102 protein-coding genes and 1 pseudogene (1 of these 103 running past the window's edge) are annotated in these 115343 nt (G+C 37.4%); 57 read left to right on the top strand and 46 right to left on the bottom strand.

Annotation, left to right across the window (positions count from 1 at the left end):
* Nucleotides 1–1072 precede the first annotated feature (1072 nt).
* From EZ456_RS11670 to EZ456_RS11690, 5 genes are all read left to right on the top strand, one after another.
* Entirely contained in the window at nucleotides 1073–2008 is a 936-nt protein-coding gene (locus EZ456_RS11670) for an outer membrane protein assembly factor BamD (RefSeq protein ID WP_131530335.1), read from the top strand.
* Nucleotides 2009–2011: 3 nt separating this feature from the next.
* A complete protein-coding gene (locus EZ456_RS11675; RefSeq protein WP_116251471.1) occupies nucleotides 2012–2341 on the top strand; it encodes a DNA-directed RNA polymerase subunit omega in 330 nt (109 codons plus the stop codon).
* Between the two features lie 78 nt (nucleotides 2342–2419).
* Nucleotides 2420–3616 (top strand): bifunctional phosphopantothenoylcysteine decarboxylase/phosphopantothenate--cysteine ligase CoaBC, encoded by a 1197-nt coding sequence (coaBC, locus tag EZ456_RS11680; RefSeq protein WP_205945074.1) that lies wholly within the window; start codon nucleotides 2420–2422, stop codon nucleotides 3614–3616.
* Nucleotides 3613–4506, top strand: a complete 894-nt coding sequence (gene porD, locus EZ456_RS11685; protein WP_131530336.1) for a type IX secretion system protein PorD — start codon at nucleotides 3613–3615, stop codon at nucleotides 4504–4506. The genes coaBC and porD overlap by 4 nt, the downstream gene beginning before the upstream one ends.
* Nucleotides 4507–4990: 484 nt before the next feature.
* Nucleotides 4991–5362 (top strand): BlaI/MecI/CopY family transcriptional regulator, encoded by a 372-nt coding sequence (locus EZ456_RS11690; protein ID WP_057934613.1) that lies wholly within the window; start codon nucleotides 4991–4993, stop codon nucleotides 5360–5362.
* 2 nt (nucleotides 5363–5364) lie between these two features.
* On the opposite strand, the pseudogene EZ456_RS25815 reads toward EZ456_RS11690, so the two are convergent.
* Nucleotides 5365–5451, bottom strand: a pseudogene (locus EZ456_RS25815) (hypothetical protein); the annotation flags it as partial.
* Nucleotides 5452–5457: 6 nt separating this feature from the next.
* On the opposite strand from EZ456_RS25815, the gene EZ456_RS11695 reads away from it, so the two are divergent.
* The 6 genes from EZ456_RS11695 (at nucleotide 5458) to EZ456_RS11720 (ending at nucleotide 14802) form a co-directional block, all read left to right on the top strand.
* Nucleotides 5458–7548 carry a M56 family metallopeptidase gene (locus EZ456_RS11695; RefSeq protein WP_131530338.1) on the top strand — a complete coding sequence of 697 codons (2091 nt, stop codon included), beginning with the start codon at nucleotides 5458–5460 and terminating at the stop codon, nucleotides 7546–7548.
* 101 nt (nucleotides 7549–7649) lie between these two features.
* Nucleotides 7650–9302, top strand: coding sequence for a DNA repair protein RecN (recN, locus tag EZ456_RS11700; protein ID WP_131530339.1), 1653 nt, complete (start codon nucleotides 7650–7652; stop codon nucleotides 9300–9302).
* Between the two features lie 319 nt (nucleotides 9303–9621).
* Nucleotides 9622–10866 (top strand): carboxypeptidase-like regulatory domain-containing protein, encoded by a 1245-nt coding sequence (locus EZ456_RS11705; RefSeq protein WP_131530340.1) that lies wholly within the window; start codon nucleotides 9622–9624, stop codon nucleotides 10864–10866.
* Between the two features lie 533 nt (nucleotides 10867–11399).
* Nucleotides 11400–12638, top strand: coding sequence for a carboxypeptidase-like regulatory domain-containing protein (locus tag EZ456_RS11710; RefSeq protein ID WP_131530342.1), 1239 nt, complete (start codon nucleotides 11400–11402; stop codon nucleotides 12636–12638).
* Nucleotides 12639–12717: 79 nt separating this feature from the next.
* A complete protein-coding gene (locus tag EZ456_RS11715; protein ID WP_131530343.1) occupies nucleotides 12718–13785 on the top strand; it encodes a PA0069 family radical SAM protein in 1068 nt (355 codons plus the stop codon).
* 144 nt (nucleotides 13786–13929) lie between these two features.
* Entirely contained in the window at nucleotides 13930–14802 is an 873-nt protein-coding gene (locus tag EZ456_RS11720; protein WP_131530345.1) for an ATP-grasp domain-containing protein, read from the top strand.
* 108 nt (nucleotides 14803–14910) lie between these two features.
* Here the strand turns inward: EZ456_RS11720 and EZ456_RS11725 are convergent, their stop codons facing one another.
* The 3 genes from EZ456_RS11725 to EZ456_RS11735 all read right to left on the bottom strand — a co-directional run bounded on the left by EZ456_RS11725 (nucleotide 14911) and on the right by EZ456_RS11735 (nucleotide 19168).
* On the bottom strand, nucleotides 14911–15423 hold the full coding sequence (locus tag EZ456_RS11725) for a CAP domain-containing protein (RefSeq protein ID WP_131530347.1): 513 nt from the start codon (nucleotides 15421–15423) through the stop codon (nucleotides 14911–14913).
* A 146-nt stretch (nucleotides 15424–15569) separates the two neighbouring features.
* Nucleotides 15570–18122, bottom strand: a complete 2553-nt coding sequence (locus tag EZ456_RS11730; protein WP_131530349.1) for an ATP-dependent Clp protease ATP-binding subunit — start codon at nucleotides 18120–18122, stop codon at nucleotides 15570–15572.
* Nucleotides 18123–18670: 548 nt separating this feature from the next.
* A complete protein-coding gene (locus EZ456_RS11735; RefSeq protein ID WP_131530351.1) occupies nucleotides 18671–19168 on the bottom strand; it encodes a BLUF domain-containing protein in 498 nt (165 codons plus the stop codon).
* Nucleotides 19169–19564: 396 nt separating this feature from the next.
* On the opposite strand from EZ456_RS11735, the gene EZ456_RS11740 reads away from it, so the two are divergent.
* The 3 genes from EZ456_RS11740 to EZ456_RS11750 all read left to right on the top strand — a co-directional run bounded on the left by EZ456_RS11740 (nucleotide 19565) and on the right by EZ456_RS11750 (nucleotide 21803).
* Entirely contained in the window at nucleotides 19565–19756 is a 192-nt protein-coding gene (locus EZ456_RS11740; protein ID WP_131530353.1) for a RagB/SusD family nutrient uptake outer membrane protein, read from the top strand.
* Nucleotides 19757–19906: 150 nt separating this feature from the next.
* Nucleotides 19907–20224 (top strand): hypothetical protein, encoded by a 318-nt coding sequence (locus tag EZ456_RS11745; protein WP_131530355.1) that lies wholly within the window; start codon nucleotides 19907–19909, stop codon nucleotides 20222–20224.
* Between the two features lie 49 nt (nucleotides 20225–20273).
* A complete protein-coding gene (locus tag EZ456_RS11750) occupies nucleotides 20274–21803 on the top strand; it encodes a DUF4394 domain-containing protein (RefSeq protein ID WP_131530357.1) in 1530 nt (509 codons plus the stop codon).
* A gap of 450 nt (nucleotides 21804–22253) precedes the next feature.
* Here the strand turns inward: EZ456_RS11750 and EZ456_RS11755 are convergent, their stop codons facing one another.
* Nucleotides 22254–22835, bottom strand: coding sequence for a Crp/Fnr family transcriptional regulator (locus EZ456_RS11755; RefSeq protein WP_131530359.1), 582 nt, complete (start codon nucleotides 22833–22835; stop codon nucleotides 22254–22256).
* A 149-nt stretch (nucleotides 22836–22984) separates the two neighbouring features.
* Between EZ456_RS11755 and EZ456_RS11760 the strand changes: the two genes are divergently transcribed.
* Both EZ456_RS11760 and ettA read left to right on the top strand, forming a co-directional pair.
* Nucleotides 22985–24052, top strand: coding sequence for an SDR family oxidoreductase (locus EZ456_RS11760; RefSeq protein ID WP_131530361.1), 1068 nt, complete (start codon nucleotides 22985–22987; stop codon nucleotides 24050–24052).
* Between the two features lie 122 nt (nucleotides 24053–24174).
* The gene (gene ettA, locus EZ456_RS11765) at nucleotides 24175–25854 is read left to right on the top strand and encodes an energy-dependent translational throttle protein EttA (RefSeq protein WP_116251430.1); all 1680 of its coding nucleotides are present in this window, start codon (nucleotides 24175–24177) and stop codon (nucleotides 25852–25854) included.
* Between the two features lie 221 nt (nucleotides 25855–26075).
* On the opposite strand, the gene EZ456_RS11770 is transcribed toward ettA, so the two are convergent.
* The 7 genes from EZ456_RS11770 to EZ456_RS11800 form a co-directional block, all read right to left on the bottom strand.
* Nucleotides 26076–26462, bottom strand: coding sequence for a hypothetical protein (locus EZ456_RS11770; protein ID WP_131530363.1), 387 nt, complete (start codon nucleotides 26460–26462; stop codon nucleotides 26076–26078).
* A gap of 19 nt (nucleotides 26463–26481) precedes the next feature.
* On the bottom strand, nucleotides 26482–26829 hold the full coding sequence (locus tag EZ456_RS11775) for a hypothetical protein (RefSeq protein WP_131530365.1): 348 nt from the start codon (nucleotides 26827–26829) through the stop codon (nucleotides 26482–26484).
* 744 nt (nucleotides 26830–27573) lie between these two features.
* Nucleotides 27574–28308, bottom strand: coding sequence for a GDSL-type esterase/lipase family protein (locus EZ456_RS11780; RefSeq protein ID WP_131530367.1), 735 nt, complete (start codon nucleotides 28306–28308; stop codon nucleotides 27574–27576).
* Between the two features lie 44 nt (nucleotides 28309–28352).
* On the bottom strand, nucleotides 28353–31049 hold the full coding sequence (locus EZ456_RS11785; protein WP_131530369.1) for an outer membrane beta-barrel protein: 2697 nt from the start codon (nucleotides 31047–31049) through the stop codon (nucleotides 28353–28355).
* Entirely contained in the window at nucleotides 31033–31266 is a 234-nt protein-coding gene (locus EZ456_RS11790) for a DUF1456 family protein (RefSeq protein WP_116251425.1), read from the bottom strand. Before EZ456_RS11790 ends, EZ456_RS11785 begins: the two co-directional genes overlap by 17 nt.
* A 154-nt stretch (nucleotides 31267–31420) precedes the next feature.
* Nucleotides 31421–32725, bottom strand: a complete 1305-nt coding sequence (locus tag EZ456_RS11795) for a DEAD/DEAH box helicase (RefSeq protein WP_131530371.1) — start codon at nucleotides 32723–32725, stop codon at nucleotides 31421–31423.
* A 50-nt stretch (nucleotides 32726–32775) separates the two neighbouring features.
* Nucleotides 32776–32994, bottom strand: coding sequence for a hypothetical protein (locus EZ456_RS11800; protein ID WP_131530373.1), 219 nt, complete (start codon nucleotides 32992–32994; stop codon nucleotides 32776–32778).
* A 236-nt stretch (nucleotides 32995–33230) separates the two neighbouring features.
* On the opposite strand from EZ456_RS11800, the gene EZ456_RS11805 reads away from it, so the two are divergent.
* Both EZ456_RS11805 and EZ456_RS11810 read left to right on the top strand, forming a co-directional pair.
* A complete protein-coding gene (locus EZ456_RS11805; protein ID WP_131530375.1) occupies nucleotides 33231–33704 on the top strand; it encodes a ribonuclease H-like YkuK family protein in 474 nt (157 codons plus the stop codon).
* Between the two features lie 243 nt (nucleotides 33705–33947).
* Nucleotides 33948–34415, top strand: a complete 468-nt coding sequence (locus tag EZ456_RS11810; protein ID WP_225876527.1) for an SRPBCC family protein — start codon at nucleotides 33948–33950, stop codon at nucleotides 34413–34415.
* A gap of 10 nt (nucleotides 34416–34425) precedes the next feature.
* Here the strand turns inward: EZ456_RS11810 and EZ456_RS11815 are convergent, their stop codons facing one another.
* The 5 genes from EZ456_RS11815 to EZ456_RS11835 form a co-directional block, all read right to left on the bottom strand.
* A complete protein-coding gene (locus tag EZ456_RS11815) occupies nucleotides 34426–35004 on the bottom strand; it encodes a DUF4468 domain-containing protein (protein ID WP_131530377.1) in 579 nt (192 codons plus the stop codon).
* A 97-nt stretch (nucleotides 35005–35101) separates the two neighbouring features.
* Entirely contained in the window at nucleotides 35102–36127 is a 1026-nt protein-coding gene (locus tag EZ456_RS11820; RefSeq protein ID WP_131530379.1) for a porin, read from the bottom strand.
* Nucleotides 36128–36162: 35 nt separating this feature from the next.
* Nucleotides 36163–37569 carry an ammonium transporter gene (locus EZ456_RS11825; RefSeq protein ID WP_131530381.1) on the bottom strand — a complete coding sequence of 469 codons (1407 nt, stop codon included), beginning with the start codon at nucleotides 37567–37569 and terminating at the stop codon, nucleotides 36163–36165.
* Nucleotides 37570–37915: 346 nt separating this feature from the next.
* The gene (locus tag EZ456_RS11830) at nucleotides 37916–38863 is read right to left on the bottom strand and encodes a TIGR01212 family radical SAM protein (RefSeq protein ID WP_131530383.1); all 948 of its coding nucleotides are present in this window, start codon (nucleotides 38861–38863) and stop codon (nucleotides 37916–37918) included.
* 564 nt (nucleotides 38864–39427) lie between these two features.
* Complete coding sequence (locus tag EZ456_RS11835) at nucleotides 39428–40870, bottom strand: APC family permease (protein ID WP_131530385.1); 1443 nt, start codon at nucleotides 40868–40870, stop codon at nucleotides 39428–39430.
* Nucleotides 40871–41151: 281 nt separating this feature from the next.
* Between EZ456_RS11835 and EZ456_RS11840 the strand changes: the two genes are divergently transcribed.
* From EZ456_RS11840 to EZ456_RS11860, 5 genes are all read left to right on the top strand, one after another.
* Nucleotides 41152–43398, top strand: coding sequence for a sodium-translocating pyrophosphatase (locus EZ456_RS11840; RefSeq protein WP_131530387.1), 2247 nt, complete (start codon nucleotides 41152–41154; stop codon nucleotides 43396–43398).
* Nucleotides 43399–43538: 140 nt separating this feature from the next.
* On the top strand, nucleotides 43539–44996 hold the full coding sequence (locus EZ456_RS11845; RefSeq protein WP_131530389.1) for an amino acid permease: 1458 nt from the start codon (nucleotides 43539–43541) through the stop codon (nucleotides 44994–44996).
* A gap of 98 nt (nucleotides 44997–45094) precedes the next feature.
* Entirely contained in the window at nucleotides 45095–45367 is a 273-nt protein-coding gene (locus EZ456_RS11850) for a hypothetical protein (RefSeq protein ID WP_131530391.1), read from the top strand.
* 26 nt (nucleotides 45368–45393) lie between these two features.
* Nucleotides 45394–46425: a porin gene (locus tag EZ456_RS11855; RefSeq protein WP_131530393.1), complete on the top strand. Its 1032-nt coding sequence runs from the start codon at nucleotides 45394–45396 to the stop codon at nucleotides 46423–46425.
* A 79-nt stretch (nucleotides 46426–46504) separates the two neighbouring features.
* On the top strand, nucleotides 46505–47071 hold the full coding sequence (locus EZ456_RS11860; RefSeq protein ID WP_029274105.1) for a MarC family protein: 567 nt from the start codon (nucleotides 46505–46507) through the stop codon (nucleotides 47069–47071).
* A 444-nt stretch (nucleotides 47072–47515) separates the two neighbouring features.
* Here the strand turns inward: EZ456_RS11860 and EZ456_RS11865 are convergent, their stop codons facing one another.
* From EZ456_RS11865 to EZ456_RS11885, 5 genes are all read right to left on the bottom strand, one after another.
* Nucleotides 47516–48685 (bottom strand): RsmB/NOP family class I SAM-dependent RNA methyltransferase, encoded by a 1170-nt coding sequence (locus tag EZ456_RS11865; RefSeq protein WP_131530395.1) that lies wholly within the window; start codon nucleotides 48683–48685, stop codon nucleotides 47516–47518.
* 33 nt (nucleotides 48686–48718) lie between these two features.
* The gene (locus tag EZ456_RS11870; RefSeq protein WP_131530397.1) at nucleotides 48719–49930 is read right to left on the bottom strand and encodes an ABC transporter substrate-binding protein; all 1212 of its coding nucleotides are present in this window, start codon (nucleotides 49928–49930) and stop codon (nucleotides 48719–48721) included.
* Nucleotides 49931–50041: 111 nt separating this feature from the next.
* A complete protein-coding gene (guaA, locus tag EZ456_RS11875) occupies nucleotides 50042–51571 on the bottom strand; it encodes a glutamine-hydrolyzing GMP synthase (RefSeq protein ID WP_131530399.1) in 1530 nt (509 codons plus the stop codon).
* Between the two features lie 169 nt (nucleotides 51572–51740).
* Nucleotides 51741–52199: a deoxycytidylate deaminase gene (locus tag EZ456_RS11880; protein ID WP_131530401.1), complete on the bottom strand. Its 459-nt coding sequence runs from the start codon at nucleotides 52197–52199 to the stop codon at nucleotides 51741–51743.
* Nucleotides 52200–52262: 63 nt separating this feature from the next.
* Nucleotides 52263–53699 carry an MFS transporter gene (locus EZ456_RS11885; RefSeq protein ID WP_131530403.1) on the bottom strand — a complete coding sequence of 479 codons (1437 nt, stop codon included), beginning with the start codon at nucleotides 53697–53699 and terminating at the stop codon, nucleotides 52263–52265.
* A gap of 143 nt (nucleotides 53700–53842) precedes the next feature.
* On the opposite strand from EZ456_RS11885, the gene EZ456_RS11890 reads away from it, so the two are divergent.
* A complete protein-coding gene (locus tag EZ456_RS11890) occupies nucleotides 53843–54469 on the top strand; it encodes a LysE family translocator (protein ID WP_131530405.1) in 627 nt (208 codons plus the stop codon).
* Nucleotides 54470–54601: 132 nt separating this feature from the next.
* Nucleotides 54602–54925 carry a hypothetical protein gene (locus EZ456_RS25325; protein ID WP_131530407.1) on the top strand — a complete coding sequence of 108 codons (324 nt, stop codon included), beginning with the start codon at nucleotides 54602–54604 and terminating at the stop codon, nucleotides 54923–54925.
* 239 nt (nucleotides 54926–55164) lie between these two features.
* Here EZ456_RS25325 and EZ456_RS11900 read toward each other — a convergent pair whose 3' ends face one another.
* Nucleotides 55165–57066, bottom strand: a complete 1902-nt coding sequence (locus tag EZ456_RS11900) for an amidophosphoribosyltransferase (RefSeq protein WP_131530409.1) — start codon at nucleotides 57064–57066, stop codon at nucleotides 55165–55167.
* A gap of 273 nt (nucleotides 57067–57339) precedes the next feature.
* On the opposite strand from EZ456_RS11900, the gene EZ456_RS11905 reads away from it, so the two are divergent.
* The 4 genes from EZ456_RS11905 to EZ456_RS11920 all read left to right on the top strand — a co-directional run bounded on the left by EZ456_RS11905 (nucleotide 57340) and on the right by EZ456_RS11920 (nucleotide 64146).
* Nucleotides 57340–60063, top strand: coding sequence for a TonB-dependent receptor (locus tag EZ456_RS11905; protein ID WP_165501309.1), 2724 nt, complete (start codon nucleotides 57340–57342; stop codon nucleotides 60061–60063).
* A 5-nt stretch (nucleotides 60064–60068) separates the two neighbouring features.
* Entirely contained in the window at nucleotides 60069–61391 is a 1323-nt protein-coding gene (locus tag EZ456_RS11910) for a DUF4876 domain-containing protein (RefSeq protein ID WP_131530414.1), read from the top strand.
* 66 nt (nucleotides 61392–61457) lie between these two features.
* Nucleotides 61458–63002 carry a DUF6850 family outer membrane beta-barrel protein gene (locus EZ456_RS25120; protein ID WP_205945076.1) on the top strand — a complete coding sequence of 515 codons (1545 nt, stop codon included), beginning with the start codon at nucleotides 61458–61460 and terminating at the stop codon, nucleotides 63000–63002.
* A 4-nt stretch (nucleotides 63003–63006) separates the two neighbouring features.
* On the top strand, nucleotides 63007–64146 hold the full coding sequence (locus EZ456_RS11920) for a cytochrome-c peroxidase (RefSeq protein WP_131530416.1): 1140 nt from the start codon (nucleotides 63007–63009) through the stop codon (nucleotides 64144–64146).
* Between the two features lie 237 nt (nucleotides 64147–64383).
* Here the strand turns inward: EZ456_RS11920 and murI are convergent, their stop codons facing one another.
* The 13 genes from murI to ubiE all read right to left on the bottom strand — a co-directional run bounded on the left by murI (nucleotide 64384) and on the right by ubiE (nucleotide 76378).
* On the bottom strand, nucleotides 64384–65202 hold the full coding sequence (gene murI, locus EZ456_RS11925; RefSeq protein ID WP_131530647.1) for a glutamate racemase: 819 nt from the start codon (nucleotides 65200–65202) through the stop codon (nucleotides 64384–64386).
* Between the two features lie 240 nt (nucleotides 65203–65442).
* Nucleotides 65443–66021, bottom strand: coding sequence for an OmpH family outer membrane protein (locus tag EZ456_RS11930; protein ID WP_131530418.1), 579 nt, complete (start codon nucleotides 66019–66021; stop codon nucleotides 65443–65445).
* Nucleotides 66022–66084: 63 nt separating this feature from the next.
* Nucleotides 66085–66615: an OmpH family outer membrane protein gene (locus EZ456_RS11935; protein ID WP_086547439.1), complete on the bottom strand. Its 531-nt coding sequence runs from the start codon at nucleotides 66613–66615 to the stop codon at nucleotides 66085–66087.
* A gap of 98 nt (nucleotides 66616–66713) precedes the next feature.
* Nucleotides 66714–69257 carry an outer membrane protein assembly factor BamA gene (gene bamA / locus EZ456_RS11940; protein ID WP_131530420.1) on the bottom strand — a complete coding sequence of 848 codons (2544 nt, stop codon included), beginning with the start codon at nucleotides 69255–69257 and terminating at the stop codon, nucleotides 66714–66716.
* 149 nt (nucleotides 69258–69406) lie between these two features.
* Nucleotides 69407–70147: an isoprenyl transferase gene (locus tag EZ456_RS11945; RefSeq protein WP_131530422.1), complete on the bottom strand. Its 741-nt coding sequence runs from the start codon at nucleotides 70145–70147 to the stop codon at nucleotides 69407–69409.
* 19 nt (nucleotides 70148–70166) lie between these two features.
* Nucleotides 70167–70964: a type IX secretion system protein PorG gene (porG, locus tag EZ456_RS11950; protein ID WP_131530424.1), complete on the bottom strand. Its 798-nt coding sequence runs from the start codon at nucleotides 70962–70964 to the stop codon at nucleotides 70167–70169.
* A gap of 2 nt (nucleotides 70965–70966) precedes the next feature.
* The gene (locus tag EZ456_RS11955; RefSeq protein WP_131530426.1) at nucleotides 70967–71848 is read right to left on the bottom strand and encodes an NAD kinase; all 882 of its coding nucleotides are present in this window, start codon (nucleotides 71846–71848) and stop codon (nucleotides 70967–70969) included.
* Nucleotides 71849–71857: 9 nt separating this feature from the next.
* Complete coding sequence (locus EZ456_RS11960) at nucleotides 71858–72520, bottom strand: CBS domain-containing protein (RefSeq protein ID WP_131530428.1); 663 nt, start codon at nucleotides 72518–72520, stop codon at nucleotides 71858–71860.
* Nucleotides 72521–73285 carry an alpha/beta fold hydrolase gene (locus EZ456_RS11965; RefSeq protein WP_131530430.1) on the bottom strand — a complete coding sequence of 255 codons (765 nt, stop codon included), beginning with the start codon at nucleotides 73283–73285 and terminating at the stop codon, nucleotides 72521–72523.
* A 183-nt stretch (nucleotides 73286–73468) separates the two neighbouring features.
* On the bottom strand, nucleotides 73469–73915 hold the full coding sequence (locus tag EZ456_RS11970; protein ID WP_131530432.1) for a GatB/YqeY domain-containing protein: 447 nt from the start codon (nucleotides 73913–73915) through the stop codon (nucleotides 73469–73471).
* Nucleotides 73916–74001: 86 nt separating this feature from the next.
* Complete coding sequence (locus EZ456_RS11975; protein ID WP_131530434.1) at nucleotides 74002–74763, bottom strand: SDR family oxidoreductase; 762 nt, start codon at nucleotides 74761–74763, stop codon at nucleotides 74002–74004.
* 89 nt (nucleotides 74764–74852) lie between these two features.
* A complete protein-coding gene (gene porT, locus EZ456_RS11980; protein ID WP_131530436.1) occupies nucleotides 74853–75650 on the bottom strand; it encodes a type IX secretion/gliding motility protein PorT/SprT in 798 nt (265 codons plus the stop codon).
* The gene (gene ubiE / locus EZ456_RS11985; protein WP_205945077.1) at nucleotides 75647–76378 is read right to left on the bottom strand and encodes a bifunctional demethylmenaquinone methyltransferase/2-methoxy-6-polyprenyl-1,4-benzoquinol methylase UbiE; all 732 of its coding nucleotides are present in this window, start codon (nucleotides 76376–76378) and stop codon (nucleotides 75647–75649) included. Before ubiE ends, porT begins: the two co-directional genes overlap by 4 nt.
* Before the next feature lie 174 nt (nucleotides 76379–76552).
* On the opposite strand from ubiE, the gene yihA reads away from it, so the two are divergent.
* The 3 genes from yihA to EZ456_RS12000 all read left to right on the top strand — a co-directional run bounded on the left by yihA (nucleotide 76553) and on the right by EZ456_RS12000 (nucleotide 79954).
* Nucleotides 76553–77176 (top strand): ribosome biogenesis GTP-binding protein YihA/YsxC, encoded by a 624-nt coding sequence (yihA, locus tag EZ456_RS11990; protein ID WP_131530438.1) that lies wholly within the window; start codon nucleotides 76553–76555, stop codon nucleotides 77174–77176.
* Nucleotides 77177–77285: 109 nt separating this feature from the next.
* Nucleotides 77286–78143, top strand: coding sequence for a UbiA-like polyprenyltransferase (locus EZ456_RS11995; RefSeq protein ID WP_131530440.1), 858 nt, complete (start codon nucleotides 77286–77288; stop codon nucleotides 78141–78143).
* A 104-nt stretch (nucleotides 78144–78247) separates the two neighbouring features.
* Nucleotides 78248–79954 (top strand): M3 family oligoendopeptidase, encoded by a 1707-nt coding sequence (locus EZ456_RS12000; protein ID WP_131530442.1) that lies wholly within the window; start codon nucleotides 78248–78250, stop codon nucleotides 79952–79954.
* 758 nt (nucleotides 79955–80712) lie between these two features.
* Here EZ456_RS12000 and EZ456_RS12005 read toward each other — a convergent pair.
* Nucleotides 80713–81930, bottom strand: coding sequence for an MFS transporter (locus EZ456_RS12005; RefSeq protein ID WP_131530444.1), 1218 nt, complete (start codon nucleotides 81928–81930; stop codon nucleotides 80713–80715).
* A 292-nt stretch (nucleotides 81931–82222) separates the two neighbouring features.
* On the opposite strand from EZ456_RS12005, the gene EZ456_RS12010 reads away from it, so the two are divergent.
* Nucleotides 82223–84172 carry an amino acid permease gene (locus EZ456_RS12010; protein ID WP_131530446.1) on the top strand — a complete coding sequence of 650 codons (1950 nt, stop codon included), beginning with the start codon at nucleotides 82223–82225 and terminating at the stop codon, nucleotides 84170–84172.
* Between the two features lie 6 nt (nucleotides 84173–84178).
* A complete protein-coding gene (locus tag EZ456_RS12015; RefSeq protein WP_131530448.1) occupies nucleotides 84179–84736 on the top strand; it encodes a transposase in 558 nt (185 codons plus the stop codon).
* A gap of 197 nt (nucleotides 84737–84933) precedes the next feature.
* On the opposite strand, the gene EZ456_RS12020 is transcribed toward EZ456_RS12015, so the two are convergent.
* The gene (locus EZ456_RS12020) at nucleotides 84934–86892 is read right to left on the bottom strand and encodes a KUP/HAK/KT family potassium transporter (protein WP_131530450.1); all 1959 of its coding nucleotides are present in this window, start codon (nucleotides 86890–86892) and stop codon (nucleotides 84934–84936) included.
* A 180-nt stretch (nucleotides 86893–87072) separates the two neighbouring features.
* Here EZ456_RS12020 and EZ456_RS12025 point away from each other — a divergent pair, with 180 nt between their 5' ends.
* The 13 genes from EZ456_RS12025 (at nucleotide 87073) to EZ456_RS12085 (ending at nucleotide 98619) form a co-directional block, all read left to right on the top strand.
* Nucleotides 87073–87603, top strand: coding sequence for a T9SS type A sorting domain-containing protein (locus EZ456_RS12025; protein WP_225876528.1), 531 nt, complete (start codon nucleotides 87073–87075; stop codon nucleotides 87601–87603).
* 75 nt (nucleotides 87604–87678) lie between these two features.
* A complete protein-coding gene (locus tag EZ456_RS12030) occupies nucleotides 87679–88290 on the top strand; it encodes a fumarylacetoacetate hydrolase family protein (RefSeq protein WP_131530452.1) in 612 nt (203 codons plus the stop codon).
* Between the two features lie 3 nt (nucleotides 88291–88293).
* Entirely contained in the window at nucleotides 88294–90027 is a 1734-nt protein-coding gene (locus EZ456_RS12035; protein ID WP_131530454.1) for a M23 family metallopeptidase, read from the top strand.
* Between the two features lie 212 nt (nucleotides 90028–90239).
* Nucleotides 90240–90704 (top strand): thioredoxin-dependent thiol peroxidase, encoded by a 465-nt coding sequence (gene bcp, locus EZ456_RS12040; protein ID WP_131530456.1) that lies wholly within the window; start codon nucleotides 90240–90242, stop codon nucleotides 90702–90704.
* A gap of 57 nt (nucleotides 90705–90761) precedes the next feature.
* Nucleotides 90762–91607 carry a transketolase gene (locus tag EZ456_RS12045; RefSeq protein WP_131530458.1) on the top strand — a complete coding sequence of 282 codons (846 nt, stop codon included), beginning with the start codon at nucleotides 90762–90764 and terminating at the stop codon, nucleotides 91605–91607.
* Nucleotides 91608–91746: 139 nt separating this feature from the next.
* Nucleotides 91747–92703 carry a transketolase family protein gene (locus EZ456_RS12050; RefSeq protein ID WP_029274068.1) on the top strand — a complete coding sequence of 319 codons (957 nt, stop codon included), beginning with the start codon at nucleotides 91747–91749 and terminating at the stop codon, nucleotides 92701–92703.
* A gap of 79 nt (nucleotides 92704–92782) precedes the next feature.
* Complete coding sequence (locus tag EZ456_RS12055) at nucleotides 92783–93343, top strand: RNA polymerase sigma factor (protein WP_131530460.1); 561 nt, start codon at nucleotides 92783–92785, stop codon at nucleotides 93341–93343.
* A gap of 33 nt (nucleotides 93344–93376) precedes the next feature.
* Nucleotides 93377–94033, top strand: a complete 657-nt coding sequence (locus tag EZ456_RS12060) for a hypothetical protein (RefSeq protein ID WP_131530462.1) — start codon at nucleotides 93377–93379, stop codon at nucleotides 94031–94033.
* 4 nt (nucleotides 94034–94037) lie between these two features.
* A complete protein-coding gene (locus tag EZ456_RS12065; RefSeq protein ID WP_131530464.1) occupies nucleotides 94038–94478 on the top strand; it encodes a hypothetical protein in 441 nt (146 codons plus the stop codon).
* Nucleotides 94479–94547: 69 nt separating this feature from the next.
* Nucleotides 94548–95771: an aspartate aminotransferase family protein gene (locus tag EZ456_RS12070; RefSeq protein ID WP_165501311.1), complete on the top strand. Its 1224-nt coding sequence runs from the start codon at nucleotides 94548–94550 to the stop codon at nucleotides 95769–95771.
* Between the two features lie 67 nt (nucleotides 95772–95838).
* Nucleotides 95839–96516, top strand: a complete 678-nt coding sequence (locus tag EZ456_RS12075) for a response regulator transcription factor (protein ID WP_131530466.1) — start codon at nucleotides 95839–95841, stop codon at nucleotides 96514–96516.
* 111 nt (nucleotides 96517–96627) lie between these two features.
* Nucleotides 96628–97938: a sensor histidine kinase gene (locus tag EZ456_RS12080; RefSeq protein WP_131530468.1), complete on the top strand. Its 1311-nt coding sequence runs from the start codon at nucleotides 96628–96630 to the stop codon at nucleotides 97936–97938.
* Nucleotides 97939–98145: 207 nt separating this feature from the next.
* The gene (locus tag EZ456_RS12085; RefSeq protein ID WP_131530470.1) at nucleotides 98146–98619 is read left to right on the top strand and encodes a hypothetical protein; all 474 of its coding nucleotides are present in this window, start codon (nucleotides 98146–98148) and stop codon (nucleotides 98617–98619) included.
* Nucleotides 98620–98743: 124 nt separating this feature from the next.
* Here EZ456_RS12085 and EZ456_RS12090 read toward each other — a convergent pair whose 3' ends face one another.
* The 4 genes from EZ456_RS12090 to EZ456_RS25125 all read right to left on the bottom strand — a co-directional run bounded on the left by EZ456_RS12090 (nucleotide 98744) and on the right by EZ456_RS25125 (nucleotide 101245).
* Complete coding sequence (locus tag EZ456_RS12090) at nucleotides 98744–99172, bottom strand: hypothetical protein (protein WP_131530472.1); 429 nt, start codon at nucleotides 99170–99172, stop codon at nucleotides 98744–98746.
* Between the two features lie 134 nt (nucleotides 99173–99306).
* Complete coding sequence (locus EZ456_RS12095) at nucleotides 99307–99993, bottom strand: RluA family pseudouridine synthase (RefSeq protein ID WP_131530474.1); 687 nt, start codon at nucleotides 99991–99993, stop codon at nucleotides 99307–99309.
* A 151-nt stretch (nucleotides 99994–100144) separates the two neighbouring features.
* Entirely contained in the window at nucleotides 100145–100960 is an 816-nt protein-coding gene (gene panB, locus EZ456_RS12100) for a 3-methyl-2-oxobutanoate hydroxymethyltransferase (protein ID WP_131530476.1), read from the bottom strand.
* A gap of 111 nt (nucleotides 100961–101071) precedes the next feature.
* Entirely contained in the window at nucleotides 101072–101245 is a 174-nt protein-coding gene (locus tag EZ456_RS25125; RefSeq protein WP_165501312.1) for a hypothetical protein, read from the bottom strand.
* 35 nt (nucleotides 101246–101280) lie between these two features.
* Between EZ456_RS25125 and carA the strand changes: the two genes are divergently transcribed.
* From carA to EZ456_RS12130, 6 genes are all read left to right on the top strand, one after another.
* Complete coding sequence (carA, locus tag EZ456_RS12105; RefSeq protein ID WP_131530478.1) at nucleotides 101281–102393, top strand: glutamine-hydrolyzing carbamoyl-phosphate synthase small subunit; 1113 nt, start codon at nucleotides 101281–101283, stop codon at nucleotides 102391–102393.
* 74 nt (nucleotides 102394–102467) lie between these two features.
* Nucleotides 102468–103328, top strand: a complete 861-nt coding sequence (locus tag EZ456_RS12110) for a hypothetical protein (protein WP_131530480.1) — start codon at nucleotides 102468–102470, stop codon at nucleotides 103326–103328.
* Nucleotides 103329–103424: 96 nt separating this feature from the next.
* The gene (locus tag EZ456_RS12115) at nucleotides 103425–104189 is read left to right on the top strand and encodes an ABC transporter ATP-binding protein (protein ID WP_131530482.1); all 765 of its coding nucleotides are present in this window, start codon (nucleotides 103425–103427) and stop codon (nucleotides 104187–104189) included.
* Between the two features lie 181 nt (nucleotides 104190–104370).
* Nucleotides 104371–105447, top strand: coding sequence for an ABC transporter permease (locus EZ456_RS12120; RefSeq protein ID WP_131530484.1), 1077 nt, complete (start codon nucleotides 104371–104373; stop codon nucleotides 105445–105447).
* 115 nt (nucleotides 105448–105562) lie between these two features.
* Entirely contained in the window at nucleotides 105563–106519 is a 957-nt protein-coding gene (locus EZ456_RS12125) for a Fic family protein (protein ID WP_131530486.1), read from the top strand.
* Between the two features lie 55 nt (nucleotides 106520–106574).
* Complete coding sequence (locus EZ456_RS12130; RefSeq protein ID WP_131530488.1) at nucleotides 106575–107258, top strand: XAC2610-related protein; 684 nt, start codon at nucleotides 106575–106577, stop codon at nucleotides 107256–107258.
* Between the two features lie 158 nt (nucleotides 107259–107416).
* On the opposite strand, the gene EZ456_RS12135 is transcribed toward EZ456_RS12130, so the two are convergent.
* The 4 genes from EZ456_RS12135 to kbl form a co-directional block, all read right to left on the bottom strand.
* On the bottom strand, nucleotides 107417–107992 hold the full coding sequence (locus EZ456_RS12135; RefSeq protein ID WP_056094783.1) for a TetR/AcrR family transcriptional regulator: 576 nt from the start codon (nucleotides 107990–107992) through the stop codon (nucleotides 107417–107419).
* A 1-nt stretch (nucleotide 107993) separates the two neighbouring features.
* A complete protein-coding gene (locus EZ456_RS12140; RefSeq protein WP_131530490.1) occupies nucleotides 107994–108404 on the bottom strand; it encodes a Rieske (2Fe-2S) protein in 411 nt (136 codons plus the stop codon).
* Nucleotides 108404–109444 (bottom strand): phenylalanine--tRNA ligase subunit alpha, encoded by a 1041-nt coding sequence (pheS, locus tag EZ456_RS12145; protein WP_131530492.1) that lies wholly within the window; start codon nucleotides 109442–109444, stop codon nucleotides 108404–108406. Before pheS ends, EZ456_RS12140 begins: the two co-directional genes overlap by 1 nt.
* Nucleotides 109445–109592: 148 nt before the next feature.
* Nucleotides 109593–110780, bottom strand: coding sequence for a glycine C-acetyltransferase (gene kbl, locus EZ456_RS12150; protein ID WP_131530494.1), 1188 nt, complete (start codon nucleotides 110778–110780; stop codon nucleotides 109593–109595).
* Nucleotides 110781–111029: 249 nt separating this feature from the next.
* Between kbl and EZ456_RS12155 the strand changes: the two genes are divergently transcribed.
* The 4 genes from EZ456_RS12155 to EZ456_RS12170 all read left to right on the top strand — a co-directional run.
* Nucleotides 111030–113477 carry a DUF5686 and carboxypeptidase regulatory-like domain-containing protein gene (locus EZ456_RS12155; RefSeq protein WP_131530496.1) on the top strand — a complete coding sequence of 816 codons (2448 nt, stop codon included), beginning with the start codon at nucleotides 111030–111032 and terminating at the stop codon, nucleotides 113475–113477.
* A gap of 105 nt (nucleotides 113478–113582) precedes the next feature.
* Entirely contained in the window at nucleotides 113583–114518 is a 936-nt protein-coding gene (trhO, locus tag EZ456_RS12160; protein WP_131530497.1) for an oxygen-dependent tRNA uridine(34) hydroxylase TrhO, read from the top strand.
* Nucleotides 114519–114672: 154 nt separating this feature from the next.
* Nucleotides 114673–115023, top strand: a complete 351-nt coding sequence (locus tag EZ456_RS12165; RefSeq protein ID WP_131530499.1) for a four helix bundle protein — start codon at nucleotides 114673–114675, stop codon at nucleotides 115021–115023.
* Nucleotides 115024–115187: 164 nt separating this feature from the next.
* Nucleotides 115188–115343: the 5' portion of a triple tyrosine motif-containing protein gene (locus EZ456_RS12170; protein WP_131530501.1), read on the top strand. It continues 2724 nt past the right edge of the window; the window shows 156 of its 2880 coding nt (coding positions 1–156); the start codon lies at nucleotides 115188–115190; its stop codon lies beyond the right edge, outside the window.

The following is a 115343-nucleotide window of genomic DNA, read 5'->3' on the forward strand; positions in this document are numbered from 1 at the left end:
CCACCTTTAAAATAAAGCTACGTAATCATGTACTTTGATCAGTACTCCATTACCTCGCTACGCTACATTGACATCTCTTTTAAGAACTTATCGACCGTTAACCTCGCGGTTGGTCTTTTTATATATCTTCAAACTTCAGTTCGTTTAAGTCTTATTCGTCTTAAACATGTTTTCGTTTGTTTCAATCTTTTTTCGTTATCTTTCCGACATCCGCCGTTCCGATTTTCCCACTTCCTTTCGGTTGGGAGTGCAAAGGTAAGGATCTTTTTTAAACTTCCAAATAAAATAAATTTTATTTTTTTGATCTTCTTTTTCCTCTCTTAACCTTATTTCAATACGCTAATTTTATTTAGCTTTCCGTTCTCCCGAACCGGGCTGCAAAGGTAGCAATCTTTTCCACTCCCGCAATATTTATTTGAAATAAATCTGCTCTCCAATCTCTCACGCCATCTTTTCAATCAAAACCCTTCCTCCGAAGCGGGATGCAAAAGTAGAAAAAATTAATGCTTCCACAAAGGAATTCTACAGATTACTGAGGAACTTAGCGTAAGTACATGGTTTACAACAAGAAAAAATATCGAATCAGGTAAAACTTTTTCAAGAAAAGAGTGTTTGAGGCTGTCTCCAACACCAAACCTATCAAGTTTTAAAAACCTGATAGGTTTAAATATCGCATCCAGCACTTTAAAAACTCCTCAAACCCCTGCCACCTAAACCTGACAGCAGTGGAAAACCCGAAGGTGAGGAACGAACCGAGGCTTTGCAACGAATGGCAGGAACAAACCTATATAGTAGCACTAAAACTGCTTTCCAAAACCTAAAGGATTAATATAAGTAGCGCCCTGGGCCAGACTTCCGAAGTTTACCAGCGCCTATACCCATTAAAACTTCGGAAGTCATCGGCTAGAAGCATACCTATATATAGTATAGAATAAACAAAGGCCTACCCGACAACAGGCTACATTATATATGTTAAAAATTGTTAACTGTTATATTGTACTGAATTGCTTTGCATAGCTTAGCAGCCAATTGTTTTTATTGATGTTATCGTATTATTAATTATCTTTGCAGAATGTTTAAAGTTAAACACTTAATTATTTTAGTATTTGTTGCCGTTCTGGGTATTGCGGGTTGTAAGAGTCGTTTCGAGAAATTGAGAGCGAGTAATGATGTTGCAAAAAAATACCAAGAGGCTCTTCGTTTGTATAATAAACGCGATTACAGCAAAGCATTGGTGCTTTTTGAGGATCTTTCTCAAAAATATCGTGGCCGTGCAGAAGCTGAGGATCTGAACTATTATTATGCTTATACACTATATAGATTAAGTGACTACACAACTGCAAGATACCAGTTTAAAAGTTTTGCAGATACCTACCCAGCAAGTAAAAATGCCGAAGAAGCGAGATATATGGGAGCTTATTGTTTCTATTTAGAATCTCCAAATTTCTCTTTGGATCAGGAAAACACCTATAAAGCTATTGATGCACTACAATTATTCATCAACTTATACCCTACAAGCGATCGTGCTGCAGCTGCTGGTAAATATATTGCCACGCTAAGGGGTAAATTAGAGGATAAAGCTTTTGAAAATGCTAAAATGTACTTAACCACTGGACCAAGTAATGTAGATAATTACAGAGCAGCCGTTCTTGCTTTAAAAAATGCGCAAAGAGATTACCCAGATATTAAATATGCTGAGGAAATGGACTTTTTAATGATTAAGGCACAATATTTATACGCTAAAAACAGTTATGTCATCCGCCAGGAAGACCGTTATAATGAGGCACTTGCTTTATATACTGAGTTTACCGAAAATCATCCTGACAGTAAATACACTAAAGACGCAAAGGTACTTAAAGATGATGTTGAATTAGGAATTGTGGCGACAAAACAAGAATTGGCATTATATGCTGCTGATCAGGAAAAATACAAGCAGATGTTGATCAGAACTGGAAAGTTAAAAGATACTTCTGCTACAATTAATAAAACGGATAATAAAAACAAGTAATACATGAATACTAACAAACCTGCTGTACCAAATACTACAGTAACCAGAAACGTACACGATTTAGATAAAACTACAGATAACCTATACGAATCTTTAGTAGTAATTGCTAAAAGAGCAAATCAGATTTCGAATAACGTTAAAGAGGAGTTACACGGTAAATTGGCAGAATTTGCATCGAGCAACGATAATTTAGAAGAAATTTTCGAAAACCGTGAGCAGATTGAAATCAGCAAGCACTACGAGCGTATGCCGAAGCCTGTTTTGGTTGCTATTGATGAATTTTTGAATGATAAAATTTATCATAGAAATCCTGCTAAAGAACAACAAAAGTAACTGGCGTAGCGCATAGCGTTTAGGGCAAAGCGTTTAGCACTACGCTCTATGCTCCACGCCTTATGTACTCTGCGCATTATGCTAAAAAATAAAAATATAATCCTTGGCGTTTGCGGTAGCATCGCAGCATATAAGTCGGCTTTTTTAGTTCGGCTGCTTGTAAAAGCTGGTGCAAACGTAAAGGTTATTCTTACTCCTGATGGTGCAAATTTCATTACACCACTTACCCTTGCTACGCTTTCTAAAAATCCTGTTTATACGCAATACTTCGAAGAAGTAACGGGTGTATGGAGCAACCATGTTGAGTTGGGCCTATGGGCCGATGTAATGATCATCGCTCCGATTAGTGCCAACACACTGGCTAAGCTCGCAACAGGCATCTGCGATAATTTATTAACGGCTGTTTATCTTTCGGCTAAGTGCCCGGTTTATGTAGCCCCGGCTATGGACCTGGATATGTGGAAACATGAGACTACACAAGGCAATATCGAGCGTATTATTAGCTATGGTAATACGGTTATAGCACCTGCCAATGGCGAACTTGCCAGCGGACTCTGGGGCGAAGGCCGAATGGCCGAACCGGAAGAAATTGTTTCTTTTCTGGATAATGCCATTAAAAAATCAATGCCGCTATTTGACAAAAAGGTAATGGTTACTGCTGGCCCTACTTACGAGGCTATTGATCCGGTACGTTTTATAGGCAATCATTCATCTGGTAAAATGGGCTTTGCGCTTGCTGATGAACTCGCCAGGCTTGGCGCTGACGTTACCTTAATTGCCGGACCAACTGCACAAAAATCTGCTCAAACTTTAAAAAGAATTGATGTGGTGAGTGCCCAGGATATGTTCGATGCTTGTTCATCGGTATTCCCCGAAACCGATATTACCGTTATGTGTGCCGCTGTAGCTGACTATCGTCCTAAACTGGTTGCCACTCATAAAATTAAAAAGCAGGATAACGGATTGGTTTTGGAACTGGAAAAAACAACTGATATACTCGCATCTTTAGGTATAACAAAAAAAGCACACCAGATTTTGGTTGGTTTTGCTTTAGAAACCAATGATGAAGAGAATTACGCCAAAGGCAAACTAGAGAAGAAAAACCTGGATCTGGTGGTTTTAAATTCTTTAAATGATAAGGGCGCAGGTTTTAAATCAGATACCAATAAAATTACTATTTTTAACAAAGCTTTAGAACGGACTGTATTTGAAATGAAATCGAAAACGGATGTTGCTAAAGATATTTGCGCTGCCATTTTAAAAATTGTGAAATGATAAAAAAGATTGTTTGGATATTGTTATTGGTTGGTTTGGGGAAACTGCAGGCGCAGGAGTTAAATGCAAGGGTAACTTTGCTTGCTCCCCAGGTTTCGAACATCAGTAAGCCAACTTTAGATGCTTTACAAAAAACAATCCGCGATTTTTTAAACAATAACAAGTTTAGCAACGAAAGTTATAAACCCCAAGAACGTATCGAATGCAGTTTTGTCATCACCATCAATTCTTGGGATGGTGGTTCTGGATATGCTGCCGAAGCGCAGATTCAAAGTAGTCGCCCGGTTTTTAACAGCTCTTACAATAGTACTTTGTTAAATATGAGTGATAAGAATTTCGATTTTAATTTCAACGATGGCGCTACAATCGACTTTTCTGATCAGAATTACATTTCCAATATCAGTGCCCTCCTCACCTACTACGCTTATACCATCATCGGAATGGATAAAGATAGTTTTAGCAAAATGGGCGGAACTCCTTATTATAAAAAAGCACAGAACATTATTAACCTGGCGCAAGCTTCGGGCAATACCGGCTGGAAAGCAGCTGATGGTTTACGCAATCGTTTTTGGTTTAACGAAAATGTTCTAAACCCAATTTTTAGCGAGCTACGTAATTTCATCTATAGTTACCATTTAAGCGGATTGGATCAGCTTACCGATAATGATAAGGGCCTCACACAGATTGTTGCTGCCCTGCCTGCCCTCCAACAAATGGATAAGCAGAAATTGGGTTCTATTTTCCCTAATGTTTATTTCGCATCTAAGGCTGAAGAAGTAACCAATGTACTTTCTAAGCTAAACGGCCAGGAACGTATGAAAGCTTATAATATGTTGGCAGAAATCGATCCGGCGAATATTGGTAAGTACGAAGGACTGAAGAAAAATTAGTCCTGCTCGTCATCCTGACCTGTAGCGCAGCGGAAAGCTACACAGTAAATTTATTTCAGGATCTTTCTTGCGTATTAAAGAAGCTAATCACGAAGTGGCTACAAGGTATTTGAAAACACTATAACAGCGCAATTAACCGATTAAACAATTCCTCTTTATTTGAGGATATTTTTCTAAAAAGCAATCTCAGCACTCCAATTAAAGCTGGTCCTGCTTTCGTTCATACGCCTGCAGGCCTTAAGCACAGGCCGGTATCCACATCAATCAGGTTTAATAACTTAAGTCAGTTTTTCATAGGTAAGTTTTTCCTTTCAAAAGCCTAACAGGCATGCAACATCCCACCTTTTCGTGTGTCTTATATCACAGTTAAGCGATGACTAGTTCAAGCAAATAACCTAATTAGTTAAAAATTTGTTAAAATATTTTGATATTACGAATATCTTCGTACATTTGAATACGAAATAATTCGTACAACTTGTAACATATGACTAATCATAACATCAAACCAACAGAAGGCGAAATGGAAATCCTCCAGGTGCTTTGGCAAAAGGGGAATGCAACGGTAAGAGAAGTTCATGAGGCACTAAATAAAAAAGACTCTGGGTATACCACAACTTTAAAACTGATGCAGATTCTGCACGAGAAAGGAATGGTAGAAAGAGATACCAATCAAAAAACGCATATCTATAAAGCACTTGTTAGTCAGGATAAAACTGAAAAACAATTGGTAAATAAAATGATCGATAACGTATTTAACGGATCGGCAGCGAGATTGGTGATGCAGGCTTTGGGTAACCATACTGCAAGTGCAGATGAGATTGACGAAATAAAAAAATATTTAGATAGCCTAAAGTAAGGTTAGCGTTGAAGGTTGAAAGGTGTAGGGTTTAGATCTCTAATTAACAGTAACATTTTCGGATTGTCCCCGTATAAAAAATTAAAACCACCGTTATGGAAACTTTATTACAACAGTTCATCAAAGCATTTGGCTGGAGTATTTTAAACTCACTTTGGCAAAGCGCCATTATTTATGGCATCCTATTTATCGTAATGTTAAGCATTCCGAAGCTGGCGGCAAAACATAAGCACAACCTTGCTTTTGGTGCCATCATTTTAATGTTTATTGGCTTTGGCTATAATTTCATTCATCAGTTAACATTGAATGCAAATAATCAGGCTCCCGCAATCAATCATCAAAATATACAGGTTTATCAATATTTCAACAACCTACCGCCAAGTTTTAGCAGCAAAGCAGAGCAGTATTTCCCAGTTGTAGTCGTATTTTACATTATTGGTATTTTGCTTCAGTTATTCGTTATTGTTAAAGGCTATGGTCAGCTTTCAAAATTAAAGAAGGAAAGTTTAAGTGCTATTCCAGATAGTTGGAAAGCAATTTTCGAACAGGTAACTGCCCACCTTAAAATCAATAAAGTTATCCAGTTCCATTTGTCTTCTATTGTCAACGTGCCTTTGGTTATTGGTTATTTAAAACCTGTGGTATTATTTCCATTGGCTCTGGTAAATCAATTAGACAACGATCAGGTAGAAGCTATATTAATCCATGAGCTATCACATATCAGAAGAAACGATTTCCTACTTAACCTCATTAAAACAGCAATAGAAACATTACTATTCTATAACCCATTTGTGTGGATGGCCGGTAGATTTATACATATTGAGCGCGAACATGCCTGTGATGATCTGGTATTAAAAATTACCGGAAAACCACTGAACTATGCCCATGCCCTACTTAAACTCGAACTATTAAAAGACAAAAACAGTCCGGCTTATGCACTGGCAGCAACAGGCAAGACCCAGAATTTATATCAACGCATAAAAAGAATAACCAACATGAAAACAAATTATTTAAACGCCAAACAACAAATGGCAGCCTTAACTTTGGGGGTAGCCTGCTTGTTTTCTATTGCTTGGATCAGTCCAACAGAAAAGAAAAAAGAAAATAAAAAAACGCATAAAATTGAGGTTTTGAGTGTCATCAACCACCATGATATGAAAACCATTGTTTGCACTGATACCACCAAAAAATGTAAAATTAAAATTGTAACCATTGATGCAGATGGTAAAAAAACCGAATACAACTCGGTAAAAGAAATGCCCGATAGCCTAAGAAAAGATTTTTACAAAGACGAGCTATTTGCTGGAAAAAACATCTACCGATTGCATACCGACAGTAATTTTAAATTTAAGTTCAGCGATTCGTTACTGCTGTCTAAAATACACAAAGAATACAATTCGCCAGAAGCACAAGCCAAATGGAAGAAATTTGGTGAAGATATGGCCAAACAATATAGTTCTCCTGAAGCGCAAGCCAAGTGGGAAAAATTTGGTGAAGATATTGCCAAACAATACAACTCGCCAGAGGCACAAGCTAAATGGAAAAAAATGGGTGAAGCTATGGCTAAAGAATTCGGTTCACCAGAAGCACAAGCCAAATGGAGAAAAATGGGTGAAGATATGACTAAAGAATTCGGTTCACCAGAAGCACAAGCCAAATGGAGAAAAATGGGTGAAGATATGGCTGCTAAAATGAATACGCCAGAATTTAGAGCACAAATTGAGAATATTAGGGCACATGCTTTAAAATCAGGAGAAATCGCAAGATTATCTGGCTTAAGCAGATTAAATGCCGATTCTTTATTTAAAGCCAAAGGTTATCAGCGTTCTCCGGATGGTATAATGTTTAAATACAACGATAACTCAAACAGTAAGGTTAAACAAACTGAAGAGTATAAGAAATTGAAAGAAAAATTCGATAACGAAGTAAAAGAGCTGAAAGAGAAAATGGAGAAGAAAGAGAAAAAGGAAGGTGGGAATAAAAGCTCGCAAGTAAATCCGGCAGTTATGTTATACAACAATCAGGATTTTACAAGTGCTGTTAAAGCTTTGAACACACTAAATGCGGTAGTAACCTATAAAAAATCTGATTTTACCAATGCGGATCAATTGGCACTAAAAAGTTATGTGCAGGCAGGCAACTTAAAAATTGTAAACGATAATGCAATTAATATCTCGATAAAATAAACAACACATAAACCAAACAGATGATGAACAGCGAAGATTATTCTTCGCTGTTTTTGTTTTGTATTCACCTGTTGAATAAATTTTAATATTTTTGCTTAGCTATGCTACAAAAACTTTCTATACGTAATTACGCATTAATTGACAGTCTCGATATCGAATTTGATAAAGGCTTAAATATTATAACAGGTGAAACTGGCGCTGGTAAATCTATCATTTTAGGAGCATTGTCGCTAATTTTAGGCCAGCGCGCAGAAAGCAAATACTTTTTTAACCAGGATAAAAAATGTGTTATTGAAGGAAGTTTTGCATTGGCAGATGAAAACCTGAAAGAATTTTTTGAAGAAAATGATTTAGATTTCTCGAACGAAAGTATGCTGCGTAGAGAAATATCTATAGACGGTAAAACCAGATCGTTTATTAACGATACACCGGTTAATTTATCAATTCTTAAACAAATTGGCGAAAAGCTGATCGATATCCATTCTCAGCATGCCACCCAAGAGATTAACGATGCCGATTTCCAACTGTTAATTGTCGATTCCTTAGCTAACCACCAATCGTTATTGTTTAATTACCGCAGCGGGTTTAAAAAACTAAGACAAGATACCAACCTGTTAAAGAAATTGGTTAGTGAAGCAGATGAAGCGAGAAATAAGCAAGATTATGAGCAATTTCTATTTAACGAACTCGAGCAGGCAAAATTACAAGAAGGTGAACAGGAAGATTTAGAGCAAGAGTTAGAACGTTTAACGCATGCAGAAACCATAAAGAGAGCCTTACTCACCGCTTCCGGTTTAATTAACGAAAGTGAACCTTCTGCCCTACAGATTTTAAAAGAAGCTTTGTTACAACTGCAGAGTATAGAAAAATTCGATCCTGCAATTAATGTGCTGTACGAACGTTTACGCTCTTCGATTATCGAAATAAGAGACATTACCGATGAGGTTTCTGGAATTGAAGAAAATACCATACACAGCGCTGATCGTTTAGAATTGGTAAATCAAAGGCTTGATCTTTTTTATTCACTCCAGCAGAAACACCGCGTTGCTAATAATACAGAATTGCTGGCACTTCAAAAACAATTGGAAGAGAATCTGAACAAACTATTATCTTCTGATGAGCATATTGAAAAACTACAAAAAGAAATAGATCAACTTAAAAAAGAATTGCTTAAGCAAGCCGATCAATTAAGTGCCAACCGTAAGAAAGCAATTAATGTTGTAGAAGAACAAACCAGCATTACCTTGAAAAAAGTGGGAATGCTAAATGCCAAATTGGTTTTAGACCAAAAAGTGTTGAACGAATTGAATAAAGATGGTTTAGATGAAATAAATCTCCTCTTTACGGCCAATGCTGGCCAAGCCCCTGCCCCGGTAAATAAAGTAGCATCTGGAGGTGAGTTATCCCGATTGATGTTGGCCATAAAAGCTTTATTGGCTAAACATACTTCGTTACCGACCATTATTTTCGACGAGATTGATACCGGAATTTCTGGTGAAACCGCCTTAAAAGTTGGCGAAGTAATTGCCAATTTAGGACAGAACATGCAGGTAATTTCGATTACTCACCTACCACAAATTGCAGCCAAAGGCATATCGCATTACTTTGTTCATAAAAATGAAGACCGTGGAAAAACCACAACAGGCATCCGTAAACTTAAACAAGAAGAGCGTATCGGTGTAATTGCCGAAATGTTAAGTGGTAAAAATCCTGGCTTATCTGCCATGGAAAATGCTCGGGAGTTGTTAGCTTAGTTTAACAATCGCTCGTCACCCTGATCCGATAGCTATCGGATTTATTTCAGGGTCTTGTCTTTTGTAGATTTGCTGCTAGGTGCAACCATCTGGCTTAAAGATGTATTTATATCTGATAAATAAAAAGCAATTCGAAACAAATTGATCTCTCATAAAAGATTGAGTTCTGTGTCAGATAGTAATATCTGACACCCCAAAAAACACCAATGAATGTCCCGTCAGATGTTTCCATCTGGTGGAAAGCGCAAAACTTGAAGAAGCACCAATAATTTTACATCAGCCACTTTGTAAAACTAAAAAATTAGTTTATATTTAATTAATGAAATCACTTATACTTCTACTTTCATTATTAATCATCGGTAAATTTTGTTCGGCGCAGCAAAGTTATATCCTTTCGGGTATAGTTAAAGATAAACATGGTGAGGCTTTACCTGGTGCGGGTGTATATGTGAGTGGTTATAAAATTGCAACAGCTTCCAACAATGATGGTACCTATACCTTGCCGCTAAAACCTGGCAATTACGATATTCTAGTACAGCTTATTGGTTATAAAGCGCTAAATAAAAACATTGTAATTTCGGATAAGGCTATAAAACTCGATCTGGTTTTAGAGGAAAGTATAACGCAATTAAATGAAGTAACCATTAAACCAGATCCGAACAGGGCTTATTATATTGCCATGTTCAAAGATTTTTTCATCGGTACAACACCAAATGCTGCGCAATGTAAAATGATTAATCCAAATGTACTGCTTATCGATTACGACAATGAAGAGGCGAAACTTAAGGTAAAAACGAATCAATTTTTAATTATCGAGAACCAGGCACTAGGATACCGGATAAAATATCTCGTCAATAATTTTGAATATAGCAGCCGATCGAAGATTATGTATTATGAAGGCTACCCTTATTATGAAGACCTAAAAGGATCATCCCGAAAAAAAAAGATATGGGAAAAGAAACGCTTAACAGCCTACCTGGGTTCTCCGCAGCACTTTTTTAAATCTATTTATAATGGCAAGGCAACAGAAGAAGGCTTTATCATTAATAAATTAATTACCCGGCCAAACCCGGACAAACCTTCAGATAGTACCATAAAAGTGAATATTAAACGTTTAACAAAGGTGCAAGATGGTTTATTACGCAGAACGATAACCATAAAAAATGACGATTCGCTTAATTACTGGATCAGAAAGAAAAACCTCCCTGATGGTATTTCCATTTTAAGCCGCAGCCCAATTGCACAAGATACTTTAGTGCATTTCAAAAATCAGAGTATCAAAAGCATAAACTTTACAGATAAACTATACATCGTTTACACCAAAGAAAAGGAAGATCCATTATTTGCAAACAGAATCGGTTTATCCATCAGCAGGCCTTTAGATATGCCCGACTATCAGATATCGACCATTACCTTGCAAGTAAAACCAGTTTATTTCTATGAGAATGGCGGCATATATAATCCGCGATCGATGCTCTACACTGGTTATTGGGCTTGGGAGAAAATAGCCGATAGCGTTCCGATGGATTATTTGCCACCGGTTAATAGAGAGAAAAAAAAGTAGAAATATCGTTAATACAGAAAGAGGGATAACGACCAGACACCATTTTTTCTTTTTTTGAAAGCAAATACAGTACTTTTTGGTTGCTACTGCCCCGCCCTTCGTTACAAATCCTCGCCCTCATGCTTCGGGCTGTGGGTTTTTCACTTTGGTCGGGTTTAGCTGGCAAGGCTAGTAATACTATTGAGGGTTTTGGAACCAGGCAGCATCTACCAATGTTAAATAAACCCGACAGAGCGGGTAGCCCACAGTAAAGCGTAGCGTAACGAGGACTACAAGCGATGGCGGGGCTGCTATCGCCATGAAAAACAGACCTTCCGTTTCCAAACCGAAAATAATCTTTATAATGAACTTGAGCTGTTTTGGAAATAATCGTCATCTCGACTGGAGCAATGCGGAATGGAGAGATCTATCTAGCAAGATTTCTCGACTCTGTTGCACTCCGTTCGAAATGACGATTAATCATAAATGTTAAATTTGTTAAAAATCTTTTGCTCTTTTGATAAATATTAAGCCTTTTGGTTACATTCGTCTCCATGATTAAAAGCCTTTTAGTAGCCCTTATGCTGATCATGTTGGGTACTAATGCCATTGCTCAAAACACCTTCTCGATTAGTGGTTTGGTTAGGGATCAAAAAGATGGATTACCTGGCGCAAGTATCTATTTAAGTGGATATAAGATTGCTACAGTGGCCGATAACGACGGCCGATTTAAATTATCCAATCTAAAACCTGGTAGTTACGATCTTCTCGTTCAGCTGGTTGGTTACCTCCCCTATTCTAAAAGTGTAATCATCTCCGATAAATCGGTGCAGGTAGAACTGGTTTTGAAAGAAAATGTTGCACAACTGGAAGAAGTTGTAATTAGGGCCGATCCTAACCGTCAGAAATATATCAAGCAGTTTAAAGATTTTTTTATTGGGAAAACCCCAAATGCTTTACAGTGCAAGATATTAAATCCGCAGGTGCTAAATGTAGATTTCGACATTACCAAAAGTACGTTAACGGTTTCTACAACCGAGTTTCTGATTGTAGAGAATAAAGCTTTAGGTTATCGCCTAAAATATATGCTCGATCGTTTCGAATATAATTCCAGAACACACATTATTTACTATTCCGGGCATCCGTTTTTTGAAGAATTAAAGGCATCGGTAGCCAAAAAGAAAAAATATATTGCCGCCCGCGAAGTAGCCTATTATGGTTCGTCGCAACATTTCTTCCGTTCGCTTTATGCCAACAAAACACAAGAAGAAGGATTTATCATCAACAAGATGGTAAAAGTGCCGAACCCTAACCGGTATCCTGAATATTTAATTAATGCCAATTTAGAAAAGATTAAGGCCGTACCCGAGAAAACGGGCATCAGGCAAAATAAAGGGAAAATAGATACCGCACTGCTCGCCTTTTGGACCAAACAAAAACAAATGCCCAGAACCATTGATAAATTTTCGAGAGCAGAGGTCCTTACAGATACATTAGTGCACTATTTTAACCAGAATTTAAAATACCTTAGTTATACTGACGCACTACTGATTCAGTACACCAAAGAAAAGGAATCGTTAGCTTATTCTAACACTGGTTTTTGGATCTTCAGACCTTTAGATGTACCCGAAAATGAAATTTCGGTGGCCAACTTAACCGGCGAGGGTGTTCGTTTCTATGAAAATGGTGGCATTTATGATTCCCGATCGCTTTTGTACGAAGGTTTTTGGGCTTATGAAAAAGTGGCCGATATGGTACCGATGGATTATGTGCCTCTTGCGAAAAGTAATTGATGTATGATGAAACTAAAAATGTTGAAAAGTAGCCACTATTAGAAATTAAAATTACTAAAAATATTAGTAATTTTAATTTATGATTGGCGAAGAAGAAAAACAATATTTTAAAGGACGGGGCGCTCAAGTTAATCCACATAACAAATTTTTAAAGGATGTTTATGTTAAGGAACATGATGAAGGAATAGACGATTGGGAGGAAAGCGATCGTAAAACATCTTTTATTTTTGAAAATTCGAAAACCATTGTAAACAAAGTTGACAGCCCCGATGTAGGCATGGCTTATTCTTTAAACCCGTACCAAGGTTGCGAACACGGTTGTACTTATTGTTATGCGCGCAACTCACATCAATATTGGGGCTACAGCGCAGGAATAGAGTTTGAGCGGAAAATAATTGTTAAAAGAGAAGCTCCAGCGCTATTTAAAAAGTTCCTGGAGAAAAAAGGCTGGGATGCCACCACCATTTCCCTTTCTGGTAATACCGATTGCTACCAACCTGCCGAAAGAAAGTTTAAACTCACCAGGCAATTGCTTGAAATTGCATTGGCCTATAAGCAGCCCATCGGTATGATTACCAAAAATTCGCTTATTCTTCGCGATCGGGATATTCTGCAAGAAATGGCCAAGCTAAATCTCTGCATGGTTTATGTTTCTATCAATAGCTTAAATGAAGATTTACGACAGGTAATGGAACCCCGCACTACAACGGCCAAACAGCGGTTAAAGGTTGTAGAAGAATTGAGTAAAGATGGAATTCCTATGGGTGTTATGGTTGCCCCTCTTGTTCCTGGTTTAAGCGATCATGAAATTCCAAAAATTTTAAAAGCCGTGGCAAATGCTGGTGCCATTAAAGCGGGTTATACCGTGGTGAGGCTAAATGGAGCTATTGGGCAGATATTTGAAGATTGGCTGCGCAAAAACTTTCCTGACCGTTTTGATAAAGTTTGGCACATGATTCAGAGTTGCCATGGTGGGAATGTTAACGATAGCAGATTTGGCGATAGGATGCGTGGAGATGGAAATATTTCTCAAATGATTAGAGATAATTTCAGACTGCACTGCCGCTTAAATGGTTTAAATGTAAAGGATATTATTTTAGACCATACTTTGTTTAAAGTTCCGAGTAATCAGGCGAGTCTATTTTAAAAATTTTTGAGGAGAAATACCCTCAGCGCTCAAGGCCATGGTTTATAATCACGGCCATCTCAATATTATTGGTCTCGATTTGTAATCGGGACGCTTTGAACCGTGGATTTGTAATCCACCTTTATAAAACTTAGTTTTAATGCCATGAACATTGCATTAGTAACCTATCTGGATAAAGGAGCTTATGATAGCGCCACCGTTGAAAGCGAGGATGATAAACTCTTAAATTTCCTGAAAGAAAAAGGACTGAACATTGAAAAAGTAATCTGGAACGATCAAAATGTAAACTGGGAAGATTATTCGCTTGCTATTTTAAAATCGCCGTGGGATTATTTTGACCTGATTGGAGAGTTTTACAATTGGCTTGATCAGTTGGAAGCAAAAAAAGTAAAATTACTTAACCCTATTGAGATAGTGAGGTGGAATGCAAACAAACAGTATTTGCAGGAAATTGAAGCTGCTGGGTTAAAGATTACACCTAGTTTTTTCATTCAAAATCAAAAAGGCGTAGACCTTGAGCGTTTCTTTGAAAAATTTAACACCAATAAGTTAATTGTAAAACCCTGTGTAAGCGGTGGTGCAAAAAATACATTCAAGGTAACTTTGGATAATGTGAACGAGGTTAATCAAAAATTAAACCTCCTGATTCAGGATGAAGATTTTATCATTCAGCCATTTCTACCTGAGATTTTGGAAAGCGGTGAATGGTCTTTTATTTTCTTTAATGGAGTATATAGTCATTCATTAATCAAGCATGCCAAACCTGGCGATTTTAGGGTACAGCCAGCCCATGGTGGATCTGTGCACCCGCAAAAACCGAGTGAAGAGCTGATTGCTACGGCACAGCAATATGTAACCTTATTTGCTACAGATTGCCTATATGCAAGGGTTGATGGTACTTTTGTAAATGGCGAATTTTTATTGATGGAATTAGAGCTCATTGAGCCCTTTCTATTCCTGAATACCGATCTTCTAAATTATGAACGGTATTATATGGCGCTAGAAGAGTTGATGTAAAACAGCCACCGTCATTTCGAGCGGAGTGCAACGAAGTCGAGAAATCTACATCAAAAAGATTTCTCTCCCGAATATTCGGGACTGCGCTTCAGGAAATGACGAAATAATTTATTTAGCGGCAAAAACCTGAACCCAGTAATTATCCGTTTTAGCTGCCCCCATTTCTTTGAAAGTAGCATTCATGATATTTTTACAGTGATCTTCACTTTTAATCCAGTCGTTAAACACCTGCGCTTCGGTAGTTTGGCCAACAGCAGTATTTTCACCTACCGATGTCCAATTATATCCAGTAACTTTAACCCGAGCACCTACATTATCTCCATTGGCAGATATATGTGTTAAGGTTTTTATAGATGCCATGTATTTACTATGGCCAATAGCTGCAGCACCTAAATTTATGCTCCAGGTTAGCGCTCCAACAGGAGGCATAACAGTTGTTCCGCAATTGCAGCCAGCTAAACGGGTGTCGTTTACCAATTTTAACAAGGCTTCGTTATTAATATTAGTTGTAGTAGAAAGTACTGGAGGATCGTTTGTTCCTGGCGAATCATCAGGTCCTTTTTTACAGGACAATGAACAACACAGCGCTAAACACGCTAAGGGAAAGGTAATTAGTTTCATTAATCGGGATAGTTTAAGGAAAGGTACAATGATTTTCTTTAAAAAAAATAATTTATACTCATCTTTTTCACACCCTAAAAGCAAATAAAGGAAACAGAATAAAACTTAAATAAAAAAACTCCCGATTTTCATCGGGAGTTTTTTATTTATTTACTTGAAGAATCTTCTTCTTGTTTTGGCTCTTCTTTTTTCTTTTCGCCTTTTTTGTGATTGATCGAAATCAGTTCGGTAGTTTTATCGTAATCAATTTCTAAAACATCACCTTCAGCTAATTCGCCTTTAAGAATCTCTTCAGCGATTGGATCTTCTAAATATTTCTGGATTGCTCTTTTTAACGGACGAGCACCAAAATTAATATCGAAACCCTTCTCAGCAATATACTCTTTAGCATTCTCAGTTAGCGCAATTTCATAGCCAAGGGTATGAACGCGACCGAATAAAGCTTTTAATTCAATATCGATAATTCTGAAGATTTCTTCTTTACCTAAGCTATTAAATACCACAACATCATCAACACGATTTAAGAACTCAGGGGCAAAAGCACGTTTTAAAGCACTTTCTATTACGCCACGACTGTGAGAATCAGCCTGGTTTGTTTTCGCTACTGTAGAGAAACCAACGCCTTGTCCAAAATCTTTAAGTTGACGGGCACCAATATTAGAAGTCATGATGATGATTGTATTTCTAAAATCAACCTTACGGCCTAAACTATCGGTTAACTGTCCTTCATCCAAAACCTGTAATAAGATATTGAATACATCCGGGTGCGCTTTTTCGATCTCATCCAATAAGATTACGGCATAAGGTTTTCTCCTAACTTTTTCAGTTAATTGCCCACCTTCTTCATAACCTACATATCCTGGAGGCGCTCCCACCAAACGTGACACCGCAAATTTCTCCATGTACTCACTCATGTCGATCTGGATCAAAGAATCATCACTATCGAACATGAAACGAGCCAATTCTTTCGCTAATTCTGTTTTACCTACGCCAGTTGGACCTAAGAAAATAAATGAACCAATTGGTTTTTTAGGATCTTTTAATCCGGCTCTTGTACGTTGGATAGCTTTGGTTAATTTTTTAATCGCATCATCCTGACCGATAATTTTCTCAGCCACTTTATCGTACATGTTCAACAGTTTTACACTGTCTGTTTGTCCTACACGTTGTACAGGGATACCAGTCATCATCGAAACCACTTCGGCTACATTATCTTCTGATACTTCGTAACGTTTAGTTTTGGTTTCAGCTTCCCACTCCGCTTTAGCTTTATCTAATTCTTCAATTAAATTTTTCTCATTATCGCGCAGTTTCGCAGCTTCTTCATATTTCTGGCTACGTACAACCTTGTTTTTCTCTAATTTAATATCTTCAATTTTAGCTTCGATATCGATAATATTCTGAGGAACGTGAATGTTGGTTAAGTGAACACGCGAACCTGCTTCATCTAAGGCATCAATCGCTTTATCTGGTAAGAAACGATCAGAAATATAACGCGATGTTAAAGTAACGCAAGCTAAAATAGCTTCATCAGTATAAGTTACACCGTGGTGCTCTTCATACTTATCTTTTATACGTGTTAAAATCTCTACAGTTTCATCCGGTGTAGCTGGTTCTACCATCACTTTTTGGAAACGACGGTCTAAAGCACCATCTTTTTCAATGTACTGACGGTATTCATCTAATGTTGTGGCACCAATACATTGAATTTCGCCCCTTGCCAAAGCAGGTTTGAACATATTGGATGCATCTAATGAACCTGATGCGCCACCAGCACCAACTATGGTATGGATCTCATCAATAAATAAAATTACATCAGTAGATTTTTCAAGCTCGTTCATTACGGCTTTCATACGTTCTTCGAACTGGCCGCGGTATTTTGTACCGGCCACCAGCGATGCCAAATCTAATGTAACTACACGTTTGCCAAAAAGCACACGCGAAACTTTACGTTGTACAATGCGTAAGGCGAGGCCTTCTGCAATTGCCGATTTACCCACACCTGGCTCTCCGATTAAAATTGGATTGTTCTTTTTTCTACGGGATAAAATCTGCGATACACGCTCAATTTCTTTCTCGCGGCCTACAATCGGGTCTAAACGACCTTCTTCTGCAGCTTTTGTTAAATCACGGCCAAAGTTATCCAAAACAGGGGTTTTAGATTTTATATCTGAAACCTTTTTAGGTGTACTAAAGCTTTCCTCTTCGCGATAATCATCATCGCCTCCTGTTGAAGCACTATTTGAGATATCATCTCTGAAACCATTTTTATTCACTTCTACCTCCTGTTTAAAAACATCATAAGTAACACCATACTGCAGTAAAATTTGTGAGGCGATGTTATCATCATCTCTCAAAACCGATAACAACAAATGTTCGGTGCCAATTAAATCGCTTTTAAATATTTTGGCCTCTAAGTAAGTGATTTTTAAAACTTTTTCTGCCTGTTTTGTTAATGGAATATTGCCTAAGTTTACTGTAACACTCGAAGTACCGCGAACGGCATCTTCAATTGAGCGGCGCAATTTACCGGTATCAACTCCTAACGATCGTAAAATTTTTATAGCCATGCCATCGCCTTCGCGGATGAGGCCCAATAATAAATGCTCGGTTCCGATGTAATCGTGCCCTAAGCGCAGCGCTTCCTCCCTACTAAAAGAGATTACATCTTTAACCTGTGGTGAAAATTTTGCTTCCATAATACCTTTCTTAACAGCTACGTCCCTAAACTATAAAATAACTTTATAAAAACGAACGTACTGTTTTCTTTATTTTATCAACAATTGCGCCATATGGGTAGACAAAAAGGCTTTTGAATGCCCGAGAACCCAAAATTCAATATAAGATTATCGTTTCGATAAATATTATTTTATTTATATCTATCTACGTAATAAGTGTTCTAAAGGTTTTAAAGGGACATTTGCCAAAAACATCCGATTACAGATATTTTATTGTCGGTTTATTGTAAGGATTTTTTTGCAATCAAAAACTGACAATATGTATCTTTTTACTTAGGCAATTTACAAGTTTTGACAGAAAAACAAAAAGAACGTGACATCATTTAACAATTTCATTAGATAAAAATCAGCAAACTAATCCAATCAGCCCAACTATAATAACCTTAATACGAAGTTAACTGTAATTAGGTTGTTTTTGTTTTTTAATACAGTAGTTTATTTTAATTCATTTATCATAAATAATGGGCTAATCTTTATGTAGAAACCAATCTAAGCTTTGTTAATGATTTTTAACCATAAAGCGCTTCGGCAAACTGCCCTTTATTGTTTGAAGATAACTTCTGTAAAAACTGCAATGGAACATCAGTAGCACCAAGTTTATCACATTGTGAAACTACATCATTTAAATCGAAATGGCCCGATAGCGATTGGTAAAGTTCTCCATCGGCCTGCTCAAATCCCATACTCCAATCTGCAAAGCAACGTCGATCATATTTGCCAATTTGCAGCAAAACAACCGATTTATGACGTTCGTCATTTACAATTTTGTTAAAAAGTCTGCGGATTATCCGTTCATCTCCTTCAAGCAATTGCATAAACCTTCCTTTACTCTTTGTAATTTGCTGACCTCTTACATATAATAATATCCCAGTAATATTATTTCGATTATTAAAATCTCTACATTGATTAAGTAAGGCCTTAAGTTCATCATTATTGAACAAGCTACTTTCTATACTTGTATAAATTAAATAAAAAATGGGATTTAAAACTTCATTCTCTAATTCCATAAGGTAGTTAACACTAAATTTTTTGTTTTTTCTTAAAATACACCTATTATCTGATTTTTTTCTATAAAATCCTAACAATACACAATCACAATCTCTAAAATTCAATCAAAAAGTACGCACAAATCTATCATTTACCCTCAGACACGAGTAAATCTAAAAAAATAATAAGCGTAATTGATTATTTTTACTTTAGCAATCAAAAAAAACGCTTCTCTTTTCTTTAAAATACGCTAACAAACTAAAGAGTTTTATGGTTAAAACTTAGAATAACACACAACTGGCTTTAGATGATGTAAATATAATTAGATCCCGTGCAGGAATTCCGACATATACTTTAGCAGATGTTACGCCCACACAGTATTTTAGATATTGTATTAGAATAAAGATGGCTAAGAATTGGCTTTTAAAGGTCAGAGGGCTTACGATCTGTTTAGAAATAACCGCCCAGTGGTAAGAGATTACCCCGGTACACACTCTACCATTAATGGTTCAGTTAATCAAACCATTAACCCTAATGATGCGCGGGTAATTTATTTTATCCCACAAACAGAAAGAGATAAAAACCCTAATTTATCTCAAAACCCTTAATAAAAATAAACGGGCTGGATTAATTCAGCCCGTTTATTTTTAACTTATTTGTAGTATTCAAAAGAAGCCACAAATAAATTATTCCAAAAAAATCTAAGAAAGTTTTTTTGCCGTATATGTAGTTAAGTCCATAAAATTGGATCATGCATAATGGCGTCTCTTTATCAAAGACTTTTAATTGTACTCCTTCTCTTAATCGCTTTTGCGGGAAGAATTACATTATATGCCATTACCGTTCCAAAATCACACCAAGAAGTTGTAAAAGAAAACAGCAACAAGACTGATAAATCTAGTACTAACGAAAATAACGAACAGTTAGAAGAGAAACTCAAATTCGAAGATCTGGCGATTAACAGATTAGTCAATACTACTTCCTTAAACATAGCAAAATCGAAAGCCGTTCTTTTTTCTGGCGATTACAAACTTTTAAAGTGTTACCCCCAAGCACTAGAATACCCACCAAAATAAGCCATTGTGCTTAACCTTAACTATTTTTCTTAATTAAACATTTAAAGACATGATTAAAACTAAACACTTAATCTTAATGGCCCTATTGGCTATTATGACACCTATTTTATTTTCTGCCTGCAAGAAAGACAGAAACAATAATCCTGAACAGGAAATGCTTAGCCCTGGGCCTGATGTTAATTTTTATGCACTAACAGCCGATGGCAAACTATTATTGATTAATGCTAAAAACCCAAATTCAGTTACCGCTCAGGTTACGATTTCTGGCCTCCAGAGTGGGGAAACCATTTTAGGTATAGATTTTCGTCCGGCAACAGGACAGCTATATGGATTAGGCAGCACCAGCCGCTTATATGTTATTGATCCTAAAACAGGAACAGCAAGATCAATTTCGGCAGCCCCCTTCACTCCTGCACTAAGCGGAACATCAGTAGGTTTCGACTTTAATCCTACTGTAGATCGTATTCGTGTGGTGACCTCATCAGGCCAAAACTTACGTTTAAATCCTGAAACAGGTACAGTGGCAGCTACTGATGGGATGATTAATGGTGTAACTAATGCCAAGGTATCATCAGTTGCATATACTCAAAATAAAGCTGGCGCAAGCACTACTGTACTTTTTGATATCGATATTGCTAATGATAAACTTCATAAACAAGATCCACCAAATGACGGAAAATTGGTTGAAGTTGGAAGTTTGGGTTTCGATTTTGAAGATGTTGGTGGTTTTGATATTAATCCGGATGGAACAGCGGCATTGGCAGCATTAACTACAGGTGGTAAATCTGGCTTATACCTGATTGATTTAACCACTGGAAAAGCCTCGAAAATCAACAAAATAGATCAACAGATTACTGGTCTTGCTATTCCTACTGAAGCTGTCGCTTATGCGGTATCTAACAATAATGAACTTTTAATTTTCAATCCAATGGCCGCTAGTCCAATGCTTGTTGTAAAAGCCATTACAGGTATACAGCCAGGAGAAAATATTTTAGGTATCGATATGCGCCCTTCAAATGGTCAATTATTTGCTATCGGAAGTACTAGTAGGATTTATAGCATCAATGCATCTTCAGGCCTTGCTGCCATGGTAGGAACAGGACCATTAAGCACTTTACTCACCGCAACTCAAGTTGGCATTGATTTTAACCCAACAGTAGATCGGATTAGAATTGTTGGCAATACCGGTCAAAACTTTAGGGTGAACCCTACAGATGGTGTGTTACTTGTTGATGGCGCTATTTCATTAGGTACCGCAGCAATTTCGGGCGCAGCCTATACCAATAATTTTGCAGGTGCAACAACAACGGTATTATTTGATATCGATTCTACAGGTGATCGTTTATATAAACAAGATCCGCCAAATATTGGAACTTTAGTTGATGTAGGCCCATTAGGTATAAACGTAGAAGCCAACAGCGGTTTCGATATTGGTGGTACAAGCGGACTTGCCTACGGCATATTTACCGTCAGTGGTGTTCAGAAATTGTATTCTGTAAATCTTACAACTGGCGCAGCAACTGCAGGTGCAACTATAAGTACTGCCGTAAGAGGATTTACATTAGGTTTAGGTTTTTAAACCACACTATTTATACTCGCTCCAAAAACAAAAGCCTTTCAACCCTGAAAGGCTTTTGTTTTAACTAGTGTTTACTGTATTTACTAAGAATTAATCCGGTCATTAAAAGTAAAGCATTTACCCTCCCCAACCTACAATCGCTTTTTTTGAAAATACGCTGATAATTACATTAAAACTGGATTAGAATACTGTCATCTCCTAAAAAAGCATGACACTTATTTTGTGCTACGCCGAGCTTGTTAAGTACCAAATTGAGTTTATTGGACTAAAATCGTCCTATTTTTGATACTTATTTCATCCTCATTGATACTTATTTTGCACCATGCCGAGCTTATTAAGTACCAAATTGAGCTTGTGAAGTACCAAACAGAGGCTACGAGGTCTAATTCAGACCGCTTTTACATATTTAGATCCCAAATGCAGTACCACGGGGTGCTGAATAGATTTACATCATTTTTTTAAAGCCAGATGCTTCTTGATGCGACTAAGCGTTTCTGGCGCAATACCGAGATAAGAAGCAATTAGATTTTGCGGGATGCGCGAAATAATCTGCGGGTTCGACTCCACCAGTAAAAGATATTTTTCTTCTGCACTATGGGTAATGGAACTCATTAATCTGCGTTCTTTTGTAACCAAGCTATTTTGGTAAAGTATACGAAAGTACCGATCCATAATGGGTACAGCTAGTGTTAATTCATCATAATCGCTCCTCGAAATCAAGAGCACCTCCGAATCTTCTATCGCATCAATATTGAACAAGGCGGGTTCTCCAGATAAAAAGCTGTTAAAATCAGACAACCACCAGCCTTCCCAGCCGAAAACACTCATGTGTTCATCACCCTTTTCGTCGACATTGTAAGTACGGAGCAATCCTTTGGCTACAAACGCCAGGTGCTTGCAGGTATCTCCTGCATTTAGTAAATACTGCCGTTTTCTTAGTTTCTTAGGAGAAAAAAAGGATTGTATTCCTTCTTTATCCTGATCGGTAAGCGAAACTTTTTCCTGAATATGGCTGAAGAGTATATCAATCATGTGCGAATAAATCTTTAAAGTGCATAAAGATAATTTTTTCAATGGATGAACCCTAAATATGCACTTGATCCAGATCAAGCGCATTATTTGACGCAGGTCAAGTGTGGAGCAATCACACAGCGCTAATTTTGCTTAAAAATTAGAACATCATGAACAATATAGCATTAGTAGTTGGTGCAAGTGGCATAACAGGCGGTAATTTGGCCGAAAGCCTGCTAGCCAAAGGTTGGGAAACTTATGGCTTAGCCCGTACACCAAATATAGCAATCGAAGGACTTAAACCAGTTGCGGCAGATCTCTTGGACGTTAACAGCCTTAAGTCAGCTTTATCGCAGGTAAAACCTACCCACGTTTATATTACAACCTGGATGCGCAACGATACAGAAGCAGAAAATATAAGGGTAAATAGCCTGATGATACGTAACCTGTTAAATGTATTATCCGAAAAAAAAACAGTTGAGCACGTGGCATTGGTAACGGGATTAAAACATTATCTCGGCCCGTTTGAAGCCTATGCCAAAGAAGGATTTTTACCCGAAACCCCTTTAAGGGAAGAACATCCGAGGTTAGAAATGGAGAATTTTTATTATGCCCAGGAAGATGAAGTATATGCCGCAGCAAAACGTGATGAATTTACTTGGAGCATTCACAGGCCACATACCGTTATCGGAAAAGCAGTAGGAAATGCCATGAACCTTGGAACCACTTTAGCGGTGTATGCCACCATATGTAAAGAACCTGGTCGAAAGTTTCAATGGCCAGGATCTGCAGCACAATGGAACGGCCTTTCGGATGTTACCGATGCAAATGTACTGGCCGAGCATTTAATCTGGGCGTCGACTACTGAAGCAGCCAGGAATGAGGCTTTTAACGTTGTTAACGGCGATGTGTTTCGATGGAGCAGGTTATGGAAACGCATAGCAGCCTATTTTGATGTGGAAGTTTTAGGTTTTGAAGGGAAGATTAAACCGCTGGAGGAAGAATTGGCCAATGATGCTGAAATTTGGCAACAAATTGCCCAAAAACAAGGACTAAAAGAAGAAAATTTAAGTCGTTTGGCGTCTGCGTGGCACACCGACCTCGATCTGGGAAGGCCTATCGAAGTAATGACTGATATTTCGAAAAGTAGAAAACTGGGCTTTACTGTTTATCAGGACACAGAAGAATCATTTTTTAAACTATTTGATAAACTACGAGTAGCGAAGTTAATTCCTTAATCAGCTACTTATTAAACAAGAAAGAGCTTGTAATCATGTATGATCACAAGCTCTTCTTTATTTGTGATAACATTTTACCTCTTCCATTTTTTACCCCTATCTTTGCAAGATAATTCAATAATATGTCTGACGAAAAAATAATCTTTTCAATGGCAGGTGTAAATAAAATTTACCCTCCACAAAAACAGGTTTTAAAAAATATTTACCTTTCTTTCTTTTACGGTGCTAAAATCGGGGTTATTGGTTTAAACGGCTCTGGTAAGTCGTCTCTTTTAAAAATTATTGCCGGTTTAGACAAAACGTATCAAGGCGAAGTGGTTTTCTCACCAGGTTATTCTGTGGGTTATTTAGCTCAAGAGCCGATCTTAGATCCAGAAAAAACCGTTCGCGAGGTGGTTGAAGAAGGCGTTGCTGAAGTAACTGCTATTTTAAAAGAATATGAAGAAGTGAATGAGGCTTTCGGATTAGAAGAAAACTATTCTGACCCTGATGCCATGGATAAACTAATGGCCCGGCAAGGCGAACTTCAGGATAAAATCGATGCTTTAGGTGCCTGGGAAATTGATTCGAAACTAGAAAGAGCAATGGATGCTTTACGTTGTCCTGATCCTGACACTAAAATCGGTGTCTTATCAGGTGGGGAGCGCCGTCGTGTAGCCATGTGCCGCTTATTGCTTCAACACCCCGATGTTTTACTATTGGATGAGCCTACCAACCACTTGGATGCCGAAAGTATCGATTGGCTAGAGCAGTTTTTACAAAATTACGAAGGAACCGTTATTGCAGTTACCCACGATAGGTATTTCTTAGACAACGTTGCCGGATGGATTTTAGAATTAGACCGCGGCGAAGGTATTCCATGGAAAGGAAATTACAGCAGCTGGTTAGAGCAAAAAGCTAAGCGCTTATCTCAGGAAGAAAAAACAGAGAGCAAACGTCAGAAAACATTAGAACGTGAGTTAGAATGGGTACGTATGGCACCAAAAGCACGTCATGCAAAATCTAAAGCACGTTTAGCCAACTACGATAAATTAGCTTCAGAAGATGGCAGAGAAAGAGAAGATAAATTGGAACTTTTTATCCCTGCGGGTCCACGTTTGGGTAATGTGGTTATTGAAGCCACGAATGTAACCAAAGCTTATGGCGATAAGGTATTGTTCGATAATTTAAACTTCTCACTTCCTCCTGCAGGTATTGTGGGCATTATTGGCCCCAATGGTGCAGGTAAAACCACTTTATTCCGTTTAATTACTGGGCAAGAAGAAGCAGATACTGGTACTTTCCGCGTAGGTGAAACCGTAGAACTGGGTTATGTAGATCAGATGCACAACGATTTAGATGCCGATAAAACCGTTTATGAAAACATTACTGATGGATTAGACAATATCCAACTGGGTACTAAAGCTGTTAACGGACGTGCCTATGTTTCAAAATTCAACTTTAATGGTGGCGATCAACAGAAAAAAGTAGGTATCCTATCAGGTGGTGAGCGTAACCGCGTACACTTAGCCATTACCCTGAAAAAAGGAGCCAATGTATTGCTACTGGATGAGCCAACCAACGATATCGACGTAAATACTTTACGTGCACTTGAAGAAGCTTTAGAAAACTTTGGTGGTTGTGCCGTAGTAATCAGTCACGATAGGTGGTTCTTAGATAGAATCTGTACACACATCCTTGCTTTCGAAGGCAACTCTGAAGTTTATTTCTTCGAAGGTAACTATTCAGATTATGAAGAAAACCGCAAGAAACGTTTGGGTGATGTTACACCTAAACGCATCAGATATAAAAAACTTAACTAATGCAAGTCCCGATGAGAATCGGGACTTTTTTGTTTGAGGCGCAATTTTGAAATGTTTTGGATAGGTAACTTTCAGTAGCTAAGAAAAGCTATACTATAAAGTTAATTCCACTCCGATCTGTCACGTTGAGCCTGTCGAAACGCTTACTATAAATCTATGCAGGTCCTTCGACGGGCTCTCCGTAGGAGTCCTTTGGACAGGATGACAATTTTTCTTACAATTTATGCAGGCTGCACAAAAGATGCAGGCCTTTGATTTTCTTTCGCTTTACGTTTCCCTCTAAAAAAGAAGTACAGGTTGATAAAGAGCATAATACCGAGATAAATGGCAAAGCCGCCAATCTTAGCACTCAAAGCCTCAATTAAATTACGGTAATCGTTAGCGCCGATGGTAATCTTCATAATCAGGAGCGCAAAACCTACATTCAACAGGTAAAAACCCGTTTCGAAAAGTTTATTCGTTGCATTGGCAATCTCTTCCCTTCCTTTAAAAATATCTAACATATATACCTTACTGTTTTTGAACAGCGTTTTTGAAACATAAAAAGTCAAAAAAAGTGCAACTGGTAAATAAACTGCATAGCCGATTAAAATTTTTGTCGTTTCCATAATTGAAAATTTTAGATTGTTATTTTATTAATTTATGAATGGTATTGGTAAGCAAATAGATATTTAAATAGTGAAGAACAGATAAGATGCAAACAATGGTGGCCACTTTTACAGCCATCACCTCGATCAATTGTTGCGGGGAAATGATCGTCTCCCAGCCTACCAAGGTCATGGCACAGTAGCCAATATTCACCAGGTAATAAGAAACCAGCAATGATTTATTGATCTGCTGACAGAGATCAAGATGGTCGGGAATAAGTTCAGCCACAAAGATATTTCCGTTCCGGTAGCAGGTTTTACCAACTACTACAATGATAAATGCGATAACTGTAATAAAGATGCCATATCCGAGTATATTGTAATCCATAACCAACGGTTTAAATTATTTAACTTTCAGAAAAAACTGAAAGAAACAAAGCGAAAAAAACAGGCTTTTAAGCCCTTTTCTTAAATATTTATCTTTCATCTTCCCTTTCACGATGTAAAGCTAAATAGAAATTATTAAACTTTCAAATATTATTGAAAGTTTATGAATAAACATTTAATTGCTTTCGCGAAGGTAATGAAGGATCTCTATGTTAAAAGATCTCTCCACTGCGGTCGAGATGACGATACCTCTCAGCCTGTCATTCTCACCCCAAGATTTTTCTAAAAAGCTGAGCCCTACGATTGACAGATTCAAAAGAAAGGTCGTCATTGCAAGGAGGAACGACGAAGCAATCTTTCATGCTAGTGATCTTTGCCATAAAGATTGCTTCGGCGGCTGAAAAAGCCTTCTCGCAATGACGATACTTCAAGGAGATTTATATCTTTTAAATTCTCCTGTCATTTATATTGATTTTTATGAAATAAATTAGGCCTCAGAATGACAGAAAGAGTAAACCTCCTTTCGAGTGGAGTCAAAGTCCAAGTTAAATGTACATTTTTTATCTTTTCAAATCTGCGGGCAAAACTATAGCTCGTTTTTGTTCCCCGCAGATTCCGCAGAAAAGGGCCTCAAATCAAACCGAGATCTCTTTTTATGAGATATTTTAGACACGAAAGCACTGAATGTGCGGAATATCACCGCGTGGTTGGTCACCCTGAGCGGAGTCGAAGGGCCGTTATTAATTTAATTACGGTTTTTCAATGCTTTTTTAATCGCAACCTCCGTTACCCCCTCCATTATTTTATAACCTGCCAGGTTGGGATGAACACCATCAACCGTTAGTTCGGCCCGCTGCCCTTTTCGTTCATCAACCAGCGGTGTCCAATAATCTAAAATGGTATAATTTTTTTCTTTGGCATAGGCCACGATCTTTTCGTTTAAGTTCACGATGATATCGGCTGCTTTAATGCGCTTATTCCATGGATATTCGTAAACAGGCAGATATTTACAGAGTATTACCTTAATATGATGTAACCTCGCCAGTTCTGCCATCGATTTAATGTTATCCATAATTTTATCGTTGGTAACATGGCCTGTATTGCCGGCTATATCATTGCTCCCCGCCAAAATGATCACTACCTTTGGTTTAAGGTTAATTACATCCTGCCGAAAACGGATGAGCAGTTGTGGCGAAATCTGCCCACTGATCCCCCTATCCAGATAAGGTTTATCCCTAAAATATTCAGGATCTTTTTGCTTCCAGAATTCGAATATCGAACTCCCTAAAAAAACAACTCTTTTTTCTTTTTTGCCTGGCGGCAGTAAAAGTTCATTTTCTTTCTGGTACTTGCTTAGGGCAGCCCAGTCATCAGCAAAATTCTCTTTTTTAGGTTTATTACTTAACGAATCTGTATTCAGTTGTGCAAATGAACTACTTGCAAAGACCAATAAAAAAAGGATCAGGATTTTACTTTTCATGGGATATTCGATTTGAACAAAACGCTAAACTAATTAATTACCGATTAATTAAATTCTACTCCACTTAAATTTACATTCGTTCTGTTTTTTTTATTTCCAAACTGGCTCAGGTTATAACCTAGCGTTGCCTGCACAAAACGGCTAATAAAACGTGTCCTATTTTCGGATATCGAATTATTGCTAATACTGGTACTAAAGAGTGCTCCCTGATTAAACAGATCGTTTGCCTGGATAGAAAAAAGGAGTCTATTATCCTTTAAGAAGGAAGTATTTAATCCCATGTTCACCAATAAAGGATTGCCGGAATATAGGTTATAACCAAAATTTAAACTTTTAGAGGCCGATGCATTTACCCTAAAACGTTTATTTGGAATCCAGCTGGCACTGCCATTTAAAGCCAAAACCTGGATATTCTTAATATTCTGATTCATGATAGAATAGGTGTTTGAACTAAAGCTGTACGATACACTGGTATTAAAAGAATATTTTTTCTCATTCAGGTTAAACCTAAAAGCATTCGAAACGTTAATTCCACTACTCCGGTTTAACACATTTTCGGTATAAAAAACATTACGGCTATAGGCAATATTCCCATTAATAGAGAGCGACAGTTTATTAGTTAACAACCTTTTATTTAAGGAGTAATTACCACCAACATTATAAATACCGTTTACATTCTCATAGGTAGTTTGCTGTTTCAAACTGTTTAGGGTATCTCTCAGAAAAACAGTATTACTTACTACGCTATTAAAAGCAAAGGTTCCTGATAAACCCGCCATAATACTCAATCCCGATTTAAGGTCAAATTGATTATAGCTCAAATCGGTAGTATGACTCGATGTTGCCTTCAGATCTGGATTACCGATAATCAGGTTCTGTACATCGTTATTGTTTCTAACGGGCTGTAGTTTATTAAAGTCGGGCGTACTGGTGTACCCATTATAGCCAAAACTCAAATTTCCATTGTCTTTAATCTGATAACTTAAATTGGCAGAGGGCGAAAAATTTAACTGGTAATTTTTTAGCTCTTGACCCGTATTTTGGTATTTACCGATAATGATACTAGGCGAAAAATTAAGACCTAAATTGTAACTGATCCGTTTTGCATTGGTATTAAAACCAATACCGAAATTCTGATTAATAAAATTAGATACATAATCTTGCCCTAGCGAATCGACAACAAAACTGTTCCCCAGCGGATTGGTAACCGTTGTAGTTTGCAAATTCCGGCTCCTACTAACCGAGAAACGGTAAGACAGATTAATAAAACTGTATCCTGTACTGTCGTTTGGCTTTTTTAATGAATTGGAAAATTGGAAATTACCCCCAAAATTAGAATTTGAGGTATTGTTATCAACCAATCTGTTTAGTAACGAATCTTTAACCAGTACATTGGTGGTTTCGTTGTAGTATCTGATAATGTCGTTGATGGTACTGTTTGAGTTTCCTTCGCTTGTGCCAAAATTAAATCCCATAGATAGCGACCGCTTATTATTGGCCAACCGCCGAGACCAATTGATACTTCCGTTAACATTAGGATTGCTATTCCGGGAACCTGAATTGGAGATAAGATCTTGTTTGATAAACCCGGTTTTATTCGAAGTAGAAAACGCATCGTTGCGGGTATTGGCCAAAGCTCCATTAAGCGAAATATTAAAATAATTTTTCTTTGTGGCTCCATTTAAGCCGAGATTGATGTTATTATTTAGCGATTTGGAATTATTAACACTTTCTCTTAAATCGAATATCGTTCCCTGCGGATTAAAGGTTTCGAGGTAATTACTCTGAATAGATTTATTAATTCCATTACTAAAATGATAACCGCCATTAAAGCTAAATTCCTTCGAAATTTTGTCCCTGATATTACCATTTAAACCTCCATTGTTCATTTTGGTAAACTCATTATTGGTTATACCATAACGGCTTCCGAAACCAATTTGCTTGGTTTTTTTCCAGATACTACCGTTACCGCCAAGGTTGTGTGCATTATTGGTAGCAGAACTCATATTCACTCCACCAAAAACACCTTTGTCCATACCAGGTTTAGTAACCAGGTTCAGCATTTTTTGTGGTGTACCCACTTTTATACCTGTAAAATTGGCTTCATCACCATAATCATCAATTACCTGAAGTTTAGCAATAATATCGGCTGGCAACTGTCTAATGTAATCTTCTACATTACTGGTAAAAAAATCTTCGCCATTTACCCGCAACTTGGTCATTTTTTTACCCATTGCAGTAACAGCACCTTTTTCGTCAACTTCAACTCCTTGTAGTTGTTTTAACAGATCCTCCACTTTATCATTTTCTCTTATCGTGTAGGCAGCAGCATTATATTCAATGGTATCTTTCTTAATCTTAATGGGATCTACCTTTACTTTAACCTCCACATCTTCGAGACGGATCGTTTCCATCTTGAGCATAATGGGTTCTAAAATGGAGTTTTTTTTCGAAGATTCAATTTCATAGATCGAGGCAAATGGCTTGTAACCCAATGCAGTAATGCTAAGATAGAACTTATTGCGGCTTACTTTCGTGAATGCAAAGTTTCCCTTTGCATCAGAAGTTGAGCGGAGGGTATCTTTATCGGTAATCAATCGGATACTTACACCTTCAACGGGCTTTTTCAAAGAATCGATTACGTTACCACTTATTTTAAACTGAGACTGAGCGAGAGCGTTAAAGGAAAGTGTGATCAGTATAAAAAAGAATAAAAAGCATGAATTATTGCTTTTTCTCATCCCTCGGACCTCTTTTGTAAATTACAAGACCATTCAAAAAATTACGCAGAATCTGATCGCCGCAAGGTTTAAAATTCTCGTGATCTTCATTTCTGAAAATATCGCCCAGTTCAGCCTTGGTTACTTTAAAGCCAACCAAATCGCAAATGGTAATAAAATCTTCAGTTCGTAATGATAAGGCTACTCTTAGTTTTTTTAAAATATCGTTGTTGCTCATTTTTAATATTTGAATTGTTGAAGGATTGAATTAGTGAATGTTTTAAAGTTAAAGGTTCTAAAGTTAGAATGTTTTAAAGTTGCAAACCGCTTAAAACTTCTGACTCGAACATCCAGACTTCCGACTCCGGACTCCCGACTTCGTACTAATCGATCTAACTCGCTACTTCTAATTTAAGTTTTTTTCCTTTAATTTTTTCGCCGCTTAACGCTTTCAATAGTTTCTCTACTTTGCTTCTTTTAACAGCCACATAACTGGTGGTATCTTTAACTTCGATCAGGCCAAGATCTTCTTTTGTTAAGTTACCTTTCTGCAAAAACAAACCTACAATATCAATTTTGTTAATTTTATCCTTCTTGCCATGTGCAATATATAATGTTACCCAATCGCTGGCTTCTGGTAATTTATATTGCTCAGATAAAACTTCTTCTTCAATATCATCTGGTAAATATTTGTAGTGTTCTTCTGTAGTTAAAATAGCATAGGCCGTTCCTTTTGCATGCATCCTTGCCGTTCTGCCATTGCGATGAATATAAGCATCTTCGGTATAAGGCAATTGGTAATGCACAATATGTTCCACTTCTGGAATATCAAGACCACGGGCTGCCAAATCTGTTGTAATTAAAATCCTATGGCTACCATTTCTAAATTTAAGCAATGCCTTTTCGCGATCGAACTGCTCCATTCCACCATGAAAAACATCATGTCCTAAACCATTTTCGAAAAGCAAATCACTTATTCGATCTACCGTTTCCCTGTGGTTACAGAAAACCAATGTGTTTTTACTACCTATTTTACTTAGTAACCTAAAAAGATAATCTAATTTGTCGGCTGCTGGTGCTGTTATTTTTTTAAGCTTTAAATCTGGCTTTGCTTCGATATTTTTTGAAAAATCGACTACTACAGGCGCATTTACCTTTACAAAAGGTGGAATTTCTTCCATTTTGGTAGCAGAAGTAAGTATGCGCTGTTTTAACGAAAGTAGCGAACCAATGATGTAAGACATGTCATTTTCAAAGCCAAATTCCAGCGCCTTATCAAATTCATCTAAAACTAAGGTTTCGATAAAAGATTCGTCAAAGTTTTGATGCTCTAAATGATAAGCTATTCTGCCAGGCGTTCCGATTAGGACGGCTGGCGGATGTGCAAGATTATTTTTTTCTATTCGAACGGCATGGCCACCATAACAACAGTTTACTTTGAATAAAGTACCCATTTGTTTAAAAACCTGCTCTATCTGTAGGGCAAGTTCTCTTGATGGAACTAAAACTAGGGCTTGCACCCCTTTTACTCCGGTTTTTAAATTGGACAGTAATGGCAATAAAAAGGCCAACGTTTTCCCTGAACCCGTTGGCGCAATCAATATTACATCTTTACCAGTCTTAGCTGCTTTTACAGAAGACTCCTGCATCTCATTAAGCGCAGCAATGTTTAATTTTTTTAAGGCATTTTCTATCATTCCGCCATAAAGGTAATCATTTCTCTTTACGACCAGAACTACGCCCTTAGTTACGGCTTAAAAAATCTTTGCCTAAGTTTCCGAAGGGTAGAAAAGTTTAATCTTTTCTCGAGCAACATTAACATGTTACCACGTTTAGACATTGATGATAGCACTTTTTCGTTAACTGCATCAACTGAAGATAAAATCTTGTCAGCCAGTTCATCTGCAAATTTATTCGCTCTGCTATTTTGTAATAACTGGAGCTCTTGAATTAATTCTGCTCTCATAATTAAGAATTTTTAATGAATGTACAAATATTAACGGACCGGATAATAATTTGTTTCAAAAAATAATAAGTTCATCTAAACTATTATCACTAACTTGTTGATAACTAACTTTTTGTTAGCAAATAAACAATCTACGCTTAACACATATTTAATTTATAGCGCTTATTTTTATAAAAACCTGATTACCATTTGTACCAAAGGAATTCTTTTGGAATTAACCTCAAAAAACACAATGTATGACGTGGAAAAAATTTAGTGGTGAAATTATTCAATCTTCGATCCTCGAAGAAGTAGAAAAAGCAATTATCAGAGAAAGTGAAAACGGCTTTAAACTTAAAGTTTGCATCGGTACTGACTCGCAGGTAAAAGGTGCAGTAACCGATTTTGCAACCGTAATTGTACTGCTGAGAGAACATCATGGCGGTTTTATGTACATCCATCAGGAAAAGAGTACACAGCAGGTAAGCATTAAGGAAAGAATGTTAATGGAAGTTCAGAAATCTATCGAAACCGCTTATTCCATTTGCGATTTACTTGATATTTACGATGTGGCTTTAGAAGTACATGCCGATATCAACACCAATCCATCATTTAAATCGAACAAGGCACTTAATGATGCCATGGGTTATATTTTAAGTATGGGCTTTATTTTCAAGGCTAAACCCGAAGCATTTGCGAGCTCTACCTGCGCCGATAAAATGGTTCATTAGGCAATAAGTCGGAAAGTCTGGGGCAAGAGGTCCGAAGCCGGATGCCGCTCATTTCAGGCATAACCAAGAAATCTACAAGCTAGGTTATTGTAGATTCCTGCAGCCGGCGGGCATTTCACTGCATTCCAGTAGGGATGACAAATCTCTTTACGCCTAACTCTGCGATCTTGCGCCTTCCTTTACAAACTTTGCGGTTAAGCCCAACAAAACCGCATCTTTGTTGTTGTACTTTAAAATAAAAACTTGAAAACCTACAGATTAGAATTCGCCCAAAAACTCCCTGTTGACCTGGATACCGCTTGGGACTTTTTTTCTTCGCCAATGAACCTGGCCGAAATTACCCCGCAGAATATGACCTTTGATGTGACCTCACCAAACATGGCCAATACTAAAATGTACCCTGGCTTGATTATCACCTATAAGGTTTCCCCTTTGTTCGGCATTAAGTTAAACTGGGTAACAGAGATAACACATGTTAAGGATAAGGAGTATTTTATCGACGAGCAACGCTTTGGTCCCTTTGCTTTTTGGCACCATCAACATCATTTCGAAAAAATAGATGGTGGCGTATTAATGCACGACACTTTACACTATAGCATTGGCTTAGGGCCAATTGGTACAATTGCAAATGCCATGTTGGTGAACAGCAAAATCAATGAAATTTTCAAATTCCGTTACCAGAAAGTTGAAGAATTGTTTGGTAAATTTTAGGTTGAACCAACTACCACTTTTTTGTAGAAATGGTTTCGGCTTTCTTCTTGGCTTTGTCTACTCTATTGGTGGCTAAATATTTTTTAAACTCATATCCAAATTTTTCGATTTTGCTATAAGTACTATTTAAAATATCTTTCCATGCACCAGCACCAAGTTTGCCAGGCGTACGCTCTAAAGGCACCCCAATTTTTGTAGCGGCAATAAAATTCCCATAGCGGTCTCTTTGATACGGGATGTACAACATATCGGTTAGCCAAAACCTATATTTACCTTGGCGTACCTCAAAAACAAAATTATAGCTTACTTCTCCGCTTGGATGGCCAGCAACCAAAATTGTTTTATCGATTACCATTGTTCCTTTAGCTAAAACAGAAGAATCGGTAATACTTTCCTGGGTCATCGATTTTTTATAGGCCACATTAATAAAAGATTTGGCCCTTTGCAATAAAGTATCTTTGCTTACCAGTTGCGAATCTACCACCTTATAATAGATAAATTTACCATTATCATCTTTCGAAAACTGTTTTTGCTGTGCAGATAATTGAATTGAAAAAATGGCAAGGATAATAAAAAGAAGGTGTTTCATTTGATATCGGTTAATAGCTAAATCTAAATATTTAAAGGTAAGAAAAAGCCGTTCTGATTTTACATCGGAACGGCCTTATATTAACAATTTTATTTCCTTAAAAAGCGTAAACAGCTGCTAAAGAGAACTGGCCACCGTTTGGTGCTGCAGCGCCACCTTCTTTAAAGAAAGGTTTGTCGCTATTATGGTCTAATCTCACCTCCGGGATAAAGGTTAAACCACCCGATTTAATGTTTGCGGTAAGCGTTACTGCAGTAGTAGAGGTAGCTGCATTTGGACCATAAGCTTTAGCTTTAAAATACTCACCCCTTAAGCCTATCGTAACAGCATCAGCAACTGCGTATTGCGGATACAATGCCGCACCTACATAACTTCCTTGCACCGAGCTATCTTTAATGTCATAATTAGCAGCATTTAAACCCAATTTAAATTTCTCCGTAATTTGATAAGAAGTAGTTAAATCGATAATCGTTCCATATCCACCATAACCAGCACCAGATAAGGCGTTGATGTAAGCTGTCCAGCCTTCAACCGGAGCAACCATTAACTGACCGCCAATAGCCGAAACACCTCTAGATGCTGAATAAACATTCCAATCGTTAAATAAACCAGCCATTAAACTTACTTTATCGCTGAATTTATAAGTTGCTTTAATACCTGCATTCTGGAATGGACCATTGGTAAACAGATATGAAGTAGAGTAGTTGAAGTTTCCAACAGGAGAAATCACCTCATAGCCAACAAACGTACCCATATAACCAGCAGTCATGCTAAACTCATCTGTAAACTCGTAGTTTACATACAAGTTCTGGATATTAAATGACGAACCACCTGCAGCCGCATCAGGAATAGATTGTGTTTGTCCTCTTGGGCCAAAAGAAAGTTCTCCAACAAATGAAGCCTTGCCTGTTTTTTTCTTCAAAGCAATATCGATCATCCCTAACGATACTGAGTTGTGATCAGTTACAAAAGATGTTTTTCCATTTAATGGATTCTTGGCAAAATCATATTTAAAGTACGTATCTACCGACCCTGAAATTTCAAGTGGTGATGTAGTGGTCTCTTGAGCCAGAGCACACGTAGTGCTGGCCATTGCAAAAATAGCGGTTAAAAGTTTCTTCATGTTTGAGCTTATTTGAGTTTAGATATATAAAATCCTTAAGATACTGATTCTGTTAGTGGACTATTTTTTTCGATATAGATCGCTCTTTCTTCAACTAGCAAGGTTCCTTGAGAGTATTTCTCATCATGCTGAGATGCATCAAGGCCCATTTCTTCTTCTTCTTCTGATACGCGGATCGGTTGAATTAAGTTGATGAATTTGAAGATGATAAATGATACAACGAAACTGAAGATGATTACGATTACCGCACCTTTTAATTGAGTTACAAAAAACGCTGGGTTACCATAAAATAAGCCATCAGCGCCAGCAGCATTTACTGTTTTTGTTGCAAAAACACCAGTTAACAACATACCAACTATACCACCCACACCATGACAAGGAAAAACGTCTAATGTATCATCTAAACTTGTTTTTTGTTTCCAAGATACCACAAGGTTTGAGATCACTGCGGCAATGGCACCGATAAAAATACTAGATGGAATACTTACAAAACCCGCTCCTGGTGTAATGGCTACTAAACCAACTACTGCACCGATACAGAAACCTAAAACTGAAGGCTTTTTACCTCTTGCAACATCAAAGAACATCCACGATAAACCTGCAGCACCTGCAGCGGTATTTGTAGTTAAAAATGCAGAAACAGCTAAACTATTTGCACCTAATGCAGAACCTGCGTTAAAACCGAACCAACCAAACCATAATAAACCGGTACCAATTAATACATAAGGAATATTAGCTGGCGGAACTTCTTTATGCTCCAAGTGAGATTTTCTGCGTTTTAAAACCAATGCTCCTGCTAAAGCGGCCATACCTGCAGAAATGTGTACTACCGTACCACCTGCAAAGTCTAACACACCCATTTTTAACAAGAAACCTTGTGGGTGCCATGTCCAGTGTGCTAATGGTGAGTAAACGAATATTGCGAATAAAACAATAAACAAAATGTAAGAAGTAAAACGGATACGCTCTGCAACGGCTCCAACAACTAAACCTGGTGTAATTATGGCAAACATTAACTGAAACACAGCAAATAAAGATAGTGGAATGGTTAAGTCTGCACCACCTTGAAGATGAGGTGCACCAGAATTTACACCTTTAAAGAAAAGGAATGTTGAAGGGTTTCCGATGAAACCACCAATGGTATCTCCGAAGGCTAAACTAAATCCAACTACTGTCCATAAAACGGTAATTACTCCTGCGGCTACCACACTTTTAATCATGGTAGACAATACATTTTTACGATGAACCATTCCACCATAAAAGAATGCAAGGCCTGGAGTCATTAAGAATACAAGCGCAGAAGCGATTAATATGAATGCAATATCTGATCCACTATACTTGCCTTCGTCAAAATTAGGAAGAAGCGGAATAAATAGAGCGAAAATTGCGACGATCATCAATATCGCAAAAGGCGCGTACTGTTTAAAGGAGAATTTACTCATAGTTTTTAGTTTAATTTGTTTGTATTGTTTAAATATTTAAAATATGCTTGATTTATTTTTCTAAAAATACGACATATTGTAGTTTTTACACTATTAAATTGAAATATTTTAATAAAAATGAGTGATTTTTATAAAACAACACAAAAATTAACCTTAAAAATAAAAATAACAAAAAATACAGGGGATTTTAATGTAAGTTTTTAATAAAAACAAAATCACATATTAACCATCATTTATATGATTTTAGCTAAAATTTATAAAAAATTAGCTCAAAAAACTCATCAATAACAGAAAAACCCATGAAATTTCATGGGTTTTTAAAAAAATCGTTAAAAAATTTAATTTTTTATGAAAAATAAGCAGAACCTTGAACTACACCCCTTTTTTCGATTTCTTTGTCCATATAGGTTTGAATTGCCGATTTGTTAAGCCCCCAGTTAGGTGCAATTAACAAATCCCAGTCAGAAATCCCAAAAAGGCGTTGAATAACAATATCCGGACGCAATAAGGGGATTAACTCACAAAGTAAGTTGGTATATTCTTCAAGAGAGAATAGCTTAAAAGGCTCTTTTTTATACTTGGCACCCATTATCGATCCTTCTACAACATGAAGGTGGTGAAATTTTACAAACTTGATTTGAGGAAAACGGTTAATTTCGTGGATGTAACCGTACATCTGTTCTCTGGTTTCCCACGGGAAGCCAAAAATGGTATGCACGCACAGATCGAGCTTACTATCTTTTAAAAGTTCTACCGCAGCAACAAATTCGCCATGACTGCAACCCCTGTTGATCTGATCGAGGGTTTCATCATAGATAGATTCCATGCCCATTTCTAAATCTACATCGAAGCGGTCGGTATAACTTTCCAATAAAGCCACCTTTTCTGCATCGATACAATCAGGGCGTGTACCAACTGCAAAACCCACAATATCTTCGGTATTGATAGATAAAGCTTCATCGTACATCATCTTTAAATAATGTACCGGCGCGTAAGTATTGGTGTTCGGCTGAAAATAAACAATATACTTATCAGCTTTATACGAGGTTTTAGCTCTTAACATGCCTTCGGCGAGCTGATCTTTAATATTTGGATTTTTACGCGAAGGTTCGGGCGTAAAAGAATCTACATTACAATAAGTACATCCACCGTAACCTTTGCTACCATCGCGATTGGGGCAGGTAAAACCACCATCTACAATTACTTTAAACACACGTTGCCCTTTATACTTTTCGCGCAAATGCGTACCGTAATTTTTATACCCCTTTATCCCAGAATCTACAAGTGTTCCCATTGTTTGCAAAAATACGGTTTTTGTTCGAGATGTGAGGCTGAAGGGTTAGATTTGAGATATTAGAGGTGAGATTTGAGATTGAGCATACATAATAGGGTTTAGGGTTTAGGGTTTAGGGTTTAGGGTTTAGGGTTTAGGGTTTAGGGGAAACAACCAGCGACAAACCAAAGTTTATAAGCAAAGTTCTTTTTATTTTTTTTAGAAAAGCAGAGTTTGTGTTTCATGGCAATGTTAGTCCCGCCACGTGCTCATACCTGCCCGTTCGTTCAGGCGGGCGCCTGCAGGCCTTAGGCTCAAGGCCGGTATCCGCCATGTCGGGTTTATATCAGCCCGTTTACTGCACTATTTGAAGTTAATTAAACCCGGTAGCAGCGGGCACGATTCCCGACACAGTCGGGATGAGTAAAGCGGATAACGGGACTTTCGGAACCGATTGACACTGAAACCTGATTTTCAAAATGAGATTGGAGAGGCTAGATATGAGATTTGAGAAGCAAAAAAACCTCGCAGGTTTTAAAAACCTGCGAGGTTTAACGACAAACAGTTAAGTAACATTAACTCAGCCTAATTCTGCTGCTCTTTTTTATTAATAAAAAAGTAGACAGGCACACCCAATAAAACAATCACAAGTCCTGGCCAGGTATATTGTTGTTTATAAATTAAGAGCAAAATGCAAAATGCTGCCCCGATCAATAAGTAAATAATCGGTGTAATTGGATATAACCAGGTTTTGTAAGGCCTTTCAAGCTTAGGTTGTTTTATCCTTAAATAAATAACACCAAAAACAGTGATCATATAAAAGAGCACAATAACAAAGGAGATCATATCTAATAGGTTACCATATTGCCCACTTAAGCATAAAGCAGATGCCCAAATACCTTGCATCCAAAGCGATCTCTCAGGAACTCCATTTTTATTATTTTTAAGCGCTGCTTTAAAAAACATCCCATCATTTGCCATTGTTTGAAAAACCCTTGCACCCGCTAATACGATTCCATTAACACAACCAAAAGTAGAAATCATCACCAATAACGCAATTACAATTGTGCCTATTCCGCTGCCAAAAATTTGCTCTGAGGCTGCAACAGCAACCCGATCATTGAGGGCAAAAGCTATACTATCCCTATTTAAAGTATTCAGATATATAAAATTGACCAATAAATAGAGTATCATCACTGCTGAGGTACCTAAAACCATAGAACGCACCACATTTTTTTTAGGGTTTTCGATTTCTCCTGAAACAAAGGTTACGTTTTCCCAAGCCACACTCGAAAATACCGAACCTACCATTGCAGCTGCAATTCCGCCCATTATAGTCATTCCAGAAATGGATTCCCATCCGGATTTCAGGAAATTCCCACTCATATCTGTTTTTAGATTATTGAATGCTTTCCATCCAAAGGCCATATTTTCAGTCCAAAAACTGTTTTTCACCAGAAGAAAGCCTAAAATAATTAAGCCAATTAAAGCAACAATTTTAGATCCAGTAAAAATATTCTGCAATATTTTACCACCTTCAACACCTTTTGTATTAATATAAGTTAAAAGCAGAATAACACCGATAGCTAAAATCTGGATCCAGGTAATTTTATAACCGCCGCTTTGAAAAATTGGAGCAGCATCATTTAAAGCAGGGATTAGATAGGCCGTAAATTTACCAAAAGCAACAGCAACAGCCGCAATAGTTCCTGTTTGAATTACGGTAAACAAGCCCCAACCATAAAGAAATCCCATCATTTTACCAAAAATCTCTTTCAGGTAAGTGTATTGTCCACCCGCTTTAGGAAACATTGAAGAAAGTTCTCCATAAGAAATTGCGGCTGCAACGGTCATCACCGCAGTTATCACCCATACCACAATCAACCAATAACCAGAACCTAAATTTCTCATGATGTCGGCACTAACAATAAAGATCCCGCTTCCGATCATTGAGCCCATTACCAGCATTGTAGCATCAAAAAGGCTTAATTTTCTTTTAGAAGGCCCATCTTCCTTTTCAATTTTCATTTTAGTTCAGTTTAGTTTTGTGGCTAATTTATTTAAAAAAAAGAAATTAGGAGCGCTTCGCATGTATTATTTTAATGGAGCGAAATTTTATTTGCCTTGGTAATGAAAATTTTAATCACAAGAAAAATATTTTATTATCTTGCTAGATATAAGTACGTAGTTTGGAGCGAGGCGTTTGGTGCTTCGCATTTGAAGTAGATTAAACAATTAACCGATTTAAACAGTTAACCAATTACACAATACTATAAACAACTAACCAAATATAAAACCAATTATTAACTATGGATTTTTTACAAAACAATTTAATTTACTGTATCCCGGCGCTGGGCCTTGTCGGGATTATAGTTATGATGATTAAAAGTGCCTGGGTAAACAAGCAAGATGCAGGTGATAAAAATATGCAAGAACTTGCAGGCTACATAGCCGATGGTGCGATGGCCTTTTTAAAAGCCGAATGGAGGGTCTTGAGCATTTTTGCCGTTTTTACGGCTGCACTGTTGGCCTATTCCGGAACAATTACCGAAATTAAAGGTGTACCGATGCATTCGAGCTGGATTATCTCTATCTCTTTCATTATAGGAGCCGTATTTTCTGCAACTGCAGGTTATATCGGAATGAAATCGGCCACAAAAGCGAATGTTAGAACCACACAGGCTGCCAGAACAAGTTTAAAACAGGCCTTAAAAGTTTCATTTACGGGTGGTACCGTAATGGGTTTAGGAGTAGCTGGATTAGCAATTTTAGGTCTTGGTGGATTATTTATAGTTTTCTTACAGCTATTTCATGTTACGCATGTAGATAGCACCGAAATGAGAACAGCTATCGAGGTTTTAACCGGTTTCTCATTAGGTGCAGAATCAATCGCTTTATTTGCCCGTGTTGGTGGTGGTATTTATACAAAGGCTGCCGATGTAGGTGCCGATTTAGTGGGTAAAGTAGAAGCCGGGATTCCAGAAGATGATGTACGCAACCCTGCAACCATTGCCGATAACGTAGGTGATAACGTAGGTGACGTTGCAGGTATGGGTGCCGATTTGTTCGGTTCTTATGTGGCAACGATATTAGCCACCATGGTTTTAGGACAAGAAATTACCGTAACCGATAAATTCGGGGGCATGTCGCCTATCCTTCTACCAATGGTAATTTGCGGATTGGGCATTTTATTCTCTATTATAGGTACCTGGTTTGTAACCATTAAAGATGATAAATCAAATGTTCAAACTGCTTTAAACCTGGGCAACTGGTCTTCAATTTTGATTACAGCGATTGCCTCATTCTTTATCGTAAAATGGATGCTGCCAGAAACTTTAAGCTTACGTGGTTATGAATTTTCGAGCATTAATGTATTTTATGCCATTATTGTGGGTTTAGTAGTGGGTACAATTATGAGTATTGTTACCGAATATTTTACTGCAATGGGCAAAGGGCCTGTAAATTCTATTATCCAACAATCATCTACCGGACATGCGACCAATATTATTGCAGGCTTGGCAGTAGGAATGAAATCGACCGTTATTCCAATTTTGGTTTTGGCCGGAGGGATTATGTTATCGTACCACTTTGCAGGCTTGTATGGTGTAGCCATTGCTGCAGCAGGCATGATGGCTACTACAGCTATGCAGCTAGCAATTGATGCTTTCGGACCGATTGCAGATAATGCAGGTGGTATTGCCGAAATGAGTCAGTTACCTCCAGAAGTACGTGAACGTACCGATAATTTAGATGCAGTTGGAAACACCACTGCAGCCACTGGAAAAGGATTTGCTATCGCCTCTGCAGCATTAACCTCTTTGGCATTATTTGCCGCTTTTGTAGGTATAGCAGGTATTACCGCGATAGATATATATAAAGCTCCTGTTCTTGCCGGTTTATTTGTTGGCGGTATGATACCTTTTATCTTTTCAGCGCTATGTATCCAGGCGGTGGGTAAAGCGGCAATGGATATGGTGCAGGAAGTTCGCCGTCAGTTTAGAGAAATTCCAGGCATTATGGAATATCAAGCTAAACCTGAATATGAAAAATGCGTGGCCATTTCAACTAAAGCATCTATTCGCGAAATGATGATGCCTGGCGCTATCGCCTTAATCACTCCAATAATTGTTGGTTTTACTTTTGGCCCAGAAGTTTTGGGTGGATTGCTAGCCGGAGTAACCGTTACAGGTGTATTAATGGGTATTTTTCAAAGCAATGCAGGTGGCGCCTGGGATAATGCCAAGAAATCATTCGAACAAGGTGTAATGATCAATGGCGAAATGCACTACAAAAAATCAGAGCCACATAAAGCTTCTGTAACTGGCGATACTGTTGGAGATCCTTTTAAAGACACTTCGGGCCCTTCAATGAATATTTTAATCAAATTAATGTCTATTGTTTCACTAGTTATTGCTCCATACATCGCAGTTAAGGCGATTGCAAGTGAACATAAGCAGGAAGTTCGAAAGGAAATCAGAATTGAGCAAAAAACAGATAGTTTAGGGCATACAATTACCGACACTTTAACAAATACAACCAATACATTAAGTCGTTAGTTGTAAAATCATAGATATAATAAAAGTAAAAGGGATTTTTAACCAAAATCCCTTTTACTTTTCCGTAATTTTTAATTACGTTTGGAGCTGAATTTATTATCACCAAAAAACTACATAACACTTTAACTAAACTTTTATTTATGAATCTTAAAAAGCCTATTGATGTGCTTATAGCAGAATCTGCTGAAAGTGGCGAGGGCACGCTCAAAAGAACATTGAGCAGCACGAGCCTCGTTGCTCTGGGTATTGGGGCTATTATTGGAGCAGGCTTATTCTCTTTAACTGGTATCGCTGCAGCTGACCATGCAGGACCAGCTGTTACTTTATCATTCGTACTTGCAGCTGTTGGCTGTGCTTTTGCTGGATTATGTTATGCTGAATTTGCATCGATGATCCCTGTTGCGGGGAGTGCTTACACTTATTCTTATGCAACCATGGGTGAGTTCATGGCTTGGGTTATTGGATGGGATCTGGTTTTAGAATACGCATTAGGTGCAGCAACTGTAGGCGTTTCATGGTCAGGATATTTCAATAAACTATTACATGAATTCGGCCTAGAAATGCCGCTCTATTTAACAAAATCATTTGCAGAAGCAGATGGTGGAGGGATTAACCTTCCAGCAGTAGTTATTGTTTCCCTACTTTCATTAATGTTAATACGTGGCACAAAAGAATCTGCAAGCCTTAACAATGTTTTAGTAGTTGTAAAGGTTGCGGTTGTAATCATATTCATCGCCCTTGGCTGGAAATTCATTAACCCAGCTAACCATACCCCATACATTCCTGCAAACACTGGTGTTAAAGGAGAATTCGGTATTTCGGGGATTGCTGCAGGTGCGGCATTGGTATTCTTCGCATTTATTGGTTTTGACGCTGTGAGTACTGCTGCTCAAGAAGCAAAAAATCCACAAAAAGGTATGCCGATCGGGATTTTAGGATCACTGGTTGTGTGCACAATACTATATGTTTTATTTGCTCACGTAATGACCGGTCTAGTACCTTTTTCAATTTTTAAAGGAGATGCTTCTCCAGCTGCTACAGCATTTAAAGTTACTGGTTATGGATGGCTACAAATGGGTTTAATTATTGCAATTTTAGCGGGTTATACCTCTGTAATATTGGTAATGTTGATGGGACAATCAAGGGTGTTTTATACCATGTCGAAAGATGGTTTATTACCTAAGTTTTTTAGCAGTATCCACTCTAAATTCAGAACTCCTTTCAAAACCAACCTATTCTTCATGCTATTTGTAAGCGTATTTGCAGGTTTCGTTCCAGTTACAGATTTGGGCCATATGGTATCCATAGGCACTTTATTTGCTTTCTCGTTAGTTTGTATTGGTGTAATGTTATTGCGTAAAACTGATCCAGACAGGCCTCGTCCATTCAAAACACCATTGGTACCTTTCGTTCCAATTATGGGTGTAATTGTTTGTGTTTATTTAATGTCTTCATTACCTTTTGAAGCATGGATCAGGTTAGCCATTTGGATGGCGCTGGGTATAGCGATTTATTTCTTCTATGGTAAAGGAAATTCAGTATTAAGAAACAAAGGAAAAGTGGTTGGCGCAGTAGATCCACCAAAACCCGAGTTATAATATTTAAATTATAAAAAATAAAAGCCCCGACCAAAAGTCGGGGCTTTTTTACGTTAAATAATTGTTAATAAAACTACCTTTGCAAAAAAATTGATAACATGTGCCGCAATTCTGCAAAAATTAAAAGCGTTTACTTCTCCTTAACCATTGTTTTGCTATTCATTTCTACTGCAGGATATGCACAAAGAACAATTAACGATGTAATGGATTCTACCACGGTAAACCATTTGCTCATTATTTCGAAGAAATATGGCTCATTATCTTTAGCGGATACCTGCAGCCTCAATTCCAGGTTGCTCAAGCAAACGGCACACAAGCAGAATATCAAGGTGGAAACTTTGGTGAGTTTACCAATAATCGGTTTAGATTAAGAAGAGGACGTTTAAGAGCCGATTACATGATGTTAACTGATGATGGCAGCCCCTCTACGTATTTTGTTCTTCAGTTTGATGGTACAGAACAAGGCGTTGCCATTCGCGATTTCTGGGGCCGTTACTATGAAAATGAGTGGAAAATACTCGCGGTTACTTTGGGGCTTTCGGGCCGTCCGTTTGGGAACGAACTGCAATTATCATCTTCAGTGAGGGAAGCACCTGAGCGTGGAAGGATGTCGCAGATTTTAATGAAAACAGAACGTGATCTGGGGGTTACCTTTACCTTAAATCCAAGATGGAAAGATGCCAGATTGAAAAACTTTGTATTCGATTTTGGAATTTACAATGGACAAGGCTTAGCTGGTAGCGGAGAATTTGATAACAGTAAAGATTTTATTTTCAGATTAAGCCACAAAACCTATGCGTTTAATAAGTTTACCATTGCTGGCGGTATAAGCACCATACAAGGCGGTTTAAACCATCGTTTACCCGTGAGCTATAAAATGGACAGAATCAACAATCAATGGAGAATGATGAAGGATTCGTCGGTTACCACCCTGAATAAGGTAGCCCCAAGGAGATATTACGGTGCCGACATCCAATTGGCAACTAAAACCAAAAGCTGGAAATCGGAATTAAGGGCCGAAGTGGTATCAGGTTTACAAACGGGAACTTCAACCACATCAACCACACCAGGCTCCTATCCTGTCGATAGCAAATCTGTAGCCTTGCCTTATTATACCAGAACTTTCAATGGCGCTTATCTTACTTTTGTACAAACCTTGAACAGTACCAATAATCAGCTTATTTTAAAATACGACTGGTATGATCCGAATTCAAAGGTAAAAGGGCTTGATATTTCCAGCGCCCAGGGGCTTTCTCCAGCAGATGTTCGTTTTGATACTTTTGGCTTTGGTTTTTTACACCACTTTAACCCACATTTTAAAGCGGTGCTTTATTACGATATCATTAAAAACGAATCGACCCAAATTCAGGATTATACCGCTGATAGAAAAGATAATGTGCTCACTTTAAGAACACAGTTCTATTTCTAATAAATAAATGTACAATTGAGGAATTGATACAAATTCCGCTACCTTTGCTTAAAATTGCGCTGCTATGAAATTCGATTTTATGACGTTCAACTTAAGCCAGATCCTATCTACAACGATGGTGCTCTTCGCCATTATCGATATTTTAGGCGCCATTCCCGTTGTGATCGAACTGCGTAGAAAAGCAGGCCACATCGAATCAGAAAAAGCATCGCTTGTGGCTACAGGCTTAATGATCCTATTTTTGTTTGTCGGCGAATCGTTATTAAAAGTAATCGGATTAGATGTAGAATCTTTCGCCATTGCGGGTTCATTTGTGATCTTTTTTATTGCTATGGAAATGGTATTGGGGTTAACCATTTTTAAAGAAGAAGCACCAGAAACAGTCTCTATTGTTCCATTGGCCTTCCCTTTAATTGCCGGAGCTGGAACAATGACCACACTGCTTTCGCTAAAAACAGAATACCATACCCAGAATATTTTAGTAGGCATTATACTCAACATGTTGTTTGTTTACTTTGTATTAAAGAACACCAACAGACTAGAAAAACTCTTTGGAAAATCGGGTTTGAACATTCTGCGTAAGGCCTTTGGTGTAATTTTGTTGGCTATAGCGATTAAATTATTCAGGAATAATACGGGGCTTTAAGGGGGCAGCTAGATCGTCATTTCGACTGAAGCTTACCAATCTTTCATTGGTAGCGAAATGGAGAAATCTTTAACCTTACATTAAAAGATTTCTCCACAACGGTCGAAATGACGATCAGTCCATTAAATGACAATCATTCAATCAATCTGTAACAATAATTCCGTATATTCATCTAAATATAAAGCTTACATCATGAACAGCTTTGAAGAATATACCTTAATTATTGGAGCTATAGCCGTTTTAATCGAAGCGGTGAAACACTTCAAAAAGAATTTCAAATCCTGGTTTGAACATACGTAGAGTGTATTAAATCGATTTCTATTTTTTTTAAATAGATCCGTCATTTCCAACTTGATTGGAAATCTTAAAGCATTAGGATTCCCGCCTGTGCGGGAATGACGGCCTGGGAAGATATTCACTGATCTTATAATCCTTTAATCTTGGCTAATCCTGGCTTTTCTTAATCAATCTCGCCACAAACATCGTATCGGCGTTGTTTTCATAACCCTTTATCAATTCCATCTTTTCCAGCTCTAATGGCAACGTGTCAATTATATGTTGTACAACAGCCTCGTTTTCGGCTTCAAAAGCAGAACAAGTAATATAAATTAAGGGTTTACCTGGCTTTAAATATTTTACAATATTTTGGACAATCGCCTTTTGGATGCTTGCAAATTGATTAATTTTCCGTTCCTCGAAAAACGTGAGCATTTCGGGTGTTCTCCCCCATGTACCAGAACCAGTACAAGGAGCATCCAAAATGATCCCGTCGAATTGATAGTGGTGTAAAACCTGATCGTTGTTCTTTAAAAGATCGAGTTCTTTCTTATGATACTTTTTGATCCCAGCTAAACGGAAACGTTCATCTAAATTTAAGAGTACACTTTCTCGCAAATCAGAAACCAAAAGCTCAATAACTGGCTCAAAACTATGTAAAAGCAAAGTTTTTCCGCCCGATGCTGCACAGCAATCCCACCATTTATCCCATTTATTCGGTTTAAAATAATTGCCTGTATGTTGTGAAGATAAATCCTGAACCTGATAACTGCCTTCTTTTAAAACGGTTTCAAGCTTGGTTCCATTGGGTAATGCCAAAGCGGTTTGAGAAATAGCTTTAACCGCAACGTTTTCATCACCTAATTTTGCAACAATAGCTGCTGATTCTTCGGCTGCTACCCTAATAAACAGATCTGGCTGTTTGAAGAATGAAGTAAAAAATGCTTCTTTATCGATATCGCCAGAAAGCGAAGCATGAAAAGGATATACCTCTTTTATATCAAACTTAGGGTATTTGGTTTTAATCAGGTTTAATTTCTCCTCTAGAGGCAAAGTGATACTTCCCACTAGATCAGGAAAATTTTTTTCTACAATCTGGCTTAAAGTGTCGTGACATAGAAAATCGGCAATGCTCAAACGTTCTTCCTGGGGAAGTGCTGGTAAAGTCTTACCTAATCTAAAAAAACTATAGATATGCCGCGTAGCCCATCTCCTATCAGATGAACCCATTTGCTTATGTTGCTTAAAATAGGTGGGTAGAAAACGATGCAAGGGCAAACTTCCATCATAATTATTCAAAATCTGTTCAAAGGCTCTTAACTGATGATCTGCTCTCATGCAATAATTAAAAATGGAAGAAAAAATTATAAATTACTCAACTAGGTTTAGCGCAAAGTTTTTAAACCTCAGCAACATTAAACTGGTGTTAATATAGCCTAATTTTTCATCATGGATAAATGAAAAGTTATTATGAAGGCCTTTATATTTATCTTTTACCAGATAATCTCTATATTCCTCTCCGTAATTAGTTAATAGTTTACCAAAGTAGTAGCCAACATCAAATCCCTTAAAGGCATATTCTCCAGGCTCAAATCCGTACCTGTAACGGTATTTTTTGATAAAGGCAACAACAGCGCTGCTTTTGTAGTCTATTTTATAAGAAGAACTGATAATGGTATTTAGGTCTTGTAATTTATCAGTTGGGTAGTTCTGTTTTACCCAGTTAGGATGCCCGAAAAGATTAATATTATAGCCACCTGTAGGAAGATGCTTTAACCTAAACAATTTTTCTACCGTTGGCAGTACAAAAGTCCTGTCGGATGAAGTAAGCACCACCACATACGCTTTCCCTTTGATCATTTTTGTTTCAAAAGTATAAGCAGATGCATACTCTTGCACCACAAATTTTGTGTTCGCCTGAAAATAACTTCTAATTGGTGCTGCAAATTGCTCATCTTCTGTTTTCTTAGGATTAATCAGTACTACTGTCGTACTGGTAGGATTATAATTTTTAGCAATGTATGTGGCTATCTTTTGTCCATGTAAACCAATATTATTTACAATGGAGACCAGATTTGGGTTATTAAATTCAGCAGGCTCTGAGGCGGCCAAAGGAGATACTATAGTTGCATTATTTTCTTTAGCATAATTGGAGATAAATTTCAGTCCATCAGGAAAAACCGGGCCAATAATTAAATTGCTTTGTTTAAAACGCTCATTTTTGTACAAGACAGCTATATGTGCATTATCATCCTGGGTATCAAAAACATTTAGTTTAAAATTTAAACCCTGGGTAGCTGCAGAATCCAGTCCCAGCCTAAAGCCCTGATAAAAATCGATAGGCATTGCATACTTTTCGATATCGGCTTTTGTGGCCGTTTTTAAATTCAGCTCATCCAACTTAAAGGGTACAAGTAACGAAACACTTGCCTGCGAAAACCTTTTGACCGGTTTTTTATCAACCGGCTTTTCTTTTTCAACTGGTTTACTCGTTTCGGGCTTGGGTGTCCTGATTTTAGGCGAACAAGCACTCAAAACTACTGCAAACAAAACGAACAACCCATAAACCTTCTTGAAATTCATACCTATCATTTTTAACAAAATATGCTAGCAAAGTTTATTCCACCTTGCTAGCATATCATTTATTTTATGCAGTTTGGACTCCAAACTGAAAACTCACAACTCCAAACTAAACTACTCCCACTCTATAGTTGCCGGTGGTTTAGAACTAATATCGTATACCACTCTATTGATCCCTTTAACTTTATTGATGATTTCGTTAGAAATTTTAGCCAATACCGGATAAGGTAAATGGCACCAATCTGCAGTCATACCATCAAGTGATTCAACCGCTCTTAACGCGATAACATTTTCGTAAGTACGCTCATCACCCATCACCCCAACAGATCTTACTGGCAAGAAGATTGCGCCTGCCTGCCACACTTGATCATATAAACCTGCTTCTTTTAAATTGTCGATATAAATTTTATCGGCATCCTGTAAGATAGCAACTTTTTCTGGAGTAACCTCTCCGATAATACGGATACCTAGGCCTGGTCCTGGAAATGGGTGACGGCCTAAAATAAACGTTTCTAAACCTAAAGCCTTACCTACTCTTCTTACTTCATCTTTAAACAAAGTTTTAAGCGGTTCTACTACTTTAAGTTTCATAAAATCTGGCAAACCGCCCACATTATGATGCGATTTAATGGTTGCCGATGGGCCTTTAACTGAAATCGATTCAATAATATCAGGATAGATGGTACCTTGGGCCAACCACTTCACGTCTTGAATAAGATGCGATTCTTCGTCGAATACTTCGATAAACACACGACCGATGATTTTACGTTTTGTTTCCGGATCTTCTACTCCGGCCAACTGACTCAAGAATTTATCCTTTGCATCAACGCCTTTAATGTTTAAGCCAAAATCTTTGTATTGCTCTAAAACACTTTCATATTCGTTTTTACGCAATAAACCATTATCAACAAATATACAGTGTAGGTTTGTGCCGATGGCTTTGTGCAAAAGTACTGCTGCAACACTACTATCAACCCCCCCAGAAAGCGCTAAAACAACTTTATCATCCCCTACAGTAGCTTTAATATCGGCAATTGTAGTTTCAACAAAAGCTGCAGATGTCCAATCTTGGCTGCATCCGCAAATATCAACCAAGAAGTTTTCTAGAAGGATTTTTCCATCAGTGCTATGCGTTACTTCAGGGTGAAACTGGATGGCATAAGTATCTGAATCTTTAATGTGATAAGCTGCCACTTTTACGCTATCGGTACTGGCAATCAGTTCAAAATTTTCTGGAATATCGGTAATGGTATCACCATGGCTCATCCAAACTTGCGAGTCGATGTTAATACCCTTGAATAATTTATTCTCCTGGTTTACAAAATTTAAGTTTGCACGACCATATTCGCGCGTTGAAGATGGCTGTACATCGCCACCAGAATGTTGGGCGATATATTGTGCACCGTAACAAACAGCTAATAATGGGTATTTTAAATGGTATTTCGATAAATCGATTTGAGGTGCATCTTCCTGGCGGACAGAATAAGGGCTACCTGAAAAAATAACTCCTTTTACATCAGGCGTAACCTCAGGAAGATTGTTATATGGATATATTTCACAGTAAATATTTAGTTCGCGAACCCTACGAGCGATGAGTTGTGTAAATTGCGAACCAAAATCGACGATAATGATTTTTTCTTGCATCCGCAAAGGTACCAATTACATATGAGATTTGAAGCCGGAGATTTGAGATTTTTAGAAGGAAAAAGTCCGAAGTCGGCAGTCAGAAGTCCGAAGTCGATTAATCGATTGAATTAACCAGTATACAACTTGCAATCACTAATGAACTAACGACAAATGAACCAGTGAACCTTTAAGATTCCATCAAAACCACCTCTACCCCAAATTTCCTTAAAAAATCTACCCCTTCGTCGCTAGGCAAACCTTTGTAAGCCGCATACGATTTAGAATAATAAACCAATTTAATTCCTGAAGATAAGATTAACCTGGCGCATGCAATACAAGGCGATAAGGTGGTATATAAAGTACAACCTTCTATCTTCGACCCATTTTTAGAGGCATACAGGATAGCATTTTCTTCAGCATGTAGGGCTAAAGAGCAACTTCCCTTACTATCACGTGCGCATCCATGCTCTGGCCATTCCTCGTCGCAATTGTGCGTACCGGCCGGTGGGCCATTGTAGCCAATAGAAATAATGCGGGTATCTTTTGTTAACACTGCACCTACATGGGCACGCACGCAATGCGAGCGGGCTGCCAAATCGGTGGCAAGGTTCATGAATATCGAATCGAAACTTGGTTTATCTGTCATTATAAAAATCAAAAAAGCCACAGAGAAATAATCTCTGTGGCTGCAAAATTACTTTATTAAAAATTAATGTCCGCCAGAAAGTTTCTTATCGAAAGAAATTCCCTGCGATCTTAAAATCCCACTTACTCTCCACGCATAAAATGCCAGATAAGCAAAACAGATAATACCAACTACGTAACTGTATTGGATACCTGTAGCTTCAGATACAACACCCTGAAGCCAGCTGATGATACCACCACCCATAATCATCATGATGAGAAAACTACTTCCCTGACTGGTGTGCTTACCTAAACCACTTACAGCTAAAGTAAAAATACAAGGCCATAGTGTGCTACAGAACAAACCAACGCTTGTAAAGGCGTAAACACTTATCATGCCTTTTGTAAGCATGCCGATTAATAGCGCAGCAATACCAATTGCCGAAAAAATCAATAACATCCTGGCGGGATTACCTTTACTCGCCATATCGGCAGCAATTAATACCAAGATAATTAAACCATATACATAAAATGGAGCAAGGTCATGTTTTGCAATTGCATTTACGGCTAAGAAAATACCAAAAGCTAAATATGGTGCAATAAAACGTAATACTTTTTGCGTACTCACATTATCCGTAAATGCTTCAACAGCACCCGTCCAACGTCCAATCATCATGCTTGCCCAGTATAGTGAGATGTAAGGAGCAATATCTTTAATGGCAAATCCTAAATCTTTCTCCATGTAAGCAGGCAGGTTACTTGCGGTAGAAACTTCTACGCCTACGTAAACAAAAATGGCAATCATACCTAAAACCAACTGAGGATATTGTAAAGCAGAGCCCTTAATCGATTTAGTATCATCAACCGACGCTTCTACCAAAGCAGGTCTATCAGGCAAAGACGACATTTTTAAGAAAATAGCAACAGCGATAAAGGCAACACCCAAAATTAGGTAAGGAATTTTAACACTTTCTACACTGATATCGGTAGATGCGTTTGCTGCAGAACCGAAAATAGCAAAACTCACAATTAGGGGGCCGATAGTTGTACCGAAGTTATTGATACCGCCAGCTAAAGTTAAACGTTGCGAGCCGGTTGTAATCGGACCTAATGCAATTGCCAAAGGATTGGCCACTGTTTGTTGTAAAGAAAAACCCAATGCAACGATAAATAAACCCGAAAGCATTAAAGGGAACGAGTGCAGGTTTGCCGCTGGATAAAATAATAATGTTCCAAGTGCAGAAATAACCAAGCCAAGTGCAAGCGAATTTTTATAACCTAGTTTGTTTACAATATCCTGTCCAATGATAACTGAAATACCATTATAAATTAAAGCGCCCACTGTATAAGCTATATAAAATGCCAATGAAACCAATTGACTTTCGGCTTGCGATAAATCAAAAGCTTTTTTAAATACCGGTATTAAAATGTCGTTACTGGCGGCTACAAAGCCCCAGAAAAAGAATACCGTGACCAAAGGAATAAATTGCCCCCATTTGGTTTTTGTCTGTTCTGAACTCATTTTTTAAATTTAGTTTTAGTGGCTCTAAACATAAATAAAAAAAAATGAAAACCAGTAAATTTTATGCAACCTATGCAACAAAAATAAATGTTATTTGTTTAGGTATAAAATTGCATATTCGCATATTATAAACAATACAATGCATGTTTGAAGCCATATTACTAGGTATAGGAGCAGGGATTATTTCGTCGTTTTTAACAGGGCCGGTATTTTTTGCAATGATCAAAACCAGCATAGAGAGAGGTTTCAAAGCTGGATTTTCTTTAGCAGTTGGCGTAATTATTAGTGATGTGGTCTTAATAGGCCTGGTTCTTTTTGGAAGCCAGTTTTTCGATTACAAAGCAGAATTTGATAAATATGTAGGCACTATTGGGGGCCTATTTTTGTTAGCCGTAGGTATATATTACCTGGTTTCTAAAATAACGGTAAATTACGATAGTTCAACTTTACAAAAAGTAAGCAAGAGAGGCTACGTGATAAAAGGATTTTTAATGTGTATCCTTACCCCATCCACACTAATGTTCTGGATTATTGTAAGCGGAATCATCTCGGTTAAATTGAATAACATGCTGAATGAAAAATTAGTCTGCTTTTTTATCGCCATGGCCACCCAATTGAGTATAGATGGAGCAAAGAGTTTTTATTCGAGTAAACTCCGTTATAAAATAAAGGAAGATGCGCTTAAAAAACTAAATAAAATCGCGGGTGTCGTTATCATCTTCTTTGCCATTTGGCTCATCGTTAAAACTTACCTGAAGTTCTACGCATAGGTTTTAACACAGAGATCACAAAGAAAATCACAGAGGACATAGAGTATTGTAAGTAGCTAAGGCCTGGCACACATGGAATCTCCTCACGCTTTGTCACCCTGAGAATAATTTATTGCATAAAAATCAAAATAAATGACAGTAGAATTTAATGGAAATAAATCTCCCGAGGGATCGTCATTGCGAGAAGGCTTTTTCAGCCGACGAAGCAATCTTTATGGCAGGATCACTAGCATGATAGATTGCTTCGTCGTTCCTCCTCGCAAGGACGACCTTTTTTTGGAGTCTGTCAATGGTAGCGGAGTCGAAGGGCAGACCAAAGATTTATTAAACACCAATTTTTATTTTTTGAAAACCAGGTACAGTGTTATTATTATCGTTAGTCCTGCCAATGCTGCAAGTCCTCACCCGATAAAGGATCGGGCTTGCGGGCTTTCCGCGAATGTCAGGTTTATGTAGGAAAATGCAGTAGCATTAATTAAAGATCCTCACATAAATATTCAATCCAACTACGCTACATTATTTGTGTCTTCGTGCCTTGGTGGTAAAAAATAATGTGCATTGGTCACCTCGAATTTAGCTCAAAGGCTCTCCTTTCCCTGTGGAAACCCAATGTCCTCAGTTGTAAAAAAGCAAAAAAATAGCCCATAAAATATGAGCTATTTGTGATTTAAAGTCCCCTTTAGGGGATTTAGGGATTAATAAGCCCTTTGGTTATTTCCTTCTTTCCAGTTAACAAAAGCTTTATTTACCACTTTGTTTCCACCTGGGGTTGGATAATTTCCTGAGAAATACCAATCTCCTTTGTTTTTCGGACAAGCTTCGTGCAAGTTCTCTAAACTTTGATAAATTACTTCAACCTCCGCAACAGTACCTTTTGGGGTAATAATCTGTGCAATTTTAGCCGAAATTTCTTCAGGAGTAAATGGTTTATAAATTTCTTTAACGTGGTTTACAATTTCCTCTTTAGGTAAAAGTAACGAAGCCTTACACTTAGTATAAACATCTTCAATCACCTGCCACATGCCACGTTCAGTTAACAACTGAATAGCCGCATCGAAAGCAACGAATTGTCCCATCCTACTCATATCGATACCATAACAATCAGGGTAACGGATCTGAGGTGCAGAAGAAACAATAATAATTTTCTTAGGGTGTAAACGGTCAACAATTTTAATGATACTCTGCTTTAATGTAGTACCACGTACAATAGAATCATCAAGCGCAACTAAAGTATCCTGATGGTTATTGATAATACCATAAGTAGTATCGTAAACGTGTGCTACCATTTCGCTACGGTCTGCATCCTGAGTAATAAAAGTTCTCAGTTTTACATCCTTAACTGCAAGTTTTTCAACTCTTGGTGCCAGCGATAACAAATCATCTAATTGCTGATCGGTTAATGTTTCTTTTTTATGTAAAAGTATATCTTTCTGGTGTCTGCGAACATATTGCTGTACACCATCAACCATTCCGAAAAAGGCCACTTCTGCCGTATTCGGAATAAATGAGAATACGGTATTTTTTAAATCGTAATTAACGGACTGAAGAATTTTTTCGCTTAATAAACGGCCTAACTGTTTACGCTCGCGGTAAATTTCTACATCACTTCCTTTTGAGAAATAGATGCGCTCGAAGGAACAAGATAATCTTTCGGTAGGCTCGCGAAATTGCTCCATGCTTACCTCTCCGTTTTTCTTGATAATTAAAGCATGACCAGGATCGATCTCTTTAACATCTTTAAACTGAATATTAAATGCAGTTTGTAAAGCTGGTCTTTCAGAAGCCGCTACAACAATCTCATCATCATAATAATAATACGCCGGACGGATACCTGCCGGATCGCGCATAATGAACGAATCGCCATTACCCACCATACCACAGATCGAATACCCTCCATCCCAGGTTTTGGCAGAGCGGCGAAGGATATTGGCAATATCTAAGTTATCAGATATTTTGTGCGTAATCGCAATATTGTCGTGCCCGTCTTTTTTGTACTGATCGAAAAGCTCTTGGTTTTCATCATCTAAAAAGTGACCGATCTTTTCCAATACCGTAACAGTATCTGCTTTTTCTTTTGGATGCTGACCTAACTCGTACAATTGCTCCAATAACTCATCAACATTCGTCATGTTAAAGTTACCTGCAATAACCAGATTACGTGTCATCCAGTTGTTTTGCCTTAAAAAAGGGTGGCAATTTTCGATACTGTTTTTACCATGCGTACCATAACGCAAATGGCCCATTAACACCTCGCCGATAAAGCTTACGTTGTTTTTGAGCCATTCTGTATCCTGCATTAATTCAGGAGTGTTTTCTTGGATATCAACAAATTTGTTCTGTACATATTCGAAGATATCTGCTACCGCATTAGATGCCATGCTCCGGTATCGGCTAATGTACCTACTGCCTGGTTTCATATCCAGTTTAATGGTGGCAATACCCGCGCCATCCTGGCCCCGGTTATGCTGTTTTTCCATTAAAAGGTATAATTTGTTAAGGCCGTAAAGTGCTGTACCGTACTTTTGCTGGTAGTAAGAAAGTGGTTTTAACAGGCGAATAAAAGCGATTCCGCATTCGTGTTTTATCTGATCACTCATTGTGTGGGTTTGAAGCCGCAAAGTTATCCTTTTAAAACATTACAACCTAAACAAAAGTGTTTTCTTTTATTATGATGAGTTTAAGCTGACAGATGTTCCAAATGTCCACGAATCTGCCTTTGCTACTTAAAATTATGTATTATTAATTAGAATCTTTCTAAATAATTTGCATAGTTAGTGTAAAATTAACACTTTTGCGCTATTATTAAGATTTAGTCTAAATTGAAGAAACTATACACATCCCTATTTTTCTTTTTGATTTGCCTCACTGCCTTGGCGCAAATCAAAAACGTGGTTACTGGAAAAGTGGTCGACCCTCAAAACAAGCCATTAGAACTTGTTAACCTTAAAGTTGTAGAAACCAACCAATACGCTGTTACAGATAAAAATGGATTGTTCAGGATCAATGGATCGGAAACGAACAATATCCTAACTCTGGAATTTTCGTACATCGGTTTTCAAAAGTTAAGATTACCCATAGCCATTAAAGCCGGAGAAACCAATCTGGGCAACATTACCTTAAAGGTTTTGGATTTAAGTTTGGAGAATATTGAGATTAATGCAAAAAGGAATTATTCGGGTTCAACCAACTCATCGCTGATTATCAACAGGGATATGATTGAGCAAATTCCTGCACTAAGTGTTAACGATTTGCTGAATCAAATTCCGAATAGAAAAATTCAACCACCATCGTTACAGAATATCCAGAATTTAACCCTTCGCTCTGTTTTTGAGCCTACTACAACAGGCAGAGATCCCTTTACGCTGAATAACTCATTTGGCGTTGCAATAATAATAGATGGAAATAATATCTCTAATAATGCCAATATGCAGGGCTATAATCCAGGCTTAAGAGGCCTTGGTAGTACAAGCGTTAGTAGCAACTCATTTGGATTAACAGGTACAACATCTACAAGTTCTTACAGTGGGGATTTTGCTTATGGTGGTACTGATTTAAGGCAAATTCCAGCAGATAATATTGAGAGTATCGAAGTTATTGCAGGAGTACCTTCCGTAAAGTATGGCGATCTATCTGATGGAGCCGTTATAATTGAAAGGCAGGCAGGTAAATCGCCGGCATATGTACGTATGCAGGTTCGGGATAATGCAACATCTTATAATTTTTCTAAAGGATTTGTACTCAGTCCCAAATTGGGAAGTTTTAATGTAGGCGTAAACTATGTTAATTCTTACGCAGATAACAGAGACAAGATTAAAGCTTATAAGCGTATCAATACCAATGCGATGTGGACTAATAGCTTTGGAAAAGAAAAAAGGCTAAAGAATACTTTGAGTTTTGATTATGGCAGAAATCTGGATGGCATTAAAAAAGATGACGACGATCCCACAAGCAAAATATTAAATTTCAATAGTTGGAATTTGAGCTTAAGCAACCGTACAAGTTATAGTATTGGAGGTGATTTTATCAAAAATATAAGTTTAAACCTTCGTTATAGTAATTCACACCAACGCACTTATACCGAACAACTTGTAAACAACCCTTATATATTATATAATAATGCAACCGAAACGGGCCTTACCAACGGTATTTATGATAAAGGTGTTTATACTGCAGTAAGTGATGTAGATGGAAGGCCGGTAACTGCCTCCGCACAATTAGACTTAAATGGAGAATTTAGAACTGGAGAAATAAGACATAACTTAAACTTTGGCGGTAATTTTTCTTATGCAGCCAATAATGGGCTCGGAAGGCTTTCAGACCCAAGTCGGGCAAGGCCTGGTTACAATACTACCGGAAACAGCTTATCAAGCGGTCCGAGCGAGCGATATTACGACTTTTCTCTTGCTTATGCACAAAAAGATTTTGGCTTATACACTGAAGATGTATTTACTTTAAAAATCAACAACCGCGATTTAAATTTTAGAGGCGGGTTGCGTTTAGATGGTCAAAATGGTTTTATAACTCTTTCTCCACGAACAAACATAAACTATCAGATAAGCGATGATTTTAGACTAGGCTTTGCCTATGGTCTTTCGGTAAAATCGCCTGGTTTAGCGCAAAGATATCCTGGACCGACCTTTGTTGATGTTCCACTGATTAATGCGTATAATGGAAATGCCAACGAAAGTGCAAGTATTTTTTATGTCCAGCGTTTTGATCCTGATGGCAGCAAATTAAAATCATCAAAAGGACAGACTTTCGAACTTACCGGATTATATAAAATAAAAGATTACCAGTTATCTTTTTCATTATTCAATAAATTAAATACACAGGGATACAATACAGTTACCCAATATGATATTTTATCTCTCCCTCAATATACTGCCGTTTTTGTACCAGGCTCAAAACCTATCCTCACCCAAAATGGGGTAAAGAGGTTTCTGATTAACCATAATGAATTTAATAATGACCTTAAAACAGATAACCAGGGTTTCGATTTAATACTGAGCACCCCAAAGTATGAGGCAATATCTACTTCGTTTAACATAAGCGGGGGAATATACCGCTCGAATTATCAAGAAACTTCAGATCGATTTGGCAGTACGATTTCTGATAACAACACTATACCTGATTATCCGGTTACAGGTGTTTATGCTCCAAGAAAACAAACCACATACTTTAGCTCTGGCAGGGTAACTTCGTCAACACACATTCCTGCAATTAGCCTAATTGTGCAGTTGACAGCAGAATTTAGTTTCTTAAACAAAACACTTGTTAATGCAAACGATGGTGTACCAAAAGGATATTTTACACGTGATGTAAGATACATTGAAATCACAAATCCTGATCCAAGTAGCACAGTTTATGGGCACTTATTTATACCTGAAAATGAACTTGTATCAGATAATCAATACCGAATTTATTCAAATTACCACTTAAGTCTCGCTAAAGAGATTAAGAAGAGGTTTAGGTTTGCTTTTAATGCCTATAATTTCTTGAACTACCAACCCAGGTACCAAAAACCAGGCAGCAACACAGTCACATCACCCAACGGGGCACCAACATTTGGTATAGAATTATCCCTGAAACTTTAATCAGCATGAAAAAGATTTTATTAATAATAGTTATCGGGTTATTATTTTCCTGCAAAAAAACACATCAGCCTGATGTTCTTCCAACTGACCTTAATGTAAAGGTTGCTTTTGATCTTGCAAATAGCGGTTATACATTCTCTGTTCTAAATATTACCGTTAGAATTAAAAGCTTAACTTCCGGAAGATACCTCTCGCTTACAACAAACGATAAGGGTTTGGGGACTTTTAATGATCTGCCCGCAGGAAGGTATGATGTAGATGTAAGCTATACAATATCAGCTGCAGATTATACATCCATAACCGGAATCATTACAACAAAACCAGTGGTATTTAATGCAACAGAAAAAAACAAGCTGGTTAATAAAGATAATAATGCACTACTAACACTTAATCTTAAAACCGGAGCTATTGGTAACTGGTTAGTGAAACAGGTATATTATGCAGGCTCTGACAGAACTTTAGGAGCGCTTTACAGAGATCAGTTTATTGAAATCTATAACAATACAGATGAGACAATGTATGCTGATAGCTTATATATTTCTGAAATCTGGGGCAGGCAAAGTACAACTAATACAACTTTCAATTTACAAGCCAATGGGCAATATGACTGGACTAAATCACTAAACATGACAACTGCCAACGGGGATCCCAATACAGACTTCATATACGCAAAAACGCTTTGTATGATCCCTGGAAATGGCACAACATATCCTGTAAAACCAGGGCAAAGCATTGTGGTGGCCCAAACTGCATTAAATCATAAATCGCCTTTTACCGGAACTGATGGCGTAACCATTTCTGTCCGCAACCCTGAGTTAACTGTCGATCTGAGCAAGGCAGATTTTGAAGCTTACTATGGTTCTTTTGTTCCAAGGCCGTTAGATTCGGATATCGATAACCCACTTGTTCCTAACGTTGATGTGCTCTCTTATACAGGCACAGATATGATTTTGGACAATACCGGTAGAACTGGCATTGCCATTTTTAAAGTAGATAAAACACAGGATGTTAAAAACTGGCCAATGTACAATGAACCGAGTAAAACTATGCCGTCATCAACAGCACGTAAGTATTATCAGATACCTTCAAGATACATCATTGATGCGATGGAAATCCAGCCAAATGTAGCTTCATCCAGATTGCCCAAGAAATTAGGAGCCGACCTTGATGCCGGGTTTGCGTTTGTTCCCAAAGGTGCCTATACATCTCAATCTGTTATCCGTAAAACGGAAAAGATAGAAAATGGAAGGGTAATACTAAAAGATACCAATAACTCCACAGAAGATTTCGACTTTTTAGATGTCGCTCTACCTAGGGCTTTTAAATAAAATACACAAACACGCATCATTTCGATTTACATGAGAAAACTCATCATCATATCAATAATTACATTAATGCCTACTTCTCTGCTTTTTGCACAAACTAACGACGAGACTTCAAAAGCCCAATCATTAGTAAGCAAAAGCTATTCAATAGATTCAGCATTAACACAACTGTATCAATTTTCGAAGGAAAATCCATTGTTTATGGAAAAGATGATGCAAAATAAATTCAATAACCTTACCATTAAATATGATTTAAACAAGGGGCATTATATACCGGTTCAGGGTGCTTCTAAACTACGAGCACTAACGTTGTTCAGCGAGGGTAAAACAACCTTAGAAAAGTTTCATCTTTATGGGGCATTTAATTACCAAAGAAGTACTGAAGACAGTACACGATGGGCGCACCAATCAAGATTTAGCAATAGTTCTCCATATTATTTTGGCTCAATAAAGAATAATCACTACGAACGTTCGGTTTATAAAATTAATGCTGCGGTAAGCAGAACAATGATCGGCAATAACTTACCACTTTCTTTAGGATTAGATTATAGAATTGGAAATCATTTTAGCAATAACGATCCCCGTGGTGATGTAAAAGACTTTCAATTTAATATTAACCCTGCTATTGGATATCATATTTCGAAGCCCCTTTTAATTGGAGTTGGCTATCAATACGGATACGGACGTGAACAAATTGGGGTTGGATATAAAAACAGTTCCTACATCGAAAATACAGTGGGCGAAATCTTCACCAATTATTTAATGAGCGGGTATGGTGGGGCACAAATAGTTCAGGTTAAAAATTTATTAAGATACGATAACGATCAAGATCGTCAATATGCGAAAGTATTTGTTAATTACGCTGCCACACAAAATGATAATTTAATCTTGGCATTAAAGAAAGGAAAGGAAACCCAGCTTTTTAAACGTAATTTAACTGATAATGTTGGCTTTGACGAGTTTTTGAATTATGAAATCAAACATTCGTCTGCAGATTTGATCTGGCATAAAAATACGGACAAAAATGAAATTAATTTCTCGCTAAACTACAGCTACGATGCGGGTGCCGGCTATGATTATGGACTTGCGGGTGTAAATTACATAAACGATCAAGAGTATTATGGCCTAAAATTATTCTACACGCTAAAAGGCAAAAATGGATTGATCAATAATTTAAATTTTGGGGTTCAACATTCTGAAGATATTAAGCGCGATGGAAATTATGCCGTTGATATTTCTTATAGCAGAATTAATTTTAATGCAGGCTGGGGAATAAATAAACAATTGGATAAAGAACATAGCTTTGGCGCTGCAGTATCAGCAAGTTATAGTCTAAAAACTTCATCAAATTTTTATGCACCAATTGAAACCGAAAATATATTCTACAATTATGTAATGTACCCCAATTATCAGTTCAACACCTCAAATAATTATGGAATTGGATTAACGGCTGATTATTTTTTCCCAACTTACAAAGGAATACAAACCTCAATCAAGGTTTCAGGAAACTATATCCAACGGGTAGGCAATTATATTGATCTTCAAAGAACAACATTTAACACCCCTGGCAAAGACCGTTTTTCTTCCAATATCAGCTTAAATCTCTATTTTTAACCCCATGAATAAAATTTTTGCCATCCTTGTTTTAGCCCTTACCGGATTAATCCTATTTTCTTTTCAATCCGCCGATTTTAACGATGAGGATGAACTGAGTATAGATAGCCTGCGCAAAGTATATTCGAAACCTACTGATCAATGGCCGAAACCAACGGTTGATAAAGACGCCGTTTTTCAGGAATTGGGCGAAATCCCCCCTTCTCCGGTGGATTTAAAAAACGATTCGACAAAAAAAGTTGTAGAGCTGGGTAAAATTTTATTTTTCGATCCACGCCTATCAGGTTCGAACCAGATTTCGTGTTCGAGTTGCCATGCACCAGATTTACATTGGACAGATGGCCGTCAGGTTTCTGTAGGTCACGATCATTTAACCAATATCAGAAATGCGCCCTCGTTAGAGAATGTTTGGTTTTACAAGCGGTTGTTCTGGGATGGCCGTGCAGCCAGTTTAGAAGAACAGGCAGGCAGTCCGGTGGCGGCACATAACGAGATGCACCAGGATATGAAAGTTTTACCCAAGAAGCTCAGTAAAATTAAAGGTTATCAACCTTTATTCGCAGCTGCCTTCGGGTCAAAAGAAATTACCAATAAAAGGATCTTCGAAAGTTTGGCTACATTTCAACGCAGCATCGTAAGCAGAAGAACCCCTTTCGACCGCTTCTTAGCCAAAGACAAAAAAGCATTGACAGATCAGCAGTTAGTGGGGCTCCATTTATTCCGCACCAAAGCGCGCTGTATTAATTGCCATAACGGACCATTCTTTACTGATAATGAATTTCATAATGACGGCTTAACTTATTATGGACGTAAATATGAAGATTTGGGATTGTACAACGTAACCAAGAAACCAGAAGATGTGGGTAAATTTAAAACTCCAGGTTTAAGAAATGTGATGAAAACTGCTCCATGGTTTCATAATGGATTATTTCCTGATATAGATGGCGTAATGAACATGTACAATGTGGGTATGCCTGTACAACGTGTAAAACCAGAACAGTTAAATGATCCTTTACTGCCTAAAAACGATAAGTTATTGAAAGGCCTAAAATTGAGTATCGCAGAAAAAGATGCAGTTGTTGCCTTCTTAGAAGCATTATCTTCGCCTACTGTACTTACACGTGTAGAGCAGTTGCCACAATAAGCAGTTTGGGGTTGAGAGTTTGGAGTAGATTTAGTCGCTTTAAAGGGATAATAAACATAGAAATCTTCCCACCATGGGTGGCGACAAATCATGAGTCGGTAGATTTCAGTTAACAATTAACCTACATTGTATTGATTAGACTAAAAGATTGCTTCGGCTCCCTCAACCCAGCCTTGCAATGACGAATTAGAACTATGAACAGTTAACCAGTTTGAACAATTAACCGATTAACCATCTCTACATTTTACTCGACGTCAACGCTTCTCCAAAGAATATCGAAGCATGTTCATCAAAAGCAATGGGGTCACCGCTGGTATAAAAAGATTTCTCCCCCTGTTTCCCTAATTTTTGTTCCATTTCAGGGTGTCTCTTTAAATAATCAACTAAACTACCCGCTACAATCTCGCCTTGCGTTAAAACGTTTATATGGTCGGGAAATACCTTCTTCAGTTTAGGCATTAACAAAGGGTAATGCGTACAGGCCAATAACACACAATCGATATCTGCCGATTGGCTAAGTAATTGATCGCAATATTCGTTAATAAAAAAGTCTGCCCCCGATTGTAAATGTTCGTTATTTTCGATCAGCGGAACCCACATTGGGCAGCTTTGCTGGTAAACCTTAATCTCAGGAAAAAACTTATTGATCTCTAAAAGGTAAGATTGAGAATTAACAGTACCCCTCGTTCCCATTACTCCTACCGCTTTGGTATCCGTATATGCATCAATTACCTCTGCTGTAGGCCTTATTACCCCAAGCACTCTCCTATCTGGATATTTAGTTGGCAAATCCTTTTGTTGGATCGTTCTGAGTGCTTTAGCTGATGCTGTATTGCAGGCCAGAATAACTAAATAACATCCTTTCGCAAAAAGCCATTCTACACATTCTAAAGTATATTTATAAATGGTATCAAAAGAATGATCGCCATAAGGCGAACGGGCATTATCGCCTAAATAGATGTAATTATAATCAGGCAATTTATCGGCAATAGAACGGAAAACCGTTAAACCACCATAACCTGAATCGAAAATACCTATTGGTGAAGCGTTTTGCATCTGTGCTGTTGGAAAGTTAGAATGTTTGTTGTAAAGTTGAAATGTTATAATGGTAGTCATCCTGAACTTGTTTCAAAATCTTACTTGAGCAAAGTCAGACATCAAAGATGCTGATTCCGAATGTTCGGGACAGCATAATGAATAATGAAACAAAAAAGCGGAACTAAGTTAAACTTAATTCCGCAGTATCGTGTTTCCTGACTCGAGACTTAGGACTCAAGACTATGGATTGATAAAAGACTACTTTTTAGGTGCAGCTGGTTTTGCAGCAGTTGCTGTAATTCCTAATTTAGATTTAACTGCAGCAGTGATATCATCACCACCATCCCAGAATACTAAATTGTTACCACCTTGTCCGTTTGCGATATCGAAAACGTAAGCTAAACCTTTTTCTTTAGCTACAGCAGAAATTGCAGTTGCAACTTTAGCTTGGATAGGCTGGAATAACTCACCTTGTTTAGTACCTATATCTTGTGAAGCTTTAGTACGCGCATCAGTAATGCGTTTTTCTAAATCCTGTAATTCTTGACCCAGCGCTTGTAATTCCTTGCCCACTACTTCTTTGTTAGCTTCACTTAAAGATTTTTGCTTAGCTTCTGCAGCTGCCATTTTACTTTGATATTCTTTGATCATAGCATCAATATCAGCTTGCTTTTGTTTACCTAAGGTTTCTAAAGTGGTTTGAGCTGTTTTAGCCTCTGGTAAATTTGCAAATACCTCTTCAGAATTAATGTGACCCAATTTTTGTTGTGCACTTGCCATATTCGCTGTAAACAATAACCCTGCTGCTACAAAGAATACGTTAATTAACTTTCTCATCGTTTTATTTTACTTTTTTATTTTTTTCTAATTGTTTTTCTTCAAAAATCAGGGGCGAATATACTAATTATTTACAGTCCCTGGTTTATAACCTAATTTTACAATTACATCATTACTAACATCGTAACTGCTACTAGCATAAATCATCATTGTTGCTTCACTACTCTTGTCAAAAATGAAGTCTAAATATTTAGATTTTGCAATCTGTTTAATAGCCTCGGCTACTTTATCCTGAATAGGTTTAATTAATTTTGCCCTGCTTTGAAAAAGATCTCCGTCTGGCCCAAATTTAGAACGTTGAAATTCTTTAGCCTGTTTTTCCTTTTCTATAATTTCGTTTTCACGGCGTTTGCGCATATCATCGGTTAACAAAACCTGATCGGCCTGATAAGCTTTGTACATCCTGTCGATTTCAGAAAAATTCTGATCCACTTGTTGCTGCCATTGTTTAGAGGCGACATCTAACTGACTTAATGCCGATTTATATTCTGGCAAATGCTTCAAAATATACTCCGTGTCTACATAAGCAAACTTCTGTGCGAAGGCACCAAAAGAAGTGCAAAGCAGGAATGCAATAAAAAGATATTTTTTCATCTGTGTGTGTTAATGATATAGTTAATAACCTAAGCTTTCTTTAAACTCTTATTGCAATGATTTATTGCATAATTAGTGAAATTTTTGTTCTTTATCAATTAAAATCCACCTAATTGTTGTGCGATACTAAAATGGAACTGACCTTTGTTCGCATCTGGCAAGCCAGGGATAGCATCAAATCCATATCCGTAATCGATACCTAACAAACCAAATATCGGTAAGAATATTCTGGCACCAACACCAACTGATCTTCTAATATTGAAAGGGTTAAAATCACTAAACCTGTTCCAAGTATTACCACCCTCAGCAAAGGCCAAAACGAAGGCTGTAGCTTGCTGGCTTGCAATAACAGGGTAACGTGCTTCTAATACATATTTAGTATAAATCGGGCTACCAGATTGTTGCGCCACATTTGGATCAGAACCTACCGGAATTACGGTATTGTTAGCATAACCACGCATTGCAATTAACTCAGATCCCTGTAAGAAATCGAATCCCTGCATACCATCACCACCCAATTTGAAACGTTCGAATGCTGATTGGCCTACGGCTTTATTGTATTGACCCAAGAAACCAAACTGTGCTTGTGCTTTAATTACCAGGTTACCTACAACACGTTGATACCATTGTGAATCGAATTTCCATTTATGATATTCTGTAAAACGGTATTTTTCTTTATCAGATGCTGTTGCATAATTAACCTTGTTAAATAGTGAATATGGTGGCGTTGCCTGAATAGTAAAACGTAAGAACGACCCTGATTTAGGGAAGATTGGCGAATCTCTTGAATCGCGGCTAATCTCTTGTGATAAGTTTAAGTTATATGAAGTACCCGTGCTGAATAAATATCCTGAATAATTATTTAAGATATATTGTTGCAAGTTAACGGCGTGGCTTAATTGGAAATAGTTATCTGGCCAGTTTAATCTTCTACCCAAGCTAACCGTTACACCGTTTAAACGTATTTTTTGAAACTGTGCATTATCAGAACTTAATCCATTAGATTGTAATGAGGTAAATGCACTCACACCAAAACTTACAGGTTTTTCTCCACCAAACCATGGTTGTGAGAATGAGAAACTATATGATTGGTAATATTTACCATTAGTTTGTCCACGTAAGCTTAATTTCTGTCCATCGCCTTTTGGTAATGGTTTGTAAGCTTTTAAATTAAATAAGTTACGTAGTGAGAAGTTGTTGAAGGTTAAACCTAATGTACCAATGATACGGCCACCACCAAAACCACCTGATAGCTCAATCTGATCTGAAGGTTTCTCTTCTACTGCATATTCAATATCTACAGTACCATCTGCCGGGTTAGGACGAGGTGTAGGTACAGTTTTAGACTCGTCAAAGTTACCTAATTGACCAATTTCGCGAATGGTACGGATTAGATCACTTTTGTTAAATTTCTGTCCTGGTTTAGTACGGATCTCACGTAAAACCACCTTATCATTTGTAATGGTGTTACCTTTTAAAGTAATGCGGTTGTTGGTATATTGTGGTCCTTCGTACATGCGTAATTCAACATCAACCGTATCGCCATAAATTTTGGTCTGTACCGGATCGATATTAAAAGTTAAATATCCATTATCGGTATACATACTGTTAATGTCGCCACCGTTTTCGCCACCACCGTTTAATTTTTTATTTAATTTCTCTTCGCTAAAAACATCACCTTTTTCGATGGTTAATACTTTTTGCAAAATACTATCCGGATAAATGGCATTACCTGCCCAGGTAATATTACCGAAGTAATATTTTTTTCCTTCATAAAGGTCCATCCTGATGTTAACCTTTTTCTTGTTGTATTGGTAAATGGTATCTTTTAATAATTCCGCATCACGATAACCCTTCTCGTGCAGTTTGGCAATCATTTTTACCTTGTTCTCTTCGTATTTCTCTTTTGCGAATTTTCCAGAGCCCCAAAAGCGCCACCAGGCAAATTGTTTAGGGGTTTTGAGGTATTTTCTAAGTTTTGCTGATTTAAAATCTTTATTTCCGGTGAAATCGATATGCTGTACTTTAACACGGTTGCCTTTATTGATATTGGCTTCTAATACCACACTGTTTTCTGCATTCGGATCTTTACGTGTTTTGTAATCGATCTGGGTAAAGAAAAAGCCCTTATCCAATAAGTATTTTTTTACAATAGCTGAGGTGGTATTGTACAGGTTATCGTTTACGATTTTACCTGTTTTATCATTTAGCTTTTCTTGAATGGCAGTTTTTTCAGATTTACGGATACCTTTTAAATCGATAGAGCTTAAACGCGGGCGCTCAACTACTTCAATTTCAAAATAAACAGAATCCTGAACAAATTTTTCGATGTTAAGTTTAACATCATCAAACAAACCCTGCGCCCACAACGTTTTAATTGCATCAGAAGTTGCCTCGCCAGGAAGTACGATTTTATCGCCTTTAGTTAGTTTAGATAAGGTAATTAATACTTCTTTATCTAAATATTGGGTTCCGGTTACCGTGGTACCACCAATGATATATTCTTTTGGACTAAAATAATCGAGATCTAAGCCACCAACCTTTAAAGAAGGGGTTACCGGTGCCTGACCTTGTGGACGTACTTGAGCGAAGGCCGGAGCGGCTAAAACTAGTAGGATTAAAACTTGAAATATTCTTTTCATTAAAATTATTTGTTCAGTAATGGCCAAAAGGTAACGTTATTTTATAAAGCAAAATTTCTTTATGTTGTTCCCTTATTATGGTTTCATTTATCGTATAAAAGTGGTGCTAAGTTAGTTTAAACGCTTGTTAAAAAGTGTTAAAAGAAAAATTAGTTTAGTTGTTCACTAATTTTACCAAAACGGCGTTCGCGTTTTTGATAGTCTACAATAGCCTCGAAAAGATCTTCACGTCTGAAATCCGGCCATAAAACATCAGTAAAATAAAACTCGGTATAAGCCATCTGCCAAAGCAGATAATTACTAATACGATGTTCGCCACTTGTCCTGATCATGAGTTCAGGATCTGGTATATTTACGGTTGTTAGTTTTGATGAAAACAGGTCTTCGTTTATATCATCCAAAGAAATGGTATTGTCTTTTACAGCTGATGCAATTTTTTTGGCGGCTTCCAAAATTTCCCATTTCGCGCTATAACTTAACGCTAGCGTTAAAGTACATTTTTCGTTATGAGCCGTTTTGTCCATCGCTTCTTTTAAATCATCAATACACTCTTGAGGTAAAGATGCAATATTGCCAATGGCATTCAGCTTAATATTGTTTTTATTAAGTGTTTCGGTTTCTTTGTTGATGGTAGAAATCAGAATCTGCATCAAAGCATCTACCTCTTCTTTTGGTCTGTTCCAATTTTCTGTAGAAAAAGCATATAAAGTAAGGTACTCAATACCCACCTCAACACAACCTTCTACAATGTCTTTTACAGAAAGTACACCTTGTTCATGTCCGAAAACCCGCACTTTACCCTGGCCTTTTGCCCATCTTCCATTACCATCCATGATTACGGCAATGTGCTTTGGCAGGCGGCTATAGTCTATTTGTTCTTTAAATCCCATTAATTATGTCAAAATCAGCTTAAAAGGAATAGCATTTTGAGGATACAAAGGTAAAAGATATGCCAACACTAACAAATAGATAAGTGTCCCTTTTTCGAAAATCGCCTCTTTGGGTACCAGTTTGTCCTATTTGGTTGAGAGAAGGGTCTGATAAATTGACCTGATATTGGCCATTGCCTACAATTACTGGATTAGCCGGATAACGACCGCTCACATCATCAATATAATCAGTAGAGGGTGTTCTGTAACCCAATTCGGTAAAAACGCTCCAGGTATCTTTGTAATTATACCTTAGGCCTACCCCATATGGAATAGTTAAAACAGCATTATTATATCCATTTTCCTGGCCTTCGGTTGCTAATCGGTCTAACCGGTATTTATCACCGTTAACTTTTACAGTTGGTTTAAAAACCACCAAACCAGCCCCAACAAAAATATATGGCGTAAATTGCCTGTTTCCTCCACCAAGATTAAAATTGAAAAAATTAAAATCTATTAATCCGCTAAATTCATTTAGTGCTGTTTTAAAACGCAGGTTTCTTTCGCGGAATTGTTCATTATTGGAGTTGGCATCATCTGCCTTTATCTGTCCGTAAGTATAATTTAAGCGAACGCCCACATATTGATTAAAGTTCCGTTTTACATATGCACCACCCGAAAAACCGCTGATCTGTAAAGGATTGTTCTGATTGAGATCGCCCATGTAGCCTGCTCCTCCACCCATGAGCCCAACTTCCCATGTACCTTCTTGCGCAAGAACAATTTGTCCGCTAAAGATAAAAAAGAGGAGGATTAACAGCGTTTTTTTTGGCGTCATACTTAGTAGTTACGGGTATCGATGCCCCATAATAATTTATTCCTTAACGTGTTTAAATAGGTTTCATTGTTAAGGCGGATAAGATTTACGCAAAAATCTGCCTTTTTTATGCTAATTTTTACTGAACGTTCTACGGTGACGGTTCGGCTATCGCACGAAACCAAAAATTTAGATTCCCTGGCTTCTACCTCAAAAGAGAGCTTATTGTCGTCGGGCAAAATTACCGGCCTAACGTTTAGGTTATGTGGCGCAATAGGTGTAATTACAAAATTTTCAGAATCGGGATAAATAATGGGGCCACCGCAGCTTAACGAGTAAGCTGTTGAGCCTGTTGGCGTAGCAATAATTAATCCATCGGCCCAATAAGAGTTGATAAACTCATCGTTCATTGAAGCATGGATAATCATCATAGCCGAATTATCGCGACGGTGAATGGTAATATCATTCAGTGCAAAATTTTCCTCACCAAATAAACCATTATCAGATTCTAAGGTTAAAAGTGAACGGGAATCTAAGGTATATTCTTTATGGATTAAGGCATTGAGTGCCGATCCGATTTCGTTTTTATTGATACTGGCTAAGAAACCCAAGCGGCCAAAATTGATCCCAATAACAGGTATGCCCGAATTGCGGATTAGCGATAAGGTATCGAGTAAGGTACCATCTCCGCCTAAACTCAATAATACATCGGCAAGATCCTTTAATTCGGTATGATTATGAAAAATAACCGTATTTGCTGGTAATTTAATTTTACCATGAAGCGATGTTTTAAATTTAGAATATAAAACCGGCTGGATATGGTGTTCGGCTAAATGATTAAAAACCTCTTGTACATAGGGCAAAACCGTATCATTAAAATCTCTGCCGTAAATTGCAATCCTCATAAAGTAGGTTTATACATTTAAATAGTTCATGAAAGAATCGTAACGCTCCTGCGATCCATCATCAATCTGGGTGTTATTGTATACCTCTTTAACCAGATAATCATATCTTTCGAAAGAGGCTACCAATGAAGTAATTTCTGTTTTGTTTACTTTGAGCGTTACTTCTAAACGCGTAGAATCTTCAAAAGAATTCACGTAAGAAGAGAGCACCTGCGCATTATCGGCTTCAACAATCTGTGCAATATGTGCTAGCGAATTATCGCGGTTACTAATCTCCAAAACGATAATTCCGCCAGGTTCATTTACTGCATACTGTTCGGCCACGGCATTTACCATGTTATTAATCGAAATTAAACCAACATAATTTTTCTGTTGATCTAAAACCGGAACAGCTGTCAATTTTAGCTGACTCAATAACCTGATTACATCATAAGCATGTACATTACTCAACACAAAAACATTAAGCATGTTTACCGCACTATCGTTTAAAAGTGTATCGTGATTATCAATATTTAATAAATCATCTTCAGAAACCAAACCCAATAAAGTTACCTCGTTAACGACTGGCAAATGCTTTAGTTTAAAATCGTTCATACGATCTAAAGCTTTCTGCACCGTGTCATCGGCCCTTAGTGATGGAATTGCATCTGATATGATTTCTGCTGCAAACATTTATTTTAACAATATTCTATCTAAAAATTTCTCTAAATAAGCATTAAATACTGCAGGATGCTCCATCATTGGTGCATGTCCGCATTTCTCAACCCAATTTAATTCCGAATTTGGTAATAATTGATGAAATTCTTGTGCCACTTCTGGTGGAGTAACCTTATCGTTTTTACCCCATATTAAAGAAACGGGTATGGTAATTTTCGACAATTCTTTAGACATGTTGTGGCGGATTGCCGACTTTGCCATGGTTAAAATCCTAATAACCCTTGATCTATCGTTAACCGTTTTAAAAACATCATCGACCAGTTCTTTGGTTGCCGTTGCAGGATCGTAAAAAGTAAATTCTACCTTTTCTTTAATGTAATCGTAGCTCTCTCTACGTGGGAAAGATCCTCCAAACGCATTTTCGTATAAACCAGAGCTACCCGTTAATACCAGGGCTTTAACAAACTCCTGATGAGCAACCGTAAATACTAAACCTACGTGGCCACCAAGCGAATTACCAACAAGCACCACCTGGTTTAAATTTTTATATTTTAAAAAGCGATGAAGATATCTCGATAATGCTTTTACACCCAATGTTAAAATAGGCAAATCGTAAATTGGTAAAATTGGAATAATTACACGATAGCGATCTTTAAACTGTTCGATAACCAGTTCCCAATTGCTTAGTTCGCCCATTAGGCCATGTAGCAATACCAGTGTCTCGCCTGTTCCAGCTTCGATGTATTTAAATCCGTCTTCTTCTATTATCGGGTAAGTCATATATATTCTAGATGGTACTGTGCTACTAAGTTAGTAGAGTAAAATTAAATTTATGCATTTATATGCCATTTTTCTGAAATAAAATCGAAAACGGTATAAAAACACCCTTTGTAAAGCGGTAAGCGACTAGAGACTAGTGATAAATGCACTTTAAGCTTTAGTCTTTCTGCTTTTAGCTTTAAATTAAGCTAGTTTTTCTTTAACAATTTCAGCAATTAATTTACCATCAGCTTTACCTGCAAGTGCTGCATTTGCCATCCCCATTACCTTCCCCATATCCTTAACCGATGTAGCACCAGATTGTTTGATTACAGTCTCAATAATTGCAGCAACCTCTGCCCTATCTAACTGTTTTGGCAAAAATTGATTAATCACTTCAATTTCTTCTTCTTCTACCTGATACAAATCTTCGCGATTTTGTTGCTTGTAAATATCAGCAGATTCGCGGCGTTGTTTAATGAGTTTCTGAAGAATCTTAAGCTCAGTTTCTTCAGTAATCTCTTCTGAAGATCCTTTCTCTGTTTTAGCTAAAAGTAAAGCGGCCTTTATTGCTCTTAAACCTCTTAACTGTGCGGTGTTTTTAGCCAACATGGCTTTTTTTATTTCCTGATCTATTATGTTTGATATCATTTTTAACCCAAACCCCTAAAGGGGCTTTCCTTTCATTAGTTTAAAATAAAAAAATATATTGTTATTCCCTTTCCCTTCAGGGGGGGCTAGGGGGTTCTATTTATAATCGTTGCTGTAGCCTGCGCAGTAGGCATAATCAGCATATCGTTAATGTTAACATGTTTTGGTCTGCTTACTACATACCAAATGGCATCGGCAATATCATCGGCAATTAAGGGCTCAAAGTTTTCGTATACCTTTTTCGCCCGATCTTCATCGCCTTTAAAGCGCACCACCGAAAATTCGGTTTCTACCATCCCAGGGTTAATTTCGGTAACTTTAATTCCATGTGGAAGCAGATCGATACGCATGCCCTTGCTCAAAGCATCTACAGCATGTTTACTTGCACAATATACGTTTCCGTTTGGATAAACTTCTTTTCCGGCAATAGAACCGATGTTAATAATATGTCCGGAGTGATTTGGGATCATCCAATTGGAAACAATTTTAGTTACATAAAGCAAACCTTTTACATTGGTATCGATCATGTTATCCCAATCGTTTGTATCGCCTTTATCGATTGGATCTAGACCCTGGCTCAAGCCTGCATTGTTAATTAAAACATCAACCTTTTTCCATTCGGCAGGTAAAACTTCTAAAGCGGCGGTAAGACTTTCTTTATCGCGAACATCGGCAAAAACCTGTTTGATGGTAATGGCATATTTATCTTCTAAATGATGGGCAATTTTAGCCAACCTATCTTCTCTGCGGGCCAATAATACCAGATTGTAACCTTGCTGGGCAAATGTATGTGCGCAAGCTTCGCCAATACCAGAAGTTGCGCCTGTAATTAATGCGATTTTAGACATTTTTATGAATTTTAAGTCTCGGTAATCCTTTAAGATACCATCTTTGATTTACCTACACCAACAAAGGTAAGTTTTTTTGGATTGCAGGACTATTGAAAAATTAAACTGAATGTTAATTGACGTAATTTCAACTTATCTATCGGATTGGCGTAAACAGTATTGTCGTGCTGAAGTAAATCGCTGGTTGAATACGAGAGTTTTATTTCGGGCGACATTTTAAAATACTCGAAATAAATATCGAAACCAATACCTGTTTCGTACGACAGATAGTTTCTTTGGTTTTTTAACAACTTGTTTACGGCTGTTTCACCTTCATCGAAGGTTTTCTTTTTCGAGGCTATATCTATCGAATATTTAGCACCGCCTAACCAATATGCCCTAAAATTGTTCATCCGGTTCGACTTCACCTTTAGGCCTAATGGAAATTCGAACATGGTAGCCTGAACTTTTCTTTCTACCACGGTTTGAAAGTTTTTCGTTTGCCCATTGCCCAAGTTAATCGGCGCCATAGGTTCGTACTCGTAAGTTACTACCCTATCGCTAAAAATAAGGGAGGGTGTTGCTCTGATATCGAAGTTATCAGAGATCATTCTATTCATGACAAAACCTAATCCAAAACCTTGAGATGGTGGGCTAGAAATAGAATTTAATGTTGAGGTAACCGGAATGCCCGAATTTGGATCGTAAGAAGGATCTAGCGAATTTGGCACCTCATAAAAAGGCGATCGCCAATTTTGCTTTTTAAGGATTTTGTATTCGGCTGAGATATACTGAAAATTAAAACCAAAACTCCAATCTTCATCATCTATTCCACCACCCCAGTTTTGGGCAAAGGCGGTTGTAGAAACAATAAAAAGTGAAAGAATGAGGCTTAATTTTCTGATCATTTGGTTCCTACATATATCGAACTTATTCCAAACGTTAAAATTCTTTGTTTGGTACTTTTAAAGCCAACTTTTTCCATCAGGCTGGTAAAATCTTCTCCATCAGGAAAAGCAGCTACCGACTCTGGCAAATAGGTATAGGCTCTGTGGTCTTTAGAAAATAGTTTTCCAAAGAAAGGTGTTACCTGTTTAAAATAAAAACTGTACAGTTGTTTTACCGGGAAAACCTTTGGTTTTGAAAATTCCAATATCACCATTTTCCCATTGGGCTTTAATACCCGGTACATATCAGTTAATCCTTTTTCGAGATTCTCGAAGTTGCGCACACCATAAGCGCAGGTAATCGCATCAAAAGTATCATTTTCGAAGTGCAGGCCTTCAGAATCGCCTATCTGAACATTAAAAACTTCGTTTAAACTACGCTCGTTAATTTTCTTCTTGGCTACTTCTAACATTCCTTCAGAAATATCAACGCCAATTACCTTTTCGGGATGAAGCTTTTTAATGGCTTCAAAAGCAAAATCGCCAGTTCCTGTAGCTACATCAAGCAAAGTTCTCGGGTGGATGGAAACCAGTTCCTTAATGGCTTTCTTGCGCCATAATACATCAATGCCTAAAGAAAGAAAATGGTTTAAAAAATCGTAAGTGCCAGAAATGTTGTTAAACATGGTTGCAACTTGCTCTTTTTTAGTTGCATCTTCTACTTGGTATGGGGTGATATTCTGATTCATGATATGGGGCAAAGATAGAGAAAAGTCGGGAGTCTTTAGTCGACAGTCCGAAGTCTTTGACGCAAAGTATTCAGTGTAATGTCAAAAATCAGATTTAAAAAAAATTATCAAATTGGACTTCAGACTTCCGACTTCGGACTTCGGACTTCGGACTCAAAACCCTACCTTTGCACCATGATTATCAAAACGGCAACATTTGTTTGCAGCAACACCCAGATTTCGGCACTACCCGTACCAACTATGCCCGAATATGCATTTATTGGTCGCTCTAACGTGGGTAAATCTTCATTAATCAATATGTTGGTTAATCAACATGGATTGGCCAAAACCTCTCAACGTCCGGGAAAAACGCAGTTAATTAATCACTTTTTGATTAACGAGAAATGGTACATTGTCGATTTACCGGGTTATGGTTATGCCAAGGTTTCTAAAACCAGCAGAGAGAAATGGGAGAAATTTATCCGTGCCTATATAACCAAAAGAGAAAGTTTACAATGTGTTTTTGTTTTGATAGACAGCCGTTTAGAGCCACAGGGAATTGATATTGAATTTTGCTATTGGTTAGGCGAAAAACAGATACCGTTTTCGTTAATTTTTACCAAGGCTGATAAACAGGGCATGACAACCACCCAGAAAAATGTAGCCGCCTTTAAGAAAAAATTAGGCGAGTTTTTCGAAGAGATTCCTGCCACCTTTATTTCTTCTGCTGAAAAAGGAACCGGAAAAGAAGAAGTACTGAATTTCATTTATGAGGTGAATAAAGATTTTGTTGTTCCTACAGATTATAAGAAGTTTTAACCAATTTTCAGTTCGCAGTGCACAATTTTCAGTTTAACTTTAAAAAATCTGTGTAATCAAATAATCTGTGTAATCATACCCTACAGGAAATTAATCAGTTCTAAAAAAAATGAAAAAATACTTTTCACTCGTATTATTCGCCCATTCTGTTTTTGCGCTACCATTTGCCCTGATTGGTTTCTTTTTGGGCGTAACCACAACAGAAAACCCATTTTCCTGGTATAAACTGATTTTAGTTTTGCTCTGCATGGTTTTTGCAAGAAACTCGGCCATGGCGTTTAACCGCTATTTGGACAGAAATATTGATGCAAAGAATCCACGCACCAAAATGCGCGATATCCCTGCTGGTAAAGTTTCTGCAAATGAGGCGTTGATTTTTGTTATCGCCAATTGTGTTCTTTTCGCCATTACTACCTACTTCATTAACCCGCTTTGTTTCTATTTATCGCCAGTGGCTTTATTTGTGGTTTTATTTTATAGCTATACCAAGCGTTTCACCGCACTTTGTCATTTGGTATTGGGCTTAGGCCTATCGCTTGCTCCTATTGGCGCTTACATTGCTGTAACCGGACATTTCGCACTGGTTCCTGTACTATACTCCTTAACGGTATTGTTTTGGGTGAGTGGATTCGACATTATTTACGCCCTGCAGGATGAAGAATTTGACCGTGAAGAAAAATTACATTCGATCCCCTCGGCACTTGGCATTAAAAATGCTTTGAATGTTTCGGTACTTTTGCATATACTCTCTGCCACCTGTGTTATTTTGCCTGTGTTTTTTACATCCTTTAGTTGGGTTTATTACGTAGGTATTGTGTTTTTCTGTTCGATGTTGATTTATCAGCACTTACTGGTAAAACCAAATGATATTAGCAAAGTAAACAGGGCATTTCAAACCTTAAATGGTTATGCATCGGTAGTATTTGCAATATGCTTTTTAATAGATGCGTATTTGAGACATAAATAAAAATGAGTGAGTGAGTTTTGAATGAGTGAGTGGTAAACATTCTTTCATTCTTTCATTCCAACATTCTCTAATTCGATCATTCTCTCATTCAATAATTAAATATTATGATTATAACTAAGAAACATAGAACATATATCCCACAGGAATTGAGCATTACCTGGGAAAATTTAGAACCACTTTTTACCGAACTGGAAAACCGCGAAATAACCAGCACCGCTGAGTTAGAACAGTGGTTAAAAGACCGTTCAGAGCTAGAAGCTGCTTTAGAAGAAGATTTTGCCTGGAGATACATCAGAATGAGCTGTGATACCGCGAACGAAGAATTGGTTAAAAATTTCCAATATTTTGCGACTGAAATAGAGCCAAAAATTTCTCCGCTGGCTAACGAATTGAATAAAAAATTTGTAGAGAGTCCGTTTATGGAGGATTTGGACAAAGAAAAATATTTCGTTTACAGCCGTGCGATTAAAAAAGCATTAGAGCTTTACCGCGATGAAAATATTGAGCTGTTTACCGAATTACAGGTGAAACAACAAAAATACCAAAGCACTACAGGCGCCATGAGTGTTGAGCTTAATGGCCAGGAATATACTTTGGAGCAAGCCTCGATCTTCATCAAAGATTTAAACCGCGAGGTACGCGAAAATGCATGGAAAACGATCCAGCAACGCCGCTTAATTGATAAAGATGACTTAAACATCTTGTTTGATGAGTTGATTAAACTGCGTAATCAGGTTGCCTTAAATGCGGGTTTTGAAAATTATCGCGATTACATGTTCCAGGCTTTGGGCCGTTTCGATTATACGCCGCAGGATTGTTATGATTTCGCCAATGCCATTGAAAAAGAGATCGTACCGATTTTAAAAGAGCAGGCCGAAAAACGCCGCGAAGCTTTAGGGCTAGAAGTGTTAAAGCCCTGGGATTTAGAAGTGAGTATAAGTGGCAAACCAGCTTTAAAACCTTTTAACAATGGCGAAGAACTGATTGATAAAAGTATTGCCTGTTTTAATGCTATTGATGAAAAATTAGGCTCAAAACTGGCAACAATGAAAGCCAATAACCTTTTTGATGTGGAGAGTAGAAAAGGTAAAGCACCGGGTGGTTACAATTATCCTTTAGCCGAAACAGGAGCACCATTTATATTCATGAATTCGGCAAATTCGTTACGCGATTTAACCACAATGGTTCACGAAGGAGGGCATGCGATTCATACCTTTTTAACGGCGAATTTGGAGCTAAACGACTTTAAACACTGTCCATCAGAGGTGGCTGAACTGGCCTCGATGAGTATGGAATTAATCTCAATGGATAAGTGGGATGTTTATTTCGACAACGAAGAAGATTTAAACCGTGCTAAAAAAGAACAATTGGCCGATGTTTTAAAAACATTGCCTTGGGTTGCCGTAATTGATCAGTTTCAACACTGGATTTACACCAACCCAAACCATACGGCAGCTGACCGTGAAGAAACTTTTAAGCAGATTTTTAACCGCTTTGGTGCTGGTTTTGCCGATTGGACAGATTTAGAACAACAATTTGGAAATGGCTGGCAAAAACAACTGCATTTATTCGAAGTTCCTTTTTATTATATCGAATATGCAATTGCCCAGCTAGGTGCCATTGCAGTTTGGAAAAATTATAAAGAAAATCCTGAAAAAGCTTTAGAACAATATTTAGCGGCACTTGCTTTGGGTTACACTAAACCAATGAACGAAATATATGAAACTGCGGGAATCAAATTTGATTTCAGCGCGGAATATGTGAAAGAACTGGCAAGCTTTGTAAAAGCAGAACTGGAGAAATTAGGGTAAGGTAGAAGGTTTGAAGGTGGAAGGCTAAAGGTTTCCCAACACACGGAGATAACATAGATGCCGTGGCATTTTGCCACGGCATCTATGTTTGTTGAACTTTTTTTGCCACGGAAACACAGAAGACACGGACATCTTAAATACGCTTCGATTCCATACCAATGACAGATTTTAAAAATCGGTCGTCATCTCGACTGGAGTGCAACGGAATGGAGAGATCTTTGAACCAAGTTATATAAGAATTGAAATTTAACGGACTTTTTCCCAAATTTATATGATTTGGTGTTGCCCATCGCAGAGGATGCCAATACAATATACGCTAAACTACTAGGTATACAAACCAACTCTGGTATTAGCGTCTCGCTAAGACTAAAGTTTAATTCTTTTATCATGGGACACGGATGTTGCTAAGGCTCTTCGACTCCGCTCAGAGCGACAGCGTGAGCGAGAATTATTAATTGACCTTAGCATCTCGCTAAGCACTTTTTTAGCACGAAAACACAGAAGGCATGGAAACTAAGTAAGAATGCCAGCGTCACTAACCTCATATTTTTTCGGTATCAAAACCAATGTTTTATCTGCTGTACCCAACTGAATAGACCTGATGGAAGTGAAAATCCCTTTTGGGTATTGGATAAATTGTTCTTACCAAAATTCTCCCAAAAGGATTGTAACAAACAGCAGGACTGAACCCTACCTATGGAATGCAGACGCTGCTCTTCAAAAAAATCTTGTTTCTAATTTCTGTGACTGTAACCTACCTAGGCTTCATCCTTCTTTCTAATCCTAAGAATAATAAACATCACTAAAACCGATATTAAAATCATGATCAAATAGCTGTAGCTGAGGTTACGTTCATCTTTAGCAGGAATCAAATTTACGATGCCGTAACTCAAAAAAGAGACAATCACGTAGGTAATCCCTCCTGTTAATCCACCTGCAATCCCGGCATTTTTGGGGAATTTGCTCAGACAGAAAGTAAAGTAATTATTAAAGGTAAAGCCTGCCCCTACATGGATTAAAAAGGCGAAGAAAATTAACGACCACAGGTTAGAAACAAAATTTAAGCTTGCAATCATCAGCACTACAAACGCCACCTGAAACAACGAGTTGATCATTAATCTTTTGAAGAAGGGCCTGTTGATGGTGGCCTTACCAATAAAGCCCCCAACCATCCATGCAAAACCTAAAAACAAGGAGCTATAACCTGCAATAACCGGAGAAAAATTAAAATGGTGCTCAATAATAAACGGACCGGTCATGTTGTAAACCATCACCATACAATAGGCTAAACCCAACATTACAATGCCCAATGTAAAGCTCGTGGTTTTAATCATTTCGATATAAATACCAGTTATCTTTTTCAGTTGAAAATCGGTAAAATGCTTTAATGTTTCGCCACTGAACAATAACTCCAGCACAGCAAAAACAAATGCAAAACCAGCCAAAAAATAGAAATTAGATTCCCAGCCAAATACTGTTTGAAGATAACCGCCAATAAAAGGTGCAACAATTGGTCCGGTAGACCAGATGATGGAAAACAAACTCAGGTAATGTTTTAACTGATCGCCCTCAAAAAGATCGACAAAGTATGCTCTTTTTGCCACAACAATTGCCCCTACAGTAAGCCCATGAATAATGCGCATTAAATAAATAAGATAAATGTTATGGGTTGTGGCAATAACAATACTTGCTGCTGCGAAAATCAATAACGCATATAGACAGATTTTATACCTACCAAAGCTATCGAGCACACTCCCGATAAAAAGTTGCGAAACACCATAGCTAATTAAAAAGATACTTAATGTAAGTTGAACTTGCACATTACTTACCTGCATTTCGCCAGCCATTGTTGGTAATGAAGGGATATAAATATCGGTAGCAAAACCTGATAATGGAATTAAGGCAAAGGCCAGTAAAGTAGCCAAACCCTGGTGACGTTTTTTAATGTATTTTATTTGTGCTGTATCTGCATTCATATTAGTACTGTAATGGCATATAAATATTCCAATCAAACATATATTTAAGCACACTTACTTATCTTTTTGATTATTGACAGCAAAATTAAACTTTTCATTCAGCCTAAAATTATGCGAATCAAACAAAGGATTATTCAAGCCAAATAATTGCATTTTTTTACTTTAATTAAATAAATACCATTCTTTTCGACGGCATTTTGCCATCCAACGAGCAGTGTATTGAAAATTATATCTTGCTTTAAACGTTTTTAACCAAACTTTTTATAAGTTTGAAGAAACAAGCAAATAAAAGATGTTCGAAAAGCTATTCAGAAAGAAATCTATTTCCAAGATATTACAAGATGCGGCAAAAGGCTATGGCGACCATGAAAATACATTACATAAAACACTCGGTGTTCGCGATTTAACAGCTTTTGGAATTGCAGCGATTATTGGAGCAGGAATTTTTAGTACGATTGGCAAAGCAAGTGCAGATGGTGGCCCAGCGGTAATCTTTTTATTTCTTTTTACAGCAGTAGCCTGTAGTTTTGCGGCCTTTGCTTATGCAGAGTTTGCTTCAATGGTACCTGTTTCTGGTAGTGCTTACACTTATTCTTATGTAGCCTTCGGCGAATTGGTTGCCTGGATTATCGGATGGTCGCTCATTATGGAATATTCCATCGGTAATATTACGGTAGCCATATCCTGGTCTGATTACTTTACAGGACTACTTTCTACCATCAAAATACCTCCCCTCGGCATAGACGGCATCCATGTACCCGATTGGATGACAATGGATTACTTAAGTGCTTATAACGGGCATAAACACGCGGAAGCGCTTTTGGCCGCTGGCAAAAACCTTGCAGATTTAGATTCGGCTACAGCCTTGGCCAATAATGCATGGCTTACCGCTCCAAAAATCGGTAGTTTTCACCTTGTTGCAGATATTCCTGCCTTAGGCATTATCATTTTAATTACCTGGTTAATTTACCGCGGAATGAAAGAAAGTCGCAATGCCAGCAACGCCATGGTGGTGGTTAAACTTGCAGTAATTCTTTTGGTATTAGCAGTAGGGATATTTTATGTAGACACCAAAAATTGGGATCCATTTGCTCCGAACGGTGTTTCTGGAGTTCTAAAAGGTGTTTCAGCAGTATTTTTCGCCTACATAGGTTTCGATGCCATTTCTACAACGGCCGAAGAATGTAAAAATCCACAACGCGATTTACCACGTGGAATGATGTGGGCGATTATTATCTGTACCATCCTTTACGTAGCCATTGCGCTGGTTTTAACAGGTATTGTTAAATCAGATACTTTAGCCGTTGGCGATCCATTAGCATTCGTTTTTGATCAGATTAACTTAAAATTAATGAGTGGCATTATTGCGGTAAGTGCAGTATTTGCCATGGCAAGTGTACTTTTGGTTTTCCAAATGGGTCAACCACGCATCTGGATGAGCATGAGTAGAGATGGCTTATTACCAAAATCTTTTTCTAAAATTCATCCGAAATACAAAACACCTTCATTCGCCACCATTGTGGTAGGCTTTGTAGTGGCTGTACCATCATTGTTTATGAATCTTACCATCGTTACCGATCTCTGCTCTATCGGAACACTTTTCGCTTTCGTACTGGTTTGCGCGGGTGTTTTAGTATTACAAAACAGGCCTGATGTACAACGTGGAAAATTCAAAATACCTTATGTAAACAGTAAGTTCATTGTTCCTATTGTTTTAATTGCGACCATCATTTTTGCCTTCACAAAATATGGAAAAGAAACCAAAGCCTTCTTTTTCAATTCTCCTAAAACACTCCAAACGGTAACTTTTGTTACTTCTTTAAGTGGCGATGAACTGAAAGTTGTTAAGGAGGAAATTGTTAAAAATTCGGCTCCACAAATTATTTTAGCAGAAAAAGTGGACGCAGAATCATATTTGAGTGCCTTACCTGCTGATCGTTATGAACAGTTTATTTCAGCCTCAAAAGTATCCATAGAAAAGAAATACGAAAGCGGCTGGGGCTTATTTAAACACAAAATACCGATGTGGATTTTCTTGATCATCTGCGTGATGATTACTTACTATTGCATTACCAAAAACTTATCGTTAATTCCTGTTTTAGGATTGATTAGCTGTTTGTATATGATGTGCGAACTTGGCATTTCAAACTGGATCGGTTTCGGCATCTGGCTGGTAATTGGGCTTGTGGTTTATTTTGCCTATGGTTATAGACATAGTAAATTGGCAAATCTGGAGGGTTAAATTAAAATGAAATATAATCCGTTAATACATCACCGAAGATCGATAAGGTTAAAGGGATATGATTACGGAAAAGCAGGTGCATATTTCATCACAATCTGTTGTGAAGGTAGGCTTCATAGATTTGGAAAAGTTTCAGGAAATGAAATGATCTTAAATGAATCTGGAACTATCGCTTACAACGAATGGATAAATTTATCGGATAGATTTTCAAATTTCGAACTTGATGTTTTTCAGATTATGCCGAATCATATGCATGGCATAATTGTTTTATTAGACATTGCTGCTGTTGTCGGGGCGACCCTTTCGGTCGTCCAAGAAGAAGATGAATTAAATAGTGCGACCGCAAGGGTCGCCCCGACGATTCCCGATATTGTTGGAGCATATAAATCAATCGTTTCCAACGCGTGCCTGCAATTATTTAAATCGCAAAACAAAACAATGGGCAAGCTATGGCAGCGGAATTATTACGAGCACATTATCGGCGATGAAAGCGCATACCAAAATATTTCAAATTACATCAAAAATAATCCTAGCAAATGGAATGAAGATAAATTCCATCTATAAAACAAAAAAATCCCCTTTCTTTAATAGAAAGAGGATTTGATTTATTTTTTCTTTATAAAGGCCAGGGCAGTAATCATTACTAGCCCTAATCCAGATGCAAACATATAGTTGTCGGCATGATCAAGATGGTATAGTTTAGCTACTGGTCCTGCTATAAACAAACCCATTGCTAATATTAAAATTGCGATCCTCATCAATTAAACCGGCAACCTATTTAATTCAATATCATCTGGAGTAACGAAAATCAATGGAACTTTCTCTACATCAACATAGCTGCTATCCAAACCAAAACTCCGCTCTTCTGATAAACTTAATTTTTTAAGGATAAAGTAATAATCCATAATCTGTCTTTCGTAAAAACTCAGTTTAGTAAACTTAGATAAATGTTTTTCTAAAAGAACAAACCTGAAATCGCCTGCAATTTTATGCTTGTTTAACGAAGTATACTGACTGGTAATATCGATTTCTCCATTTTTAACCAACTCTTCAACCACTTTACGGTATAACAAATTTACTCGTTGCTCAATCCTGAAACCTAATCTAAAGTCGATCCTGATTAACTTGCCTGGAATTAGGAACTCAACTTTATAATCTAAGGTATATGGCTCGTCCATTACATCAACGTGCACCAACCAGTACACATCAGCACGTTTTGGTTCCTTTTGAATAATAGAATAGATGATTTTCGATTCGATCTCAGTTTTAAAGTTTGCACTGGTTAAATAAACCAGCTGAGACGAGTATTTCGGAACCGATTCATCCCCGCTTAGTTCTGTTAAAATCTGATAATAATCCTCAATTTCAACATATTTAACAAAGCGGTTTTTGATTTTACGGGCCACAAACCAACTCCACATCACCGTAAACAATAACGAACCGATTAATACTGTTACCCAACCACCATGTAAGAATTTGGTTAAATTACTGATCAAAAATGTACCTTCAATAATTACGTATGTAAAAAAGAATATCGCCACTAAATATTTAGGAAAACGTTTACTTCTCAAATAAAAACTAACCAGAATGGTGGTCATTAACATGGCTATGGTGATAGATAAACCATAGGCCGCATCCATTTTCTCTGCCTTTTGGAACAACAGTACAATACCACAGCAGCCAATCCATAACATCCAGTTAATAGAGGGAACGTATAACTGACCTTTAGAAACAGAAGGGTAAACAATTTTAATTTTAGGCCAAAGGTTTAAACGTACTGCCTCAGCAATTAGGGTAAAAGATCCACTAATTAAAGCCTGACTGGCAATTACTGCCGCCATAGTAGCCAATAAAACCATCGGAATTTGAAACTGATCAGGAACGATCTGGAAAAATGGATTCATTTTTGCCCCAGGAACATAACTTCCACTGTTCTGCAAAATCCAAACACCTTGCCCTAAATAGTTTAGAATAAGGGTTAATTTCACAAAAATCCAACTGATTCTAATGTTATTTCTACCGCAGTGGCCCAAGTCAGAATATAAAGCCTCTGCCCCTGTTGTACATAAAAATACGCCGCCTAGAATTAAAAACGCTAATTTATTGGTAACTAATAAATGAATAGCATAGTAAGGATTAAATGCCTTTAGAATACTGATATCTTTAATAATAAAAGATACGCCTAAAACACCCAACACCGCGAACCAAACAAACATTACTGGCCCAAATAGCTTTCCTACCAGATTGGTTCCGAACTGCTGGATAATAAATAAGATGGTTAAAATGGTTAGTACAATTGGAATAACCGGTACCTCAAACTTATTGGTAAGCCCCTCAATTGCCGATGTTACAGTAATACTGGGGGTAATAATACCATCTGCAAGTAATGCACAGCCGCCTACAACGGCTGGAACCACTAGCCACTTAGCCTTTTTCCGCACTAGCGAGAATAAAGAGAAAATACCACCCTCACCTTTATTATCAGCTCTTAGGGTAATAATAACATACTTAATGGTGGTTTGTAAGGTTAATGTCCAAATGATACAAGACAAAACCCCCAGAACATTCGTTGGATTGATATCTTGCTTTCCCCCTAAAATTGTAGTAAAAATTGCATTTAAGGTATATAAAGGGGATGTACCAATGTCACCGAACACAATTCCTAAACTAATTAGAACACCGCCGGCGGTTAACGCGTTGACATTTTTATGATTTGACACTTCGTTGATTATTTTAGTGCGGCAAAAGTAAACTAACTATAACAATTTAACAACCAAATTATTGTGTATTTTTAACACTATGAAAATTAAATATTATTGTTAAATTGTGTTAAATTATGGGTTTTAAACAAAATGTTTAATTTCTTTGTTTTAAATTAATACATTTGCTATACCAATTTGATGAAACTCTACGCTAAGATAACGTTCCTCACAAAACTTGCATGCACATTGTGCATTGTTTTACTGTGCGGCGTAAATTCTTGGGCACAACAAGCTGATAGTATTCGCATTAGCTTAAAAAACAGAACAAAAAAAGTAAGCAGAATTCCTGAAATCAAAGCCAATATTACCCCTTACAAGCCACTTTATATGACAGTTGGCGGCTCTGGAATGTTCAATACTTACTCTACAACTCCAAAAAACACAACGGTTGTAGCAAAAGATAAATTGTTAACCATCGTAAAAATATATCCAAATCCTGTAGAAGATCAATTAAATATTATCTTATCTATCGGAAAAGATGGCACACAGACTACAATCAAAATCATCGATTTATTGGGAAATGAAGTGGCAACACTTTCAAACGAACGCTTAAATGCTGGTGAACAGACCAAAAGCTTCGTCATTCCAAACAGGATTAATCCTGGTATTTACTTTTTGAGGGTTATTGCGGGCTCAGAAAGCCAGGTAAAACGGATCTCAGTTTTATAACACCATTTTCTTTTCTATTTTTGATTGATGCGGATTTAATTCCCGTCTATTTTATCATATTTCATATTCTTAAGAATGAAAATCATCGCCATTGGCCGAAATTATGCCGAACATGCAAAAGAACTGAACAATCCGGTTCCAACCACACCAGTAATTTTTCTAAAACCTGATACAGCCGTTTTAAAAGATAATAAACCTTTTTACCTGCCCGATTTTTCTGATGATGTTCATTACGAACTGGAAGTGGTCTTAAAAATTTGCAAGGAAGGAAAACATATTGCCGAGAAATTTGCAGCCAATTATTATGATGAAATTGGACTAGGCATCGATTTTACTGCACGCGATATCCAGAGCAAACATAAAGAAAAGGGGTTACCCTGGGAGTTGGCCAAAGCTTTTGATAACTCAGCGCCTATCAGTATTTTTCTTCCTAAAAGTGATTTTGAGGATCTTTATAATTTAAATTTTGAGCTGAAGGTAAATGGAGAAAGCCGCCAGGTAGGCCATACTAAAGATTTGTTATTCTCGTTCGAGAAGATAATCAGCTTTGTTTCGCAATACATCACCTTAAAAAAAGGGGATTTAATTTTTACCGGAACGCCACAGGGTGTCGGAAAAACAAATAGAGGCGATAAATTGGAAGCCTGGTTAGAAGGAAAGCAACTTTTAAATTTTGATGTAAAGTAACGAATGATTAAAAACCCGATTCAGTACAAGTTAAAATTTTCCATTTCAATTTGCCTTTTATTTGCTTCAGTTTTTGTTCAGGCGCAACAGATTTTCAGTACAAATAAATACCCGATTACGGATTTCAGACAACCTTTAGATATTAGCCCTCCTGCCCTTGCAGGTTCTTTTGGAGAAATCAGGGGCAATCATTTTCATTCTGGAATTGATTTCAGGACCAATCAGCGCGAAGGTTATCCAGTTTATGCAGTTGCAGATGGATATATTTCGAGGTTAAGGGTCCAGAACAGTGGTTTTGGGCAGGCACTGTATATCAACCACCCTAATGGTTTCACTACCGTATATGGCCACCTTCAACGTTTCGCCCCCAAAATTGCAACCATTGTTAAAAACCTTGAATACGAAAAAAAATCATTTGAGATTGATGAGTTTCCGGATGCCACATTAATTCCCGTACATAAAGGCGAGATTATTGCCTGGTCTGGTAATCGTGGTAGTTCGGGCGGTCCGCATTTACATTTCGAAATCAGAGACACCAAAACTGAAGAAACCATCAATCCTCAGTTTTTCGGAATCATCATCCCCGATAATATTCCGCCAGTTATTCATGGTTTGTATGTGTACCGTTTAAATGGCAAAAGCTTTAACGAATCGACACCTAAACAAGCTATCGGCATTAGCGGAGCAAATGGCAGTTACAAAACCAGTGCACCTGTTAGCTTAACTGGCGAGGTTGGTTTCGGTATCGTGGTAACGGATCGGCACAATGGTTTATCGGGCACCAATGGTGTATATTCAATTCAGCTAGAAGTAGATGGCAAGAAGGTATACACTTCTGCTCTTGAACGTTTTGCTTTTGAAGATAGTAAAGCCATCAACTCGCACATCGATTACCCAACTTATTTAAATACCAAAAGAAGCATTCAGAAAAGTTTTGTTGAACCTGGTAATCCTTTAAAAATTTATAGTGGTTTAGTCAATAGCGGAAGAATTAATTTCAATGATGGTGCCACACATCAACTGCGTTACATCATTACCGATTCGAAAGGAAACTCTTCAGTCCTCCCTTTTACCGTAAATGCAGGGTCAGCGCCTATTGTAGCTCCGGTTATTCCAGCCGGAATAATCTATCTATACAATAAGGCGAATGAGTTTAATAGTGAGGACATTAAAGTGGTTTTCCCCCTCGGGACATTGTACAGCGATTTAAATTTCAATTATAAAAAATTGCCTAAACCAATGGGAAATGCCTGGTCGGCTGTACATCAGATTCACAATAGGTATACGCCATTGCACATCGGTTTCGATATCTCGATCAAGGCTGATAATCTTCCGGAGAACCTGAGGAGTAAAGCATTGATTGTAAATTCAAATGGCTCCTCTCAAGGTGGTAGTTTCGATAATGGATATATTAAGGCCACGCCGAAAAACTTTGGCAGCTTTTATATCGCCACCGATACCATTGCCCCGCGAATAGTACCTGTAAATATTGCTGAAGGAAAAAACATGGCAGGTTTATCTAAAATATTTTTTAGGATCAGCGATAATCTATCCGGAATAAAAAGTTTTAATGGCTATATCGATGGCAAGTGGGCACTGATGGAATTCGACACCAAAACGGCTACACTTTGGCACAGCTTCGATGAAAGAACAGCTTTAGGAAAGCACATACTAGAGTTGATTGTTGTAGACATGAAAGAGAATACCCGAAAATACACAGTAACATTTTTTAGATAGGAACAGGATTTTTAAGATTTAATGATTACATGATCAAAGTGCCCTTAAAATTTACGACTTAAACTAAGAAATGTCATCTTTTAACATATATCCAACAGTATAATAGGTTAAACTGTTTAAATTGCAGTCATGATTTAACATTCTATCATTCAAAATTCAATCATTTAATATCACTCCATCATTAAGCATACAAAAATTCAATCATTATAAATATGGCAGAGTTAAAAGAAGGTGATCAGGCACCGGCAATTACATCAAAAGATCAAAACAGCATTGAAGTTTCATTAAGCGACTATAAAGGCAAAACAGTTGTGCTTTACTTTTATCCAAAAGACGATACTCCTGGTTGTACCGCCGAAGCTTGCGATTTCAGAGATAACTATCAAGGTTTACAGGCTAAGGATATTGTAGTTTTAGGCGTTAGCGTTGATGACGAAAAATCGCACCAGAAGTTTGTTACCAAGCATAATTTACCATTTACCTTACTGGCCGATACCGATCAGAAAATTGTAAATGACTATGGTGTTTGGGCAGAAAAAAATATGTATGGCAAAAAATACATGGGTACAGTTCGCACCACTTTCATTATAGATGGCGATGGAAAAATCGCTCATATCATCAAAAAAGTTGACACAAAAAACTCAACACAACAAGTACTCGATTTAATCAATAACTAATTATGATATAGCGGGTAAAATATTACCTTTGCTATGTAACAACAACCTCTTATTTTAATGAAACATACAATTAAAGAGCTAGAAGATATTGCCTCTCAAATCAGAAGAGATATCGTAAGAATGGTTCACGGATGTCAATCTGGTCACCCAGGCGCTTCGCTTGGATGTACAGATTTTTTTACCGCTTTATATTTTGAAGTATTGAACCACAAAACAGACTTCACAATGGAAGGCGCTGGCGAAGATTTGTTCTTCCTTTCTAATGGACATATTTCTCCGGTATGGTACAGTACATTAGCTCACGCTGGTTATTTCGATAAAAGTGAATTGGCAACTTTCCGTAAGTTAAATTCTAGACTGCAAGGTCACCCAACTACCCATGAGCATTTACCAGGTATCCGTATTGCTTCGGGTTCATTAGGCCAAGGCCTATCGGTTGCTATTGGCGCAGCATTAGCTAAAAAGTTAAATGGCGATAAATCTTACATCTTTGCCCTTTTAGGGGATGGAGAATTACAAGAAGGACAAAACTGGGAAGCAGCAATGTTTGCCCCTTTTAATAAAGTAGATCATTTAATTGCATCTGTTGATTATAACGGACAACAAATTGATGGCCCAACAAGTAAAGTTCTTGCCTTAGATGATTTACAGGCTAAATTCGAAGCTTTTGGATGGCATGTAATCAATACCGATGGTAACGATATGCAAGCTATTGTTGAAGGTTTACATTATGCAAAAACTTTAACCGGAAAAGGTAAACCAATCTTAAATTTAATGAGTACACAAATGGGTGCTGGTGTAGATTACATGATGGGTTCTCACAAATGGCACGGTACAGCGCCTAATGATGAGCAATTAGCTTTAGCTTTAGCACAATTACCAGAAACTTTAGGGGACTACTAAACTAGATTTGAGACAATAGACATGAGATTTGAGACGAATTGTCGCTCAGTCTCACATCTAAAATCTCATATCTCATATCTAAAAAACAATAAAAACCTGCGAAGCAAGCTTTAACGCAGCTAATTAAAAATATAAAAACGTGAAAAAATATACATATACAGAAAAAAAAGATACACGTTCGGGTTTTGGAGCTGGTCTACATGAGGCTGGAAAGAAAAACGAAAATGTGGTTGCCTTATGTGCCGATTTAGTTGGATCGCTTAAAATGGATGCTTTTATTAAGGATTTTCCTGAGCGTTTTACACAGGTTGGTATTGCAGAAGCAAACATGATCGGTATTGCAGCAGGCATGACCATTGGTGGTAAAATTCCTTTTACAGGTACTTTTGCCAACTTTTCTACAGGCCGCGTTTACGATCAAATTCGCCAATCAGTAGCTTATTCTAACAAAAACGTTAAAATTTGTGCATCTCACGCTGGCCTAACCTTAGGCGAGGATGGTGCAACACACCAGATCTTAGAAGATATCGGCTTAATGAAAATGTTGCCAGGAATGGTGGTGATCAATCCTTGCGATTACAACCAGACTAAAGCAGCAACAATGGCCATCGCCGAATATGAAGGCCCGGTTTATTTACGTTTTGGTCGTCCGGTAATCCCTGTATTTACAGATCCAGATCAAAAATTTGAGATCGGTAAAGCCTGGATGGTTAACGAAGGAACAGATGTTACCATTATTGCTACAGGTCATATGGTTTGGAAAGCGATCGAAGCTGGTGAGAAATTAGCTGAGTTGGGCATCGATGCTGAAATTATTAATATCCATACCATTAAACCTTTGGATGACGAAGCCATCTTAAAATCAGTTAAGAAAACTGGTTGTGTGGTTACCTGCGAAGAGCACAATAAATTTGGTGGCTTAGGCGAAAGTGTAGCGCGTTTGTTAACTACCGAATTGCCAACGCCACAGGAGTTTGTAGCCACTAATGATACTTTTGGCGAAAGCGGAACGCCAGATCAATTAATGTCTAAATATGGCTTAGATGCTGTAAACATTGTTGAAGCTGTTCAAAAAGTAATTGGCAGAAAAAAATAGATTGGAGATATTAGATATGAGATTTGAGACATGAAATCGAATCTCATATCGAAATTCTCACATCTCAAATCTATATATAATGAAACAAGTTGAAGATTCAGAAATTCTTGCAATGTTTGCTGTCGAGCGCACGCGTAATGAAGCCTTTAACCTGTTATTAAAAAAATATCAGCAAAAAATATACTGGCACATCCGCAGGCTGGTTTTAAACCATGATGATTGTGATGATCTTTTACAGGAGGTATTTGTTAAAGTTTGGAAAAACCTAGATAAATTTAGAAGCGATTCTCAACTCTACACCTGGATTTACCGCATTGCCACCAATGAATCTATCACTTTCCTAAATAAGCAAAAGCAGCGCAACAATACACCTTTAGATGAGGTATCATCAGAACTCGCTGATAATTTAGTGGCATCATCTTATTTTAACGGTGATAAATTAGAGATTAAACTGCAAAAAGCGATCCTTACCTTACCTGAAAAACAACGGATTATCTTCAACATGAAATATTTTGATGATATGAAATATGAAGAGATTTCGGAAGTTTTAGGAACCTCAGTAGGCGCATTAAAGGCATCATTTCACATCGCAGCAAAAAAAATTGAAGCTTTTATTACAAATGATGAAATAGACTATTAAACCTTTTCACTTTAATTGTATCATATAGCTGTGATGAACGAAAATATAGAAAATAACGATTGGATGAACGAAGCCCCTGCACTCGCGGCAATGGGGAAACGCAATCCTTTCTCCGTTCCTGATGGATATTTCGAAAAATGTGATGAGGCTATTTTTTCTGCTGTCTTTTTGGATGGATTGAAACAGAAAACCAACAACAATAATTTTGAAGTTCCGCAGAATTATTTTGAAGATTTAACGGAACGAATACAAACCAGGATTGCCCTTTCTGAAATTCCGAAGGCAGAACAGGCCTTTGCAGTACCCGAAAATTATTTCGACACACTGCAGAGTAGAATTGCCGATAGGATTGCAGCATCGGAGCCTAAAAAGGAGGCCAAAATTATTCCTTTATGGAGACGCAGCATTGTTAAATATGCAAGCGCGGCCTGTTTCTTATTAATGGCTTCGTTTGGCGTTTATTTTTACCAGAACGGCTCAACCACTGCGGTTCAGCAGGCACAATCTGCAGAAGCAATAAACGAACAGCTATTATATGATATTGACGAAAGTACAATCATCGATCATTTAGAAGCGCAAAATACTACATCATCTATTATAAAAACTACTTCTGCGTCAGATACAGAAATGGAAAACTACATCTTGAGTAATTTCTCGTCAAGTGATTTATCTCAGGAATTAAATAATTAAAATAATGAAGAATTTACTTTTTGTTGCTTTAATGTTTTTATTACCCACTACCCTATTGGCACAAAAACCAAGGGGAGAAGAAATAGAATCACTTAAAATAGCTTTTTTTACTCAAAAACTGGACCTATCACCAGAAGAGGCTAAAATTTTCTGGCCGATTTATAATGATATGCAGGCAGAACAAAATGCTTTACGCAAAGAACGCATGCAGAAAATGATCTCTTTCAGAAAAACAACTGAAATAGATAACCTAACCGATGCACAGGTGCAAAGTTTAATTACCAGCGAATTCGACTTCAAGCAAAAAGACCTTAATCTCGATAAAAAATATTACAACAAACTTAAAGCGGTATTGCCGATAAAAATGGTTGGAAAGTTTTACCGGGCGCAGGAAGGTTTTAAACGCGAGTTACTCAATAGATTTAAAGGCGGCCAAAGGCAATAAAGAAAAGACTTACAGCAATGTAGGTCTTTTTTGTTTTAAAGCACTCTATCATTTCCGTACTTTTGTGCCATGCTTACCCAACGTCAGTTGTTTTTACAACACAATGCACAAACCTCTCCAGAACCCCTTATGCTCGAATTTGTAAGGGCAAAAGGAATCTATATTTACGATGCCCAAAATAAAAAACACATTGATCTTATTGCGGGTATCGGCGTAAGTAATGTTGGCCACTGCCATCCGGCTGTGGTTAAGGCCATTCAAGAACAGGCAGCAACCTATATGCACCTGATGGTTTATGGCGAATATGTGCAAACGCCTCAGGTAAATTTTGCCAAGGCCCTTGCCGATATTTTACCAGAAAGCTTAAGCTGTACCTATTTTTTAAATTCAGGAACTGAAGCTGTAGAGGGCGCCATGAAACTGGCCAAACGGTATACGGGTAGAAAAGGATTTATAGCCTGTAAAAATGCCTATCATGGCAGTACACAGGGAGCGGAAAGTTTAATGGAAAGCGATTTCTATTCTTCCGGCTATGGACCTTTCTTGCCGCATGTAAGTTTTATCGAACATAATAATATAGCTGATCTTAATAAAATCACCCTAGAAATTGCCGCTGTTTTTATCGAACCGATACAAGGAGAAGCCGGAATCCGCGTGGCAGATTTAAGCTATATGCAAGCCTTAAAAGCAAAATGCCAGGAAACAGGAACCTTGCTGATCTTCGACGAAATACAATCTGGTTTTGGAAGAAGCGGTAAAATGTTCGCCTTTGAACATTACAATGTTGTGCCTGATGTTTTACTTTTGGCGAAAGGAATTGGCGGTGGAATGCCAATCGGTGCTTTTATCAGTTCATTAGAAATTATGTCGGTATTGTCACATACACCAATTTTGGGTCACATGACTACTTTTGGGGGTCATCCGGTTTGTTGCGCTGCTGGATTGGCTACTTTACGAACTTTGGTTGATGATCACATTGTTGATGAAGTAGAAGAAAAAGGGCAATTGTTTAAACAGCTCCTCCAACATCCTGCCATTAAAGAAATTAGAGGCAAAGGTTTGATGCTTGCAGTTGAATTTGAAAATTTCGAGATCAATAAAAAAATCATCGATGCCTGTATCTTAGACGGCGTATTGTCAGACTGGTTTTTACATTGCAGCAATTCTATGCGTATCGCCCCTCCTTTGATTATTACCAAAGAAGAAATTGTAGTAGCTTGTGCGATCATCTTAAAAAATATTAACTTAGTTTTAGAGACGGAAGCTGAAAAAAGACCAAAGCCGAAAGACTAAAGCTGATAATGGCGCATTAACTAGCGATCCATAAATTGAAAATTGTAAACCGAAAACTGACTACTGAATGAACGTACTCATAGTTGAAGATGAAAAAAGCCTGGCGCTTGAAATGGATGAATTCTTGAGCAAAGAAGGATTTATTGTAGAGCATGCCTGGAAAAAATCTTCCGCAGAAGAAAAGATATTTGTAAACAATTACGACTTCATTTTATTAGATCTGGGCTTGCCCGATGGTGATGGTTTCGACATTTTGAAACAGTTGAAATCTATAAAAGATCGAGATGATGCGGTAATCATTTTAACCGCACGTAGCGCTGTCGACGACCGGATTAAAGGTCTTGATGAAGGCGCAGACGATTATTTACCAAAACCATTTTCGCTAAACGAACTTTTAGCGCGTATGCACGCCATTACCCGTAGAAAACACAAGTTAGAGAAAAACGAGGTAAACATTCATGATTTCTTGCTAAACATCCAGAACAGGACCGTTTCTTTTGGTGATGAAAGATTAAACCTTACCAAAAAGGAATTCGAAATATTTAACTACTTAGTGTTGAACAAAAACCGCGTAGTATCTAGAATGAGTTTAACCGAACATGTTTGGGGTGATATTTTAGAAGTCAATTCTGATTCCAACTTTGTTGATGTTCATGTTAAAAACCTGCGAAAAAAACTTGCAGCAGTTAGTGCAACAGATTGGTTTGAAACCGTAAGGAGTATTGGCTATAGGATTAATTGCTAGTGAGTTTGGGGTTAAGCGTTTGGCGTCGATCGATCTACCAATGAACCAATAACAATTGAACCAATGAGCTATTGACCATCATCCATCTTACATAAAACATCTTCCACATAAATGAAGTTACAGGTTAAGTTTTCTTTATACAATGCAGTAACCAAAATCGCCATCATCTTGCTGTTGGGGGCTATCATTTTATTCTCGTTAGACAGACTTGCCTACAACCAACTTGATAACCGTTTAATCAAAAAGAAAAACAAAATCATCGAAAATTTAAATGATAATGAGATCGACAGCCTTTTAAACAAAGAACAATCATTTACTGACTACAATATTTTAAAAGAAGAATTTATTGTGTTAACGGATATACCTGACAATCAAAAAGATTCTACCGCGAAGGTATTTACCGAAAAAAGAGAGATTGAAGGTGATATTGAAGTATACCGCATCTTAAACTATAAATTCTCTTATCATACAAATTGGTATAACCTAGAGATTGGAGAAACGATGACAGCTCTCCAATCGATTAAAAATTCAATCCGCTTCTATATGCTGATTGTACTCGTTGCTGCATTGCTCATTACCCTGGTAGCTGATTATACCTTCTCTAACTTTTTACTCAAGCCATTTTATCGCATCATCGATAAAAAAATCAACTTGGTTGATGATCCTTCACATTACAATTACCAGAATATCCCCACCAGTACCAGTGATTTTAAAATCCTTGATAACAGCATAAACTCGCTAATGCGTAAAATAAATACACTTTTCGCTTTAGAAAAGCAGTTTATTGCTAACGTTTCGCATGAGCTGCTTACCCCAATTTCAATTTTAAGTACACGCTTCGAAAATATGCTGAATACACCAGATATTCCTGTCGAGCACGAAAATAAGATATACGCATCATTAAAAACACTGAACCGCTTAAAGGTGATTATCAACAGTTTGTTACTCATTTCGAAGGTTGAAAACAACCAATACCTAAAAACAGAAGAAATTAGCCTCAAACAGGAAATTGATGATATATATGAAGATCTAGAAGATCGGATAGCAGATAAAAACATCAGTTATAGCGCTGAGCTTTCAAAGGATTTTCATTTCACCGGAAATAAAGCACTGATACACACCCTTTTAATCAATATCATCAATAATGCGATAAAGTACAATGTTGAGGGAGGTGCCATTGCCATAACCGATAAAACGGAAGCCGAAAAATATATCCTCACCATTAGTGATACCGGATCGGGCATGAGCGCAGCACTGGTAGAAAATGCTTTCGATCGTTTTAAAAGGGGAAATACCGAAGAAAACGGTTTCGGTTTAGGGCTGGCCATTGTGCAAAGTATTGCCCGATTCCATAAAATAGAGGTTGATATTAAATCTGAAGAACATAAAGGAACGAGCATTTCATTGTTTTTTTTAAAATGAAACTCAGCTGATAAAATCCAATAAATACAGGCTTGTATCTTAAAGCTTTCTAGTTTAAAAACTATCTGTAAATAATATGCTAAATGTCATTTATCTATTTTATAAAGAACCTGATTCCGAGGTGAAAATCGGGATAGGGTATTTTTTTTGGCAGGGGCTTTGCTTTAATAATAAAAAATCAATTCAATAAGAAAAGAACATATCCCAATGAAAAACATCATTCCAATACTAGGAGCAGCCACATTATTTATGGCATCTTGCCAGGGCGGCACGGCAAAAAAAACACAATCCAAAATAGATTCTACTATAGTAACTAATGCAGCGGCAACATCCAATTCCGTTCAGTGTTACCAGTACATTAAAAACCGAGATACTGCTATTCTATCTTTAAAAACAGCCGATAATAAGGTAACAGGTACATTGGGTTATAATTTATACGAAAAAGATAAAAATGCCGGCACTGTAGCAGGAATTGTTAAAGGCGATACCATAATTGCCAACTACACTTTTCAGTCTGAAGGCAAAACATCTATTAGGGAGGTGGCTTTTTTGAAAAAGGACGATCAGCTAGCAGAAGGCTTTGGCGATGTACAGGAAGTAAAAGGCGAAACCAAGTTCAAAGACCTAAGCAAACTAAAGTTTGATGGATCGATGACTTTTGACAAAATTGATTGTAAATAAATTCCGAAGAACCGTCATTCCCAACCCGATAGCTATCGGGTTGATCGGGAATCTTAATGCCCAATAAAAAATGCTTTAGGATTCCCACATACGCGGGAATGACGATTTTTTTTAAGTTTGAGCTTTACTTAGCTATTACTTCCTTCGCTGCCTCCGTCCATTCTTCGCTTATTTTGAGCATGTAGTCAGAATATTTTTGTATTTCATCTGGCTTTAGCTTACTTGCCCAGCCTGCTGCCTGATTTGCAAAAGCAGTATATTTATCGCTTAATGCCTTAATTTCTGCAGTATTTTTGCTTTTTACAGCTGCAACGTATTCATCTTTAAGTTTTGAATATTCAGCAAGGCCTTTGTTTACTTCTTCACTCGAGAAAGTTGGAATATCAGTTTTAACAGTTTCAGTTGTTGTTGTAGTTACTTTTGTAATGGTGTCTCCACTGGAAGAAATTTCACTAGAATCTTTAGTGGTTTCTGTTTTTTTAGTACTATCACAAGAAACTAGTGCTGAAGCCAACAGGCCTATTGAGGCGATAGATAAGAAGGTATTTTTCATTGGTTTATATTTTTTTACTTAAGCATGTTAAATATTATGCCAAAAAATAAAATGTAAACTCAGTACTGAAGAAACATTATTCCGGTAACATTAAAAATAGCTAAATGTTAAAACTGTGCTAAAAACACCTCAACCTATAAATCTTCAAAACGTTCCCAAAACCCATCAACCGGTAATTTGGCAAATATATTTACAGGTTCTTTTTTTACTGGGTGTATAAACTGTAGGCGACGGGCATGTAGGCAAATGCTTCCTTTTCTGCTTCCTCGGGGATAACCGTATTTATTATCGCCCATAATCGGGCACCCCATTGATGAAAGCTGAACCCTAATCTGGTGCGAACGTCCGGTTAATGGATCTACCTCCAAGAGGTAATAATCGCCAACCTTGGCTTTTACTTTGTAAGAAAGCTCAGCACGCTGACTACCAGTAACTTCAGTATTATAATAAGAAACCACATTTTTCTGCGGGTTTTTAACCAGCCAATGGATCAAAGTAGCTGACTCTTTCTCTGGTTTGTTCTTCACCACCGCCCAATAGGTTTTTTTTACTTCCCTATTTTTAAAAACAGCATTCATCCGTTCCAAAGCCTTACTCGTTTTGGCAAATAAGATGACGCCGCTCACCGGACGATCTAAACGGTGCACCACACCCAAAAAAGCACCATTTGGTTTATTGTACTTGTTAGCGATATACTTTTTTACCTGTTCATCCAAAGGCTCATCGCCTGTTTCATCAACCTGCACAATATCACCCGCCCTTTTATTAATGGCGATTAAATGATTGTCTTCAAAAAGGATGTCGTTATCGGTAATTGGCATCGGTTAGTTCATTGGTTCATTCGTCATTAGTTCATTTGATAAAGCAAATCGTCTATTGCGAAAGTTTATTGGTTAACTGTTTAATTGTTTAAAGTTGGATAGTTTATCTGCGCTTGAAGCAACTCCAAGCTCAAAACACCCAACTCCAAACTTAGTACTGTTCTTTCTCGTTCGGGAAATCGTTTGCTTTTACATCACGGATATACGATTGTGCTGCGCCTAAAATTTCGTCATAAAGATTTATATACTGGCGCAAAAAACGCGGTTTAAAGCCTTTTGTTAACCCAATCATATCATTTACCACCAAAACCTGTCCATCGCAGTTTTGTCCGGCACCAATGCCAATAGTTGGGATATGCAGGCTTTCAGTAACTTCTTTACCTAAAGCAGCCGGAATTTTCTCCAATACGATGGCAAAGCAACCGGCAGCCTGTAAAGCCAAAACATCTGTTTTTAACTTATTTGCCTCTTCTTCTTCCTTTGCGCGAACAGTATAGGTTCCGAATTTATAAATAGACTGTGGTGTTAAGCCTAAGTGCCCCATTACAGGGATTCCTGCTGTGATGATCCGATGAACCGATTCGATAATTTCTTCACCGCCTTCTAGTTTAACGCCATGAGCACCCGATTCTTTCATAATCCTGATTGCCGAATTCAAAGCTTCCTTCGAATTTCCCTGATAAGAGCCAAAAGGTAAATCGACTACCACAAAAGCACGTTTAACTGCTCTAATTACAGATGCAGCATGATAAATCATCTGATCTAGTGTAATAGGCAAAGTTGTTTCATGACCAGCCATTACATTCGAAGCAGAATCGCCAACAAGTAAAACGTCTAATCCTGCATCATCTAAAATGGTAGCCATCGAATAATCGTAGGCCGTTAACATAGATATTTTTTCACCACGTTGTTTCATTTCCTGTAAAATGTGCGTAGTGATGCGTTTGATTTCTTTATGTACCGACATGGGATTTGTTTTGTGTTGCCAAAAGTATTGTTTTTTCTTTAATTAAGCTGAAAGACCAAAGGTAAAAGACTAAAGCAATTTCAGGCAAAAATCATTTTTCAATAAATAAGGTCATACTACTTTCAGCTTTGGTCTTTCTGCTTTTAACATCTGCTTTATTTCATTTTTCTCTTTACATTTCCAATCTAAAGCTCTATCTTTGTACCCCGAAATGGAAGGGATATATTCATCTTTTTTTGCACCCCGCAAAAACGGCTTTAATGCCGAAAGCCATTCTTTTTTCAACTCTTTTTTTAATCAAAATCCATATTGTAATTACCATGACTAACTACACCAAGTTACCTGCGATTTTATTACTGGCCGATGGCACAGTTTTTTACGGCAAAGCGGCCGGAAAAATTGGAACCACTACTGGCGAAATTTGTTTTAATACCGGGATGACAGGTTATCAGGAAATTTTCACTGACCCAAGTTATTTTGGACAGATAATGGTTACCACCAATTCACATATTGGTAATTACGGTATCCACAAAGATGAAATCGAATCAGGTTCGATCAAAATCGCCGGTTTAGTCTGCAAAAATTACAACATCGTTTATAGCCGTAAAGAAGCAACAGAATCTATCCAGGATTATTTCCAGAATGATAACCTGGTTGCCATTTCGGATATCGATACACGCGCATTGGTTCGTCACATTAGAGATAAAGGCGCAATGAATGCAATTATTTCTTCAGAAATTACCGATCTTGAAGAATTAAAACAAAAACTGGCCGAAGTACCATCAATGGAAGGCTTAGAGCTTTCGTCTAAAGTAAGTACTACCGAACCCTATTTTTACGGTAACCCTGAAGCAAGCTTAAAAGTTGCTGCTTTAGATTTAGGCATTAAGAAAAACATCTTGCGCAATTTCGAAAACCGCGATATCTACGTTCAGGTTTTCCCAGCTAAAACCACATTTGCCGAAATGGAAAAATTTAGTCCTGATGGCTACTTCATTTCAAACGGCCCTGGCGATCCATCAGTAATGCCATACGCTGTAGAAACGATCACAGAAATTTTAGCGGTTGACAAACCATTGTTCGGCATCTGCTTAGGTCACCAATTATTGGCCGAAGCAAATGGCATTGGCACCATGAAAATGTTTAACGGTCACCGTGGATTAAATCACCCGGTTAAAAACATCATCAAAAACCACTGTGAGGTTACTTCACAAAACCATGGTTTCGGTGTAATTCCTGATGAGGTTAGAAACTCTGATAAGGTAGAGATTACCCACATTAATTTAAATGATAAATCTATAGAAGGTATCCGAGTTAAAGGCAAAAAGGCATTCTCGGTTCAATATCACCCTGAGTCTTCTCCAGGCCCACACGATTCGCGTTACTTATTCGACGATTTTGTTGATGTAATGAAAGGCGAATTAACCTGGTAAAACACCAGTTTTCTGTTAAAGCATTAAAACACTGCTCATATCTATTGGCAGTGTTTTTTTATTTAATTTAGAACATGTTCAAAAACCACCTCCCTACGTGTCTTGCCATATCAATCTGTTTGTTTAGCTCTTGTATCTCCAGATTGTCAAGACCAGCAATCACAGGCACTATATTAGACTATCAGAACAAACCAGTTGTTGGATGTAAAGTAGGCGAAGCCTTTACTGATGCAAATGGAAAATTTTATCTAAAAGAAATACGGTACAACAAGTTTTTCATACCAGAAATCTTCACGATGGAAGCTCCGCCCCTGCACATTTCTGAAGACATAAAAAAGGAAGGCTTTTTAAGCTATACGATTGAAGGGCACAACGCTTTCGGTGGCGGACAGGGAAAAGGAGCTGCCACAAGTATAGACACTATCTACCTAAAAAGAGTAAATGAAATAATTAAGCCTGAAGATTATATTTATGCAAACTGGATATTTACTACAAATAAAAATCTAGATACGTTATATGGTACAAATGCTAATTTTAGACTTCAAAATTCGGTAACCAACAACAGGGATTTCGTAGAAAAAGTACAATATGGCTTAACCTATAGATTTAATGCAACAAAGAAACCCGACAGCACCTGGAGTGCCGAATCTTATGATCTAAAAACAACTTACTCGGTGTTACTTAAAACCAACAGCACCTATTCGGGAAAAAAGGTACGCGAATACAAAAACCCATGGAAACACCGAATGGAATATGATCGCACCTATAGAGAACCATATATTATTCCTAGCGATAGCATAAATACTAAAGGAACATTCAGCTTTTTAAAAGATAAAATTATTTTTGATGGGAACTTTAACAAAGCCAAAAACAATTATAAAATAGACTCAATAGATCGCGACATTATTATTTTAACCCGAATAAACACCGATTAGTGATTTTACCTACAACAAACATCATTTTACCGACATTTTCGGTCGACTGTATTAAAATTCATTCCCTATTCATTTAAAGCTGCTTACATTCGCAACATGGAAACAAAAAAAGCCATTATCAGTGTTAAAGACCTGGTAAAAAAATACGATGATTTCGTGGCCGTTCAAGGGCTTAGTTTTGAAGTTTACGAGCATGAAATTTTCGGCCTGCTTGGTCCTAATGGTGCCGGAAAAACGACAACCCTCGAAATTATCGAGACTTTGAGAGATAAAACATCTGGCGAAATTATTGTTGATGGTTTTTCTGTTGACAAACAGCCACAGGATATTAAGCAGATTATTGGGGTACAGCTACAGGCGGCTGGTTATTATCCAAATCTAAACCTGATCGAACTGATCGAACTTTTTGCCGGTTTATATGGCGCCAACATCAAACCGATGGAGATGCTGGAGAAAGTAAACCTTCAGGATAAGGCGAAGGCAAAATACAAAGCGCTTTCGGGCGGCCAGAAACAGCGCTTCTCAATTGCCACTACACTAATTAATCAACCCAAAATTATTTTTTTGGATGAGCCTACAACAGGTTTAGATCCACAGGCCAGAAGAAATCTTTGGGATCTGATTATCGAAATCCGTAATGCAGGTACAACAGTTGTAATTACTACCCACTACATGGACGAAGCTGAGCAGCTTTGCGATCGCGTTGCTTTTGTAGAACGCGGGCAGATTATCGCTTTGGATACTCCCGACAATTTAATAGACAAATTGATTAACAGCGGTTTTGAGCGCAAAAAAGAAGTTAAAAAAGCTAACCTGGAAGATGTTTTCATTAATCTAACAGGGCAGGAATGGCGTGAGTAATTTAAATTTCAAGGTTTTTTGAAAAGCAAGGGCAGCATTCCAATTAATGTTATTCCCGCTTTTCGTTACAATCTTTTTGTAAACCCTATGCACAGGTAATAAAAGCAAATAAAACAAAAAGGATTTACACTACAATCGGGTTTAAGAACATAAAACAGCACAACTATTAATCAAATAGTAAATGAAAAAATATAACAACCTTACAGCAACCCTAGCCCTTGCCAAAGCGAGTTTCAGATCGATTATGCGAAGCCCTTCGGCAGTGGTATTCACCCTTGCTTTCCCTTTGATATTTATTTTGGTCTTCGGATTTTTAGGTGGTGGCGGCACCTACATCGATGTTGGTGTTACACCTGGTTCAGACGTAAGCAACCCGGTGATGGGCATGCTCGAAAAAACAGGAATGATCCGTTTGGTAAAAGATAAATCAAAAGCCGAGTTTGATAAATTACTTGAAAAGGGCAATGTTGATGCCATGATTGATGTACACAAAAAAGTAAATTCTGCTGCTTATTCGGTTAACGTAGTCTATACCTCTGCATCGAGAGATAAAGGCGGGATTTTAAAATCAGTTTTAAACAATATTTTTTATGATAAAACCTTAAAACCTACAGTAGCAGAAATAAAAGAAAGCACTGTTAAAGGCCGCGAATATAAAACGATTGATTTTATCCTCCCTGGGCAATTGGGCTTTTCATTATTGAGCACAGGCGTTTTCGGAACAGCATTCGTATTTTTAAGTCTACGCCAAACCCTGGTAATTAAACGCTTTTTTGCAACACCCGTAAGACGTTCGAGCATCGTAATTGGCGAGGGGATTGCCCGCATTGGCTTTGCCTTAATTGGTGCATTATTCATCATCTTAATTGGCCATTTCTTTTTTGGTTTTACGCTCGTACATGGGGCGCTCACGGTCGTCAATATGCTTATATTGGCCACCCTTGGCGTTATTGTTTTTATGGGCTTTGGTTTTATCATTTCGGGCATTGCCAAAAACGAAAGTATGGTACCACCAATATCAAACATTATTACCTTGCCGCAGTTTTTATTATCGGGAACATTCTTTTCTATCGAGGCTTTTCCGAACTGGTTACAGCCGATTAGCACGGCTTTACCCCTTACCTATTTAAACGATGCCATGCGTAAAGTAGCTTTTGAAGGCTTAGGCCTATGGGATGTTAAATTTCAGATCATGATTCTATTACTTTGGGGCATTGGTATTTATGCAGTAGCCGTGAAAGTATTTAAATGGGAATAAATACTTTAAAAAACATTTCGAAATGATAACGTAAACGTTATCATTTTTTTTGAAAAAAATATTAATATCGGATAAGTATATTTTTATATCTAACCGATAATTATTATCTTTGGGTATGTGGGATTTTGATTTAAGCGATTTAGAAGAACTACTGCCGCAAATAAATAGGTTGTATGAAAAAAAAGCCCAGTTAGAAACTTCGAGGCCATTGCCTAATAGCGCCCTACACCGCATTAAAGAAGACCTCACTCTAGAGTGGACTTATAATTCAAACAGTATAGAAGGAAACACCCTAAGCCTGAAAGAAACCCAGATAGTTTTACAGGAGGGTATGACCGTTAAAGGCAAATCGTTACGGGAACATTTCGAAGCCTATAATCACGAAAAAGCTATCGATTACCTCTACACCTTAGTGAATAAGAATTACAGCTTAAGAAGCATAGATATCCTATCGTTGCATGGTTTAGTATTAAGAAGTATTGAAGATGATTATGCGGGTCGTTTAAGAAATGGCGGTGTACGCATTGTAGGTGCAAATTTTACTCCACCAAATGCCAGTAAGGTTTCTGATTTATTAGATCAATTGATCACTTTTATTAATGATAACCCTTTGGGGTTAAATGATATTGTATTGTCTACTATTTTCCACAATAAACTCGTTTGGATCCATCCTTTTTTTGATGGGAATGGCCGTACTGTAAGGCTTGCCATGAATTTACTACTCATGCGAAATGGCTTCCCTCCTGCTATTATCCTCAAAAATGATAGAAAGAAATACTATGAGGCACTTAATCAAGCGAACAAAGGCAATTACCATAAACTTTGCTTATTGATGTTGCAGGCCCTAGAACGCTCGTTAAATATCTATATGAACGCACTGCCAGGAAACGATTATGGAGATTACGAACCAATATCACATATTGTTTCTGAACCTGACGTTCCTTATGGGCAAGAATATGTGAGCCTATTGGCTAGGCAGGGCAAAATAGATGCCTACAAAGAAGGCAGAGATTGGCTTACTACAAAATCTGCAGTACAAAGCTATATCAAAACACGCAAAAGAAAACGTTAACCTTTTTTAACTTTTCGGTGGATGATATTGATGTAATTTTACCGAAAAACATTTAATGAAAAGTCTGATCATCTTTTGTGGTATTTTACTGATTACCAATACTTCGAAAGCACAGTTTAAATTCCTAGCCAATAACAGCTCTGAACAATACAAGGCCAAAATTTTTGTTGATAAATGTGAAGGTAATACTTGCAGCGGAAAAGCGACTATTATTATTTACGATAAGGCCTCAGACAGAGAAGTAGACACCTTCCATTCCGAAGATTTAGATTTTGGCTTAACTGAAACTCAAAATGCTAAACTTGGATGGCTGGATCTGGGCAAATATCAAACACCTTTAATTTTTGGCGATTTTAATTTCGACGGCTTTGAAGATATCGCCATAAGAAACGGTAATAATGGCGCTTATGCCAGCCCATCATACAACATTTATTTATCATCAAAAGAAAACAAGTTTCTACTGAGCAAGGAACTTACCAAGCTGGCCAGCGAAAACCTGGGCATGTTTGATATTGATAAAAAAACAAAGCAAATTGCTATCCATCAAAAAGATGGATGTTGTTTTGACAAAACCATCAATTATAAATATGATACTAAAAACGTACCATACGAAGATTCATCGGTAATTGAAGATTCGAGTATTGCAGATAACGTTACGGTAATTACTCAAAAACTTGTTGATGGAAAAATAAAAAGAACAGTGCAAAAATTTAAAATGAAAGATTATTATAATCAATAGGCTATTATTTTAACCACAGATCAGGAAAAATAAACACAGGTTCTATCTGTATGCATCCTTTTATCTGTGGTCAATAAATAGCTAATTATAATATCTTAGCAACTAGATAGATCTCTCCATTTCGCTGCGCTTCAGTCGAGATGACGGGGCTTTTCTATTTAAAGTGCTGCTTTTACCAGAAAAGGCAGTATTTCTTTTTGGAAACTTACAAAGTTCTTACGAACATCAGAATCGCTAACTGAGGTAAATGCGAAAGAAAACACAATACTTTTACTTGCTTTTAGCAGAAAGGCCAGCCCTTCTCTTCTGGCAGGGTTATTCTTAAAGTTATCCAATTGCAGATAAGCGGCAAGTAGTAAGGCCTCAAGCTGATCTGATAAATGTTTTAAAAACTCCTGTGAGTTTGCATTTTCGCGAACAAAATCCCAACCGATAAACTCATTACACGCCGTAAATGATAAGCGACTTGTTTTCATGACCAGTGCTTTTAAGTGCTCTTCTTCTGAACCATAACTTACTTTATTGTGCAATATTTCGTAAAGATTCTGGTCCAGATAATCCATCAGGATACTATCCAAAACCTGCTCCTTACTCTCAAAATATTTGTAAATTGTTGCTTTAGCTATACGGGCCTTTTTTGCAATTTCGTTTACACTGGTTTTATGGTAACCGTATTTTCTAAATAGTTCTTTGGCAGCCTTTTTTACTGTTTCTTTTATTTTTTCAGCTTCCATTTTAATTGCTTACGTGTATTAGTGTGTTGCCTTGCAAAGAAACATTGTATGCTTTTAAGCTTCTTTCTGCAGGTGCTTTTTGTGGGCTGCCATCAAGCAGTAAAAATTTCGCTCCAGAACAAGGATCAGTTGCAGTAAAACCACCTTCATCGGGCGTCACCTTGCAGATTTTCTCCGGGTTTACGGTGCTACAGCGATCAAAGGCAACATATCCTCCAAGTGGTGTTTTTACAATCAATAGTCCACCCACCCCGTTATTAGAAACTACCAATACGTTATTTACCGCCTTAAGACTAAATTCTGTTAAGGTTACATTATAATTTACAGCCACATCAGGAATGTAACCTTCATCTTTACCACAACCTGCGACAATTACGAGTACAAACAATATACTGTATAGGTATTTCATCATTAAATTAAAGCAGATTTAAATTGCTTTAAGAAGCGCGCATCATTCTCAGAGAATAAGCGCAAATCTTTAATTTCATATTTTAGATTTGTAATACGTTCTATTCCCATTCCAAATGCAAAACCACTGTATTTTTTCGAATCGATACCACAGTTTTCCAAAACATTAGGATCTACCATACCGCAGCCTAAAATTTCTACCCAACCACTGTACTTACAGAACTGACAGCCAGCGCCTTTACAAATGGTACAAGAAATATCCATCTCTGCAGATGGTTCTGTAAAAGGAAAATATGATGGGCGGAAACGTACTTTGGTACCTTCTCCGTATAATTCCTGAACGAAATAAAATAAGGTTTGCTTTAAATCGGCAAATGAAACATTTTCATCAACATACAAACCTTCCACCTGATGAAAAAAGCAGTGTGCACGGGCAGAAATGGCTTCGTTACGGTAAACGCGGCCTGGCATAATTGCTCTGAATGGCGGCTGGCCTTGCTCCATCATACGCACCTGTACCGAAGAAGTATGTGTACGCAAAGCAATATCGCCTTTTTCTCCTCCTTTTTTAATGAAAAAAGTATCTTGCATATCTCTTGCAGGATGCTCTTCAGGGAAGTTTAGTGCCGAGAAGTTATGCCAATCATCTTCAATTTCAGGGCCTTCTGCTACTGTAAAGCCAAGTTTAGCAAAAATCTCTACTATTTCCCTACGTACCAAAGCTAAAGGGTGGCGCGAACCAATCTCGAAACCTTCGCCAGGTAAAGTTAAATCTTGTTGTGTATTTTCAGTTTTCGCTTCAGAACTTTCAGTAGATTCTTTTAAAGTTAAGTATTTAGATTCTGCCAGTTGTTTAAACTCATTTAAAACTTTACCTAATGATCTTTTTTCTTCAACAGAAACCGATTTGAATTCGTCGAAAATCTCTTTGATTATACCTTTGCTCCCTAAATATTTGATGCGGAATTGTTCTAACTCGTCTGCTTTTTCAGTTACGAAAGCATTAATTTTATCGGTATATTGTGTTATTTTATCCTGTAACATGGCTTCAAATATACAGCAAATTATCCAATAATTTTAGGGTTGATGAGTTCAAATAATCTGTTTACAATACCATTATAAAAGAAAATGAACCCATAAACTATAAAAGCCGCTTAAAGCAGCTTTTATAGTTATCGTAGATCTATAGGTTTTAAATTACACCTAATTCTTTACCTACTTTGGTAAATGCAGCAATGGCCTTATCTAAATGGTGTTGCTCATGTCCGGCTGATAATTGTACACGGATCCTCGCTTTGCCCTGAGGTACAACCGGATAAAAGAACCCGATTACATAAATACCCTCTTCTAACATTTTAGCTGCGAATTGCTGTGCAATTTTTGCATCGTATAACATTACCGGAACAATTGGATGGAAACCAGGTTTAATATCAAAACCAGCCTCGGTCATTTTCTCACGGAAATACTTCGTATTATTTTCTAATTTATCCCTTAATGATGTGGTTTCGCTTAGCATATCCAATACTGCGATAGATGCACCTGCAATTGCTGGTGCTAAGGTATTAGAAAACAAATAAGGACGTGAACGTTGACGCAACATATCGATAATTTCTTTCTTACCAGAGGTAAAACCACCAGATGCACCGCCTAAAGCTTTACCTAAAGTACCCGTAATAATATCAATACGGTCTATCACATTGAAATGCTCGTGTGTTCCACGACCGTTTTTACCGATAAAACCTGTACAGTGCGATTCATCAATCATAATCAATGCCTCGTATTTATCAGCTAGATCTGCAATTTTATCTAATGGAGCAACAGATCCATCCATAGAAAAAGCACCATCGGTAACAATAATTCTGTGCCTACAATCTTTGGCCGCAATTAATTGTTTTTCCAAATCTTCCATATCGGCATTTTTATAACGGAAACGTTGTGCTTTACACAATCTAACACCGTCGATAATTGATGCGTGATTTAATTCGTCAGAAATAATAGCATCTTCTGCGTTAAATAATGGTTCAAAAACTCCTCCGTTTGCATCAAATGCAGCAGCATATAAAATGGTATCCTCAGTACCTAAAAATTTAGAAATTTTAGCTTCCAGTTCTTTGTGCACATCTTGTGTTCCACAGATAAAACGCACTGAAGACATTCCATAGCCATGATTGTCGATTGCTTTTTTAGCCGCTTCTATCACTTTTGGATGAGAAGAAAGTCCTAAATAATTATTTGCACAAAAGTTGACTACTTCAGCACCACCGCTTACTTTAATGTCGGCACCCTGAGGTGTAATAATAATACGTTCGCGTTTAAATAATCCAGCGTTTTCGATTTCTTCAAGTTCTTTTTGAAGAACAGGTTGTAATGTTTTATACATGGCCTTTTTATATGGTTGATTTTACGTCCAAAGTTATAAAAAAAAGTCTTTTCCGACCTAAAAAGGCAATTTTATCCCCTTATTTTGCAGACAAACGTTTGATCGATGAAGTAATCAGCACCAATCTGATGTTATTTTTAAAAACCATCTATCCATATTATTTTTTTTTCGATCTTAACAAACTTTAACACACACCTATATGTATAGTCTTAAAAGTTATTCGATATTTATAGCTTACTAATCTAACTTATGATAAGAATTTGTGCGCTCCTGTTTTTTTGTGGCCTTACCAATATTATTTTAGCTCAACAATATACCATTACAGGTACAGTTAAAGATAGTAGCGGACAACCTGTTCCTTTTGCTTCGGTTTATTTAAAAAGTACAACTAGCGGAACATCGGCTAATATTGACGGGAAATATTCTATGAAATTAAAAGGTGGAGAATACACTTTAAGCTTTAGAGCCGTAGGTTATAAACAGCAAGATCATATTATTAATCTTTCTGCAGATCAGTCGCTTAATGTAACATTAACATCAGAAAGTTATACTTTAGAGAACGTGAATATTAGGGCAAATGCTGAAGATCCGGCTTACGCCATTATCCGCAATGCCATTAAACAGAGAAAAACACATTTAACTGAAGTTAAGGAATTTAGTTGTGATGTTTATATCAAAGGCGTGCAACGTTTAAGGGGTGCCCCTAAAAAGTTCTTTGGCCGGGATATCCAAAAAATTTTAGAGCTCGATACGAATAGAAAGGGCATCATTTATTTATCAGAATCTCAAAGCAAGTTCAATTTCAGAAATCCAAATGATGTTCATGAAGAAATGATCTCTTCAAAAGTTGCAGGAAGAAACAATTCTTTTAGTTTTAATAAAGCATCTGATTTAATTATTAATTTTTACGATAATTATCTTCTTGAAAACAAATTAAGCGCGAGGGGTTTCATTTCTCCAATTGCAGATAATGCCTTATTTTATTATAAATACAAATTACTTGGCGAAACCAAAGAAAACGGAGAATTGATCCACAAAATCCAGGTTATTCCCCGCCGTGAAAATGACCCGGTTTTTAGAGGGATTATCTATATTATTGATGACAGTTGGAGAATATACAATACCGATGTTTACCTAACCAAAAACGCGGGGATTAATTTTATAGATACCTTAAACATCAGTCAGCAGTTTACCAAGGTTAAGGATATTTATATGCCTACCGCTATTAATTTTCAGTTTGCAGGGAACGTACTGGGCTTTAAAATTGCAGGTTATTACGTAGGTATTTATAGCAATTATAATATTGACCCTAAGTTTCCTAAAAACTTTTTTAATGGCGAAATATTGAAGATAACTGAAATGGTTAATAAGAAAGACTCTGCTTATTGGACCAATAACAGGCCAATTCCTTTAACAGGTGATGAAAAGCTTAATTATGTCAAAAAAGATAGTATTGCGAAGTTAAAAGAGTCGAAAAAATACCTCGATTCACTAGAAAAAGACAATAATAAATTTGGAATAGGCAAACTATTGCTTAGAGGGTTTAGTGTTAACGATCGGTACGATAAGGAATATTGGTCTTTCGATCCTGTGCTTAAAGCCATATTTTACAACACTGTAGAAGGTTTTGCGGTAAAATATGGGGTTACTTATAGAAAGGATTTCGAGAATAGAAGATCTTATTCCGTCCGTCCTGAATTGAGATACGGTTTTGCCAACCAAAAACTTACCGGAAGTTTAACAGGAAGTTATTACTACAATCCGCTAAAAAGGGCAAGTGTAGGTGCATCGTTCGGAAACGGCATTTTTGATTTGAACAACTTAGGTTCAATGACTGCATTAGGTAATACCATCAACTCATTACTTTATGAAAAAAACTTCTCAAAATTTTATGAGAAGAGTTTTATTAACATTAATACAACCAGAGAACTGGCAACCGGTCTGCAGGGAAGCGTAAGTATAGATTATAGCAAAAATAAAGGCTTAATCAATAATTCTACCTTTAAATTCTTCGATGCAAAAGAGAGGGAGTTCACATCCAACAATCCTTTTAGCCCAACTACTGAAACACCACTTTTCCCAACCTATAAATCGTTAAGTGCCACCGCAAGTTTAACGTATACCATTGGTCAGAAATATATTACCCGCCCGGATGGTAAGTTTTATACTGAATCACATTACCCTAGAATTACGGTATTGTACAAAAAAGGACTAAACAATATTTTAAATAGTGATGTTGATTATGACTTTGTAAAGGCAGAAGTTTATCAGGATAGAATTAGCTTAGGGTTATTGGGTTATACTTCATTTTTAGTTGGGGCAGGAAAGTTTCTTAATAATGCAAAGATGTACTATCCTGATTTCAAACATTTTTCAGGTAACATTTCTACCATTTTCCCTCCTAATATAAGGAAGTTTCAATTTTTAGATTTTTATCAGTTTAGCACCAATCAACAATACTTCGAAGCACATTTAGAACATAACTTTGCAGGCTTTTTCACAAATAAAGTGCCGTTACTGCGTAAAGCTAAATTGGAAGAATTTATTGGGGGTGGCTATTTGTCTTCTCCAGAAAAAAGAAATTATAAAGAATTTTATTTCGGCTTCCAGCGTTTGGTATTAAGGGCCAGTTATGGCTTTGCCTACGATGGTGCCCGCAAATTAACTCAAGGATTTAGAATAGCTTACACCCTATAATAAGGCATAGGTGGAAGCAAAACCTTTACCCCCCTTTTACCTTCTACCTTTTTTTACTATCTTTGCATCGCTTTAAACGCCGTTTGCAACGGTATCAACAGCATCATGAAAAAATATCAGACACTACTTTATTATTGCTATAGCTACATAGCGGATGCAGAACAATTTGCTGCCGAACATCTTAAATTTTGTAAATCTTTAGATCTAGTTGGACGTATTATCGTTGCCAATGAGGGATTAAATGGAACTGTTTCGGGAACCGTTGAGTCTTGTGATGCATACATGAAAGCGGTACATGCTGATGAAAGGTTTGCAAAAACAGAATTTAAAATAGATAACGTTGAGGAGCCTTCTTTCCTCAAGATGCACTGCCGTTACAAATCAGAGATTGTACATTCTGGTTTAAGGGATACTTCGATTATTAATCCGAATGAAAAAACAGGCAAACATTTAGAACCTGTAGATTTCATGAAAATGAAGGATGACGAGGATGTAATTATCCTTGATGTGCGTTCTAATTATGAGCATAATTTAGGCAAGTTTAAAAATGCAGTAACGCTTGATATTGAAAATTTCCGCGATTTCCCTGAGCAGATTAATCAACTTGCCCAATATAGAGACAAGAAAATATTAACCTATTGTACCGGGGGTATTAAATGCGAAAAAGCTTCTGCTTTGCTTTTACACCATGGCTTTAACGATGTTTATCAATTGCACGGTGGCATTATTAAATACGGAAAAGAAGCTGGTGGTAAAGACTTTGAAGGCAAATGTTATGTTTTTGATAACCGCATTGCTGTTGATGTAAATGAGGTAAACCCAACTATCGTTTCGGTTTGTTATAATTGTGGTAAAACTACCCCAAAAATGATCAACTGTGCCAATCCAGAGTGTAATGAGCACATTACCCAATGCGATGAGTGTGGCGATCAGCTTCAAGGTTGCTGTTCAACAGCATGTACAACTAACCCACGCAAACGTCCTTACGATGGCTCAGGTTATTATGTAAAAGTTCCGCAGCCTGTTGCTGTGAAAAGTTAAACTTTGCTTATTGTCTATTGGCTGATGGTTAATAGTTTAATGGTCAATAGCCATAGTTCACAGTCTATTAGCTAATAGTCAAAGAGTTAATAACGACAAAATCAAAGACCATAATGTTGAGAGAGATAATTATATTTATTTCAAATTTAACATTATGGCTTTCAAATTTGAAGAATTAAAGGTTTGGCAGGTTTCATTAAAACTCAGCAACGAAATAGATATTATAGCAAAAAGTTTTCCTAGGATAGAACTTTTCAGTTTAGCTAATCAAATTAAGAAAGCTGCTGATTCAGTAAACCTTAATATTGCCGAAGGTTGCATGGGACAATCAAAACCTGAATTTTCAAGATTCTTAACTTATTCTGTCCGCTCTGGATTGGAGGTGGTAAGTTGCCTATTTATGGCTTTCTCCAGAGATTATATTACAGAGGCTGAGTTTAAAAGACTTTATGCTGAATACGAACAACTTTGTAAGATGATTTCTAAGTTAAAAAATTCATTGTGACGTTAAGTCAATATTTACAGGAAATGGCAAATAGCCATGAACTACGCCATTAGCTATGGACCATTGACTATTAACCAGAAGATCTCAATCATTAGCTATTACCACCTTATTAAACAATTTTTCATTTACTTTGTGTAATAATGGGTATACCCAGTTACCATTTTATGCTAAACTACTTAAGGCTTCTAATACTACTATTCTGCTTCGCTACAAACACCTATGCATCAGAAATTAAAAGCATAGGAGTTCCCTATATAGAAAATTATCCAAAATCTGTTTATTCATCAGGAAACCAGAACTGGAGCATAGCAAAAGACAAA

Origin of the sequence: Pedobacter psychrodurus (assembly GCF_004331735.1) — a bacterium.
Taxonomy (GTDB): Bacteria; Bacteroidota; Bacteroidia; order Sphingobacteriales; family Sphingobacteriaceae; genus Pedobacter; species Pedobacter psychrodurus.

What these genes read in the sequence shown, in the direction of transcription:
- EZ456_RS11995 (WP_131530440.1), top strand. Translation starts at nt 77,286, where the DNA reads ATGAAAAAATACTTTTCACTCGTATTATTCGCCCATTCTGTTTTTGCG.
- EZ456_RS11695 (WP_131530338.1), top strand. Translation starts at nt 5,458, where the DNA reads ATGGAAACTTTATTACAACAGTTCATCAAAGCATTTGGCTGGAGTATT.
- EZ456_RS12095 (WP_131530474.1), bottom strand. Translation starts at nt 99,993, where the DNA reads ATGCCAATTACCGATAACGACATCCTTTTTGAAGACAATCATTTAATC.
- EZ456_RS12075 (WP_131530466.1), top strand. Translation starts at nt 95,839, where the DNA reads ATGAACGTACTCATAGTTGAAGATGAAAAAAGCCTGGCGCTTGAAATG.
- EZ456_RS11885 (WP_131530403.1), bottom strand. Translation starts at nt 53,699, where the DNA reads ATGAGTTCAGAACAGACAAAAACCAAATGGGGGCAATTTATTCCTTTG.
- EZ456_RS12135 (WP_056094783.1), bottom strand. Translation starts at nt 107,992, where the DNA reads ATGGAAGCTGAAAAAATAAAAGAAACAGTAAAAAAGGCTGCCAAAGAA.
- EZ456_RS12090 (WP_131530472.1), bottom strand. Translation starts at nt 99,172, where the DNA reads ATGAAAAATACCTTCTTATCTATCGCCTCAATAGGCCTGTTGGCTTCA.
- EZ456_RS11855 (WP_131530393.1), top strand. Translation starts at nt 45,394, where the DNA reads ATGATGTTAACTGATGATGGCAGCCCCTCTACGTATTTTGTTCTTCAG.
- EZ456_RS11820 (WP_131530379.1), bottom strand. Translation starts at nt 36,127, where the DNA reads ATGAAGAAACTTTTAACCGCTATTTTTGCAATGGCCAGCACTACGTGT.
- EZ456_RS11890 (WP_131530405.1), top strand. Translation starts at nt 53,843, where the DNA reads ATGTTTGAAGCCATATTACTAGGTATAGGAGCAGGGATTATTTCGTCG.
- EZ456_RS12130 (WP_131530488.1), top strand. Translation starts at nt 106,575, where the DNA reads ATGAAAAGTCTGATCATCTTTTGTGGTATTTTACTGATTACCAATACT.
- EZ456_RS11785 (WP_131530369.1), bottom strand. Translation starts at nt 31,049, where the DNA reads ATGAGAAAAAGCAATAATTCATGCTTTTTATTCTTTTTTATACTGATC.
- EZ456_RS11755 (WP_131530359.1), bottom strand. Translation starts at nt 22,835, where the DNA reads ATGATTGATATACTCTTCAGCCATATTCAGGAAAAAGTTTCGCTTACC.
- EZ456_RS11835 (WP_131530385.1), bottom strand. Translation starts at nt 40,870, where the DNA reads ATGAAAATTGAAAAGGAAGATGGGCCTTCTAAAAGAAAATTAAGCCTT.
- EZ456_RS11860 (WP_029274105.1), top strand. Translation starts at nt 46,505, where the DNA reads ATGACGTTCAACTTAAGCCAGATCCTATCTACAACGATGGTGCTCTTC.
- porG (WP_131530424.1), bottom strand. Translation starts at nt 70,964, where the DNA reads ATGACGCCAAAAAAAACGCTGTTAATCCTCCTCTTTTTTATCTTTAGC.
- EZ456_RS11840 (WP_131530387.1), top strand. Translation starts at nt 41,152, where the DNA reads ATGGATTTTTTACAAAACAATTTAATTTACTGTATCCCGGCGCTGGGC.
- EZ456_RS12025 (WP_225876528.1), top strand. Translation starts at nt 87,073, where the DNA reads ATGAAACTCTACGCTAAGATAACGTTCCTCACAAAACTTGCATGCACA.
- bamA (WP_131530420.1), bottom strand. Translation starts at nt 69,257, where the DNA reads ATGAAAAGAATATTTCAAGTTTTAATCCTACTAGTTTTAGCCGCTCCG.
- EZ456_RS11735 (WP_131530351.1), bottom strand. Translation starts at nt 19,168, where the DNA reads ATGGAATTAGAGAATGAAGTTTTAAATCCCATTTTTTATTTAATTTAT.
- EZ456_RS11975 (WP_131530434.1), bottom strand. Translation starts at nt 74,763, where the DNA reads ATGTCTAAAATCGCATTAATTACAGGCGCAACTTCTGGTATTGGCGAA.
- EZ456_RS11730 (WP_131530349.1), bottom strand. Translation starts at nt 18,122, where the DNA reads ATGGAAGCAAAATTTTCACCACAGGTTAAAGATGTAATCTCTTTTAGT.
- EZ456_RS12000 (WP_131530442.1), top strand. Translation starts at nt 78,248, where the DNA reads ATGATTATAACTAAGAAACATAGAACATATATCCCACAGGAATTGAGC.
- EZ456_RS12120 (WP_131530484.1), top strand. Translation starts at nt 104,371, where the DNA reads ATGAAAAAATATAACAACCTTACAGCAACCCTAGCCCTTGCCAAAGCG.
- EZ456_RS11845 (WP_131530389.1), top strand. Translation starts at nt 43,539, where the DNA reads ATGAATCTTAAAAAGCCTATTGATGTGCTTATAGCAGAATCTGCTGAA.
- panB (WP_131530476.1), bottom strand. Translation starts at nt 100,960, where the DNA reads ATGTCGGTACATAAAGAAATCAAACGCATCACTACGCACATTTTACAG.
- EZ456_RS11825 (WP_131530381.1), bottom strand. Translation starts at nt 37,569, where the DNA reads ATGAGTAAATTCTCCTTTAAACAGTACGCGCCTTTTGCGATATTGATG.
- EZ456_RS11815 (WP_131530377.1), bottom strand. Translation starts at nt 35,004, where the DNA reads ATGAAACACCTTCTTTTTATTATCCTTGCCATTTTTTCAATTCAATTA.
- EZ456_RS25325 (WP_131530407.1), top strand. Translation starts at nt 54,602, where the DNA reads ATGACAGTAGAATTTAATGGAAATAAATCTCCCGAGGGATCGTCATTG.
- EZ456_RS11710 (WP_131530342.1), top strand. Translation starts at nt 11,400, where the DNA reads ATGATTAAAAGCCTTTTAGTAGCCCTTATGCTGATCATGTTGGGTACT.
- pheS (WP_131530492.1), bottom strand. Translation starts at nt 109,444, where the DNA reads ATGTTACAGGATAAAATAACACAATATACCGATAAAATTAATGCTTTC.
- EZ456_RS11900 (WP_131530409.1), bottom strand. Translation starts at nt 57,066, where the DNA reads ATGAGTGATCAGATAAAACACGAATGCGGAATCGCTTTTATTCGCCTG.
- EZ456_RS11780 (WP_131530367.1), bottom strand. Translation starts at nt 28,308, where the DNA reads ATGAAAAGTAAAATCCTGATCCTTTTTTTATTGGTCTTTGCAAGTAGT.
- EZ456_RS11805 (WP_131530375.1), top strand. Translation starts at nt 33,231, where the DNA reads ATGACGTGGAAAAAATTTAGTGGTGAAATTATTCAATCTTCGATCCTC.
- EZ456_RS25120 (WP_205945076.1), top strand. Translation starts at nt 61,458, where the DNA reads ATGCCTACTTCTCTGCTTTTTGCACAAACTAACGACGAGACTTCAAAA.
- EZ456_RS11675 (WP_116251471.1), top strand. Translation starts at nt 2,012, where the DNA reads ATGAATACTAACAAACCTGCTGTACCAAATACTACAGTAACCAGAAAC.
- bcp (WP_131530456.1), top strand. Translation starts at nt 90,240, where the DNA reads ATGGCAGAGTTAAAAGAAGGTGATCAGGCACCGGCAATTACATCAAAA.
- EZ456_RS11690 (WP_057934613.1), top strand. Translation starts at nt 4,991, where the DNA reads ATGACTAATCATAACATCAAACCAACAGAAGGCGAAATGGAAATCCTC.
- porD (WP_131530336.1), top strand. Translation starts at nt 3,613, where the DNA reads ATGATAAAAAAGATTGTTTGGATATTGTTATTGGTTGGTTTGGGGAAA.
- EZ456_RS11770 (WP_131530363.1), bottom strand. Translation starts at nt 26,462, where the DNA reads ATGGAAACGACAAAAATTTTAATCGGCTATGCAGTTTATTTACCAGTT.
- EZ456_RS11965 (WP_131530430.1), bottom strand. Translation starts at nt 73,285, where the DNA reads ATGACTTACCCGATAATAGAAGAAGACGGATTTAAATACATCGAAGCT.
- EZ456_RS11715 (WP_131530343.1), top strand. Translation starts at nt 12,718, where the DNA reads ATGATTGGCGAAGAAGAAAAACAATATTTTAAAGGACGGGGCGCTCAA.
- ettA (WP_116251430.1), top strand. Translation starts at nt 24,175, where the DNA reads ATGTCTGACGAAAAAATAATCTTTTCAATGGCAGGTGTAAATAAAATT.
- EZ456_RS11955 (WP_131530426.1), bottom strand. Translation starts at nt 71,848, where the DNA reads ATGAGGATTGCAATTTACGGCAGAGATTTTAATGATACGGTTTTGCCC.
- EZ456_RS11935 (WP_086547439.1), bottom strand. Translation starts at nt 66,615, where the DNA reads ATGAAAAAATATCTTTTTATTGCATTCCTGCTTTGCACTTCTTTTGGT.
- guaA (WP_131530399.1), bottom strand. Translation starts at nt 51,571, where the DNA reads ATGCAAGAAAAAATCATTATCGTCGATTTTGGTTCGCAATTTACACAA.
- EZ456_RS11910 (WP_131530414.1), top strand. Translation starts at nt 60,069, where the DNA reads ATGAAAAAGATTTTATTAATAATAGTTATCGGGTTATTATTTTCCTGC.
- EZ456_RS11795 (WP_131530371.1), bottom strand. Translation starts at nt 32,725, where the DNA reads ATGATAGAAAATGCCTTAAAAAAATTAAACATTGCTGCGCTTAATGAG.
- porT (WP_131530436.1), bottom strand. Translation starts at nt 75,650, where the DNA reads ATGATCAGAAAATTAAGCCTCATTCTTTCACTTTTTATTGTTTCTACA.
- ubiE (WP_205945077.1), bottom strand. Translation starts at nt 76,378, where the DNA reads ATGAATCAGAATATCACCCCATACCAAGTAGAAGATGCAACTAAAAAA.
- EZ456_RS12140 (WP_131530490.1), bottom strand. Translation starts at nt 108,404, where the DNA reads ATGATGAAATACCTATACAGTATATTGTTTGTACTCGTAATTGTCGCA.
- EZ456_RS11750 (WP_131530357.1), top strand. Translation starts at nt 20,274, where the DNA reads ATGATTAAAACTAAACACTTAATCTTAATGGCCCTATTGGCTATTATG.
- trhO (WP_131530497.1), top strand. Translation starts at nt 113,583, where the DNA reads ATGAAAAAATATCAGACACTACTTTATTATTGCTATAGCTACATAGCG.
- yihA (WP_131530438.1), top strand. Translation starts at nt 76,553, where the DNA reads ATGATTATCAAAACGGCAACATTTGTTTGCAGCAACACCCAGATTTCG.
- EZ456_RS12110 (WP_131530480.1), top strand. Translation starts at nt 102,468, where the DNA reads ATGTTCAAAAACCACCTCCCTACGTGTCTTGCCATATCAATCTGTTTG.
- EZ456_RS11830 (WP_131530383.1), bottom strand. Translation starts at nt 38,863, where the DNA reads ATGGGAACACTTGTAGATTCTGGGATAAAGGGGTATAAAAATTACGGT.
- EZ456_RS11775 (WP_131530365.1), bottom strand. Translation starts at nt 26,829, where the DNA reads ATGGATTACAATATACTCGGATATGGCATCTTTATTACAGTTATCGCA.
- EZ456_RS12035 (WP_131530454.1), top strand. Translation starts at nt 88,294, where the DNA reads ATGATTAAAAACCCGATTCAGTACAAGTTAAAATTTTCCATTTCAATT.
- EZ456_RS11850 (WP_131530391.1), top strand. Translation starts at nt 45,095, where the DNA reads ATGTGCCGCAATTCTGCAAAAATTAAAAGCGTTTACTTCTCCTTAACC.
- EZ456_RS11945 (WP_131530422.1), bottom strand. Translation starts at nt 70,147, where the DNA reads ATGGGATTTAAAGAACAAATAGACTATAGCCGCCTGCCAAAGCACATT.
- EZ456_RS12010 (WP_131530446.1), top strand. Translation starts at nt 82,223, where the DNA reads ATGTTCGAAAAGCTATTCAGAAAGAAATCTATTTCCAAGATATTACAA.
- EZ456_RS11865 (WP_131530395.1), bottom strand. Translation starts at nt 48,685, where the DNA reads ATGAGAGCAGATCATCAGTTAAGAGCCTTTGAACAGATTTTGAATAAT.
- EZ456_RS12005 (WP_131530444.1), bottom strand. Translation starts at nt 81,930, where the DNA reads ATGAATGCAGATACAGCACAAATAAAATACATTAAAAAACGTCACCAG.
- EZ456_RS11745 (WP_131530355.1), top strand. Translation starts at nt 19,907, where the DNA reads ATGGCGTCTCTTTATCAAAGACTTTTAATTGTACTCCTTCTCTTAATC.
- EZ456_RS11720 (WP_131530345.1), top strand. Translation starts at nt 13,930, where the DNA reads ATGAACATTGCATTAGTAACCTATCTGGATAAAGGAGCTTATGATAGC.
- EZ456_RS12045 (WP_131530458.1), top strand. Translation starts at nt 90,762, where the DNA reads ATGAAACATACAATTAAAGAGCTAGAAGATATTGCCTCTCAAATCAGA.
- kbl (WP_131530494.1), bottom strand. Translation starts at nt 110,780, where the DNA reads ATGTATAAAACATTACAACCTGTTCTTCAAAAAGAACTTGAAGAAATC.
- murI (WP_131530647.1), bottom strand. Translation starts at nt 65,202, where the DNA reads ATGCAAAACGCTTCACCAATAGGTATTTTCGATTCAGGTTATGGTGGT.
- EZ456_RS11790 (WP_116251425.1), bottom strand. Translation starts at nt 31,266, where the DNA reads ATGAGCAACAACGATATTTTAAAAAAACTAAGAGTAGCCTTATCATTA.
- EZ456_RS11870 (WP_131530397.1), bottom strand. Translation starts at nt 49,930, where the DNA reads ATGAATTTCAAGAAGGTTTATGGGTTGTTCGTTTTGTTTGCAGTAGTT.
- EZ456_RS11960 (WP_131530428.1), bottom strand. Translation starts at nt 72,520, where the DNA reads ATGTTTGCAGCAGAAATCATATCAGATGCAATTCCATCACTAAGGGCC.
- EZ456_RS12055 (WP_131530460.1), top strand. Translation starts at nt 92,783, where the DNA reads ATGAAACAAGTTGAAGATTCAGAAATTCTTGCAATGTTTGCTGTCGAG.
- EZ456_RS11800 (WP_131530373.1), bottom strand. Translation starts at nt 32,994, where the DNA reads ATGAGAGCAGAATTAATTCAAGAGCTCCAGTTATTACAAAATAGCAGA.
- EZ456_RS11760 (WP_131530361.1), top strand. Translation starts at nt 22,985, where the DNA reads ATGAACAATATAGCATTAGTAGTTGGTGCAAGTGGCATAACAGGCGGT.
- EZ456_RS11880 (WP_131530401.1), bottom strand. Translation starts at nt 52,199, where the DNA reads ATGACAGATAAACCAAGTTTCGATTCGATATTCATGAACCTTGCCACC.
- EZ456_RS11705 (WP_131530340.1), top strand. Translation starts at nt 9,622, where the DNA reads ATGAAATCACTTATACTTCTACTTTCATTATTAATCATCGGTAAATTT.
- coaBC (WP_205945074.1), top strand. Translation starts at nt 2,420, where the DNA reads ATGCTAAAAAATAAAAATATAATCCTTGGCGTTTGCGGTAGCATCGCA.
- EZ456_RS12015 (WP_131530448.1), top strand. Translation starts at nt 84,179, where the DNA reads ATGAAATATAATCCGTTAATACATCACCGAAGATCGATAAGGTTAAAG.
- EZ456_RS12060 (WP_131530462.1), top strand. Translation starts at nt 93,377, where the DNA reads ATGAACGAAAATATAGAAAATAACGATTGGATGAACGAAGCCCCTGCA.
- EZ456_RS11725 (WP_131530347.1), bottom strand. Translation starts at nt 15,423, where the DNA reads ATGAAACTAATTACCTTTCCCTTAGCGTGTTTAGCGCTGTGTTGTTCA.
- recN (WP_131530339.1), top strand. Translation starts at nt 7,650, where the DNA reads ATGCTACAAAAACTTTCTATACGTAATTACGCATTAATTGACAGTCTC.
- EZ456_RS11670 (WP_131530335.1), top strand. Translation starts at nt 1,073, where the DNA reads ATGTTTAAAGTTAAACACTTAATTATTTTAGTATTTGTTGCCGTTCTG.
- EZ456_RS12065 (WP_131530464.1), top strand. Translation starts at nt 94,038, where the DNA reads ATGAAGAATTTACTTTTTGTTGCTTTAATGTTTTTATTACCCACTACC.
- EZ456_RS11930 (WP_131530418.1), bottom strand. Translation starts at nt 66,021, where the DNA reads ATGAGAAAGTTAATTAACGTATTCTTTGTAGCAGCAGGGTTATTGTTT.
- EZ456_RS12155 (WP_131530496.1), top strand. Translation starts at nt 111,030, where the DNA reads ATGATAAGAATTTGTGCGCTCCTGTTTTTTTGTGGCCTTACCAATATT.
- EZ456_RS12070 (WP_165501311.1), top strand. Translation starts at nt 94,548, where the DNA reads ATGCTTACCCAACGTCAGTTGTTTTTACAACACAATGCACAAACCTCT.
- EZ456_RS12030 (WP_131530452.1), top strand. Translation starts at nt 87,679, where the DNA reads ATGAAAATCATCGCCATTGGCCGAAATTATGCCGAACATGCAAAAGAA.
- EZ456_RS12165 (WP_131530499.1), top strand. Translation starts at nt 114,673, where the DNA reads ATGGCTTTCAAATTTGAAGAATTAAAGGTTTGGCAGGTTTCATTAAAA.
- EZ456_RS11970 (WP_131530432.1), bottom strand. Translation starts at nt 73,915, where the DNA reads ATGATATCAAACATAATAGATCAGGAAATAAAAAAAGCCATGTTGGCT.
- carA (WP_131530478.1), top strand. Translation starts at nt 101,281, where the DNA reads ATGACTAACTACACCAAGTTACCTGCGATTTTATTACTGGCCGATGGC.
- EZ456_RS12125 (WP_131530486.1), top strand. Translation starts at nt 105,563, where the DNA reads ATGTGGGATTTTGATTTAAGCGATTTAGAAGAACTACTGCCGCAAATA.
- EZ456_RS12080 (WP_131530468.1), top strand. Translation starts at nt 96,628, where the DNA reads ATGAAGTTACAGGTTAAGTTTTCTTTATACAATGCAGTAACCAAAATC.
- EZ456_RS12115 (WP_131530482.1), top strand. Translation starts at nt 103,425, where the DNA reads ATGGAAACAAAAAAAGCCATTATCAGTGTTAAAGACCTGGTAAAAAAA.
- EZ456_RS11920 (WP_131530416.1), top strand. Translation starts at nt 63,007, where the DNA reads ATGAATAAAATTTTTGCCATCCTTGTTTTAGCCCTTACCGGATTAATC.
- EZ456_RS12085 (WP_131530470.1), top strand. Translation starts at nt 98,146, where the DNA reads ATGAAAAACATCATTCCAATACTAGGAGCAGCCACATTATTTATGGCA.